Origin of the sequence: Parafrankia elaeagni, from assembly GCF_000374165.1 — a bacterium.
In the GTDB taxonomy this organism is placed as follows: Bacteria; Actinomycetota; Actinomycetes; order Frankiales; family Frankiaceae; genus Parafrankia; species Parafrankia elaeagni.
The window spans coordinates 1-115343 of record NZ_KB893672.1; the positions used below are offsets into that span (position 1 = coordinate 1).

Genomic DNA, 115343 nt, shown 5'->3' on the forward strand with positions numbered 1-115343 from the left:
CCACACCCACGTCCGCCTGCACTGGGGAATCGAGAACCGCCTCCACTACATCCGCGACACCGCCTGGCGCGAGGACGCCTGCCACGCCTCCCGAGGAAACGGGCCCAGAAACCTCGCCACCATCCGCAACCTCGCGCTGAGTCTCCTCCGCCTCCACGGAGTCCGAAAGGTCAAGGAAACCCTCGAGCGCATCGCCGGCGACCGCTACCGGGCACTCCACTACCTGGCTACATAGGGCAATGGATCGTCACACTAGGCGATCTTCGCGCAGCCCTGGTTCCCAACACTGGCGAGGTGGGTTCGGATCGTTGTCCTTGCTACTCCGGAACAAATTTGTGACAAGTTGTCGCAGGTTTCTGTACATCTGCTCGAACCTGGGATATTGGGATCTTGGCTGTGGTCGGTTGGCTGGCTGGCCGTGTTGTCCGTTTCCGTGGCCAGCTGGTCCGTGCGCGTGGGTCACCGCCGTCCGGGCCCTTCGTCGCAGATACCGATCCTGACGGGTGCCAGATCCTGCGCGGGCCGCTCGTGCCGCGGGTGCCGCCCTGGGCTTCGGTGGTATGAGTTGGGCGTCCGCCTGGTCACTCGGATCGGGAGTGAGATCCGGCCTCCTGCTCGCGAGGTCGTCCCACGGTGGAACCGCGCCGCGACCGCCTGGAACGAGTCGGGGGCGCCGGAGGTGCGGCGGGCAGGGCTGGCCGTGGGCGGTCAGTGGCTCCTGACCTCGAAGGTCGCCCGGCCGGCACCGGTGACGCCGAGTGGCCGCCGGACGCCGGGAATTCGCAGACTTATGGCGGCGGTGAGACTGTAGTGGCCGGCAGGCAGTCCGGGGCTCGCCAGATGAATCGTGACGGATGGCGCGAGAACGGCACCCTGGGAGTGCAGCGGCGGGTGTTGTCGAACCGGCGCTCCTGTGCCAACGGATTCGACGTCGATACCGCCGCCGGATCCTTTCCCGTTTCCTTCTGCTCCGGGGACGTCGACGGGATCCACCCGAGCCACCGCGAAATAGTCGAGTGATCCCCAGGGTGGAAGGGTCTGGCCGCCGACGCGCAGCGCCAACCAGATGTCAAAAGGTGACCCAGCGCGCGGTGCGGCCGGCTCGACGCGCGCGTGGAGGTGGGCTCCGCCCGGCGCGGGTCCGGTGCCGCTGCCCGCGTGGTCGGCCTGCGGGTCATGGCGGACGCCCGGCATGACATGTGTCAGGTGGGCCTCGATGAACGTCGTGAGATTCGTCGGTGCCCATGACGGCCAGCGTGCCTCGATGCCCCCGCGGGAGTGCCGGGCGCTGGTACTGCGCACCGCGTTTCCCTCCATGAGCAGCCGCACGACAAAGCTTTCCTCGTGCTGAAGGTCCGGGTGCTGAGGGTCCGGGTGCTGAGGGTCCGGGTGCTCGACCGCCCTCGCACCCTCGGCCGTGTCGGCGCCGGGCAGTGGTGCTGTGCCGGTGGGCGAGGTGGGGAGCGGGAGGGGGGGCGGGACGTCGTCCATCGTTGCCTCCGTCGCTGCCCGCCGGTGATGGTGTCGGGCACCGGCGGGGGAAGGCGTTCCGGCTGGGGGCGTTTCGGGCTGCGCGCGGCCGATGTCACCACCGGCCGCGCGCGGAGGGTGGCCCCGGGGTTGCGGGAGCCGTGCTGGGGTGAGCTGCCGACTACGGCTCGTAGATCTGGATGGTGCGGGGCTGGGTGAAGGCGGTGAGCGGGTAGCGGCGCTGCGGAAGGGGCGGCGCGTTCAGGGCGAAGGTGACGACCGCGCCGATCTGGTAGATGCCGGCCGGCAGGCTGCTGGCGGGGATCTTCTGCTCCGTGACCGCCTGGGCGTAGGTGTGCTGGCCGAAGACCGTCGCGCCGCTTCGGGTCGGGATCTGGTAGGCCGGCTGTGGCACGTCGAGGGCGTTCAGCCAGTACTTCACGGAGTAGCTCAGATAATCCTCGAGCACGTGGATCTCGTACGTGAAGAGCTCGAACTCGACCCAGACGGTGAACGGGTCGCCCACTTCGATGATGTTGGCCGGGCCAAACCCGGTGTCATCCACCACCTCCACGAATTCGCTGATCGTGATCTTGCCCTGCTGTTCTCCGTCAACCACCGGTGCATTCCCTTCGTTTCGGCGTCTGTGTCGGCGGCAGGTGCGCGCCGGGCTGTGTCCCTGTGTAGACCCGGCCGATTAATGATCATGTGGTCCTGACTTAAGGGCCGGCGGATGCTGGTTAAGCGCGGGAATCCCGGTACTTCTGGAGAAGTAACGCCTGCTCAGAGGGCTGTGGCTGGAACCTGTCCGTCGAGGGCGCGGACGCTGGCTGCTGTCCGGCCGGCCGGATGCTCCGCGCATCGCGCCGGAGCGTGGGCGATGCGCGGTAGCGGCTGCCCGTGCTGCGGAAAGATGTCCGCCAGTGGTGCGGCAGGGAAGCCGAGTGGGGGTGTGCATGCCCTCGAAGGCTGGTATTCCGTAGCGTCGGACGCATGGTTGCCGGCAATCACGCGTGCCGTCGGCCGGTGGGTGATAAAGATGGCATCGGCGCTCTGATTGTTTTCGCCGACTGCTGGGCCGCATGGGGGATGCATGCTCGCGGGCAAGGTACTGGAACCCGTCAGGGGGCAGGCCGTCGCCGCGCATTCCGTATTCACCGACGCGGCGCGCGGTGGTGTGACAGTGCTTGTCGTGCCCCCGGGACGCCTGCTCACCGAGGGCCTGACGCAGTCACTGCTGGACGTCGGGCGCAGACCCGTCTGGCTCCGCCTGGGCACCGAGGACCGCGATCCGGCGACCCTGCTGCTGACGATGGTGGCCGCGGTGCGGCGTCGGGTCCCCGGCTTCGGCGTGGATCTGCTGCGGGCCTCGGCGGCGAGACCGGGCCCGATCTTCGGCTGGGACGGGCTGTACCAGGCACTGGGCGAGGCCCTCGCCAGCTCCTTCCCGGCTGACGCGGCCCTGGTGATCGACCACGCGGACCGGGTGGATCCATACGGCCCCGCCCTGGAACTGGCCTGCCGCCATGTCATCGCAGCGCTGCCCGAGCACATCCCACGGGTGGTGATCGGGCACGCGGAGCTGCCGGCGACCCGCCTGCTGCGACCCGGTCGCGCGCCGACAGCACTGCCGGCACACACCGCTTCCTGGCCCGCCCTCCGGAACTGCAGGCTCGCGCTCCCTACGGGGCAGATCCCGCAGATGTGGCCGGCTCTCCGGGACGGCCTGGGAACAGTCCCGGGCCTGGGGCCGGGAACGGGTCCGAGGCTCGGAGCGGGCGCAGGCCCGGGCCGTTGGCTGCGGCGGCGGCGCGCGACCGGGATGCTGCGCGGCTCGGCCGCCGTCCGGGCGGCACTCGCCTTCGCCCGGACGTCCCTCGCCGACGCCGACGTGGCCCAGGCCTTCCGCGGCTCGTCCTCGGCCGCGGTGCTGGCGTCGCTGGCCCAGGCCGCACTGGCCCGGGCGGACACCGGCGCGCGGAGGGCGCTTGCCCACATCCTGCAGGTGGGTTATGTCGCCCCCGCCGACCAGGGCGCGGTCACCGGGCCGGTCCAGGGGCCGTGGTTCCAGCCTCTCGCCGACGGCTGGTGGCGGCTGCGGACGGTGTGGCATGGCCCGCTCGTCGCCGCGCTCGGTGACGACGCCCGGCTGGACCCCGCCACGCTGCGAGGTATCGCCGTCCGCCTGCTGCGGGAGGGAGCCGCGGAGACCGCGGTCCCGATGCTGATCGCGCTCGGCGACCAGCAGCTTCTCGTCGAGGCGCTCCGCCCGGCGGCGGCGGAGATGATCGGTAACGGTCAGTGGAGCACTCTCGGACGCTGGCTCGACGCCCTGCCCGCCGAGATCATCGAGGCTGAGTCGGCACTCCTGGACGCGGCAGCGCACGTCACGTGGTCTCGTGGGAGGACCGATCTCGCCCGGCGCTGGTTCGACGCGCGTCTCACCACCGCCTCCGGTGCGGACCAGGCCAACCTCGGTGTCATCACGCAGCGCCAGCCCGATATCGATATCCACCGCGACAGCCGCGGCCTGCCCTGCCCGGAGGCAGGGTCATCCCGTCCGGCGGGCGGGCCGTCGGAGACGGGCGTCGCGGTGCCGGGTCGGCTGGAGCTGGCCGTCCACGTGCTCGGCCCGCTGGCGGCGGCGGTGAACGGCCAGCCGGTGGGTGGCTGGGGAGCGCGGCAGCGGTCCCTGCTCGCCTATCTGGTTCTGCACCGGGCCGCCGCCCCGCCGCGGGAGGTGGTCATGGAGGCGCTGTGGCCGGGCGCGGATCCGGCCGCGGCACGGAACAACCTGCAGGTGGCTGTCCACGGGCTGCGCCGTGTCTTCCGCGCGGTGACCAGCTCCGCGATCGTCGTGTTCGACCGTGGCGTCTACCAGCTCGCGCCCGAGATGGTGGTGTCGGTCGACCTGGACGCCTTCGAGGGCCACGTGCAGGCAGGGTGCCGCCTGGTCGACGCCGGGTGCCCCGACGAGGCGATCGTGCAGTGGGAGGCGGCGATGGCGCTCTACCGTGGTGACTTCCTCGCCGACGGCCGGTCGGATGACTGGGCTGTCCCAGCCCGCGAGCAGCTGCGCCTCACCTACCTGGACGCCCTCGACCAGCTCAGTGTCCTTTATCTGGACGCCGGCCGCCCTGCGATGTGCGCCCTGCTGTGCCGGCAGATCCTGGAGCGCGACCCCTGCCGGGAGGACGCGCACCGCCGCCTCATGCGGTCCTACAGCCGCCAGGGCCAGCCGCACCTCGCTCTGCTGCAGTTCCGCACCTGCGCCGACTTCCTGGCCCGGGAGCTGCGGGTGGCCCCGGCACCGGCGACGGCCCGCCTGCACGAGAAGGTTCGCCGCCACGAACCGATCTGAGTCGCTCCGCCCGGTTCGGGTCATTCCCCGGGCGGCGGTTCCTCCTCCGTGCACAGGCGCAGGATCTCGTCGCCGTACTTGGTGAGCTTGTTCTCGCCGACGCCGCTCACGGTCGCGAGGTCGGCGAGGGATGCCGGCGCGACCGTGGCGATCTCCCGCAGGGTGGCGTCGTGGAAGATGATGTAGGCGGGGATGCTCTGCTCCTTGGCGGTGGCGGCCCGCCAGGCCCGGAGCCGCTCGAACAGCGGCATCGCGTGCTCGGGCAGCTCGACCGGTGCCGCCGCGCGGCGGTTCTTCGTCGCTGCCGCGGCCTTCGCGGGGCGCTGGGGTTCCCGGCGCATCGACACGGTGCGCTCCTTGCGCAGGATCTCCCCGCTCGCGTCGGTGAGCAGCAGGGTGCCGTGATCGCCCTCGACCGTCAGCAGCCCCTGGGCGAGGAGCTGACGGACGACGCCCCGCCATTCGGCCTCGCCGAGCTCGGCGCCGATGCCGAACACGGTCAGGGTGTCGTGCCCGTGCTGGCTGACCTTGGGGGTGCGCCTGCCGAGCAGGATGTCGATCACATGGCCGGCGCCGAACTTCTGCCGCCGCTCGCGATGCAGGCGCAACACGGCGGAGAGCACCTTCTGCGCGGGGACGGTCGCATCCCACGACTGCTGGGGTTCCAGGCAGGTGTCGCAGTTCCCGCAGGGCTCCGACCGCGGCTGCCCGAAGTAGGCCAGCAGCCCGACCCGGCGGCACTCCACCGTCTCGCACAGCGCGAACATCGCGTCGAGGTGGTGGCCGAGCCGTCGGCGGTGCGCCGCGTCGCCCTCCGAGGTGTCGATGAGCCGCCGGAGCTGGACGACGTCCTGCAGGCCGTAGGCGAGCCAGGCGGTGGAGCGCAGCCCGTCCCGCCCCGCGCGGCCCGTCTCCTGGTAGTAACCCTCCACCGACTTGGGCAGGTCGAGATGGGCGACGAACCGGACGTCGGGTTTGTCGATCCCCATCCCGAACGCGATGGTCGCGACCATGACCAGGCCGTCCTCCCGCAGGAAGCGGGACTGGTGCTCGGCGCGGACCCGGGCGTCGAGACCGGCGTGGTAGGGCAGGGCCGCGATGCCGTTGGTGGCCAGGAAGTCCGCGATCTTCTCGACCGAGGCGCGGGACAGGCAGTAGACGATGCCCGCGTCGCCGGCATGCTCGGTGCGCAGGAACTCGAGGAGCTGGGCTTTCGGCTCCTTCTTCGGCACCATGCGGTACTGGATGTTCGGTCGGTCGAAGTCGGCGACGACATGGCGGGCGTTCTCGAGCCCGAGCCGGGCCGTGATCTCCTGGTGGGTGGCCGGGGTGGCGGTGGCGGTCAGCGCGATCCGCGGCACCTGCGGCCAGTGCTGGCCCAGCTCGGACAGCAGCAGGTAGTCGGGGCGGAAGTCGTGGCCCCACTGGGCGACGCAGTGCGCCTCGTCGATCGCGAAGAGCGCGATCTCGCCGCGGTCGAGCAGTTCCACGGTCGACCGCAGCCGCAGCCGTTCGGGTGCCAGGTAGAGCAGGTCGAGCTCGCCCGCGACGAACGCGGCCTCCACCTCGCGGCGCGCGCTGTCGTCCTGGGTGGAGTTGAGGAAGCCCGCCTGGACGCCGAGGGCGCGCAGCGCCTCCACCTGGTCCTGCATCAGGGCGATGAGTGGCGACACGACGACCCCGGTGCCGGGCCGCACCAGCGCCGGGATCTGGTAGCAGAGCGACTTGCCGCCGCCGGTCGGCATCAGGACCAGGGCGTCGCCTCCCGCGACGACGTGCTCGATGATCTCCTGCTGGCCGCCGCGGAACGACTCGTAGCCGAAGACGCGGCGCAGCACGTCGGTGGCGTCACGCGGGGTGCGAACGGAAGGCAAGGTCACGGGGCCACTGTAGAAGGCGCCTCCCCGGCAGTGGCGAGCCGACCGGTGCCTGTGGACAACGCGTTCTCGATGAGGGCTTGCCCAGTCAGGGGTGCAGGGGTGCAGGGGTCAGGGCGCCGGCGCCGGGTGGGCGGCGACCCAGGCCGCGGCGACGGGAGAAAGTTCGGGACGCGTGCTGCCGGGAGGATTCCAGATCAGCCCGCGGCGGGCCAGTGGCCTGGCGGCCACGGTGATGTTCTCGTCACCGATGGTGTAACGGTCCGAGATCCGTCCGCTGCGCCACCGGTACTCCACGCGGCGTGCCGCCACCGCCCGCAGCACCTGTGCCTCATCCGGGCTGACCCTGATCTCCGCCACCGCCGACCTCCTCCCGCCATTGTCCCCGGTGGCGCGGCGCGCGGTGTCCCCGCGGCGGCGGTGCGCGCAGTATCCGACCGGGCGGCGGCTCAGGCGGACGAGCGGACCACCAGCTCGGTCGGCAGTACCACGGCGACCGGCGTACCCGGGCCGTCGCCGATGCGGCGCAGCAGCAGGCGGACCATCTCCTGGCCCAGCCGCTCCACCGGCTGGCGGATGGTCGTGAGCGGCGGATCGGAGTAGGCGGCGGGGGCCGCGTCGTCGAAGCCGATCACGGCGACCTCCTCGGGGACCCGCCGCCCCGCGGCGCGCAGGGCGCGCAGGGCGCCGAGGGCCATCAGGTCGGAGGCTGCGAACAGGGCGTCCAGCGTGGGGTGTTCGGCGAGCAACCGGGCTGCGGCCGCCCGGCCACCTGCCTCGGTGAAGTCGCCGGCCGCGATCCGGGCGGCGGCGTCGGGCAGGCCGGCCTCCAGCGCCGCCTCGGTGTAGCCGCGGAGCCGGTCGACGCCGACGCTCATGTCCAGCGGGCCGGCGATGGTCGCGAGCCTGCGCCGCCCGGTCGCCACCAGACGGCGCACGGCCAGCCCGGCCCCGCCGACGTTGTCGGCGTCGACGGAGTCGACCACCTCCCCGGTGAGCAGCCGCCCGGCCATCACCAGTGGGACGCCCGCCTTGGAGACCGAGGTGGCCAGCGTGTCGTCGCCGTGCAACGACAGGAGGAGCACGCCGTCGACGTGGCCGTTGCCGACGTAGCGCAGCGCACGGTCGCGCTGCTGGTCACCCTGCACCTGGAGCAGGACGAGCTGGAGCTGGGTGAGACTGAGGGCCTGGTTCGCGCCGCGCAGCACACTGGCGAAGAACGGGTCGGCGAAGACGGTGTCCGGCCGCTCGTGCGCGATCAGCGCGATGGTGTCGGTGCGCCGGGTGACCAGGCTGCGGGCGGCCCGGTTCGGGACGTAGCCGAGCGCGGTGATCGCCGCGGTGACCGCCTCGCGGGCCTCGGGGGAGACCCGCTCGGAGTCGTTCACCACCCGGGACACGGTCGCCCGCGACACCCCGGCGAGCTCGGCGACGGCCTCCAGCGTCGGCGCCCGCCGCTGCGCCGCGGACGGGCCCTCGTCGACGCTCATGACTGTCCGCTTGCCTCACGGCCGAGCTGCCCGGGGTGCCCGTCGCGCTCGCTGCGTGCACTGCGCCCGGTACCGGCACTGCGCCCGGTACCGGCACTGCGCCCGGTACCGGCACCGCCCGCGCGGTGCTCACCGATCAGCCGCGAGTACCACAGCCCGCTGGATTTCGGCGTCCGCACAAGGGTGTCGAAGTCGACGTGCACGACCCCGAACCTCATCCGGTACCCCTCCGCCCATTCGTAGTTGTCGAGCAGCGACCAGACGAAGTATCCCCGAACATCAACACCCTCTTCGGATGCCTGCCGCACGACATCCAGGTGCTCGGCCAGGTACCGCAGCCGGAGCGGGTCGTGGACGGTGCCGTCCGCGGCGACCTCGTCGTCGTAGGCCGCCCCGTTCTCGTGGATGTAGAGGGGAGTGCCCGGGTAGTCGGCGCCGAGCCGGCGCAGCAGGCGCAGGAAGCTGGCGGGGCGGACGGGCCAGCCGAGCGCGGTGACGTCCTCGGTGGTCTCGACCCGGGTCACCGCCTCCGCGCCGGCGAACGGGGTCGGCGCCGGGTTGGGATCCGGGCCCGGCGTGACGAGGTGCGGGGCGTAGTAGTTCACCCCGATCCAGTCCACCGGAGCGGCGATGAGAGCGAGGTCGCCGTCCCGGACCGGCAGCTCGGCGCCGGCACGGGCGAAGTCGGCCATCACGTCGGAGGGGTAGGAGCCGCGAAGGACCGGGTCCAGCCAGAGCCGGATCTGCTGCCCGTCCACCAGCCGGACGGCGTCCTCGGCGTCCTCGGCGCCGCCGACGCCGCCGACGCCGCTGCCGGCACCGGAGTCGGGCCCGGCCGTCCAGCCGTCGCCAGCCGAGGGCGGCTCGGCCGGGATGAGGTTGAGGGTCAGGCCGACGTCGCCCACCCCGCGGGTGCGCAGCATCGCCGCACCGAGGCCGTGGGCCAGCAGCAGGTGGTGCACGGTACGGACGGCGGCGCGGACGTCCCGCACGCCGGGGGCGTGCCGCCCGGTCAGGTGGCCCTCGAACGCCGAGCACCACGGCTCGTTGAGCGTCGACCAGTGCCGGACCCGGTCACCGAGCGCGGTGACCACGTGCTCGGCGTAGTCGACGAAGCGCAGGGCGGTGTCCCGGTTGGGCCAGCCGCCCGCGTCCTGCAGCGGCTGCGGGAGGTCCCAGTGGTACAGCGTCAGCCACGGGTCGATGCCGGCGGCGAGGAGTTCGTCGACCAGCCGGTCGTAGAAGGACAGGCCACGCGGATTCACCGGGCCGGAACCGGACGGGACGACCCGCGGCCACGCGACGGAGAACCGGTAGGCGGTCAGACCCAGACGGGCCATGAGCGCGACGTCCTCGCGGTAACGGTGGAAATGGTCGGTGGCGATGTCGCCGTTCTCACCGTTCCGGGTCTTTCCCGGGGTACGGGCGAAGACGTCCCAGATCGACGGCCCTCGCCCGTCCTCGTCGAAGGCGCCTTCGATCTGGTACGACGCCGTGGCGGCGCCCCAGACGAAGTCCGGCGGAAGCCCACCGGCAATCTGCGTCACAATCGGTTCGTTCGTCAACCCTTCACCGCGCCTTCCATGATGCCGCCGATGATCTGGCGGCCGAACAGGGCGAATATCACCAGGACGGGAAGCGTCCCGAGAGCGGTCCCGGCGAGGACGAGGGTGTTGTCCCGGTAGTGGCCGGAGGCCAGCGTGCTGAGCGCGACCTGGACCGTCGGATTCTCGGAGTTCAGCACGATCAGCGGCCACATGAAGTCGTTCCAGGCCTGCATGAACGTGAGCAGCCCGAGCACCGCCAGCCCGGGCCGCAGGGCGGGCAGCGCGACGTGCCAGTACAGGCGCAGCGTGCCGCAGCCGTCCATGCGGCCCGCTTCGAGTAGTTCGTCGGGTACGGCCTGCAGGACGTTCTGCCGCATGAAGACGACACCGAACGCCGTCACCGCGGTCGGCAGCACCACCGAGATCAGGCGGTTTCCCCAGCCCAGCTCCTGCATCTCGATGTAGAGCGGGATGATGCCGAGCTGAATCGGCACCATCATGGTGGCGATCACGACCAGAAGGAGCGCGTTCCGTCCACGGAACCTCAGCTTCGCGAACGCGAAACCGGCCAGCGAGCAGAAGAGAAGTGTGCAGAGGGTGATGGTGCCGGCGACGATGAACGAGTTCATCAGGGCTTTGCCGAAGTTGACGGTGTCGAAGACCCGGGCGGCGTTCGAGAGGAAGTGCCCGCCGGGCAGGAAGGGTGGTGGCAGCTGCCCGACCGCGTCGTTCGTCCGGGACGGGATCATGAACGTCCAGTAGACGGGGAACGCGGAGAGGAACACGACCACCAGCAGGAGTGGGTAGCGCAGCGGCCCGGAACGATCACCGGCGCCACGGATGCGGGAGGTCATCGGGAACCCCTGGTGAGGCGGGAGCTGTTGCGGGTGACGAGGTAGGCGCCGGCCGCGAACACCACGGTCACCAGGAACATGAGCCAGGCGATGGCGGAGCCGTAGCCGAAGTTGTGCAGCCGGAAGCTCTCCTCGTAGAGCAGCAGCGCGAGGGTCTGGAACTGGCGGCTGTTGCCGCCGGAGACACTGCCCGGCGAGGTGTCGAACAGCAGCGGCTCGGTGAAGAGCTGGATCTGCCCGATGATCGAGACGAGGGCGGTGAAGGCGATGGTCGGGCGCAGCGCGGGCAGCGTGATGTGCCAGAGCTGGCGCCAGGTGCCGGCACCGTCCATGGCCGCGGCCTCGAAGTGCTCGCGCGGGATCGCCTGCATCGCGGCGAGATAGATCAGGGCGTTGTAGCCCGTCCACCGCCAGATCACCATCGCCGCGATGGCGATCTTGGATGTCCATTCGCCGGCCTGCCAGTTGATCGGGTCCAGGCCGACCGTGTCGAGCGCCCAGCTGATGAGGCCGAACTGGCGCCCGAAGATCTGGCTGAACACGATGGTCACCGCGACGATCGAGGTGATGTTGGGCAGGAGAACGCCCATCCGGAACAGGGTCCGCCCGCGCAGCCGTGCGTTGAGCGTGTGCGCGAGGACCAGCGCCAGCACCAGCTGCGGAACCGAGGACATCGCCATCAGCAGGAACGTGTTGCCGGCCGCGTTCCAGAAGAAGTCGTCGGACAGCAGGTCGATGTAGTTGCGTAAACCGATGAACTTCTCGGCGCCGGGGCGGAGCATGTCCCGGTCGGTGAGCGAGATCCAGGCGGTGTACAGCATCGGGAACAGCCCGAAGGCGATGAAGAGAACGAAGAACGGGGCGATGAGCCAGTAGGGGACCGTCGCCCGCGCGGCCCGCCGCAGCGCGGGCGGCCCGGCCCGGTCGGCCCGGTCGGCCCGGTCTGGTCCCGGCAGTTGGGGCGGTGGCGTGCCCGGTCCGGAACGGTCGGTGTGCCCGTCCCGCGCGGCACCCGCCGGTGTTGCGATTGTCATCGCCCTTCTCTCCTTCCCGTTCGGCCCGCCGGGCGTGGCGTCAACCTGGTGCCACGTCCGGCGGACCACTACCGCCCGCAGGGCGCGGGAGATGTCAGCGGGCGGCCCGCTCCGCCTCCGCGACGGCCTCCCGGAAGGCGTCGGCGGGAGCCTGGTCCTCCTGCTCGATGCGCTGGATGCCGTGTTCCATCGCCTGCCGGATGGCGCCGTGCTTGGGCCCCTGGTACTGCGGCGTCAGGCTGACCGCGGACTCGCCGAAGATCTTTCCGGTCGGGGCGTCGTCGAAGAACGGGTTGGTGAACGTCTGGACCGCGGGACTCCCGATCGCCTGCACGCTGGAGGGGAAGTTCCCGGTCTCCTGGAAGATGCGGGTCTGCTGCTCCGGCGCGGTGAGGAAGGCGACCAGCTCGTAGGCCAGGTCCCGGTGGTCGCTCTGGGCGGGGATCGTCAGCCAGGAGCCGCCCCAGTTGCCGCTGCCCTCGGGAATCGCGGCGATGTTCCACTTCCCGGCGGTCTCCGGAGCGTTTTCCCTGATGTAGCCCTGCATCCAGGCTGGGCAGGTGATCGTGGCGAAGGTCCCTTCCTTCATCGCCGTCACCCATTCGTCCTCAAAGGCGACCAGCCCGGCGGACTGCCCGTCCGCGATGGCCTGGGCGGTGGTGTCGAAGGCGGCCCTGACCTGCGGGTTCGAACCGACGATCACCTCCGTCGTCCCCGGGGTGTAGTAGCTCTCGTCGATCTGGAAGACCTGGGCGTTGTAGATGTTGGTGGCGGCGTCGAAGAAACTGGCCCCGGTGTTCTTCGCCGTGAAGTCGCGGCCGGTTCGGAAGTAGTCGTTCCAGGTCGGCCAGAGCGCGCTCACGGCGGACGGTTCGGTGGGCAGGCCGGCGGCGGCGAGCAGGTCGGTGCGGTAGCACATCGCCAGGCCGCCGACATCGGTTCCGAGGCCGATCTGCGAGCGGCCGTCGGCGGACAGCGACGCCGCCCACTTGAACTCGGGGTAGTCGGATTCCCGGTCGCCCGCGCCGAGGTCGAGCAGGTTGACGAACTGCTCCGGCGTCGCTTTCAGCTGCGCGATGAAACCCTCGTCGACCGCCTCGACATCGGCGGCGCCGGAGCCGGCGGCCAGGTGGTTGACCAGGTTGTTGTGATGGTCGTTGTACTCGCTGACGGTCTCGACGATCTCGATGTCGGGGTGGCTTGCCTCGAACTCCCTGTACAGCTCCGTGTAGCCGAAGACGCCGAACGTGTTGACGGTGAGCTTGGTCTTCCCTCCATCGTCGCCGCAGGCGCTGGTCAGTAAGGCCATGGCCAGGACGGCTGCCCCGGCCATCGCCCCATGGCGACCTCGTCGTGCCTTCATGAAGCCCTCCCTCTGGCTTCACGCCCACCGCACTGATCGCGTGTGAGCGCTCTCATGGCTTCGAAACTGTGGGGCCCAGTTACGAAACTGTCAAGTAGTGACCACGAACCGATGTCGTGAACACTCCTGGTTTCACGGCAACCACGGAGAGAGAGGCGGGTGGAGGGGCAGGTGAACCTCTGGACGTGTCGGGACGCCCGTGCGACCCTGTGCGTCACGGCGCGTCGACGCGGACATCGGGTACCTCCCTCATCCGAACGTCCGTCACGGCTGGTCACGCGCTGTCGTTGTGGTGCCGTGTGCTCCCACCGGCGACCCACGTGGGCGAACCATGCGCCGCGGCCAGACGGCGGTGCGGTTTCCCTGCTCGGGTGCCCCGGGGAAGCCCGCGGGTGTCCAAGGGAAGAGGGAGCCCCATGTCCACGATCGAGTTACGCGACGTCACCCTGACCTACGCCAACCGGACCGGTGACGACCGGCCGACCCTCGAGGCGCTCGACCTCGAGGTCGAGGACGGCGAGTTCCTGGTCCTGATCGGCCCGTCCGGCAGCGGGAAGACGACAGCGCTGCGGATCGTCGCCGGCCTGCTCGCGCCCACCGCCGGCCGGGTCCTGGTCGGCGGCCGGGACGTCACCGGCGTCCCCCCGGCGGACCGTGACCTCGCGATGGTCTTCCAGAACTACGCCCTCTACCCGCACATGACCGTGCGCCGGAACATGGAGTTCGGCCTGCGGCTGGCCCGCGTCGACCGGGCGGAACGCGACCGCCGGGTCGCCACCGCCGCCGAGATCCTCGGCCTCACCGAGATGCTCGACCGGCGTCCGAAGGCACTGTCCGGCGGGCAGCGCCAGCGGGTCGCGATGGGCCGCGCCATCGTCCGCCAGCCGCGCGCGTTCCTGATGGACGAGCCGCTGTCGAACCTCGACGCCAAGCTGCGCGTGCGGGTCCGCGCCGAGATCGCCCGCCTCCAGCGCACCCTCGGCACGACGACGCTCTACGTCACCCACGACCAGACCGAGGCGATGACGATGGCCGACCGCATCGCCGTGCTGCACGACGGACGCCTGCAGCAGCTCGGCACCCCGGACGAGCTGTTCGGCCGGCCGGCGAACGTCTTCGTCGCGACCTTCATCGGCAGCCCGCCGACCAATCTCGTCCCCGGTCGCCTGACCCTGTCGGGGGAAACCGCGACCCTGCGGGTCGGCGCCCAGACCCTCGAGCTGCCCGACTCCGTACGTACGGCGCTCGCCCCGCCCACCGGCGCCGACGTGATCGTCGGGGTCCGGCCGCACGACGTCCAGACCGAGCCGCCGACGGAACCGGCGTTGATCCTCGACCTCGAGGTGGACCTGGTCGAGCGGCTCGGCACCGAGACCCTCGCCCACGGAGAGCTCGCGATCGGTACTGCCGCTCTCGCAGCTGCTGGTCCCGCCGCTTCGGCCGGCCTCGCTGGCACTGGCCGGTTCACGGCGGCGCTGAATCCGCGGATCCCGGTGACCGACGGCGGCGGACTGCGGCTCCATGCCCCTGCCGACCGGCTGCATTTCTTCGACGCCGCAACCGGCGTGACCCTGCGCCGGGAGGTCGCCGCCCTCGCCGCGTCCTGACGTCCTGCGGAACAGGTCGGCCATGCCGGGGCGGGTGAGCAGGGCGACATAGCGGCGGCCGATCGTGGTGAGGCCACTGTGCAGGTCACCCGCCGGCGGATGTGTCACATCGTCGTCGCCGGTCTGCCAGGACGCGGTCACGATCGCGTCGAACAGCGCTGCCTTGGTGGGGAACTGCTTGAAAAGGGTCGCCTTCGACTGCTGTTCATCAGCTCGGCGGAGGCGTCGTTCGCCACCGGCTCGGAGTTCGTCGTCGACGGCGGCCTCCTGCTCGGGCCGGCCCTCAGCTACGAGGCCGCCTGACCACGCCGCCTGTGTCGCCTGCGCCGCCTGTGTCCTGACCTGCTGACGCGGGCGGGCGCGCCCGAGGTCAGTGGTCGTGCGGGGGGTTCGCGGCCTCGGGGTGCTCGCGGATCCAGGCGATGCCGGCCCGGCTCGCGTCGTCGATCGGTGTGTAGACGACGATCCTCGTTCCGGGCTGGGCCGACAGCTCGAGGTTGGTGGAGCGGGTCGCGATGTCGCCGATCCCGGCATAGCGGAAGACCTTGTTGCACGGCCGCGGCTGGGAGACGTTCTGCCGGGCCCACAGCCGGGCGAAGTCGGGGCTGGCCGCGCACAGGTCGTGGACGAACTCCCGCCAGCCCGGCTCACCCAGATGCTGGCTGTAGCGGTACCGGAAGATGGCCGCGTGCTCGGCGATGAGCTCGTCGGTGTGTACGACCGGGTTGCAGGGTGGCGGCGCGGTGAAGGAGAACCAGACGGAGTTGCGCGCGTGGGCGGTCGCGCTGACCAGGCAGGGGACGAGTGCGCCGAAGGTGGCGTTGTGGCTCAGCAGGTCGGAGCGGGCGTTGACCAGAGCGGCCGGCAGCGGGTCGAGACTGTCCAGAATGGCGCGGATGTCCTGGGGGAGCGCCTGGGGGTCCTCGTCGGACGCGGGCGGCGGGAGCGGCGTGTCCGCCAGGCGGTAGAGGTGCTCGCGTTCGGCGGGCGCCAGCCGCAGCGTCCGCGCGACCGCGTCGAGGACCTGGGGGCTGGCGTTGATGGGTCGCCCCTGCTCGAGCCAGGTGTACCAGGTGACGCCCACGCCGGCGAGCTGGGCGACCTCCTCGCGGCGCAGCCCGGGGGTGCGGCGGCGCAGCCCGGGTGGCATGCCGACGTCGTCGGGGGAGATACGCGCCCGCCGGCTGCGTAGGAAGAGGGCCAGTTCGGAGCGGCGGCGCTGCTCCCTCCGCGGTCCGGGCACGCTTACGCTCGTCGTCACTCCTCCAGGCTGTCCGCTGCGGGCGCAGCGTGCCAGGTGGTGCCAGTACCAGTATCAGCGGGCTCTCGTTACCAGTGTCCACGCACGCGGAAGCTGCTGGACATGGTTGATGTACTACCGACACCCGCGGCGCCGGGACTCGCCGGCTCGGCGGACCCGGCCGGACCCGCCTCCGCGACTCCCCGGAAGCCGCCCACCCCCCACCGGCCGGCCGGTGGGGCCCTGCTGGCGGTCGTGCTCCTCGGCCAGTTCATGGCGATTCTGGACGTCAGCATCGTGAACGTGGCGCTGCCGACCCTGCGCTCGGACCTGGACGTCTCCGGGGCCGGCCTGCAGCTGGTGGTCGCGGGTTACACCCTCGCCTATTCGGTCCTGCTGATCACCGGGGCGCGCCTCGGTGCTGTGCTGAGCCACCGGCGGGCGTTCCTGCTGGGCCTGGCCGGTTTCACCCTCGCCTCGCTGGCCTGCGGCCTCGCGGTCGGGCCGACCACCCTGATTGTCTTCCGGTTCCTCCAGGGTGCCTTCGCCGCGCTGATGACCCCCCAGGTCATGAGCGTGATCCAGCGGAACTTCGCCGGGGCGGCGCGGCTGCGCGCGCTCGGCTACTTCTCCGCGGTGATCGCCGGTGGAGTGGTCGTCGGCCAGGTCGCCGGTGGGCTGCTGGTCAGCGCCGACCTGTTCGGCGCCGGCTGGCGGACGGTCTTCCTGGTGAACGTCCCGATCGGCGCGGTGCTGCTGGCCGTCGGCGCCCGGGTGATGCCGGCTGACGAGGCGCGGCGCGGGGTGGATCTCGACCTGCCGGGGCTGGTCCTGCTCGCCGCGTCCGTCCTGCTGGTCGTGATGCCGCTGGTCCTGGGGCACGAGCTGGGCTGGCCGGCCTGGACGTGGGCGTCTCTCGCCGCCGGGGTCGCGGTGTTCGGGCTCTTCGTGTACGTGGAGGGGCGGGTGGCCGCGCGGGGCCGGCGCCCGCTGATCTCGGGACGGGTGCTGGCTGCTCCCGGGCTGCGCCCGGCCGCTGCGATCCTCCTGCTGGCCCCGGCGACCTGGGCCGGGTTCCTGTTCACCACCACGCTGCACCTGCAGGGCGACCTCGGGCTGAGCCCGCTGATGTCGGGCCTGGCGTTCGTGCCCTGTGTCGTGGCCTTCGCGTTCGTCGGCCTGAACTGGCAACGGGTTCCGTCCCGCTGGCAGGTCTGCCTGATCCCCGCCGGCTTCACCCTCGCGGCGGTGTCCTATCTCTTCATCGGCCCGCTGGCCGGTGGGGGAGTGCGGTACGAGGCGCTGACGGCGCTGATCGGCCTCGGGCTGGGCGTGATGTCGATCATCATGTCGGTGACGCTGGAGCACGTGCCCGTCGAGGACGCGGCCGACGCCAGTGGGCTGCTGCTCACCCTGATGCAGCTCGGCCAGGTCATCGGCGTGGCGGTGGTGGGGACGGTGTTCCTCACGGCAGCCGGCGACGGCGGCTCGACCCGCCACGCGGAGTACGCGACGGGCCGGGCGCTGGCCGCCGTCGCGCTGGCCGCGGCGGTCGGCGCGCTGGTGCTGGCGCGCCGCCGCTGGGCGGGCCGGCCGGTCGCGGCGCCTACCGCCGGGTGAGCGAGGCCAGCCAGGCGGGGATGCCGGCGGGGTCGATGGTGACGGCCAGGGTGGCCGGCTCGATCGCATCGACCTGCCAGCCGTCCGCGAAGCTGCTCCTGATCTCTGCCTGGCTGATCCGTCGCGGGCCGAGATCACCCGGGACGCTGTCGCTGAAGCAGAGCATGAAGTAGCGGCCGCCGGCGGGGATCACCGCTTCCAGGGCCAGCACCAGCGCGGCCCGGTCCTCGTCGGTCAGGACGTGGAAGAGGCCGCAGTCGAGCACGGTGTCGAAGTTCTCGCCCAGGGCCGGTAGGTCCAGCACGTCCCAGACGAGGAACCGGGCTGTGAGCCCGCGCTCCGCGGCCTTGGCCTGGGCGCGCCCGATGGCCACGGCCGAGGTGTCGACACCGGCGGCGTCCAGGCCGCGGCCGGCGGCCAGCAGGGCGTGCTCGCCGGTGCCGCAGCCGAGGTCCAGGACCCGCCCGCGCAGCATGCCGGCGTCCGCCAGTGCCAGGAACGCCGGCTGTGGACGTCCGATGTCCCAGGGCGGTGTGACCTGGTAGAACTCCTCGAACTCGGCCGGGCTCCGCGGTCCGTGGGCCAGTCGGGGCCCGGCGGTGTGCAGCCGGCGTTCCGCTGCCGTCATGATCTCCGCAGCGCGCCAGCCGTCCGCCACCCGTCGTTTCTCGGCGACCGACATCCGGTCGGGCTTCGGGCGTGTGTCGGAGGTCAGCCGGGTGTCCGATGCCGATCGCTTGTCCGACACAGGCTGCCTTCCAGGTGCCGGCTGCCGTCCGGGCGCCGGCCGTCCAGGCGCCGGGCGATGGCTGGGCGCCGGCGGTCTGTTCGATGTCAGCGGTACGTCCGGACGTTCGGGAACGGTCATCGTTGCCCTCCTCCGTGTGCCGCTCGGCGACTGCGGGGCAGTTCGCCGATGGTGAGGCTTCGATCACTCCAGGTGTCTGGCTTCTGGAGCCTACGCGGGGGCCGGGGCCGGACTCACCGGCGTGCCACATCCGGGCGGTAGACCACGTTTCGAGACCACGTTTCGCGGGTGTGGGGCTCACCCCGGTGCGTGCTGCTCGAGGACCACCTCCACCCGGTTGCGTCCACTGCGCTTCGCCCGGTAGAGCGCGACATCGGCGCACGTCATGAAGTCGGCGAGGGTGTCGTCGGGGCCGGGAACGATCGCCGTGACACCGATGCTCACCGTGACGACACCGCTGGCTGCGCGCGGGTGCGCCTCGCCCAGCTCCTCGACGATCGCGCGCAGGTGACGGGCGAGCCGCGCGGCGGCCGCCGCGTCGGTGCCCGGCAGGACCACGGTGAACTCCTCGCCGCCGAACCGCGCGGCGACCATCCGGTCGGCCAGGTTCCGGCTGAGGGCTCCGGCGACCCGCTGGAGGCACCTGTCACCTTCGATGTGCCCGAAATAGTCGTTGTAAAGCTTGAAATGGTCGATGTCGATCATCATGAGAGCGATCGGTGCCGGCTGCCGCCGCGCCTGGCGCCATTCGGCCTCGAGGATCTCGTCCAGGCGCCGCCGGTTCGCCAGCCCCGTGAGCGGGTCGGTCACGGAGAGCCGGCGCAGCTGCCGGTTCGCCGCCGCGAGCTGGCGGGTCCGCTCGGCGACCTTGCGTTCCAGCGAGGCGTACATCAGGGCGTTGTCGAGGGAGACCGCCAGCTGCCCGGCCACTGCCATGATCCCTTCGAGGCGGTCGGCCGAGAAGGCGTGGCGGATCATCCGGTTCTCCAGCATGAGCATGGCCCGGAGCCGCCCGCGGGTCGTGATCGGGATGGCGAGCAGCGAGCAGCGGTCCAGCCCGTGGAAGCACGGGTCGCGGCGGAACCGCTCGTCGGCGGCGGCGTTCGCGACGACGACCGGCTCCCGGGTGCGTTCGGCGTACCAGACGACCGACGGCGGCAGCAGGCGCCGGTGGCCCGCCTCCCGCAGCGGGATGCCGTCCCCGGCACCGGTCGACACCGTCCAGGTCTCGTGCTCCTCGTCGCGCAGCAGCAGGTGGACGTCGGTGGCCCCCGTCATCTCCGACAGGATCGCCACCACCCGGGTCTGCAGCCCGACCACGCTCGTCTCGGAGCTCAGGGCCCGGGAGGCGGCCACGATTCCCCGCAGGTCGATCGCGCCCGAGGTGAGCACCGACCGGCGGGTGGGCCGGTCCGTGAGTCCCTGGACGAACGACTCCTCGACGCCGGGCGTCGACCGCAGTACGGGACTGCCCCAGTCGAGCAGGTTGACCTTCGCCGTGGCACCCCAGGTCGCGTAGACCCGCCGGCTCGCGGTGAGGAGCAGGCGGCCGGCCTCCTCCATCCCGTGGGCCAGGTAGAAGCGGGCCGCCTCCTCCAGGATCAGCGCCAGGTGCCACGGCCGCTCCCGCGAGACGGCCTCCCGTTGGGCGATGTCGAACAGGTAGGCGGCCTGCTGGAAGTCGCCGACCGCCCAGGCCCGCTCCGCCTGCGCCAGGCTCAGCAGGTGCAGGACGTTCTGCGGCGCGTCCGCGGTCCGCGCGGCCAGCCACGTGATCGTCTCGTCGAGCGCCGCCAGCTCGGCGCGGGACGGCTCCGTCTGCCCGGAACGGATCCGCCAGGCGGACGACAGCATCCGCAGCAGGACCGCCGTCAGTGTCGGGTAGGTCGCCTCCATCGGGGGCCACAGCGGTTCCAGCGCGGTGAGGTGCCTGCTCAGGTCGTCCGGCCGGTCGAAGACGGCGGCGGTGAACGCCCTGGTGAGGTGGAAGTGCGCCAGCGCGCTGGAGTTGCCCGCCAGCAGCGACAGATCGGCCGCCTCGTCGGCAGCGGTGTCCTCCGCCTCGCCGCGTAGCACCCCCAGCAGGTGGTGGTAGGTGAGCAGCAGCTCCTCCGCATGCTGGTTACCGGTGCGGACGGTCAGCTCCACGGCTGCCTCGGCCTCGGCGAGGACGATGTCCAGCGACGGCGCGGAGTCGAGCAGGTTGAACAGCACGACGTGATGGGCCCAGGAAGCCGACTGGTAGTCACCGACCTCCAGCAGGCCGGCCAGCGCGCGCCGCGCGCCGGCCAGGTTCTCCTCCAGCGGCTCGAACCAGTGGCCGGAGCTCACCGTGTAGACGAGCAGGGCCTGCCACACGGCCGGCTCGTAGCCCCGGGCGTGCCCGACGGCGAGCAGCCGCCGCACGAGCTGGTGGCCGGTCCGCCGGTCGCCGCGGCGGGCGGTCGTCACGAACGCCGCGTGGCTCGCCGGGCCGAGCAGGACCTCGGACGGGCCGGACCAGGCCCAGATCTCCAGCGTCATCACCGTGAGCCAGGCGCTCATCATCTGGTCGTGCAGGAAGATGGCGGGCATCAGCCGGTAGATGATCGTGGCGATGCTCAGCTGGCGCTGATCGGTCAGCTCGGGCCGGCGCACGTCGTCCGCGTCGCTGGTGTCGTTGATCCACTGGTCGAGGCGGTCCAGCCCGCGGTCGATCTCCGCGGCGAGGTCCCCGTGCTCGGGGACACGCAGGCCCAGCCGCTGGATCTGGTCGATGCCCAGCTGGATCGCCTCGGTGGCGCGTCCGCGGAAGGTGAGACTGCTGATCTGCGCCCCGGTGGCCGCGGTCCGCCGCACCGGGTCGGCGCACAACCGGGTGATGGTCCGGTAGGCGGCGTCCGCCTCGTCCAGCCGGCCCAGGTTGTGCAGGGCGGCGTGCCGCTCCGTGTGCACGGCGAGCAGCTCGTCGACGTCCGCCGGATCGACGAGCTCCGCCGCGGCGGTCAGGAGGCGCTCGACCTGCGCATGACTGCCGACGGCCCGGGCCTCGTCGGCGGCCCGCCGCAGCAGCGCGGCCACCCGCGGCCGCTCGTCGTCCGCCAGAGCGCCGACGCTGGCAATGTCCTCCGGGACGGCCTGCGAACCGCCCGAGGTGCTGATGTCGATGACCGCCAGGTACTGCTCGGCCGCGGCGGAGCAGTACTCCGGGTGGTCGGCCAGGGTGCGGGCCAGCCGCAGCCGCAGCCGTGCGGTCCGCCGCGGCCGCGCGGTGAGGGCCGCGAGAACGCTCTCCCGCGTGCGGTCGTGCACGAAGCGCACCTCGTGCCGGCCGCCGGACGCGGACGCGATGACCAGCAGGCCCGCGTCGAGTGCCGGGGCCAGACGCCGCTCGACCTCGTCCGCGGGCAGCGCCATCGCCGCGGTCAGGAGGTCGAGATCCACCTGGCCGGCAAGGCAGGCGAGTGCCGCCAGCAGCTCCGCGGCCGGGCCGGGTAACGCCCTGACCGGAGCCGCCAGCATCGCGGGGAGCCCGTCGCGGTCGAGCCGGCGGCGCACCACCTGCCGGTCCCAGCGCCAGCCGTCCTGCGCCGGGCTCAGCAGCCCTTCGTACCGCAGCGTGTTGAGCAGCTCGACGGTGTCCATCGGGTTGCCCTGGGTGAACGGTGCGATGGTCCGCGCCAGGTCCGCGGCCGGCCCGCGGGCAAGGTGCAGGATGTCCGCCACCATCATCGCCTGCGCCGGAGGCGCGAGGTTCTCCAGCCGCAGGTGGCGTGGCGCCGCCGGATCGCGCAGCCAGCGGTCGAGCACCTCGGCGAGGGGGGCTGCGGGGTCGAGCACGCCGTCCCGGAAGGCACTGACCAGCAGCAGCCCGTCGATCTCCGCCGCGCCGGTGAAGATCTGGTCGAGCGGTTCCAACGGAGCCCGGGTGGCCCACTGGATGTCGTCCACGAAACAGACCACGGGCCGCTTCGGTGAGGCGACCGCACGCAGGCTCTCGACCGCGGCCTGGGTGGCCCGGGCCCGGCCCGACATCAGATCACCCGGTTCCGGTGGCACGTCGAGTACCAGTGCCAGCTCGGGGACGGCGGCGGCGGCGAGGCCGGCGTTCGCACCCAGTACTCGGCGCAGCCGGTCACGCAGCTCGCCGAGGCGGTCCTCCGGCTCGGCGAGCAACAGCCGGCCCAGAGCTCGCAGTGCCTGGCGTAAACCGTCATGCGCCTGGTCCCGGCGGTACTGGTCGAACTTCCCGGTCACGAACCAGCCGTCGCGGCCCGCTGTGATCAGCCGCAGCTCGTCCACCAGAGACGTCTTGCCGACTCCTGGCGGACCGCTGACCAGCACCCCGCGTGTGTGCCCTGTTGTGGCCTCAGTGAACGCGGTGCCCAGCGCGTCGATCTCCGGCTCACGGCCGAAGAGCAGGGTGGACACCAGCGGTCGGGTCCGCAGGTCGCCGTTGCCGGGCTGCTCCGGCGGGGTGCCGCTGCGCAGCAGCGCGAGGTCGTGCAGCAGGCCCCCGGCGCTCTGGTAACGATCGTCGGGCTCCTTCTCCAGCAGGTGCGCGATGATGGCCGACAGCTCCGGCGGCACCGCCGGATTACGCCGCGCCACCGGCACCGGCACCCGGGCCAGATGATCGTGGATGACGCGCAGCGGCTCCTGGGCGCCGAACGGGGGCGCGCCCGTCGCCAGCTCGTAGAGGGTCGCGCCGACGGCGTACAGATCGGCCCGGTGGTCGGACGGGCGGCTGGTCCGGCCGGTCTGCTCCGGTGCCAGGTACGGCACCGTCCCGACGATCGCGTTGTGGTGGGTGAACTCGGGCCGGACCGACGAGTGCGTGGTCGCGAGCGCGAAGTCGATCAGGCACAGGCGGCTGCCGTCCGTGCTCACCACGATGTTGGACGGGCAGATGTCCCGGTGGACCACGCCGCGGTCGTGCACACCCGCCACCGCCCGGGCCAGCGCCTCGGCGATCGTGACGAGCAGCTCCGGTGCGAGCGGAGTGGCCCGCCGGGAGAGCGCCGTGCCGCCGATGTCGACCAGCAGCATGGATGCCGGGAACGCCTCCGCCCCGGCGGCGAGCTGGACGGCCCCCTCGACGCCGACGAGGCGGCGCAGGATCTCCCGCTCGTGCCGCAGCCGCAGCTCCGCGCCCCGGCCCAGCGCCTCCTTCCTGATCACCGGCCCGCCTGGCCGCAGCACCCGGGTGACCCGGGTGAGCTCGGTCTCGGCGAGCACCTCCGGAGGCGTATCCGGCAGCGGCGCTGCCGCCTCCGCCTCCGGTGCTGCCGGCGGATCACGGCCCGGAGTCATCGGTCGGCCTGCTGTTCCACGCCGTCCGCGCGGAGTTCTGTCAGCCCCACACGGCCAGTCTGCCCCGATGGCGGGGTTGGCACCGTAATGATCAGACCTCGCGCCCGCCCGCCGCCCGGAGCATGCGCATACGTCCCGACCTGCGCGAACGTGGGGATGGGCCGTTCGCTCGAAGCGTGAGACGCCGGGCTCGTCAGACCGCGGGCGGGTCAGACCGCGGGCGCGTCAGGCGCCGGCCTCGTCAGGCGCCGGGCTGCAGCGCCGAGATGTACGTCCCCGGGTGGGTGGCGCCGTCCTGGCGAAGCAGCGGCCCGCGGGTCCACGGCACCTGCAGGGACGTCCGCTCGTCGGGTGGGATGAGTACCAGGGTCGCCGGGGCGAAGACGACCGCGTCGCGCTGCGCGGGATCCAACGGCAGATAGCTCAGCGTCGCGTGCGCCGCCGCTCCGGGCGCCAGCACGATCCGGGTCGCGGCGACCTGTGTGGAGCGCACCAGATCCCAGACCTCCCCGCCGGACGTCCGCAGCTGTGCGCCGGGGAAGCCGTAGAGGGTGCACTGCCGCGCCGAGCGGTTCGTGAAGATCACCCGCGCGTGCCGTTGCGCCGTGCCCGCCTCCGGCGTGTCCGGAACGGAGGCGGTCAGGTCCGCCGTCACGCACCGCGCCGGCGATCCGGACGGCCCACCGCTGCTCGGCCGGCTGCCGGTGGTGTTCGCGGAACCCGGCCCGGAACCCGGCCCGGCATCCGGCCCGTCGGCGCGGACGGTCGCCTTGCCGCGGGTCGTCGAGTTCCGGGTGGACGAGCTGTCGTTGCACGCGGTCAGGAGCACCAGCAGTGGCAGGAGCACCAGCAGCGGCGCCGGGAGCAGCCGCGGGCGACGGGGCAGTACCGCGCGGGCCCGTCGCCGCAGCGGTTGGTCGGTTGCCGGGCGCATGGGGTCTCCTTTGCCTGCCGGTCGGTTCGTCCCGGTTCTGACTATCGCGCGGGATCCCTTCCCCCGGTGTTCGGAGAGAACGCCAGCGCCGGTCCGATATCTGACACGGGTATTGGCCACGGCGGCAATGAGCGGAATCAGGCGTTCGCGGAGCGGGGCCGGGGGCCGGTGGAACGCATGTTCACCAGCCGTCCCAGCAGGTCGAACCAGAACGGTGCGCCCGCCGTCAGCGCGAAACAGGCGATCGCGATACCGGCGATCTTCAACAGCCATCCGCCGGCGGAGGTCGGAACCTCCCGCGGGTCGTCGCGCCCGTCATCCGCCTGGACCCAGCCGACCGGGATGGAAAGGCCGGAGGCGTCCCGCACCGCCTCGATGGTCCGCTCGGTCGCGGCGCCGACGCCCTGCTTCCCGGCTGGCGCCTCCGTGGAGCCACCGGCGGGCCCGGGCTCACCGGCTTCGGCGGCGGTCACCTCGGCTCTCTCGGTCACCTCGGCCACGGCGGCGGCCACCGCGGCCTCGCGCACGGTGCCGTCCTGCCACAGGGCCCGGGTGATGGAGACCGCGTCCAGGTTGAACACGAGCGACAGCGCGATCGCGTAGCCGAGCAGGAAGGCGCTGATCCGCCGCTTGTACCAGCCGGAGAGGCGGTCCATCGCGTCGTCGTACCAGCGGGCCAGCTCGGCGACGATCTTCTCGCGGTCACCGCCCGCCTGGACTATCGCCGCGGTGAGAGCGGTCCGCGCGGGGGAGGGCGGCAATGCTGCCAGGCCCTCCTCCAGGGTGGTCACCGGGCCGGACCCGACGGCGGAGACGAGAGCGGCGGCCACCACCCGCCCTGTCGGGTGGTCCGCCGGCATCGCCTCGTAGAGCGCCTCGGCGGCACGTACGTCCAGGCCCCGCCGGGCCGTCTCGTAGGCGTGCCGGTAGGCCGCGCGGAGGTCGGCCGGGACGTCGTCGGGCAGCGTGTCCGGGCGCAGCTGGTGCAGCATCACCCGGGCGGGTGGGTCCACCCGGTCGAGCAGCGCCTGCGCGAACGTCGTGGACGGCAGGTAGGACGGCAGTCGTAGCCGGCGGGCGCGATGCATCGAGGCCAGCGCCCCGCCCATGGGCGGATCGCCGGCGACGGGCGCCGGAGTGCTCTGGCGGCCGGTGGTCCGCATGACCCGCAGCGGGCCGTCGAGAAGCTCGGCGGTGACGTCCGGGTGGTCCGTGGCCTGCCCCGGGCGGGGGGAGCCCAGCAGCACGCGAAGCTCGGCTTCGAGGCGGTTGCCCCGGTAGTGGAACAGGGCCAGCACCGTCTCGTTGATGCGTGAAACGGCAAGGCTGAAAGCGGCGAAGATGAGCGCGAGTCCGACAAGGACGTCAAGCGCGGAAGACTCCGGCATGCCCCGATTCCCGATTCCCGATTCCCGCTTCTCCGGCATCCAGGTGCTGCGTGTCCGCCGGCATTCCCGCGGCACCCACACATCGGCACCCACACATCGGGACCATCCCGACTGGACCGCGCATTTCTACACCGCGGCCGCGTAGCCGTGCGGGGGATCACCGCAGTTGGCAGCGAACTGCCGGGAGACGGAAACCGGTGACGACGGCGCCAGCCGCGATGCGGTCCCGGCTGCGGGCGGGCCGGGCTGCGGGCGGGCCGCCGAGGTCCGCCGGCAACCCGCGGGTGGACCTCGGCGGCCGTGGCGCCGGAACCTCAGTACGCGAGGAACAGGATCTGGTCCCGGGTGTAGTCGTGCCCCGGGTGCTTCTCCGCCAGGTGGGCCTGGGTCTTCTCCACGAGATCGTCCTCGTCCTCGCCCACGATGAACTCACCGCACGGGCAGCTGAGACGCCGCTTCACCGGTCCTCCTCTCCTGGCGGGCGACGTGTGTCACCCACCACCTGTGTCCGCCTTCAGTCTTCCCCGTCCGGTATGGGCCGCGCATCCGTTCGGCCATGGTCGTGGGACGAGGCCGGCGCTGGTACCGGGAGTGGGCTCCGCCGGCGCGGTCAGGGCCTTGCGCGGGGCCTGATCCTCGTCTCTGGCAGCGGTGGCGCCGGCAGCCAGGCGGGGCCGCCGGTGTACCCCTGCACCCGGCCGAACCGTTCCGACTGGCGCTGCCACTCCTCGCGGAACGCGGCGATCTCGTCGTGGCCGCGGCCGATGAAGTTCCACCACATCACGATGTCCTCGGTGAAGGGGGCACCGCCGAGCAGCACCACGCGGACGTCCGTGCCGGTGGGGTTCGCCAGCTCCAGGCCCGCGGGGCCGGCAGCGACGAACCCCAGCTCACCGCGCGCGACCGGATGCCCGGCGAGCTCGAGGGTCCCGCTGTCGACGAGGACGCCGTGCTCGTGGCCCGGATCGACCGGCAGGCGCAGGCGCGCGCCCGGGGGCAGGACGAGCTCCGCGCCGAGCAGCGGGCTGAACGTCGGGACGGGAGACCGCTCGCCGGCCAGCTCACCGAGGAGCACCCGGACCGCCGCGCCGTCGATCTCGACGACCGGCGGGGTGTGGTGCTCGAAGTTCGCCGGGGCGTCGCGGTGCGCGTCGGGCAGCGCCACCCAGAGCTGCACCCCGTGCAGGACAGCCGTGCCCGGCGCGGACACCTCGGAGTGGCAGATGCCGTGGCCGCCGGTCATCAGGTTCAGCTCGCCGGGCCGGACCAGCGCGTGCGTGCCCAGGCTGTCGCGGTGCTCGACCACCCCCTCGAACAGCCAGCTCACCGTCTGCAGCCCGGTGTGCGGGTGCGGCGGGACGTTCATCCCACCGCCACCGGCGGAGACGTCGTGCGGGCCGTAGTGGTCGGCGAAGCACCACGCGCCGATCATGGAACGGGTGTGCCGGGGGAGGGTGCGCCGTACCTCCAGGCCGCCGCCGAGAGGCACCCGGTGCGGGGTGATGATCTCCACCCCGGGGCTGGCGGACTTCTCGGCCTGGCACCGGATCTCGGTCGGTGCCTCTTCCACGTTGCTCATAACCCAACCCCTCTGACCACTCTCCCAACCTAGCGCCGAAGTCTCCCGATTCGGCCCCGTCTACGCGGAGGGCTCGGTGAGCCGGCCGTCGTCGAGGTGCAGCCAGCGCTCCACCCGGATCCGTCGCAGGAAGTGCTCGTCGTGGCTGACGACGACGAACGCGCCCTGGTAGGCGTCGAGGGCGCCCTCCAGCTGGCCGATGGCCACCAGGTCCAGGTTGTTGGTCGGCTCGTCCAGCAGGAGCAGGTGTGGCGCCGGCTCGGCGTGCAGGACGCAGGCCAGGGTGGCCCGCAGCCGTTCCCCGCCGGAGAGCGCGCCGACCGGTCGGTCGGCGGCGGCCCCGCGGAACCGGTAGCGCGCCAGCAGGGTCCTCCGCTGTGCCAGTGGTGCCTGCGGGGCGAAGGCGGCCATGTTCTCGGCCACGGTGCGGTCGGGGTCGAGCAGGTCGAGGCGCTGGGAGAGGTAGGCGCACCGCCCGTCGGCGCGCCGGATCTCCCCGCCGGAGGGCGCCAGCCCGCCGTCCATCAGCCGCAACAGGGTGGACTTGCCGGCTCCGTTGGGGCCGGTGAGCGCGATCCGCTCCGGGCCCCGGATGGTCAGGTCGATCCCGTCACCCGCGAAGACGTCCTGTCCGTGGTACCGGACCTGGATCCGCTCCCCGGTGAACACCGTCCGCCCGGCGGGCACGCGGGTCGCCGGCAGATCGAGCACGAGCAGCGGGTCGTCGCGCAGCGCCTCCTCGGCCCGCTCGAGCCTGGCCTGGGCCTGCCCGACCCGCGCGGAGTGCGTCTCCTGGGCACGGCCCGCCGACTCCTGCGCGGACCGCTTGAGTCGCCCGGCCACGATCTTCGGCAGCCCGGCGTCGGCGAGGTTGCGGGCGGCGGTGCCGGCGCGCCGGGCCGCCCGTTCGCGGGCCTGCTGCTGCTCGCGCCTCTCCCGGCGGACGTCCCGTTCCGCGGTGCGGACGCCGCGTTCCGCCACGGCTCGCTCCGCGCGCACCGCCTCCTCGTAGGCGGTGAAGTTCCCGCCGTACCAGCGGATCTCGCCGCGGTCGAGCTCGGCGATGCGGTCCATCCGGTCGAGCAGGGCGCGGTCGTGGCTGACCACGAGCAGGCAGCCAGCCCAGGAGTCGGCGACGGCCTGGAGCCGGCGGCGGGCCGTCTGGTCGAGGTTGTTCGTCGGCTCGTCCAGCAGCAGGACGTCCGGGCGTTTCAGGAGCTGCGCCGCCAGGCCCAGGGACATGATCTGGCCGCCGCTGAGGGTGCCCAGCGGCCGGTCGAGCGACACGTCGCCGAGGCCGAGGCGGTCGAGTTCGGCGCGGGTCCGTTCCTCGGCGTCCCAGTCGTTGCCGATCGTGGTGAAGTGCTCCTCGCCGGCGTCGCCGGCCTCCAGCGCCCGCAGCGCGCGGATCACCGGGGCGATGCCGAGGAGCTCGGCGGCCGTGAGCGCGTCCGCGTCCGCCAGGGGCAGGTTCTGCGGGAGGAAGCCGAGGGTGCCGGCGACCGTGACGGTGCCGGCGGCGGGGCGCAGCTCGCCGGCGATCAGCCGGAGCAGCGTGGTCTTGCCGGCCCCGTTCGGAGCGACGAGGCCGGTACGGCCGGCTCCGGCGCGCAACGAGAGGCCGTCGAGGACGGGTGTGCCGTCCGGCCAGGAGAAGGACAGGCCCGAGCAGACCACGGACGAGTCGGGTGTGCGTCCGGACGGACGGGTGGCGGCACTGTGGGAGGACATGCGGGCGGCGGACCTCGGATCGCGTGTGCGCGGGCGGCGGCCCCCGACAGCCACGCGCTCACCGCGAGTCAGACGGACAGACAGTCAGACGGACAGTCAGCCAGTCAGGCGGTGGCGGTATCGAGCGGTGGCGGCATCGAGCGGTGGGGGTGGTGCCCGGCGGAATCGGCAACGGACGCAGGACTGCACACCGGCACGAACGGCGGCGCCAGCACGCGCCCGCCCGGCCGGCGGCTCTCCGGGGTTCACCCGGAGATGTCGTCGTCGCCCTCCACGCCCTGGCTCCTCGAGGTAGGTTGCCGGCCTCCCGCACGGGCCGCCGGTCCACGATAGCCGCCGTCCCGGGGGGCCCGAAACTCGTTTTCGGCCGGCGCGTGACCTGGCGTGTTGCGGCCCCGGTTGGCCACAGCCGTCCAGCCTGCGGCTTTCCTTAAGTTTCTCTTGTGAAACGGACCGTGGGTCCGTACGGTAGCCGTGCGCATCGGACCGGCGGTCCGGTTCAGCGGGTCGGCTGGCTGGGGCGACGGGCCGTGCGGGCGTGCGGGGGCACGAGCGCGGCCCCGCGGGCGAACGGCGGATCCCGCGGAGAACCAGACGTCCCGACCGATGACGCGGCACGGCACCTACCGCGAGATGGGGGACATCACCATGCAGGATCCGGGGATCGTGTTCGGCAGCTCCGGGCACCGGTCCGGGCGCAGGAGGCCCGCGGCGCACACGGCGGGCACGCGCTTAGCGGCGTTGGGGGCGCTCGGTGCGCTGGCCGCGAGCATCTTCCTCGCCGGCTGCGGCAGCGACGACGACGAGGAGGGCCCGGCCACGGGCGGTACCACCGAGGCCCAGGCGGCCCTGGGCCCGGCCACCCCGACATCGGGTGAACCGGTCCGGATCGGAATCGTCTCGGACGGCCAGGGTCCCGCCGCGGACCTCTCCTACGAGTTCGACGTCGCCGAGGCGACCGCCAGCTTCCTCAACGAGCACCGTTCCGGCATCGCCGGCCGGCCCATCGAACTCGTCCAGTGCGAGGCCCTGGCCGACCCGGCCAAGGCGACGGACTGCGCCAACCGGATGATCGAGGAGGACGTCGTCGCCGTCGTCGTCGGCTCCTCCGGGGCCGGCGAGCAGATCTGGGAGCCGCTGCACGCCGCGCACGTGCCGGTGATGTTCTACACCGCCAACGGAGCCGGCTCGCTGGGCGACCCGGAGTCGACCTTCATCCTCAGCGACCAGTTCTTCCCGCTCGTCACGCTCCCGGTCCAGGTCGCCAAGGACGAGGGCGCCGAGAAGGTCACGGTCGTCGCGATCGACCTGCCCGTCACCACCGGCCTCTACCAGGTCACCCGGCCCATGTTCCAGAGCGAGGGCATCGAGCTGGACGTCATCCAGATCCCGGCGGGCACGGCCGACATGACCCCGCAGATGCAGCGCCTCGTCGACGGCGACCCCGGCATCGTCCAGGTGGTCGGCAGCGACGCCTTCTGCATCAGCGCGTTCAACGGGCTGCGCTCGGTCGGCTACGACGGCCCGCTGGCGGCCATCGCCCACTGCATCACCGATGCGACCCGCGAGGCGGTGCCCGGTGACTTCCTGGAGGGCATGACCATCACGGCGACCGCCCCGATCGGCTCCGACGACCCGGCGATCCGCGTCTTCAACGCCGTGGTGGACACCTACGACAAGGACATCGACGTCACCGAGGCCGGTGCCGCCGCCATGTTCATCACCTTCTCCGCATTCCACACCGCGCTGGAGGACCTCACCGGCGAGATCACCCCGGCCACCGTCACCGCCGCGATCAAGGGGATGCCGGAGAAGGACCTGCCCGGCGCCACCGGCCTGCGCTTCCGCTGCAACGGCAAGGCCTACCCGGCCACTCCGGCCGAGTGCTCCCGCGGCGGACTCCTCACCACCCTGGACGCCAAGGGTGAGCCCACCACGTACGAGGCGGTCGGCGTGACCCCGATCGAGGACTGAGACACCAGCAGCTCGCGTCATCGTGGAGGGGAGCCGGGCTGAACCACCGGATGAGGGCCGTGTTTCGGCCCTCATCCGGCCCTCATCCGGGCCGTGCGGCGTGCCAGTAGGCGGCGATGGCGCTGGTCTGCCGGATCACCCGGTCCGGGGCGGCGGGACCCGGCCAGAACTGGAGGCGGTACCGGTCAAGCTGGGGCGTGTCGGAGAGCCTCGTGTCAGCGGCCTTCGCCGCATCCATCCCCGCGCCGCTGTAGCGGACTCGGTAGGTGGTCTGGTCCAGATCCAGCGGCCACCAGGCCTCGCCGGCCCACTGCAGCAGCAGTACGTCGGCTGACGCCGGCTCGTAGGAGACCTCGACGATCTCCTCCCAGGAGCCGTCGATCGGCGGTGGTCCGTCGTGAAGCTCGACGGTGAATCCGACCCGACCTGTATGCAGCCCTGTTATCAGGAAAAGCGCACCCGCGACAGCGCTTCCGCACAGGCCGTTCTGATGGCCGTGGAAGGCTGTCGACAGGTCCGGGATCAGAGAGTCGCGTTGGCTCTCGACAGTCAGCTGGCTGTAGTGAACCGACACCTCACCGCTGAACAGGATCCGCATCGTCTTCCCCCTGATCTGCCTGATCGAGGATGGCCGGAGGGTGGTCGCGCAGGGCGAGCAGCACCGGGGCGAGCCGGTCCATCTCCGGGGCGTACTCCAGCGTGTGGACCCAGCGGTCCGGGACGGCGTCCGCGCCGTCCCGGGCGCCGAGCAGGCCGCCGGTGATCGCACCGGTGGTGTCGGCGTCGTCGCCGCGGTTGACCACCGCGACGAGGAGGTCGCCCAGCGGCGCCGACTGCTGGAGCGCCCAGACCGCCGTGGCCAGGGAGTGGATGACGTAGCCGCTGGTGGGAAGGCTGTCGAGCCGGGTCGCCGCGGGGGTGGCGAGGGCGGCGTCGACCTCGCGGTGCCGCACGGGCGGGACGGCGTCGCAGCCGGCCCGGAGCGCGGCGCGGGCCGGCGCGCCGTCGATCAGCGCCGAGACGATCGCGGTGTAGGCGACGCAGGCGTGCACGCAGCGCGGGTCGGCATGGGTGACCGCGCTGATCTCGGCCGACTCGCGGGCGCAGGTGGGCGGGTGGGCGCGGGCCAGGCCGGTGGGAAGAGCGCGCATGAGGCTTCCGTTGCCGGCGCCGCCACCTCCGGCCGCGACCAGGGCGGCGGCACCGGCGGCGAGCGGTTCCTCCCCCCGGGCGATGCGTTTCAGGGAGGACTCGGTCATCCGGCCGATGTCGCGGGGCCGGCCGCGGTACCAGCGCAGGAAGTGCTCCGCGAGCGTCGGGAGCCGGTAGCCGTCGGCGTAGGTGCGGGCGACGGCGATGGTCAGATCCGTGTCGTCGGTTCCCTGACCGGGGCGCCAGCCGAACGGGCCGCCGCCGGTGATCTCCGTGTGGACGCCGTGGCGGGCCCGGATCTCCTCGGGCGCCATGAACTCCAGCGTGGCGCCGAGGGCGTCGCCGGCGGCCAGCCCGAGCAGCGCGCCACGCACCCGCTGGAGCGCGGCCGGCTGGATCGGGATCCGGGCCGGGGCCGGTGGCCGGGGCGGGGGAGTGGTTGTCATGGTTTCTCCGAGTCTCGCCGTTCGCCGGGGTCGGATGCTCGCGGATTGACTTTCCTGGTAGGAAACTCTAGTGTGAGTTTCCTACCAGGAAAGGAGTAGGTGATGGATGAGGTGTCCGCACAGGAGGCGCGTGTCGCCCTCGCGGCGGTCGAACGCGGCCGGCGCAGCGTGGTGGAGCGGATCGCCGTCCCGGCCTGGTACTGGTGGTTCGTCGCGGCCGGCTGGGTGGTGCTCGGCATCCTCGGCGACCTGGGGAACCCATGGGTGACCTCGACGGCGACGCTGCTGTTCGGTGCGCTGCACGCCGCTGTCGCGCCGCGGGTGGTGAGCGGGCGGCACGGTAGCGGTGAGCTCAGCGTCCGGGCCGAGGTCACGGGCAGTCGCGTCACGATCGCGGTGCTCGGTGGCCTCGTGCTGCTGACCGGCGTGACGGTCGGGGCCGCGTTCGCGCTGTCCGCCGACGGGAGCGGCCACCCGGCGACCGGTGCCAGTGTGCTCGCAGCGGTCATCGTGCTGCTGGGCGGGCCGATGCTGATCGGGCGGTTCCGGCGCACCGCGCGCCTGGCCGGCGCCCCGTGACCGAAGCGCGGTTCGATGAGGTGATCCATCCGGGCACCCGGCTCTCCGTCGTCGCGCTGCTCGCAGCCGCGGACTGGGTCGAGTTCGCCTACATCCGCGACCAGCTCTCGCTGTCGGACTCGGCGCTGTCGAAACAACTGTCCACCCTGCAGGACGTCGGGTACATCCACCTCGACCGTGAGACGAGTGGGCGGCGCCGGCGGCTCCGGGCCCGGCTGACACCGGAAGGCCGGGTGGCCTTCCGTGCGCACGTGGCCGCCCTGCGCGAGATCGTCGCCGCTGCGGACGGGTCCGAAACCCTTTGAGGACGGCGGCCGTCGGCACCGGCGTTGATAGCGTCGGGTGGTGGCGTCCACAGCAGCACCTCTCCCGCAGCCCACCTCCGCGGCGCGATGAGCACCGGTCCGGAGCTGATCGCGGTCACCGGGGCCTCCGGGCGCCTCGGCGGCAGGGTCGCGCGCCGGCTCGCCGCGGCGGGTGTCGCCCAGCGGCTGGTGGTCCGGGATCCGGCGCGGGCGCCGCAGCTCCCGGCGGCGACGGTCGCCCGGGCCGCGTTCGGCGAGCCCGAAGCGGCCCGCGCGGCGCTGACGGGAGTGGCGACGGTCCTGATGGTCTCCGCCGCGGAGGCTCCCGACCGGGTCGCCCAGCACACCGCGTTCATCGACGCGGCGGCCGCGGCCGGCGTCGAGCACCTGGTCTACATCTCGTTCTACGGGGCGGCGCCGGACTGCACCTTCACTCTGGGGCGGGACCACGCCGCGACCGAGCGGCACCTGCAGGGCTCCGGGCTGCGGTACACCGTGCTGCGCGACAACCTCTACGCCGACTTCCTGCCCGCGCTGGTCGGGCCGGGCGACGTCATCCGCGGCCCGGCCGCGGACGGGCACGTCGCGGTCGTGGCCCAGGACGACATCGCCGACGCCGCCGTGACCGTGCTGCGCGAACCCGCCCCGCACGCGGGCGTGACCTACTCGCTGACCGGCCCGGAGGCGCCGACCCTCCATGACGTGGCCGCGCTGCTCGCCGAGACCACCGGGCGCCCGATCACCTACCGGCCCGAGACGGTCGCCGAGGCGTACGCCTCCCGGGCCGTCCACGGCGCGCCCGGCTGGCAGGTCGACGCCTGGGTCTCGACCTACACGGCGATCGCCGCCGGTGAGCTCGCCGCCGTCACGGACGATGTCCCGGCGCTGACCGGCCGCCCGGCGACCTCCTTCGCCGAGCTTCTGCGACGGGGCGGTCCGGCCTACCCGGCGGAGTAACACCCGCGGGTTCGCCGTGGCCGTCTCGCGTCGGCTATCCGCCCGGCACCGGGTGACCGCCCGGCACCGGGTGACCGCCCGGCACCGGGTGACCGGATGAACTCACGACGAATTTCCGATGTCCGCCCGAACCGGGCTGCTTCCGGCTTCCCGAAAACCCCTACCTTGATGATCCGACGGTTCGGTTGTGCGGAAAAACGGGAGTGAACTGAGGCGTGGGCTGGCTGAGTGCCGAGAACTCCGTGGCCATCCTGACCGCAGTACTCGGTATCGCCGCGTCCTTCGCGGTCGTCTGGTACGAGCGGCGGGTGCCGCGCCGCCGGCGCATCGGCTACCGCGTCCAGATGGACCTGCCGGTGGGCAGCGACAACCGCAGCGGCGCGGGGCAGGCGGATATCCGGCTCGGCCTGTTCAACGACCTTCCCGACATGGCGGATGCCACGCTCGTCCTGCTGCGGGTCGAGAACGACGGCGCCGAGAGTGTCGCCGACACCGACTACACCAGTCGCGACCTGCACGGACTCACCGTCGTCTTCACCGGCCGCATTGTCCGCGGTGTGGCTGTCACCGTCACCCAGCCCGACGCCGAGCACCTGATGGAACACTTCGTGCCGTCGCGGGTGATGCGGGACAGCAGCAACACGATCTACCTCCCGAAGGTCCCGCTCAACCGCGGTCAGCACTACAAACTGCTCGTCCTGCTCACCGGCGGGAGTGTCGGCGACGCCGTGCGGGTCGGCGGCGGGATCCGGGATGGCGCCGTGGTCCCCAACCGGAGCACGACCGTCGACGACAAACTGCCGCTGTTCAGCCGGGCCGCCCGCCTGATCACCGTGTTGCTCACCGTGTGCGTGACCGTGCTGGCGGCCATCATCGTCGTGCGCGGGGACGCCCCCGGGCCCATCGGATGCGAGACCGGGACTCTCACAGTGACCGGCTCGACCGCCTTCGCGCCGGTCGTCCAGAAAATCGCCTCCCGGTACGAGGCGGACTGCCCAGGTTCGACGATCACGGTGGACGCGCGCGGCAGCAACGAGGGAATCCAGAAACTCGTGGATGCCGGGGAGGCCGCGAACGGCGTGCCGCCGGTGATCGCCATTCGCGACGGTGCCGGATCCGATCTCGACCCGAACCTGGAGGGGGAGCGTGTCGCGGTCTCCGCCTTCACGGTCGTGCTGAACGACGACGTGCCGATCACCGATCTCTCCCTCGAGCAGCTGCGCCGCATCTACCGGGGGGATGTCGCCGACTGGAGCGAGCTCGGTGGCCCGCGTCTCCCGATCCGGCTGGTGAGCAGGGACGCCAACTCCGGCACGCGTGACCTGTTCCGGCGGCGCGTCCTCGACGGGCGCGGTGAACCCGCCTTCAGCTCGTTGGACTGCGAACACCGGAACTCGCCGCACGACACGGTCATCCGCTGCGAGCTCGACAGCACCGACCGGGTTCTGAGAACCGTGGCTCGCCTGCCGGGAGCCATCGGCTACAGCGAGCTGCGCACCGCCAGCACCGTCACCGGCCTGCACACCGTGAGCCTGGACGGGCAGGCGCCGTCGATCGAGGAGATCGGCCGCAGCTCCTATCCCTTCGTGGAGATCGAGTACGCCTTCACCTACGGTCGGCCGGCCGCGGACTCGCTCGTCTCCAGCTTCCTCACCTACCTGACACAGGACGCGGGCCGGGGCCTCATGAAGGAAGAGGGGCACCTTCCCTGCTACAGCCCGGAGGGCCTTCGGCGCTGCCAGGAGCCCTGAAATCCGTTGGACGGCCTACCGCCGGCCCCGCATGCTGGTGTCGGCACCGCCGGCACCAGGCCGTGCGCGCACGCGGTTGCGCGTCGATCCTCCGCTCGGCGGGGGCGAAAAACTGTCGGTCCCGCCGCGCATGCTTCGGGGGCCGGGGCGAGTCCGGCGCGGCGGAGCTCCGCCGCGCGGGCCCGCACCTGGTCCCAGACCGCAGGCGACGGCAGGAGCAACGAGGTCATGTCAGACAACCGCCTGGCCATTGAGGTGGCCGGCCTGGTCAAGACGTTCGGGAAGACGCGTGCCGTCGACGGGGTGGATCTGGCCGTCCCCGCCGGCGGCGTGTACAGCGTGCTGGGGCCGAACGGCGCCGGCAAGACGACGACGATCCGCATCCTGGCGACCCTGCTCGCGCCGGACGCCGGCACGGTGCGGGTGCTCGGGCACGACGTGGTTCGCGAGGCCGACGCCATCCGCGCCCGGGTGAGCCTGACCGGCCAGTTCGCCTCGCTCGACGAGGACATCACCGGTACGGAGAACATGATCCTGTTGGCCCGCCTGCTCGGCTTCAGCCGGTCGGGCGCGCGGGAACGGGCCACCGAGCTGCTGACGGCGTTCGACCTGACCGAGGCCGCCGGCCGCCAGGTGAAGACCTACTCCGGCGGGATGCGGCGCCGCCTCGACATCGCCGCCAGCATCATCGTCTCCCCTGACCTGCTGTTCCTGGACGAGCCGACCACCGGCCTCGACCCGCGCAGCCGCAACCAGGTGTGGGACATCGTGCGCGCCCTGGTCGCGGGTGGCACGACGGTGCTGCTCACCACCCAGTACCTCGACGAGGCGGACCAGCTGGCCGACCAGATCGCGGTGATCGAGCACGGCCGGGTGATCGCCGAGGGAACCTCCGGCGACCTGAAGGCCCGGGTCGGCGGCGGCGCCGTGCACGTCCGGCTGCGCGACGCCGAGCGCAGGCCGGAGGCGGCGCGGCTGCTGACGGCGGTGCTCGGGGTGCCGGTCGAGCTGGCCTCCGACCCGGTCGCCCTCGCCGCGACCGTCTCGGACGCCGAGCTCGTCGCCCGCGGGCTGACCGAGCTCACCCGCTCCGGGTTCGAGATCACCGAGTTCGCCCTCGGCCAGCCCAGCCTGGACGAGGTCTTCCTGGCCCTCACCGGCCACCCCGCCGATGCGGGCGGAGGGCCGGGTGGCCGTTCCGAAGCCGCCGGCGCCGGTCTGCCCACCGCCTCCGCGACGACGAAGGAGCCTGTCGCATGACCACCGCCTCGACCAACGCCACCTCGACCGAGGCCGCCACAGGAAGTGCTGCCTCGACCGGTGCCGTGGCGGATCCGGCCGCCGCGGTGGCCACACCGTCCGCCACTCCGGAGCCGCGCACCCCGGCCGGCGGCATCGACGAGCGGGTGCGGGCGGCCCTGACGCTGCGCAGCCGGCCGGCGCGACCGAGCGCGCTCTCGGCCTGCGTGACGTTCGGCTGGCGGGCGCTGCTGCGGATCAAGCACGTCCCGGAACAGCTCTTCGATGTCACAGCCTTCCCGATCATGATGACCCTGATGTTCAGCTACCTGTTCGGTGGAGCGCTGGCGGGCTCGACCGACGAGTACATCCAGTTCTTCCTCCCCGGAATCCTGGTCGCGACCGTCATCATGATCACGATGTACACCGGGGTCGGCCTGAACACCGACATCACCAAGGGCGTCTTCGACCGGATCCGGTCACTGCCCGTCTGGCGGCCGGCCGCCCTGGTCGGCATGATGCTCGGCGACGCCGTCCGCTACACGGTTGCCGCCGTGCTGGTGATCTGCCTCGGCCTGGCGATCGGCTTCCGGCCGGACGGCGGTGTGGTCGGTGTGGTGCTGGGAGTGCTGCTCCTGCTGCTGTTCGCCTTCAGCCTGGCCTGGGTGTGGAACATCCTCGGCCTGGTGATGCGGACTCCCAACGCCGTGATGGGCGCCAGCATGATGGTGCTGTTCCCACTGACCTTCGGGAGCAACATCTACGTCGATCCGGAGACCATGCCCGGCTGGCTGCAGGCGGCGGTCGACGTCAACCCGATCAGCCATCTCGTGACGGCCGTGCGGGGGCTGATGCACGACACCGTCACCGCGGGGCAGCTCGGGTGGGTGTTCCTGTGGTGCGCGATCCTCGTCGCCGTCTTCGCCCCGATCACGATGCGCCTCTACGCCCGGCGCTGACGCGGGCGGTCAGGCGACCGCGCAGCATGGTGGGTATGACGGACTCGGACGAGCGCGCCGGTGTCCCCGCGGCGCTGCGGGCGGCCGGGCTGGAGGTCCGCGACGACCCCGGCACCAGGGCGATGTATGCCACGGACGCGTCGCTGTACCGCATCCCGCCGCTGGCCGTCGTGCGCCCGCGGCATGTCGACGAGGTCGCCTGCGTCCTGGACGCCGCCCGTGCGTTCGGGGTCGGGATCACGGCCCGGGGCGCCGGCACGTCCATCGCGGGCAACGCGATCGGCCGGGGCATCGTTCTCGACTTCAGCCGCCATCTCGGCCGGGTGCTGGAGATCGATGCCGGCACCCGCACCGCCGTCGTCGAGCCCGGCACGGTGCACGCGGTGCTGCAGCGGGCGGCGCTGCCACTCGGGCTGCGGTTCGGCCCCGATCCGTCCAGCCACTCACGCTGCACCGTCGGCGGGATGATCGGCAACAACGCCTGCGGCAGCCGGGCCCTCGGCTACGGCCGCACCAGCGACAACGTGGTGGCGATGACTCACCTGCTGGCGTCGGGCGAGACGCTGCGCACCGGGTACGACGCCGCCGGCGCGCCGGTCGTCGACGGGCCCGCCCGGCTGCTGGCCGCCCTGCGCGCAGCGGCCGGCCGGCATCTCGCCGCGGCCCGCACCGAGTTCGACACCTTCGGCCGGCAGCTGAGCGGGTATGCCGCGGCGCATCTGCTGCCGGAGCGGTTCGACCTGGGCCGGGCCCTCGTCGGCTCCGAGGGCACGCTCGGCCTGCTGACCCAGGCCACGGTGCGACTGGTGACCGATCCCGAGCACCGGGTGGTGGTCGCGATCGGTTTCGCCGACATCGTGCGGGCCGGCGAGGCGGCGCCGGCGGTCGTGGCGTTCGGCCCGACGGCGTGCGAGGGGCTGGACCAGCGGCTGGTCGACGTCCTGCGCGGCCGGCGGGGTGACACGGCGGTCCCGGCACTGCCCCGCGGGGCCGCCTGGCTGTTCGCGGAGGTCGCGGGCGATGACCGCGCCGAGGTGCTCGACCGGGCCGGCGCACTCGCCGCGGCCGGCCTCGGGACGCAGGCCCGGATCGTGACCGACCCGGCCGAGCAGGCCCGGCTGTGGCGCATCCGCGAGGACGGCGCGGGGCTGGCGGGGCGGGCACCGTCCGGGCGCCCGGCCTGGCCGGGGCTGGAGGACGCGGCGGTCCCCCCGCAGCGGCTGGGCGCCTACCTCGCGCGCTTCGACGAGCTCGTCGAAGCGTACGGGCTGACCTGCGCGCCGTACGGCCACTTCGGCGACGGATGCATGCACGTGCGGCTCGACTTCCCGTTCGACCGCCCCGACGGGCTGCGGGTCCTGCGGGAGTTCCTGACAGCCGCCGCCGGGCTGGTGGCGGAGTTCGGCGGGTCGATCTCGGGTGAGCACGGTGACGGGCGGGCCCGCGGCGAGCTGCTCGCCCGGATGTACTCGGCCGACGCGATCCGCCTGTTCGGCGAGGTCAAGCACGCCTTCGACCCGGACAACCGGCTCAACCCCGGGGTGCTGACCGACCCCGATCCGTTCGACGCCGACGTGCGGATGGCCGGCGTCACCTACCGCCGGGACCTCGCCTTCGCCTACCCGCACGATGGCGGTGACCTGGCGGAGGCCGTCCACCGCTGCACCGGGGTGGGCCGGTGCCGGGCCGACACCCGCACCGGTGGTGGCGTGATGTGCCCGTCCTACCTCGCCACCCGGGAGGAGAAGGACTCCACCCGCGGCCGGGCCCGGGTGCTGCAGGACGTCGTGCGCGGCGACCTGGACTGGCGGGCGCCCGACGTCCACGACGCACTCGACCTGTGCCTGGCGTGCAAGGGGTGCGCGTCGGACTGCCCGACCGGCATCGACATGGCGCTGTACAAGGCGGAGGCACTGCACCAGAAGTACCGGCGCCGGGGCCCGCTGCGGCCCGGGTACCGGCTCGGGCTGCGGCCACGGTCGCACTACACCCTCGGCCGGCTGCCCCGGTGGGCGCGGCTCGCCGGGCGGGCGCCGCGGCTGGCGAACGCACTGCCGACGCTCCCGGTCCTCGGCCGGCTCGGGCTGTTCCTGGCCGGGGTGGACCGGCGCCGCACCGTCCCGGCGTTCGCGCCGGCCCCGTTCCGCCGCTGGTGGGCCGACCAGCTCGTGGGCGGGCCCGAGGCTGCCGACGGGCCGGGTGCCGGCACCCCGGTGCTGTTGTTCGTCGACACGTTCTCCGACCACTTCACGCCGGCGGCGGCCCGGGCGGTCGTGCGGGTGCTGCGCGCGGCGGGCTACCAGCCGCGGATCCCGTCCGCGGGTGCCTGCTGCGGTCTGACCTGGATCACCACCGGCCAGCTCGACACCGCCCGCCGCATCCTCGGCCGCACCGTGGCGGAACTGGCGGCCAGCGCCCGTGCCGGCATCCCCGTCGTGGGCATCGAACCGTCCTGCACCGCCGTGCTGCGCGCGGACGCCGTCGAACTGCTCGGCCGGACCGGCCACGCCGAGGAAGCCCGGCTCGTCGCCGCCGCCACCCGCACGGTGGCCGAGCTGCTGACCGCCACGCCGACCTGGGCGCCCCCCGACCTGACCGGCACCACGGTCGTCGCCCAGCCGCACTGCCACCACCACGCGGTGCTCGGCTGGGCCGCCGACCTGGCGCTGCTCGAACGTGCGGGCGCGCAGGTCACGACACTGAACGGTTGCTGCGGGCTGGCCGGCAACTTCGGCGTGGAGATCGGGCATCACGAGGTGTCGGTGTCGGTCGCCGGCCAGCATCTCCTCCCCGGGCTGGACGCCGCGCCGGGTGCGGTCGTCCTCGCGGACGGGTTCTCCTGCCGCACCCAGATCGCCGACCTGCGCGGCCGCCGCGCGCTCCACCTGGCCGAACTTCTCAGCCCCGACCCCGACCCCGACCCCGCCACGACCGCAGCGGCCGCAGCAGCGGGGTCTTCTTCTGCTGGTGCCCGGCCATCCGGCCCAGAATGTCGTCGAGCGCGGTGATCGCCTCGTCGATGTGCGGGCCCTTGTTCAACATCACGCACTCCGCGCGCTGCCCCATCGCCGCGTCGGTGATCTCCGCCCGCGCCGGCGTGCCGGTCTTCGCCAGCGTGTCCAGGACCTCCGTCGCCCAGATGGTCGGCACATGCGCGGCGGTGGCGAGCCAGAGGATCTCCTCCTGCAGCTCGGCGAGCCGCTGGTAGCCGCCCTCCACCGCCAGATCCCCGCGCGCGATCATCACGCCGGCCAGCGGAGCCCGCAGTGCCGCCAGCAGCAGGTCGGGCAGGTTCGCGAACCCCTCGGTGGTCTCGATCTTGAGGATCAGGCCGAGGTCGTCCCCCCGCCCGGCCGCACTGATCGCCTCCAGCGCCTGCTCGACGTCGACGGCGCCGCGCACGAACGAGATCGCGACCAGGTCGGCCATCTCCACGGCCACCGACAGCGCGTCCCGGTCGTCCCCGGTCAGCCCCTCGTGGGGGAGCCGGGTCCCGGGCAGGTTCACGCCCTTGTCCGCCCGCAGCTTCGCGCCGCCGCGGCCTGAGGCGCGCAGCACCCGGACGTCGATGCCCTCGGGATCCACTGCCTCGACGACACCGGCGATCTTCCCGTCGTCCAGCGAGACCGGATCCTGGGGGCGGACGGCGTCGAAGACCGCCGGGAAGGTACAGCCCATCGACGCCGGCCCGGCCGGATCGTCGGGACCCGTCCCCCCGGGCCGGGCCGCCCGCGGCGACAGATCGCGGGTCAGCCGCAGGACGTCCCCCTGGCGCACCAGGTGGTGGGGCGCCCGGTGCGGCAGCGGACCCACCGTGCACCGCTCGTCGCCATGCCGCAGTTCGAGCCCGGTCTCCAGACAGGTCGTCTTCCACGCCTCGACGGTGATCGTCGGATACTCCGTACGATCCGCATCCTCACCCCCGGCAGAGGATTCGCCCGCGTCCTCGGAGCCGGTGCTCGCAGGGCCGGAGCCCACCGCCACGACCCGCAGCCGGCGCCGGGACGAACGGGCGTCCCGCAGGGTGAGCTCGTCGCCGACCTGCACCCGGGCCAGCCAGTCGCCTGCCCCGAGCACCGGCACCCGCACCACCCCGTCCCGCGAGTCCGCCACGGGCGCGTCGACCACCTCGTGCTCCCCGTCGGGCACCGCGACCAGCTCGGCCGTGGCCGGCGTGACCGCCGCCCCCCGCAGGTCACGCACCGGCCGCAGGCGCACCACCTGCGGCCCCGGGTCGAGCGGACCGGTCCGGACCTTCGGGCCGGCCAGGTCCACCGACACCAGACAGGTCCGGCCCAGCTCCTCGGCGGCCGCCCGGACATGGGCGGCCATCGCCCGCCATTCCCGCGGCCCGTCATGGGCGGTGTTGATCCGCGCCACGTTCATCCCGCGGGCGACGAGCCGATGCACCAGAGCGGCGTCGGTTGCGGCCTCGCTCGGCAACGTGACCATGATCCGCACACCGTGCCGGGCCGGCGGCGGCCCCAGCAGCTCGCCGGCGTTCGCCTCGATCCGGTCCCAGCCCTCGTCGTAGGTCGGCACCCGGTCGCCCTCCACAGCCTCGGCGGACTCGGCGGAACTGCCCGGCCGCAGCTGCCCGTGCAGGACGTCCACCACCGCCCGCACCGTGGCCTCGACGCACGGCTCGCACCGCCCCAGCGAGGACAGCCCACGCCGGGCGAGCGCCTCCTGCACCGGCCGCAGGTCCCGGCCCCGCAGAGCCAGGTAGTGCACCATGTTCCGGGCACTGGGCCGGTGCCGCGGGTGCACCCCCTCGACGTCCGCGCTCCGTGCCCGCTCCGCCCGCCGCAGGTCGGCCAGGATGCCCGTCAGCTCGTCGAGTAACAGCTCCCCGGCCTCGTCGCCCGGCCGGTCCGCCTGGTCGGCCCGCTCGCCGGCCGGCTCCGTCCGCTCGTCCCGCCTCGTCTCGCTCGCCGCCGTCACGCCCGCCCCGCCCTTCACCTGGTCACAGCCTGCGAGGCAGGGCCTACCCAGGTTTCGGGCCCGGACGCCCGGCGGGGCGGGTGCCGGCCGGGCGAGGTCAGGAGGTGGTGAGGATGACGAGTTGGCGGGTGGCGCGGGTCATCGCGACGTAGCGGTCGACCGCGCCTTCGATGCCGTCGCCGAACGTCTGCGGGTCGACGAGGACGACCAGGTCGAACTCGAGTCCCTTCGCCAGCTCCGGCGTCAGCGACCGCACGCGGGACGTCCCCTCGAACGCGGGGTCGCCGATGACGCAGGCGATCCCGTCGGCGTGCGCGGCGAGCCAGGCGTCGAGGATCGAGCCCAGCTCCGAGGTGGAACCGCGTACGACGGGGATGCCGCTGCTGCGGATGGACGTCGGCACGTTGGCGTCCGGGAGCGCGGCGCGGATGACCGGCTCGGCCTCCGTCATGACCTCCTCCGGCGTCCGGTAGTTGATGCTCAGCGAGGTCAGGGTGACCCGGTCGAGCCCGGCCCGCTCCAGCCGTTCCCGCCACGACTCGGTGAAGCCGTGCCTCGCCTGCGCCCTGTCTCCGACGATCGTGAAGCTGCGGGACGGGCAGCGCAGCAGCAGCATCTGCCACTCGGCGTCGGTCAGTTCCTGCGCCTCGTCCACGACGATGTGCGCGAACGGGCCGGCGAGCAGGTCCGGGTCGGCTCTGGGCAGCGCGCTCTCGTCGACGAGGGCGTCCCGCAGGTCCTGCCCGTGCAGCATCGTGATCGCCCCCTCGCCGTCCTCGTCGGACGCGAGCAGGTTGTCGATCACCCGGGACATGCGCTCGCGTTCCGCGGCGACGGAGGCGGTGTGCCGGCGCCGGCGCCGCGCCACCTCCGGGTCGCCGAGCCGCTGCCGCGCCGCGTCCAGGATCGGCAGGTCGGACACCGTCCAGGCCTTCGCCTGCGCCTGCGGGCGCTGCAGCTTCCGGACGTCCTCCGGACCGAGCCACGGAGCGCACCGGCGCAGGTAGGCGGGTACCGACCACAGGTCACTGACGAGGTCGGCCGCCTCGACCAGCGGCCAGGCGTTGTTGAACGCCGTGAGCAGAGTCTTGTTCCGCAGCAGCGACCTGCGCAGCAGCTGCTCCGGGGCGTCCCCGTCATGCCTGTCCACGAGGATCGTGAGCAGCTCCTCCAGGACGACGTCCCGCGCCTCGTTGTGCGGGACGTCGGGATCCGGCGCGTCGAAGGCCTCGGCCCAGTCGTCGGCGCTCAGCGGGATGTCGTTCCAGTGGGTGGCGACCGTCATCCCCCGGGCGGGGGGCTCCTCGTAGAACCGGACGGCCGCCTCGACCGCCCGCACCAGCTTCGCGGACGACTTCAGACGGGCCGCGTCCGGATCGGTCTCGACCCTCGCCGCGGCGCCCTCCGCCACCAGGTCCCGCAGCGTGCAGGTCTGCACACCCTCCTCCCCCAGACTGGGCAGGACGTCGGAGACGTAGGCCAGGTAGTGCTGGTGGGGGCCGACGAACAGCAGCCCGCCCCGGCGGTGGCCGAGCCGGGGGTCGGAGTAGAGCAGGTAGGCGGAGCGGTGCAGGGCGACGACCGTCTTGCCCGTACCCGGCCCGCCGTCGACGACGAGCGCGCCGTCGGACCCGGCGCGGATGATGGCGTCCTGGTCGGTCTGGATGGTGCCGAGCACGTCCCGCATCCGGGGCGAGCGGCTGCCGCCCAGGCTGGCGATGAAGGCGGACTGGTCGTCGAGCGCGGCATGCCCCTCGAACCCGTCGGCGGCGAACACCTCGTCCCAGTAGTCGCTGATCCGTCCGCGGGTCCAGCGGTACCGTCGGCGGCTCGCCAGGCCCATCGGGTTCGCGTGCGTCGCGCCGAAGAACGGCTCGGCGGCGGGGGAGCGCCAGTCGAGCAGCAACCGACGTCCCGCACCGTCCGTCAGGCCGATCCGCCCGACGTACAGGGGCTCGGAGCCGAACACGCCGGTCGTGTCGTCCGTCCCCTCCATGCCGGCTGCGCCGACCATGTGGCCGAGGCACAGGTCCAGGCCGAAGCGGCGCAGGGTGCGCAGGCGCGCCGTCAGCCGGTAGACCTCCTGGTCACGGTCCAACGCCTGCTGGCCCGCGCCGCCGGGCGCCCTTCGCGCGATGTCGAGGCGGTCGGACAGGTCGGCGATCGACTGCTCGAGCGTCTCCGCGATGGCGGCGAAGTGCTGCTCGTCGGCGGCGATCAGCGCCGGCTCGGCCTTGGCTGCGAGGCGCTCGGGGAGGTCGAACGCGCTGGTGGTCAGGGGATTCACGTAATGAGCTCCGTTGTGAGGTCGCTGGCAGCCGTTGCGCATGGCAGGGCGCCTGGACCGGCGTGACGAATGTGGCGGCATGACGAATGTGGCGGCGTGGCGAATGTGGCGGCGTGGCGAATCTGGTGGCCAGTAGCCGTGGCGAGCAGAGCTTCGCCTGGTGTGGAGCCGTGGCCGTTGTGGGTTCAGGTCACCCGACCTGGTAAGTCCTCTGGTTCCGGGCCTGGGTGGCCCCTGCTCGGCGGGCTCGCCTGGTTACACGATCTCCCATGGGTCACGGTGACACCGGCCGCCTTTCCCTGCCGACCGTGTCCCGGCAGACCTGCCGCCGACGGCGGCGTCTCCCCGGCCACCGGCGCACGCACCGACGGGCCGGACGGTACAGGTGGCGCGCCGACGTCTGCCGACCGCTGCGTGAAATCCTCGTCGGGCGGCGCACCCCCGTACGTCCGCGCCGCGCCCGCAACCGCGCCGCGAGCCACCACCGTCGGCTCGACGCCACCGCGCGATCCGTACGTCGACAACGACACCCGCATTAAGTGATTCCCGCTTCCGTAGTTCCGGCCCCGGCCAGCGATTCTGAGGTACGAACCGCGTCTTGACGCAAGCCCCCCAGTCTGCTATATCTTAGAGGTGGACGAGAGGATTACCTCTCCCATCGGTGTCATCTGCAAAAGCGCAAAATCTCTGGGTGAATATCCTCTGGGTGAATAGTGTCCCCAGTCGCGCTGTCCCCAGTCGCGCGGCACTCCTGGGGGTTGGAAATTTTGACGCGATAAAGTTTATCCCTTTCGCCTGGTGTGTTTTTTGGTGTTATGGGAACGCGGCCGAAATGATGGCGGTCAAGGTCGGTGCGCCCCAGGCACCGATGCATCTCGGGCCGCTACCGGAAATGCTCTTCCCGGCGCAGGCTCTGGGAGCCGGGCCTGCGCCTCCGTGCAGATCGCGACCGCGGATCGGCCCCGTCGGCCGGCCGACGGGCAAGCCTCGCTCCAGCGGGTACCAGAGCAGGATGAGGAGCCTGACCTTGGCCAGGACGAGCCTGGCAACAGTGGTGGCCGCCGGGGTCGGCGCGGTCGCGACAAGCCCCGACTCGGCCTGGTACCTGTCGCTGGACAAGCCCGCCTGGCAGCCGCCCCGCGCAGCGTTTCCCGCGGTCTGGACGCCGCTCTACGCCCTGACTGCCCTCGCCGCTGCCCAGGCGCTGGACAGCAGCACCGGCGATGACCAGCGCGGGCGGCTCTGGCGGGCATACGGCATCGATCTGGCCCTGAACGCGGCCTGGACGCCGCTGTTCTTCCGGGCCCGGCGCCCTCACCTCGCGCTCGCGGAGATCGTCGTCCTGGACGCGGCCAATGTCGCCCTCCTGCTCAGGGCCTGGCGAGCCGACCGTCTCGCCGGGGCGGCCCTGCTGCCGTACCTCGCCTGGACCGGCTTCGCCACCGCGCTGAACGCCGCGATCGCCGTCCGCAACCCCGGCCGCTGACAGTGCCCACGGACGCGAGGCGCCACGCGGCGTCTCCGGGCGCTCAGGAGCGTGACGCGTACCGAGCCACCCTCGGGCACCTGTCGCCGGTCGACGGGTGCGTGCTCATCGATGGGCGTCCTCGCCGTCGCCGACGAAGTCGAAGAGCCGAAGGTCCGGCAGGTACGGCAACGTCGGTCCGACCAGCCGATGGGTTCCGACACCGATCAGAAAACCGTCCTCGCCGTCGAAGCCCACCTCCTCGAATCCCGCGTCGGCGAACCAGGACCGTATGGAGGGAGTGAGATCGGGCGAACGGCGATGACGTGTCCAGATCACGGTCGCGCCGGGCCGACACAGCCTGCGCAGCTGCTCGACGGTGTGCCGCACGTCGGCGTCGCCGAGGTTGCCGAACACCCCGCAGACCAGAGCGAGGTGCGCCGGCGCGACGCCCTCGTACATGCCGGTGCCCGAAGCGTCGCCGACCACGATCTCGACCCCGCCCAGCCCGGCGGAACGTGCTTTGTGCCCGGCGTCGGCGGCGAGTGCGGGGTCGAGTTCCACCAGCCGGGCCCGCACATCGTCGCGACGTGGATGGTCAGCCAGTACACCGAGAATGTCCCGGCCCTGGCCGGCACACATGCTCAGTACACGGATCTCTCCCTCCGGCTGCGCGTCCAACGTCTGCCGGATGCGCCGCTGGACGAGAGCGAGGCGCCGGTGCAGGGACGACCCCGCGACGTCGTACTGCCGGTGCCAGCCGACCCAGTGGCGTTCGGGAGCAGAGTCATCCATCTGTATCCCTTCCTCGGTCGGTCCAGTATGGGTGCAGGACGCGCATCGTCCCCGGGAGATTTACTACGAGCTGGTTCCGCCGCTGCACGCCCGGCCGCCCGAATCCGGACGTGAGCCGCAGTCCGCGCTCCCGGTACCGCCGCCGTGGCGTGCGTCCGCAACGGGTACCACCGTCACGATGCGCACGGGTCGGGGCCTCCTCGGTGATCTGCGGACCGGTCGGCGGAAAGCGTCCACCACGGGCCGGGCCGGGTAGGTCTCCCGGGTACAGCCAGGGGCAGTGTCGAGGGGAGATTGCCGTGCGTGTCGGCCTGTCCTTCTGAGGGTGGCTCTGGCGCGCGGGGTGACGGCTAGAGTGTTCGAAAAGTGGTTGACTGATCTCTGACGGTGACGTATATCTGCCGGGGTCGCGTGAAGGTGGCGAGGATGCCGGCGATCCGGCGGACAGGCCACGGTTCACCCGCTCGTGTGAAGGAGAGCAGTGCGAATGGCGAGGATCGCTCTGTTCGGGGCAACCGGGTATCTCGGCGCGGCGACAGCGGCCGAGCTGCGGCGCCGCGGCCACGACGTCACGCCGCTGCGGGCGGTTCGCCTCCTGGTTCCACCTGGTCGCCGCGGGGCCTCCTCCGGGCAGCTCGCGGCCCCGGCGACGGTTGAGGAGACCGCTGAGCAGGTGACGGAGCAGGTTGACGGCGTCGCGCTGGACCTGCTCGACCACGACGCCGTCGTCAACGCGGCCGGCCTGCCCTCGGCCCGGCAGCGGACTGTCGACGAGCTCCACGGCGCGAACGCGGCCTGGCCGCTGCTGCTGGCCCTGGCCTGTGCGGAGGCCGGCGTGCCGCAGCTGATCCATCTCAGCTCGGTCGCGGTCCAGGGCCTGGCGCCGGTGCTGGACGAGCGCGGCACCTTCTCGCCGGTCGACGAGTACGGCGTGTCCCGGATGAGAGGCGAACAGCTGCTGGCCGCGATCCGCGACCGCGACCGCGACGGCGACCCGCAGATAACCATCTACCGCATTCCTTCGCTCTACGGGGCTGGCCGGCGTCCCTCCTACCCGCTCGCGTCGTTCCCGCGGCGGTTGCCCCTGGTCATGGTGGGCGGCGGCAGTCAACCGGTGGCCGCGGCACACGTCGGCGCCGTCGCGGCGGGGGTCGCCACCCTCGTCGGTGCGGCCGACCCGCCGGCGGTGGTGACACACCCGGCCGAAGGCCACACCGTGCGTTCGATCTACCAGGCGTTCGAGCCGGGACGTCCCGTCCTGCGGGTGCCGGGCATCGCCCTCAGGGCCGGGATGGACGTGCTCGCCAGGTTCGGCCCTGACACGCGAGCGGCCGTGATCCGCCGCCGGCTCGGGCTTGCCCTCCGCGGCCAGCGCCAGGCCGCCAGCTGGTTCGCGGAGCATCCTCCCGCGCTTCCAACCGATCAGACCGATCAGACCGATCAGACCGATCAGACCGATCGGACCGATCGGACCGATCGGACCGATCGGACCGATCCGGCTGCAGCGGAACCGGCGGCCCCGGCGCCGGAACCGGCGGGTGTGACCAGCCTTCGTAGTTCACCGGAATGACCGTGGGGGTGGACGCACGAGTGTGTAGAGACCGAGCGCCTCGGCCGCCCTGAGGCTGTAGGACGGACAGCCCGTGACCGGGAACCGCACCGCGGGTGCCGCCCTCGCTTCGACCGGTCGCCGGCGATGCAAAAATCGTCGCTCATGGTGGTTCTGCACGATCGAGTACCGGGTCCGCCGGCCGGACGGCCTCCGGTATGACCGCGCTCGTGGTCATCGGGGTCAGTGGCTGCGGCAAGTCCACCCTCGCGTCGGCCGTCGCCGAGCGGTTGGGACGTCCCTTCCTGGAAGGGGACGACCTGCACCCGCCGGCGAACCGGGCGAAGATGACCGCCGGTTCCGCGCTGACCGACGACGACCGGTGGCCGTGGCTGCACGCCGTCCGTGACTGGATGGCCACGTGCACCGACGGTGTCGTCGCCTGCTCGGCGCTGCGCCGCAGCTACCGCGACCTGCTGCGGACGGCGGGGGACGTCCTGTTCGTGCACGTCGACGTGCCCGAGCCGGAACTGCGCCGGCGGCTCGCCGAACGCCGCGGCCACTGGATGCCCGCCACTCTGCTCGACTCGCAGCTGGCCGTGCTCGAACCCCTCGGCCCCGACGAGGGCGTCACCGTCGACGGCCAGCTCCCCCCGGAACGGCTCACCGACCAGCTGGCGACCCTGGTGCGGCCGGGGTAACGTCCCCCGGGCCCGCGGCCCGCGGCCCGCGCCGTGGTCGGGCCTATGCCGCAGGTGGGGACAGGAGTACCGTCCTCACCTGCCCGTCTGGCGCAGGGGTGAGCCGGCGGACGTCGGTATCGGGGGGCTCGCATGTACCGTCCTGCCATCAGTCGCGTCCGTGTCGTCACACGCGTGGCCCTGCTGACATTCATGATCTTCGCGTCGCTCGGCCTGGCCGGCTGCGGTGCCTCCGCTGACGACGAGGCGACAGCGTCGCCGCCGTCGACCGCGGAGTCCGCGGGAGCGCCAGGCGGCGGCAACTCCGGCAGACGGACCGCCGACGGTGATGTGGCGATGACCGCCGCGACGGCGGCGTCATCCGACGGCACAGCGAATCCCTGCGGCATCATCTCGCGGGCGGAGGCCGAGCAGCTTGCGGGAACTCCGCTGGCCGGCGCGGAGGCGGTGGACGAGACCTGCACCTACGTCGCGCCGCCGGACGGTCCGACCGCCCAGGTCGAAGTCCGCGTCGGGGAGACGGCGCAGAACTACTACGCCGCCGAGCGCGACACCGGGCACCAGCTCCAGCCGCTGCCCGGCGTCGGTGACGAGACCTTTGTCGGGGACTACGCCGTCTTCGTCACCGAGGACGGCTTCTCCGTCTCCGTCAGCCTGGTACGCAGCAACGACCCCGCGGAGAACCGCGGCTCTCTCGAGGACCTGGCCCGCACGGTCGCCGGCCGCCTCTGACCCCGTCGACGGCGGCGCCGTCCACCAGGGCGGCGCGCAGGAGACGGTCCTGCGCGCCGTCGGCGAGGCCGTGGGCGTCCGCGAAGTGGATGAGACGGTGCGCGTCGAAGGTGTTGGCGGTGACGGCCTGGTCGAGGCGGTAGGCCAGGCCCTCCGCGGCGGCCAGCGCGGTCACGCGGTCATTCATCGCCGCGGCCTCCGCCGGGCTGACGCCGTACTTGCCCGTCAGCATCTGCGAGGTCGGGATGTTCTCACCGCGCCGCTGTGTGGGATCGAGCTGGAAGCTGCGCCAGACGACCTCGACCTCGCCCGCGTGCTCGTACGAGTCGAGTGCCTTCTCCAGCCGCCGCTTGCCGATGTAGCACCACGGGCAGACGACGTCCGACCACACTTCGACCTTCACGGTGCGTCACCTTTCCTTGCCCTGGGCCGTCAGCGGCGGCGACAACATCGCCACTCGGACAATTCCGCCGGGCCGGGCAACCGATCACGGTCACGAAACGACTTCACCGCGGGAGGGGACCCGACTCGACGGAGAGCCCAACACATGTCGTTGACACAAGCGGTCCGCAGGTCGGTGCTGGTTGCCGTCGCCGTCGCCGCGATCGGTGGTGGCTGCGCGCCCGTCGGCTCCGGCGGGGGAGGGGGCACGGGTGCAACCCCGACGGCCTCGCCCTCGGTGCCGCCGGCCTCGCCGTCGCAGCCGCCTGCCACCGCCATCCCGACAGGCACCCCGCCCGCCTCGCCGACGGTTCGTCCGACCACGCCGTCGTCCTCGCCCACCGCGGCTGGAACTCCGACGTCCACGCAGACCACGGGCCCGTCCGGACCGGTGTCCGGCGACTGCGGGCGGGCGGCGGGGGCCGCGCCGGCGACGCGGATCACCGAGGTGAGCCTGGGGTCGCCGGTGGTCAGCTTCGCGCCCCAGGGTGACACCGACCCGCTGCCGGTCGCGATCGCCGCGGTGCCGGGTGGCGGGTCGTGGCTGGCCTGGCTGGGCACCGACGTGAAGGTCCGCCTCGGCCGGCTGGACTGTGCCGACCAGCTGGTCGGCACCCCCACCGCGCTCGACGCCGTCGACCTGCAGGACGTCCGGGCGGACGCGGACGGCGTGGTGGTGCTGCTGACCCGCCCCGGCCCGCAGGGCAACGGCCGGCTGTGCGGCGGGACGTCCAGCCCGACCAGGACGATGTGGATGGTCCGCCTCGACAACACCGGCCGGCAGGTCTGGGAGCGCCAGGTCACGAACCTGAGCGCCAGCCGTGGCGGCTACGACCCCGGAGCCCTGTTCGTCTGGTGGTACAACCACCACGGCACCCTGGCCTTCGACGGCACCAACTACGCCGCCTACTTCGAGGCGGCGATCACCGTGGCGAACGGCGCCTGCGTCGACATCCACGAGGGCGACCGGATGCAGGTCGTCAACGCCACCACCGGCGCCCTGGTCTCCGGGCACGACAGCTTCGAGTGGGGCTGCAGCCACGCCTGGGACTCCCACCTCGCCTGGGATGACCGCACCGGCCACTTCGCGATGGTCTGCGCGACGGACGACAACTGCCGCATCGCCCGGCCCGACACCCGCCAGACCGTCGTCGCCGGGGTCTGCGACGGGACGCTGTTCGGCGGCAACATCGTGCTGGCCGGCGACGTGGGCTACTGGACAGCCTGGAGCAACGGCAACCAGGTGCGGCTGGAGCACTTCTCCACGGGCGCGTCCGACCGGACGGTGGTCACCGCCGCTCGCAGCCAGCACTCGCACCTGGCTGCCTACGGAGCGGGGCGGATGCTGCTGACCTGGCGGTCCGGTTCCTCGACCGCCGCCCAGGTCTTTGATTCCACCACCGGCAACACCGTGGGCGGCCAGTTCGTGATCGCGGTGCCGGATCACACCTACGTGGAGGCCAAGGACTATTCCGACGGCAGCGTGGCCTTCCCCGCCGCGGGCGCGTCCGCGACATCCCCGCGGATCGTCCGGATCCTGCCTCTGCGGTGAGCGAACTGACCATCTGACCTGACACCCTGACATCGCGGGAGGGTGGTCGCACGGCGCGTCAATCCTGGACGGCCGGGCGGCCCACCCCGCTGCCGAGCGTGGCGCCACGTCGCAGAAAGTTGCCCGCACTGTCGGGTACGCGACCATCGTCGCGATTCGACAACTCGGGTGCCTGATCGCATTGCCCCATCCGCATACTGGCTGCCGGGAAGCGTGTGCAAGGCTTGTGAGCAACTTGGATCTGATCGCCGGTGCCAGGTCGTTCGCCGGATGCCGGATAGTGGGCAGGAGAACTGATGAAACGGATCGCCGAATTCGCTGTCCGGCGCCGATGGCTGGTCGTCGTTGGCTGGATCGCCTTCGTTGTCGCGGCGCAGGGTATCGCCGGCGCGATGGGTGGAGCCTCGTACCGCGACACCTTCAGCCTGCCGGACACCGAGACCGCGTCCGTGGCGGATCTGCTCGAGGGCGCCGGCCTGAACAACCAGAACGGCGCCACGGGCACGGTCGTGCTCAAGAACCAGGAGGGCGCGTTCACCGGTGCCCCCGAGGGGCTGGAATCGGCACTTATCGAGGTATGCCGCTCGGGAAACCATGTGGCTCTCGTCACATCGCCCTGGGCGTCGATTGATTGCGCAAACGTCGAGGCCGACGCGCCGGGGAACCCGCAGCTGCTCAACAGCGCGCGCGGCTCCACCACGGCGCTGCTCAGCATCACCTGGGAGAGCGACCACTACGACGTCGTGCTGTTCACGAACGTCTACGACCAGCTGGTGGAACTGCGTAGTGACGACCTTCAGGTCGAGTTCACCGGAAACGCCTTCACCGGTATCGGCCAGAGCGAGGGGTCGGGCCTGTCCGTCCTCATCGGCTTCGGCGCCGCGCTCGTCATCCTGGCGCTGGTGTTCCGCACCGTGGCGGCCACCGTCCTGCCGTTGGCCACCGCGCTCGTCTCGCTCATCAGCGGCCTCGGCGCGATCTACATCCTCAGCCACGCCATCAACGTCTCCAACATCACCCCGTACCTCGCCGAGCTGATGGTCATCGGTGTCGGCGTGGACTACGCGCTGTTCATCGTCACGCGGCACCGCCGCAACCTGCGGCGTGGCATGCCCGTCTCGGAGTCGATCGTGAACGCGATCAACACCTCCGGCCGGGCGGTGCTGTTCGCCGGCACGACCGTGTGCATCGCGATCCTCGGTCTCATCGCACTCGGGGTGAGCTTCTTCAACGGCATGGCGGTGGCGACCGCGCTCGCGGTCGGCCTCACCATGATCGCCTCGCTCACCCTGCTGCCGGCCCTGCTCAGCCTGTTCGGCCTGAAGGTGCTGCCGCGCCGGCAGCGGGCCGCGGTGCGGGCCGGTGAGTTCATCGACGACCGGCAGGTCGGGGTGTGGGCCCGCTGGTCGGACTTCGTCGCCCGGCAGCGCATCGGCGTCGCGGTCGTCTCGGGCGTGATCATGATCGCGATCGGCCTGCCGATCTTTGTCCTGCAGCTCGGCGCCAGCGACCAGGGCAGCGACCCCAAGAGCTCCACCACCCGGGCCGGCTACGACCTGATCTCCGACGACTTCGGCGTCGGCTACAACTCCGCGCTGGAAGCAGTCGTGAGCGGCCCGGGCGCCTCGGACGAGGCCTACCTGGAGCGCGTGGCCACCGTGCTGGCCGACACCCCGGGTATCGACCCGGCCAGCGTGGCGCCCCTGCCGCTGGCGGAGAACGTCGCCTTCGTGACCTTCAAGACGACCACGTCACCGCAGTCGGAGAAGACCTACGAACTGGTGCGGCACCTGCGGTCGTCCGTGCTGCCCCCGCTGTATGACGGTACGCCGAACCAGATCTACGCCTACGGCGAGACGGCGATCAACGTCGACTTCGCCAGTGTGCTCGCCCGGAAGATGCCGCTGTTCATCGCGGTCGTGGTCGGCATGTCGTTCGTCCTGCTGCTCATCGCCTTCCGCAGCCTGGTGATCCCGCTGACCGCCGCGGTGATGAACCTGCTCGCGGCTGGTGGAGCATTCGGTCTGTCCGTGGCGATCTTCCAGTGGGGCTGGCTCTCCGAAGCCATGGGCGCCGGGCCGGGCGGTCCGATCGACGCCTGGATGCCGGTCATGCTGTTCGCCATCCTGTTCGGCCTGTCCATGGACTACCAGGTCTTCCTGGTCAGCCGTATGCACGAGGAATGGATCCACACCCGGGACAACAAGCGGTCGGTGACTGTCGGGCAGGCTGAGACCGGTGGCATCATCACCGCCGCCGCGATCATCATGATTGCCGTCTTCCTCGGTTTCGTGATCAGCCCCGGCCGTGCGATCAAGATATTCGGTACCGGGCTCGCCGCCGCCGTGTTCCTCGACGCGTTCGTCCTGCGGACCATGCTCGTGCCGTCGGTGATGCACCTGGTCGGAAAGTCGAACTGGTACCTGCCGAAGTGGCTGGACCGCATCATCCCGCACGTCTCGGTCGAACCGGCCGACGAGCCCGTCGCCCACGGCGCCGTTCCCGCCCAGAGCACGGGCACCGCGCCGGGCACGGCCGCCACGGCCGTCACGCCGGATGCGGAAACCACGCAGGAAACATCAACCACGCCGGACGGGGCGACCGCGTCGGACGAGAACCCCGGCCCCTCCGACGACGGCCAGCCCGGCCAGGACCGGGAGACGGCCCGCTCCTGACAACCACACCGGGGCGCCAGGCGGTGCCGTCATCGCCTGGCGCCCCGGTGGCTGGACCTGGAGTCGATCGACCGTCGTCCTCCCTGACGGGGCACGAACCGCCCCGGAGCCGATCCGTCGGCGAGCTGCTCGAGCAGCTCGGCCGCCCGCGTCTCGCGCCCTGCCTGCGCGATCTCGGTCTGCATCCGGCGCGCGGCGGCGGCGTACCGGGAGTCGCCGAGAACCGTGGTGACGGCTGCCCGGACCGCTGCCGGCTCCGGGGTCTGCGTGCGCAGGTTCACCCCGACGCCGGAGGCGGCGATCCGGGCGGTGACCTCGATCTTGTCCTCCGTTCGGCCCGCGCCGACCATGGGGACGCCGTGCGAGAGCGCGAGCTGCACACCGCCGTAGCCGCCGTTGGTGACGAACACGTCGACCCACGGAAGCAGCTGGTCGAACGGGATGAACCGCTCCACCCGCGCATTGGCCGGCAGCGGTCCGAGCTCCGCCGGGTCGCCGCCGCCGGTGACCGCGACGACGAGAACGTCCTCGCCCGCGAGCCCGGCCAGCGCCGGTCGGATCAGCTGATCGGCGTCGGTGGCGATCGTTCCCTGGTTGACGAGCACGACCCGGCGCCCGGACAGCTCGTCCCACCAGGACGGCGGCCGCCACCCGGGATCGGCCGGCGGGCGCGGCGGCCCGACGAACGCGACCTGGCCCGGCAGGTCCGAGACGCCGTACTCGAAGCTGGGCGGACTGAACTGCAGATAGAGCGCAGCGGCCAGCGGGTAGGAGAAAATCGTTCCGGTTGCTGCGGGAAGGCCGAACACCTGCCGGGCCCGGTTGATCTCGGCGGTCACCGGCCGAAACACCGCTTGGCCCATGAAACCGTCCAGCATCCTGTTGCGCAGCCGGCCCGCTGGGCCGGTGGCCGGAGCCAGTCCTGTGCCGAAGGGCGCGAGATCCCTGCTGGGGAAGGGCAGGACGCTGATGCCGAATCCGGCCAGCGGCGGCCCGCCCAGTTCCTGCAGGAGTATCCCGCCGATGAACGCGGTGTCGGTGACCACCGTGTCAGCCGGCTCCTCCCGCAACAGCGCCGACAGGTCCCGTACCTGGTTCGGCGCCGGCTTCGCAAGCGCCTGAACCAGGTCGAACCGCAGCTTCTTCAGCCCGGACAGTGCCCGGCGCCGCGGGAAGCGCTGATCCAGCCCGACGAGGCTGTAGTCGAAGGCCGGGTCCGTTATCGGGCGGAATCGCGCACCGACCGCGGCGATCTTCTCCTCGAAGGCGGCGCCGGTGTACCAGCGCACGGTATGACCGCGTTCGACCAGGGCACGGGCAATGGGCAGCGCGGGCACGGTGTGGCCGACGGCCGGGATCGTGGCGAACAGGAATCGCGACATACTTCCGCTTCCCCTTCCACCTGCCACCCGACGCCCTGGCCCGCATGCTGCCACCCCGAGGCGGCTGGCCTCGCCACGCCGTGTCGAGGCGTGTCTACGCCAACCGGCCGTCCCGGACCAGGGAGCGGAGACCCCGGCGGTCCGGCTTGCCGCTCGGCAGGGCTGGCACCTCGTCGTCCGCGGCGACGATCCACCGGGTCGGGACCTTGTAGCTCGACAGCCGGGCGCGGGCACGGGCGGTGAGCACGGCCACGTCGATGCCCGCCGTGGCCGGGACGATGACCGCGCACACCTCCTCCCCGCGGTCAGGATGCTCGACGCCGGTCACGACGCAGTGCGCCACCTCGGGAAACTCCTCGAGGACGGCCTCGACCTCGCGCGGTGACACGTTCGACCCGGCGACCTTGATCAGTTCGCTGTCCCGGCCGACGTAGAAGAGCCGAGGGTCGCCCGTCCTCCGGTAGACGCGGTCGCTGGTGTGGTACCAGCCGTCCGCGTCGAAGACCTCCCAGCGTTCGCGCTTGTTGTAGCCGGCCATCGCGCCGATGCCGCGGATGAGCAGCTCGCCGACCGTCCCGTCAGGGACCGGCGCGCCGTCGGCGTCGACGATCGCGGTCTCGGTGAACGCGAAGCTCCCGCCGGACTCGGTCAGGCTGCGATGGATCGGATGGCCGTCCGGGACGCCCGCCATCGAGAGATCCACCGGTCCGTCCCGGAGCGCGGGAGCGCTGCGCAGGTCCCGGTCGGGAAAGGAGGGGTGCAGCCGCAGCCGCTGGGTGAACGCCGGCCAGCCGACGACGCCGTTCGCACGCTCCCGCTCGGCGAGGTCGAGCGCCGCCCCGGCCTCCAGCCGCGCCAGCACCAGCACCGCGACGGGCTCGTGCAGAGCGCCGGTCGCGGCCAGGATGCCGCCGATCCAGAAGAACGGCATCGCGCAGAGGATGCGGGGCCTGTGGCCGACGCCGGTGAGCCCGCGGATCGCCGCCGGCCAGGTGGAGGTCTGCCGCACCAGCGTGCCGTGGGTGTGCAGCACGCCCTTCGGGTCGGCGGTCGAACCGGAGGTGTGGACCATGAGTGCCAGGTCGGCCGGGGTCACCTCGGTCTCCACCGCGGCGAGCAGCCCGGCCCGCACCATCGCAGTGTCCCGCGGATCCCAGCGGGTGGCCCAGCCCCGGTCCGTCGGCCCGGTCAGCACGATCCGCCGCAAATACGGTGCGCCGGCCAGCTCGAGCTGACCGGCCGGCTGCCCGGCGAGCTGCCCCGCCAGTTCCGGGAAGGCCGTCTCGAACCGATCGGCGATGTCGATGCTCAGCACTGTCGTCGGCGCGACCAGAAGCTGCACATCGGCCAGCCGCGCGACCTTGGCGATCTCCATCGGCTGGTACAGCGTGCTGAACGGAACGGCCACGGCCCCGATCCGGCTCACCGCCAGCCACCAGACGGCCCACTCGACGCCGCTGGGGAAGAACAGGCCCACCCGGGTGCCCTTGCCGACGCCCTCGTGGAGCAGCCACCGGGCCACCCGGGCGGACCGCGCCTCCGCCTCGGCGTAGGTCAGCCGGTCGGTGAGCGAGACGAGGTAGTCGGCGGACCCGAACTCCCGAGCGCAGCGCCCCAACAGGTCAGGCACGGTCGGTCGGATCTCGTTGCCGGTCGGTGGCCGCACTGTGAGCTTCCATCCCTCCGTGATGACGGTACGGATCAGTATGGGCGCCGCGCGGGTGGCGCAGCCAGGGTTCGACGCCGTGCGGGGCCGGCCGGCCCCGGGCAGCGGACGACGTCAGACGGCCGTCAGCGGCACATCAGCGCAAGGGTGCACAGTAAGAACTGCAAGAAACGAACTGCACCGCACCGCACCGCACCGAACCACCAGCACCGCCCGCACCATCCGCATCATGTTTCTGGGAGAGGTTTCCGTAGCGGCCTAACGGGGCCCGGGCTTCGGTCTGGGAGGATCTCTGATCCACGCAGGTTCGAATCCTGCCCTCTCCGCNNTTCACCNNAAGGCTGTCAGGAAGGAGCCGTGTCGCACCGCCCGCACCATCCGCNTCATGTTTCTGGGAGAGGTTTCCGTAGCGGCCTAACGGGGCCCGGGCTTCGGTCTGGGAGGATCTCTGATCCACGCAGGTTCGAATCCTGCCCTCTCCGCCCTTCACCACAGGCAGCCCGCCGCCGGGCCGTGCCTCCGCACGAGGGAGGTGTCGGCCCGGCGGCGGTGTCTGTGGGATACACATGTGGTTGCGGTCCGTTGTCATGGCGTACGGTCAGTGTCGATCAGGACCGCCGGATGGCAGGAGGCCGCATGACCACGGCGATTGCCGGGACGTACCGTAGCCCGCAGGTCGGTGAGCTGTTGCGGCTCTGGCGGGAGCGCCGACGTCTCAGCCAGCTGGAACTGGCGTCGTACGCCCAGGTCTCGGCCCGTCATCTGAGCTTTCTGGAGACCGGCCGGGCCCGCCCGAGCCGCGACATGGTGCTGCGGCTCACCGACCAGCTGGACGTCCCGCTGCGGGACCGCAACGACCTGCTTCTCGCCGCGGGTTATGCGCCGGCCTATCCGGAGACCTCGCTCACCGCCCCGCAGATGTCCTCGGTGCGGACAGCGGTGCGCAGCGTGCTGGCCGGCCATGCGCCGTATCCCGCGGTCGTCGTCGACCGGGACTGGAACATTGTCGACGCGAATCCGAGCCTGTCGCTGTTCACCGACCTGGCCGCTCCGGAGGTGCTGGCGCCGCCGGTCAACACACTGCGGCTGGCCCTGCACCCGCTCGGAATGGCTCCGTGGATCCTGAATCTCGGTGAATGGCGGGCGCACCTGCTCGGCCGCGTGCGGCGGCGGGTCGCGGCGGACGGTCGGCTGGCGGACCTGTACGCCGAGCTGTCGAGCTATCCGTGCGACGAGGAGGAGCCCGAGGTCGCCGTCCCGGGCGCCGGGGACATCTTCGTACCCCTGCGGCTGCGGGTCGGCGACCGGGAGCTGTCCTTCTTCTGCATGGTGGCCACGTTCGGCACCCCGCGCGACGTCACCGTCGCCGAGCTGACGATCGAGTCGTTCTTTCCGGCGGACGCGACGACGATCGACGCGCTCAGGGCCGGGGTGTGATCTCGATCAGCCGCTGCCCGCCGAGGTAGGGGACGAGGACGTCGGGCACCGTGACCGAACCGTCGGGGCGCTGGTACTGCTCGAGGATGGCGGCGACAGTGCGGCCGACGGGCAGGCCGGAGCCGTTCAGCGTCGCCGCGAAGCCGGTGGCGCCGCGGCGGTCCCGGATCCGGATGCGGGCCCGGCGGGCCTGGAAGGTGCCGCAGTCCGAGCAGGACGAGATCTCCCGGTAGTCCTCCTGGCTGGGCAGCCACACCTCGATGTCGAAGGTCTTGCGGGCGGAGAACCCGATGTCGCCGGCGGGCAGCACGACGACCCGGTAGGCCAGACCGAGGCGGCGCAGCAGCTCCTCGGCGTGCCCGAGGAGCAGCGCCAGCTCCTGGTCGGACTGCTCGGGCGCGCAGATGCGTACCAGCTCCACCTTCGCGAACTCGTGCAGCCGCAGGATGCCCCGGGTGTCCCGGCCGTAGGAGCCGGCCTCCGACCGGAAGCACGGTGTGTGGCCGGTGAGCGCGAGCGGCAGCTCTGCCGCGTCGAGGATCTCCCCGGCGTGCAGGCTGGTCAGCGGCACCTCTCCGGTCGGGATGAGGTAGAGATCGCGGTCCCCGACCCTGGTCCGGAACAGCTCCTGCTCGAACTTGGGCAGCTGTCCCGTCCCGGTCATCGTCTCCCGGCTGACCAGGCTCGGTACCGCGTACTCGGTGTAGCCGTGCTCTCTGGTGTGGACGTCCAGGAAGAACGCGGCCAGGGCGCGTCCCAGCGCGGCGCCCTGGCCCCGTGCGACGGCGAACCGGGCGCCGGAGAGCCGGACGGCCCGGCGCATGTCGAGCACCCCGGTGAGCTCCCCGATCTCGGCGTGGTGGCGGGCCGGGAAGTCGAACACGGGCGGGGCGCCGACCCGGTACAGCTCGACCGCCTCCGCCGCCGAGTTCCCGTCCGGGATGTCGTCGGCCGGCAGGTTCGGGATCGCCAGCAGGACGCCGTCCAGCTCGGCGCAGACCAGGCGGTGCTCGGCCTCCGTCTGCTGGATCCGTTCCTTGAGCTCCCGCGCCCGGGTCCGGACCTCGGCCTGGGCGACCCCGCCGGAACGGCCGCGGTCCCGGCCGGCCCGGGCGAGCTGGTTGGACTCGGCCCGCAGGCGCCCGACCGCGTCCACCGTCCGGCGGCGCAGCCGGGTCAGCTCGCCCAGGGTCGTCAGGTCGAGGGAGTGGCCGCGGCGGCACATCCGCGCGACGGCCTCCTCGCCCGAGTCGAGCAGTGCCTGCGGGTCATGCATCGGGATCCCTCTTCCGCGTCCGCCGGGGTGCCGGGGTGCCGGGTTTCTGTGTTCTCGCCGGATCAGGCCACGCCGGATCCGGTCCGGTCAGGTCAGGTCAGAGCGACGGCGGCTTCATGCCGAACTGGTAGTCGATGGTGATCTGCCCGTCGGCGTTGGTCACGATGAAATCCCGGCCGAAGGTGTCGACCGCACCGGTCGCGGTGCTGACCATCACCCAGCCGAAGAGGCAGCCGCCGTGATGGCCGTAGGCGTCGTTCTGGGAGCGGAACGAGAATCCCTTGGCGAAGTACTCGTTGTGCGCGGCGGTGACCGCGTTCTCGATCATGTCGCGGCCGCTGACCACGAAGAGCCGGTTGTAGTAGGTGCCGTCCTCCGCCCAGATCTCGTCGATGATCTTCCGGCGGGCGGCGGGGTCCTCCTCGTTCCACGAGGCCATGTAGCGGTCGACGAAGTTGTTCCAGTCGCTGTTCGGGATCATGTCCGTGACTCCTTCGGGTGTGCGACGAACGAACGGGAACGAAACGGGATGGGCCTGGGGCCGCCTCGGGCCGGCGGTGAACCGCGCCGCGCGGTGCTAGCGGTGCTAGCGGTGCTAGCGGGCCGGGGCGAGGTGGTGGCGCAGGTGGCTGACAAAGTCGAGGGCAATGGCGAGGCCGCAGTCTTCGACGAAGAAATGGCCGCCGGGAAACTCGCGGTTGCCGAGGTAGCTGGTTCCGCGGCCGAGCCAGGAACTGACGGCGCCCTCGCTCATCAGGGTGTCCGACCGCCCGGTGTAGGTGACCAGCGGGCACGGCACCCGGGCGCCGTCGTCCACCAGGTAGGCGCAGACGGTCAGGTCGGCCCGGGTCGGCGGCATCGTGATCGCGAGCATCCGCTCGTCGGTGTAGATCTCCGGTGGCAGCGAGCCGAGGCTGATGAGCCAGTCCACCAGCTCCTGCTGCGGTGCGTCGATCTTGTCCTTGGGTGGTACCAGGAACCCCCGCGGCGTCCAGCCGGCGGCGCCGACGAGCACCGGCGGGGGGCCGCCGCGCCGGTCGACGGCCACCGCCAGCCGGTAGGCGAGCAGCGCGCCCAGCGAATGGCCGAACAGGGCGTACGGCCGGTCGTCCAGCTCGTCCATCAACGCCTCGTACAGCGCGTCGACCAGCGGCTCCGGCCGGGTGAACGGCGGCTCGGAGAGCCGGTCCTGCCGGCCCGGCAGCTGCACGGCCTGCATCGCGACGTCCGCGGGCAGGTACTGGGCCCAGCCGTGGAAGGTCGACGCACCACCGCCCGCGTGGGGAAGGCAGAACAGCCGGACCGCGGCCTCCGGATCGATCTCGGCCGGCTGGAACCAGCGCGGCCGCGGGCTCACGGTGTCTCCCCGCCGGCCGCGGCCGCCGCGCCGGCCCGGGCCCGCAGCTCGCGGCGCAGCACCTTCCCAGTGGGGTTGCGGGGCAGCTGGTCGACGAACTCGTACCGGTTGGGAATCTTGAAGTCGGCGATCCGGCCGCGCAGCCAGCGCATCAGGTCACGGCCGGTGACGGTGACGCCCAGCCGGGCGACGACGACCGCCTGGACGACCTCGCCCCACCGCGGGTCCGCCACCCCGACGACGGCCGCGTCGACCACGTCCGGGTGGGTCCGGATGGCGTTCTCGACCTCGACCGGGTAGATGTTCTGCCCGGCGACGATGATCATGTCGTTGATCCGGTCGCAGATCACCAGGTAACCGTCCGGGTCCAGGTAGCCGGCGTCCGGCATGTGCAGCCAGCCCTCCCGGACGGTCTCGGCGGTGGCGTCCGGGCGGTTCCAGTACTCCAGGAACCGGGCCGGTGTCCGTACGCACACCTGGCCGATCTCGCCGGTGGGCCGGGCCCGGCCCTGCTCGTCGACGATCCGCACCTCGTTGCCCGGGCAGGCCCGGCCCGCGGTGCCCAGTTTCGGGTGTCCGGGCACATGCTCGTGCGGGGCGAGCGCGGTCACCACACTGCCGGTCTCCGCGGAGGCGTACATCTGCGCCAGCTCGCAGCCGAACTCCTTGATGCAGCGCAGCATCAGCGCCGCCGGCATGGGCGCGCCGCCGTAGACCACCTTGCGCAGCGACGAGAACGCCTCCGGGGTGGCACCCCGCTCGTCCAGCATCATCTGCAGCATCGCCGGGGCGGCGAAGGTGTTGGTGATCCGGTGGTGCCGGATCAGCCGGACCGCCTCCTCCGGCACGAACATCCGCATCACCACGCTGGTCCAGCCGACCACGAAACCGTGCAGGAACCAGGCCATGCCGCCGGAGTGCAGACCGGGGAAGGCGATCAGCGCACGGTCCGTCGGCAGCCAGTCGATCCAGTCGTTGCCGGCCCGGCGGATGTTCTCGATGAAGACGAAGTAGGTGCGGTGCGCCAGCACGACGCCCTTCGGCAGCCCGGTGGTGCCACTGGTGTACATCTGCACCACCGGGTCGTCCGGGCCGGTGCCCGGGTCGAGCGCGGTGTCGGGCTGGCCGGACTTCCAGGCCAGGAACCCACCCGACCTGCTGTCCGGGGTGTCGACCGTCACCACGGTCACCGGCCGCGGCAGGTCCATCCGCACCCGCTCGACGACCGGGCGGAACTCCTCCTCCACGAAGATGATCTCGGCGTGCGAGTCGTGCAGAACGTGGTCGACCTCGCGGGCGGTCAACCGCCAGTTGATCGGCACCAGCACGGTGCCGCTCTTCGCGCAGCCGAGCGCCAGGTCGTAGTAGTACTCGGACTCCCGACCGAGGTAGGCCACCCGGGAGCCGCGCCGCAGCCCGGCGGCGAGCAGCGCGTGCCCGGTGCGGTTGCTCTCCCGGTGCAGCTGCGCGTAGGTCAGCTCCCGGTCCTCGCAGATGAGGGCCACGTGATCGGGACGACGGGCGGCGTGCACCGCGGACCTGGCCGTCAGCGTGTGGGCATCGGGATCGATCATGACCTCACTCCGTCTGTTGTCTCTCGCGTCTGGCGTCTGGCGTCTGGCACCGGAGGTGGGCCTCGGGCCTCGGGCCTCAGGCCGCGGGCTCGGGCACCAGCTGCTGGTCCAGGAACTCGGCGAGCAGGCTGGCGGACGGGTAGTCGTAGGCGACCGACGTCGCCAGCGGCAGCCGGAACGCCGACTCCAGGGCGTTCTTGAGCTCGACGGCCACCAGTGAGTCGAGGCCGAGAGCGGTGAACTCGGTGACCGAGTCGACGTCCTCGACGTCGTCGTAGTGCAGGACGTCGGCGACCTTGGCGCGCACGAACTCGTCGATGGCCGCGGTGCGTTCCGGACGGCTCGCCGCGAGCAGCGCCTCCAGGTCGATGCGCGCCGCGGAACCGTCGTCGACGGCGTACCTGGCGTACAGGGCGTTCCCGGCCGGCCGGGTCGCGGCGTACCGGCCCCAGTCCGCGTCACCGACGACCACCTGGGCGGTCGGCGCGCCGAGAACCGCGCTGAACGCCCGGACGCCCTTCGCCGGTGCCAGCAGCCGCACGCCCTCGTCGGCCCAGCGGCGGATCAGCTGCTCGCTGAGCCCGGCGGACATGCCGACCGTGCTCCACGGGCCCCAGTTGATGCTCAGGCCGGGCAGGCCCCGGGCGGCCCGCCACTGCATCAGCGCGTCCAGGTAGGCGTTCGCCGCCGCGTAGTTCGCCTGGGTCTGCGCGCCGGTCACCGAGGCGGCCGACGAGTACCCGACGAAGAAGGCGAGCTGCGGGAAGGCCCGCGTGGCCTCGTGCAGCAGCGTCGTACCGGCCATCTTCGGCGCCAGCACCGGACGCATCTGCTCCCAGGTCATGGCGGCGACCGGGCCGTCGACGATGGCACCGGCGGCGTGCACGATCCCGCCGACGGGCCGCCCGGCCGTCAGCTCCCCGACCAGCCGGGTCACCTCGGCCGGCTCGGAGATGTCGGCCCGGTGCACCGTGACCTCGGCCTTCTCCCGCAGTCGGGCGAGCAGCGGCGCGACGTCCGCGGCGGGTTCGGCGCGCCGGCCGACCAGCGCGATGTGCCGGGCGCCCCGGTCGACGAGCTGCTCGGCGGTGAGCAGGCCGAGCCCGCCCAGCCCACCGGTGACCAGGTAGGTGTGCTCCGGGTCGAGCGTCACCTCGCGGGCCGCCGGGGTGTGCTCGTCGACGAACGTCAGGATCAGCTTGCCGATGTTGGCGCCCCGGCTGAGGACCCCGAACGCCTCCTCGACCTCGTCGAGCGCGTAGGCGGTGGTGTGGATCGGCGGCAGTTCGCCGGCCGCGACGCGGCTCACGACGATGCCCATGATCTCGCTGTTGAGCCGGTACATCTCCGTCTCGGGCAGCTCGCTGAGATCGAAGTTGTGGTAGGTGACATCCGGGCGGGCCGTCTGCATCTGCTCCGGCGTCCAGGCGCCGACCTTGCCCATCTCGACGAACCGGCCGCCGTCGCCCAGCGCCCGCAGCCCCGCCGGGATGAAGTCCTTGTTCAGGCTGTTCAGGACGATGTCGACGCCGGCGCCGTCGGTGGCCCGCAGGATCTCGTCGGCGAAGTCGAGCGTGCGCGAGTTCATCACGTGCCGCACACCCTGGGCCCGCAGCAGCGGCCACTTGTGCGGGCTGGCGGTGGCGTACACCTCGGCGCCGACCGCCTTCGCCAGGTGCACGGCGGCCTGCCCGACACCGCCGGCGGCGGCGTGGACGAGCACCTTGTCGCCGGCCTTCATCCCGGCCAGGGTCGTCAGCGCGTAGTAGGCGGTGACGTACACCGAGCCGAGGCCGGCGGCCTGGACGAAGCTGACGTTCGCCGGCTTGGGCACCGCCATCGCCGACGGCACCGTGATCCGGCGCTTCATGCAGCCCATGTGGTTGACGACGACCTCGTCGCCGAGCTGGAAAGCTGCCCGCGGGCCCACCGCGACGACGGTGCCCGCCGCCTCGAAGCCGAGCGGCTGGTCACCGAACTCGCGGAGCATGCCCAGCGCGTTGAGCACGTCCTTGAAGTTCAGCCCGGCCGCGTGCACCGCCACCTGGATCTCGTCGCCCGTCGGTGGGACGTCCTCGCTGGGCACCAGCGTGATCCCGCCGAACCGGCCGTACTCCTGGACGACCAGCTCGGCGTTGCCGTCCGGCCCGGCCGGGCCGTCCTGGGGCCCGCCGTCGGGGCCGGCCGGCAGCAGCCGGCGCACGTGGCGCAGACCGCCGCGGAAGGCGAGCTGGAACTCCTCGCCGGTACGGCCGGTCAGCTCGTCGAGGAACGGCCCGGTGTCGGCGTCGGCCAGGTCGACCAGCGTGACCCGCCAGGACGGGAACTCGTTGAGCAGTGTGTGGCCGAAGCCCCACAGGCTCGCCGCGGCCGGTGGCCCCGCGGCGGCGGGGACGTCGCCGGGCAGGTGCTGGGCCCGTTCGGTGAGCAGCCACAGCCGCTGGTCCCGGCCGAACCCCGCATCGCCGAGCACCCGGACCAGCTCGAGCAGCCCGGTGTAGTTCCACTCCGTCTCGGACCACAACGCGGCCACAGTCGGGCCAGCGGTGTCCGGGCCAGCCGTGTCCGGGCCAGCCGTGTCCGGGCTGGCCGTGTCCGGGCTGGCTGCGGCCGGGCTGGCTGCGGCCGGGCTGGCGCTTGCCGGGCTGGCGCTCGACCGCCCGCCGGCAGCGGTCCACCACCAGCCGATGTCGGTGACCGCGCCGTCCCGCAGCGCGGTGCGGACCTCGGGGAGGGTCCGGGCGATGCTCAGGCGCACCCCGGCGCCCTCCGCCCGCGTCCGCAGGCTGGCCGGTTCGTCGGTGCCGGTCGGCAGCACCGCGAGCAGATGCCGGTCGGTCTGACCGCCCTGCCCGGGCAGCGACTGCTTCGTCCAGCGGAGGTGCTGGACGAGGCCCGTCCGGCGGCCGGTGCTCTCGGCGAGCCGGCGGCAGCCCAGGCCACGCAGCTCGAACACCGGCTCGCCGTCCTCCAGCACGAGCAGGTCGAGCGAGACGTCGACGCCGTCGGCGTCCACCTCGGCCGTGGCCAGCAGCACCTGCAGGTCGGCGGAGCGGGGCTTCTTCAGCAGCCGGAAGTAGCCGAAACGCACCGGCAGGTACTTCTCGTCGTCGACGGCCAGCGCGGCGAACGCGTGCGACGCGCTGTCGAGGATCGCCGGCGCCACCAGCTCGACGCCGGAGGTGCCGCCCGCCGCCTCGTTGCCCCGCAGCTCGCCGACGGCCAGAACATCCGGTGTCCCGATCTCGCCGTAGCGGAGCACCCGGCGCATCCGACGGAACTGCTCGCCGTAGTCGAGGCCGGCCGCGGCGTAGGCCGCGTAGACCTCCTCGGCGGAGAGCTCGGCGGTCGCGGTCGGGGCCGTGGCCGTGGCCGTGGCTGTGGCCGAGGTCGGGGCCGAGGCCGCTGTCGCGGGGCTCGTCGCCCCGGCCGTCGCGGCGAGCTCGCGCAGCCGCTCGCCGGCCGGGGTCGGCACGGCGTCCGCCCGCGGCCCGAAGGCGGCGGTGACATGCCGGCGCTCGATCGGGCCGTCGGAGCCCGGCACGATGCTGACGATCTCCACCGTGGCGGTGCCGTCCGCGGCCGGGCGCAGCCTGGTCCGCAGCGTCACCTGCTCGTCCTCGGCCAGGAACAGCGGCTCGGCGATGCGCAGGTCCAGGATCGGACGTCCGGTGTCGCCGTACACGGCGTCCTGCAGCGCCAGCAGCGTCTCCAGGTAGCCGGTGCCGGGGAAGACCACCCGGTTCATCGCGACGTGGTCCGCCAGCCAGGCAGGCTCGGTCACGCTGATCTGCGCGGTGAACTCGCGTACGCCGGCGGTGTCCGTCCCGGCGGTGGGCACCTCGGCTCCGAGGAGGGGGTGGGTGACCGGGCCGGCGATGGCGGCGCCGCCCAGCGCGTGGCGGCGGCCCTTCACCGGCAGCCAGTGCCGCCGGCGGTCGAAGGCGTAGGCCGGCAGCGAGATCAGCCGGCCCGGCCGGTCGGCGTGGTAGGCCGGCCAGGAGAACGCCAGCCCGGCGGCGTACACCCCGGCGACGGCGGCGTCGATGGTCGCGCCGTCGAGGTCCTTGGGCGCCAGGCTGGTCAGCCAGCGGTGGTCCCCGGCCGGCACGCACTGGCGGGCCAGCGCGGTCAGTGCCCGGCCCGGCCCCACCTCGACGAAGGCGTGCCGGCCGCGGCGGGCGATCGCCCCCACCCCGGCCTCGAAGTTCACCGGTGCGCCGATGTGCCGGACCCAGTAGTCCGGCGTCGAGATCTCGGCCGGCTTCGCCACCGCGCCGGTCACGTTCGAGATCAGGGTGAGTGCCGGCTCGTGGAACGTGATGTCGGCGATCTCGGCCCGGAAGGCCTCGTACACCTCGGCCATCAGCGGGGAGTGGAACGCGTGCGAGACCGCCAGCCGCCGGACGTTGTTCCCCCGGGCGGTCAGCTGCTCGCCGACCTCGGCCAGTGCCTTGTCCCCACCGGAGACGACGCACTGCTCGGGCGCGTTGATGCCGGCGATCGCCAGATCCGGGTAGCCGGCGAGCAGCGGCTCGACGTCCGCGGCGGCGGCGTTCACCGCGATCATCCCGCCCGGCTCGCTGACCGACTGCATCAGCCGGGCCCGGGCCGCGACCAGCCGGACGGCGTCCGCCACGGTGAACAGGCCCGCGACGGCCGCCGCCACCACCTCGCCGATGCTGTGCCCGATCAGCACGTTCGGCCGGACCCGCCAGGACAGCCACAGTTTCGCCAGCGCGTACTCGAGGGTGAACAGCGCGGGCTGGGTGAAACGGGTCTGGTGGATCTGCTCCGGGTCGGTGGCCGTGCCGCGGATCATGTCCCGGACCGAGGCGCCGAGGTGCGGCGCGAACAGCCGGTCGCACTCGTCGACGTGCTCGCGGAACACCGCGAACCGGTCGTAGAGCGGGGCACCCATGCCGGCGTACTGCGAGCCCTGCCCGGTGAACAGGAAGGCGACCTTGCGGACGTCCGGCCCACCGGCCCTGCCGCGCTCCAGCTGGTCGTGCTGCCGGGCCAGCAGGTCGGTGAGCTCCGCGTGGCCGCGGACCGCGCCGGCCAGCCGGTGCGTGAAGTGCGCCCGGCCGACGTTCGCGGTGTAGCACAGAGCGGTCAGATCGACGCCCGGGTTCTCGGCGAGGAACCGCTGGTAGCGCTCGATCTGCAGCTTCAGCGCCGGCCGGCTCTTCGCCGACAGCGTGAACACCCGGCCGGTCGCCCCGTCCGCGGCGGTCAGCCCCGTGCCGGCGGGGATGGGTGACGCATCGGCTGCCGGCGTGTCGGCCGGTGCCTCCTCGAGGACGGCGCACGCGATGCTGCCCGCGAACCCGAAGCTGTTCACCAGGGCCCGCCGGACGTCCCCGTGCCCGTCGCCGTCGTCGCCGTCCCAGTCGCGGTTCTCGGTGGGCACCGTGACCGGGATGCTGTCCCAGGGGATACGCCCGGTCGGGTTCGGCATGTTCAGGTGCGGGAAGATCGTCCGCGCCCGCATCTGCGCGATGGTCTTGATCACCCCGCCGAGGCCGGCGACCGGCTCCATGTGGCCGATGTTGGTCTTCACCGACGCGACGGCGACCGGCGTGGCCTTCGTGCGCGACTCGGAGAACACCTCGGTGATGGCGCCCATCTCGATCGGGTCGCCCAGGGGAGTGCCGGTGCCGTGCGCCTCGACGTAGGAGATGTCGGACGGGGCGAGCCTGGCGTCCGCGAGCGCGGAGCGCATCACGGCCTCCTGCGCGGTGCCGTTCGGCACCGTCAGCCCGGCGCTCTCGCCGTCCTGGCCGATCGCGGTGCCGCGGACGACCGCGAGAATGCGGTCGTTGTCCCGGCGGGCGTCGGAAAGCCGCTTGAGGACCAGCACGGCGCAGCCCTCGGCCCGGGCGTAGCCGTCGGCCGCCTCGTCGAACGTCTTGCACTGACCGTCCGGCGCCATCATGTTGCCGTTCGAGAACACCACCAGGATCCGCGGGTGGTGGATGGCGTTGACCGCACCGCACAGCGCGATGTCGGTCTGCCCGGAGCGCAGCCCGTCGACGGCCAGGTGCAGGGCGGTGAGCGAGGACGCACAGGCCGCGTCGGTGCTGATGCTCGGCCCGCGCCAGCCGAGGAAGTACGACAGCCGGCCGGACATCGGGAACGTGGTGATGCCCGAGGCGAGATGGCCGTCCAGGTCCTCGTACGGCAGGGAGTCCAGCTCGAGGGCGTAGTCGATGGAGCTCGCCCCGATGTAGACACCGCCGTTGCCGTGCCGCAGGGTCGTCGGGTTGATGTTCGCGTCCTCGAGCGCCTCCCAGGCCGTCTCCAGCAGCATCCGCTGCTGCGGATCGGTGAACTGGGCCTCCAGCGGGGAAATGTTGAAGAACTGGGCGTCAAACTTGTCGATATCGTCGACGAAACCACAGCCGGCTACCCGGATGCGGCCCCGGTCGTCCGGGTTCCGGGCGGTGAAGGCGTCCAGGTCCCACCGGTCCTCCGGTACCGGACGGATACCGTTTCTGCCGGCTCGGAGGAACGCGGAGAAATCATCCAGCGTGTGGTTGTCGCCGGGAAAACGCAGCCCCACGCCGACGATGGCGACCGGCTCGTGCAGACGGTTCTCCCTGGCGTCGAGGGCCTCCTGCCGGCCGCGGATCGCCGCCAGGGCCGCCGCGAGCTCGGCGGCGTCCTGTCCCGCGGCCTCCGGCGTGCGCGTCGGTGCGGCCGTCGCTCTGTCCGTCGGCCTGTCCGTCGGTGTGGTCGTCACAGTGCCGTCTCCTTGTCCTGCGGGGCTGGGCCGGACACCTGCCGACCGCTGGTCCCGACACCCGGGCCGACGAACAGGTCGGCCAGCACGTCCTCGCTCAGATGGGAGATGAGGCGCCCGACGGTCGGCCGGTTGAACAGCACGTTCGCGCTGATGTCACAGCCGAGAAGTTCCTCGAGGCGCTGCTTGATCTCGATGATCCGTAGTGAGGTGAAGCCCATCTCGAAATAGCTTTTCTCGGTTTCCAGTTCCTCGTCGTCGGTCATCAGGAGAGTTCTTCTGAACTCTGCTACGACCAGCTCCTCGAGAGCGTCGAAACGTTCTGACCGGGGCAGCTCGCCGATTCTTTCAATGGTCTCGGTGTGCTGTGCTGAAATACTCATCTGGTCACCTCGTCGACCCGGATGGTGGAAGTCAAACAGAGGCGGCTGACACCGGACTGACCGTGGACTGATCGGCCGGACCGTCATCCGACGCCGGGTGGTCGGTGGTGGGCTGGCGGGCCAGCGCCGCGAAACGTTGCGGCCTGGCCCGGCGCAGCCACCAGGCAGGCGTGGGCGGTCCCGCCGACGGCGGCGACCAGCACCAGCCAGGGCAGTGAGGTGACCGCGGCGTTCGTCGTCCCGGTCAATGTCGCACCTGTCCAGGTCGAGGACGGCCGGGCAGCGGGGTGCCGGCCATGCGGGGGGCGGAAGAGGCGGCTTCGGGACCTACTGCGGGAGGTTGTCGTGGCGGAACCGGGGGGAGCCGGCGCCCCGCAGGTAGCCGAGGGTGTTCTGGACCGCGGCCCGGGTGTCCGCCGGATCGATGATCTCGTCGACGGACATCCGCTCCGCGGCGATCCGGGGCAGCATCGCCTCGTCCCGGTAGCGGGTCAGCAGCTCACCGCGCCGGGACGGCTCGGCCGCCAGCTCCCGGCGGTAGATGACGTCGATGGCGCCTTCGGCGCCCATCACCGCGAGCTGTGCGTCGGGCCAGGCGAACACCGCGTCGGCGCCGAGCGACCGGGAGTTCATCACGATGTAGGCGCCGCCGAACGCCTTGCGCAGCACCACCGTCACCCGGGGCACCGTCGCCTCGGCATAGGCGTACAGCAGCTTGGCCCCCTTGCGGATCACGCCGCGGGCCTCCTGGCTGGTTCCGGGCAGGAAGCCCGGGGTGTCCACCAGGGTGACCAGCGACAGCCCGAAGGCGTCGCAGAACCGCACGAAGCGGGCGCCCTTCTCCGCCGAGGCGATGTCGAGCACGCCGGCCAGGGCGTTCGGCTGGTTCGCGACGACGCCGACCGGCACACCGTCGATCCGGCCGAAGCCGGTCACGAGGTTGCGGGCGAACCGGGGCTGCAGCTCCAGGAAGCTGCCGGCGTCCACCACCCCGCGGATGACCCCGCGCACGTCGTAGGGCTTGCGTGGATCCGCCGGCACCACCGGCATCGGCTCCGGGTCGGCCGGTGGCGCCGCCGGCAGGTCGTCCCAGCAGGAGCTCGGCAGGTAGCCGAGCACCCGCCGGGCCATCGCGATCGCGCTGTCGGCGTCCGGGGCGACCAGGTGGGCGACCCCGGAGTCCCGGCTGTGCACCCGCGCCCCGCCCAGCTGTTCGGCGGTGACGTCCTCGAAGGTGACGGCCCTGACGACCGCCGGGCCGGTGAGGAACATGCACCCCCGCTCGGCCGACATGATGACGATGTCGGTCAGCGCCGGTGAGTAGACCGCGCCGCCGGCGCAGGCCCCGAGCACCACGCTGATCTGCGGAATCCGGCCCGACACCGCCACATTGGAGCGGAAGATCCGGCCGTAGCCGTCGAGCGCGCCGACCCCCTCCTGGATGCGTGCGCCGCCGGAGTCGAGCAGGCCGACGACGGGCATCCGGGACCGGGCCGCCCCCTGCACGGTCCGTTCGATCTTGGCCGCGTGCATCTCGCCGAGCGAGCCGCCGAGAGCTGACGGGTCCTGGGCGAAGACCGCGACCGGCCGGTTGCCGACCCGGCCGAGTCCGGTCACCACCCCGTCGCCGGCCGGGCGGCGACGGTCCATCCCGAACGCGGTGGCCCGGTGCCGGGCCTGGCTGCCCGACTCCAGGAACGAGGCGTTGTCCACCAGCCGGCGCAGCCGGTCCCTGGCGCCGCCGGCCGGCGGCGCCGGCTGTCCCGGCGCGACAGCGGTGGACGCCGGTCCGGCAGTCACGGCTCCGGCAGCCACGGCTCCGGCGGCCACCGGCGCCGGTCCGGTCGTCGCCGCCGGGGCCGGCTCGGCGACGGCGAGCTCAGGCGACATTGGCGGCGCGCTCCTGTGCCAGTCGCACGATCGCGCTCACCTGTTGCAGTTCGGCGAGCTCGTCGTCGGTGATGCGGACCCGCAGCTCGGTCTCCAGCGCCCAGGCCAGCTCGACGATGTCCAACGAGTCGAGTCCGAGGTCCTCCAGGCTGGCCTCCGGCGCGACCTCGGCGACGTCCACGTGGAACGCGCTCACCAGCAGGTGCTTGATCTGGTCGTACATGAGATCTCCCCAGGGAGTGCGTGCGAAGGTGCGGCGGAGTCAGACGACGGCCGCGGCGGCCTGGCCGCCCGCCGAGGGCACCGCCGACGGCACCACCAGCGGCGCCTCGGTCGGCCTGGCGCGTGGCGTGGCGGGTGGCGTGGCGGGTGGGGTGGTCGGTGTGGCGTCGGCCCCGGTGGCGTCGGCCCCGGTGGCGTCGCCGGTTCCGGCGAGGGCGGTCACCTCCGGCCAGACGACCGTGGCGGCGCCCCAGCTCAGGCCGGCGCCGAAGGCGGTGAGCAGGGTCCGGTCGCCGGGGCGGAGCAGACCGGCCGCCGCCGACTCGGTGAGCAGCAGCGGGATCGAGGCGGCCGCGGTGTTGCCGACCCGCTCGATGTTGGACAGTCGGTGCCCGCCGGCCGGCACGCCGAGGCGGTCGGCGACCGCGTCGAGGATGCGCGCGTTCGCCTGGTGCCCGGCGAACCGGTCGACGTCGGACGTCGACCAGCCGGCGAGCGCCAGCGCGGTCCGGCCGGCCTGGGTCATCCGTTCGACGGCGTGCCGGTAGGTGTCCCGGCCGCGCATGTGCAGGTAGTTGTCGCCCGGCTCGACCGTGGTGCCGGCGGAGCGCTGCCGGGAACCACCGGCGGGAATGCCGATCAGGTAGGTGTTGTCTCCGTCGCTGCCGAGCACCACCGGGCCGACCGCGCCGGGCTCGTCGGTGTCACCGGCGCGGATCACCACCGCGCCGGCGCCGTCCCCGAAGATGGGGGCGGTGCCGCGGTCGGCCGGGTCGACGATGGTGCTGAACGAGTCGGCGCCGATGAGCAGCACCGTCTCGACGGTCCGGGTGGCGATCATGCCGGCAACGGTGGCCAGCCCGTAGAGGAAGCCGGCGCACACGGCGGAGACGTCGAACGCGGCGATGCCGTTGAACCCCAGCCGGGCCGACACGTCCGGCGCGGTCGCGGGGCACAGTCGGTCCGGGGTGGTGGTGGCCAGTACGACGGCGTCGACCGCCGGTTCGCCGGCCGCCCGCAGCGCCCGCCGGCCGGCCTCGACCGCGAGGTCCCCGGTGGACAGGCCAGGGGTGACATGGCGGCGCTGCCCGATGCCGGTGCGGTCCCGGATCCAGGCGTCCGAGGTGTCCAGGAAGCGGACGAGGTCGTCATTGGTGACGAGGTGCGGCGGCACCCAGGAACCGGCGCCGGCGATCACGGCGGCCCGCCCGTCCGGCGCGCTCACCCCGCACGGCCGGCCACCCGGCGCGGCCGTGGCCGTCATCGGGCACCCGCCTGGTGGCCGATGATGATCGCGGGATCCAGACCCATGTAGGCCATCCGGGCCCGCGCCATCTCGTCGGTCCAACGCTCGGCGGTCTCGTACCGCTCGTCCGGGGTGGTGTCGAGCAGCCGCCGGCCCGGCCAGATCTCGTAGTCGGCCAGCAGGTCGGCGTGCTCGGCGAGACCAGCCTGGAACAGCTCCTCGCGGTGCATGACGAACGCCCGGTCGGGAACGGCGTCCCACAGCTGCCGGCCGCGCCGCAGGATGTCGAGCAGCCGCGGCCGGAACTCCGGGTCGGCGGCGAGCCGGTCGCGCACGATCGAGCTGGCCACCGTCAGATGACGGATCTCGTCGATCGACGTCCCGCGGGCGATCTCGCCGGCCGCCGGGTCCAGCCGGCTCCACTTGCGCTCGCTCAGCTCGGCGGCGGGGGCCAGCACCCCCTCGATGATGATCGCGAAGATGGCGACGCCGCCGAAGAAGTCGCCTTCGTCGCGCACCGTGGCGAGGGTGAAGTCGATGATCGGGTCGATCACCGCCGCGGTGAAGTCCGCGGACACCTCCTCGACGACGGCGGCCAGCCGCTCCCGGGGCACCCCCAGCTCCACCAGGTGGTTGCGGAACACCAGCGAGTGGCGCGCCTCGTCGATCAGCTGGGTGGCGTAGAACTCCAGCTCCGGGATGCCGGGCGCGTGCGTCACGTAGTAAGACAGCACCCGGGTCGCCTGCTCCTCGGCGACCGAGCGGCAGCCCAGTTCGATCAGCAGCGAGTCCCGCAGCGGTCCGGGCCGGCGCATGTACTCCGGTGTCGGTGCGCCGGGCGCGTGGCCGGTCTCGGCGCGGCCGGCCAGTGTGCCCTGGGCGACGGCGCTGAGCCAGTACGCCAGACCGCAGTCGTCGGTGGTCAGGGTGAGGGTGCTGGCGCCGTCCAGCAGACCGGGGGCCTGGTCCCAGTCCGCCTCACGGGGGACGGTGGTGGCCATCGCGGTACTCCGTTCGTCAGCGCGGTTCGTCGGATCGGTTCGTCGGATCGGTCGCGGGTCAGTCGAGCCCGGTCGCGGCTGCTCCGGTGAGTGGGCGCCGGCCTCGCCGGCGGGGCACCTCGTGCAGTTCGGCGCCGTGGACCCCGGCTGCGTAGCTGATCAGTGGGCTGCCGCTGCCGCTGCCGCTGCCGCTGCCGCTGCCGACCGTCCCGTCGACGACCTCGGCGACGTGCAGGTCGTGGTCGCCGGTGGTCAGCCGGGTCCGCAGCCGGCAGGTCATCGTCGCCACGGCCCCGGCCAGCCGCGGCGCGCCGCAGCCGGTGTCCGGTCGCCAGTCGAGCCGGTCGAACTGGGCGAGGCCGGCCGGCCGGTCCGGATCGGCGAACCAGTCGGCCAGCAGGGCCTGCCGGCGGGACAGCACGTTCACCACGAACATCCCGCCGGCCACGGCCAGGTCGGACGTCAGCGAGCCACGCCGCAGGCTGACCCCGACCAGCAGCGGATCCCGGGAGACGGCGAGGACGGAGCTGACCGTGGTGCCGTGCACGACGTCGCCGTGCCGCACCGTCAGCACCGTCACGCCGGTGGAGAGCCGGCGGACGGCGTCACGGCGACCGTCGAACCCGGGCTCGGGCCCGGGCCCGACGGTCATGTCCCGGAGCCGGCGGGCAGCCCGGAGAGCACCGGCGCCGGCTCGCTGCCGCTGCCGTCGCCGCTGTCGCGGTCGAGCTCGGCGGCGAACCGCTGGTAGGCCGGGTTCGGCTCGGGTTCGAAGGCGAAGCCGAACGGCTTGTAGAAGTTCCCGAACAGGCCGCGGTCGCCGAACAGGTGGATCGGGATCACCAACAGCGCCCACTCCGGACCGGCGACCCAGATCCAGATACCGATCACCGCCCCCTGCGTGATCATGCTGTGCATCACGTTGTAGGCGACGTAGTAGGCCTTCGAGACGCGGTGGTCCGGGCTGCGCCGGTAGGCGATCGCGCCGGGGATGTAGCCGATGAGGTCGATGTAGGCGAAGAGGAGGACCGCGGGCAGCCAGCGGACCTCACCGATGTTGGCGATGAACAGACCGGTGAGGACGGCGAACGCGATGAGGTACTCGGCCCGGTGCAGTCGGTAGGTGGTCGGTGTCTCGACCGGGTTGGCGGCGTCCATGGCGATACCCCGTCAGGCCGTGGCCGGGACGGCAGCCTCGGCGCCGCCCACGTTTGTCGGTGTCAGGTCCAGGCCGCCGCCGAAGGTGACCTTCTCGTGCATGCCGGCGATCGCCCAGGCGACCGTCTCCTTGATGACCCGCTCGGCGATCGGGTCGAGAATGCCCTCGAGACTCGGGATACCGAAATCGAAGTCGCAGACGAAGCGCACGGCCGTGTCAGCCGGGTTGCCGCCGTCGAGCGAGAGCGTCCAGGTACCGGTGAAGACGTCGAAGTCGCCCTCGGTCTGCTCGAACTCGATCCGCAGCTGGTCGGTGAGGAAACGCTCGTCCTCGGACCACTGCAGCAGCCCGCTGCGGAAATGCAGCTCCCAGCTGGACGAGCCGGTCGGCTCCGGCCGGCCGCGGTGCACCACCACCGACTCCGCGTGCGGAGCCAGTTCCTGATAGCGCTCCCACGACGCCACGTTCTCGAAGACGTCTCCGGGGGAGACCCCGTGGACGACCGCGTCCAGTACGACTTTCCGCATGACGGTCACAGCCCTTCCGGCATCGTGGCACCGTGTGCCAGCAGGTCGTCGGTGGCCTGCTCGAAGGCGGCGAGCAGGAAGTCGACCTGCGCGTCGTCGAGAATCGCCGGCGGCGTCAGCCGCACGACCGAGCTCCCGTTCATCGAGTGGTTGGCGACGACACGGTTGTTGAACAGTTCGATGAGGAACTCGCCGGCCAGCCCGGCCTCGGCGAACTCGATGCCGATCAGCAGGCCCTGGCCGCGCACCTCGACCACGAGCCCCGGCAGCTTCCGGTTGACGATCTCGGTGAGGGCGGGCAGGAGCCGCGCGCCGAGGCTGGCCGCCCGCGCCGGGACGTCCTCCTCCTTCGTCGCCCTGATCGCCCCCACGACGGCGGCCATCAGGACCGGCGCGCCGGTGAAGGTGCCGGTGTGCCGGTACGGGTCCTTGTCGAACACCGAGAACGTCCTGCGGTTCGCCAGCGCCGCGCAGACCGGCAGCACCCCGCCGCCGAGCGCCTTGCCGGTGAGCAGGACGTCCGGAAGCACTCCGTAGAGGTCCGCGCCCCACCAGGCGCCGAGCCGGCCCATGCCGGTCTGCACCTCGTCCAGGATCAGGAAACCGCCGTACTCCCGGCACAGCGCCTCGACGCCGGGCAGGTACCCCGGCGGCGGCAGGATGACCCCGCCCTCGCCCTGGACCGGCTCGACGATGACGCACACCTCGCCCGGGTGGGCGGCGAGCTCCGCCTCCAGCGCGGGCAGGTCCCCGAACGGGATGTGCGTGACGTCCGGCAGCAGCGGCCGGAACGGCTCCTGGTACACCTCCTTCGCGGTGACGGACAGCGCGCCGAGGGTCTTGCCGTGGTAGCCCAGGTGCATCGAGACCAGCCGGCGCCGGCCGTTGGCCCGGGCCAGCTTCAGCCCGGTCTCCACCGCCTCCGCGCCGGAGAGGGCGAAGTGCATCCGGTTCAGGCTCGGCGGCACGACCGACGCCAGTGCCTCGGCGGCCCGGCCGACGGTCGGCTCCAGCAGGATGCGGGTGGCGATCGGGTGGGCGTCCAGCTGGTTGCGAACCTCCGCCAGCACGGTCGGATGCCGGGCGCCCAGGGTCAGCACGCCGTAGCCGCCGCAGTTCAGGAACCGCTCGCCCGTACTGGTCCACAGCCAGGCACCGGACGACTCCATCTCCAGGTGGCTGCCGAACATCTCGGCGACGACGGCCCGGCCCTTGCTCAGATGCTGGCGGTAGCGCCGCAGGGTCTGCGCCGGCGACTCGGGGCCGGCGACATCGGTGGGTGGCTGGGTGACTGTGGTCATGGACAGGCCTCCAGGTGCGGTCAGGCGAGGACGAGCGGGCCGCCGGCCCAGTACTCGACGAGGGCGTCCGCGGTGCTGGTCCGGGACGGCGGGTGGAAGCCCAGCGGCCGGACCGCCGAGCACAGGTAGGCGATCTCCGGTGCGGTGATGAAGGCGATCCCGCCGAGCAGCTCGACAGCCAGGTCGGTGGCCAGGCCGATCGCGGTCTGCGCGGCGAACCGGGCCACCAGGACGGCCGAGACGGCGTCGTCGCCGTCCAGGCCGTCGCGCACCGCCCGGGCCACGCCCTCGGTGAGCGCGACCGCGTTCTCCAGGTGCAGCCCGAGGGCGGCCCGGTCGCTGACACTGCCGCGGCCCCGCGCCAGCACCAGCTCGACGAGCGTGCTGGCCGCACCGACATAGGCCGAGGTGACCAGCATCTCGAACCAGACGAAGGCGGCGGCCTGCAGATCGTCCAGCCGCTTCGGGTCGTCCGCCGTCGTCCGGATGAGCAGGCTGTCCGGCACGAACACGTCGGCGAGCCGCACCTCCTCGCTCTGGGCCGCCGCCAGGACCGGGCTGGACCAGAACGGGTGGACGGTGATGCCCGGCGAGTCCGCCGGGATCAGCAGCACCGCCAGCGTCGGCGAGCCGTTCTCCCCGGGAACCGACACGCTCGCCGTCAGCAGGCTCATCGAGCCGGACAGGCTGCACGGCTTCTTCGCCCCGTTGACCAGGAACCCGCCGTCGACCGGGGCGCACACCACCGACGGGCTGAGGATGTTCTGCTCGGTGCGGCCCTCCGCCCAGCCGGACGCGAGCAGCAGGCCCTCCGGCGCGATCCGGGCCAGTTCCCGGATCTGCGACGGGGTGAGCCGGTCCGCGTCGGCGGCGAGCGCGAAGAGCATCGCGGTGGTGAAGTTGTGCATGGTCGCGGCGACGCCGAGCGACGGCGAGCTGGCGCCGACGGCCCGGGTCACCCGCACCGCCTCCAGCGCGTCGACGCCGTGCCCGCCGTAGGCGGCCGGGGCCAGCAGCCCGGTGCCGCCGTGCGTCCGGAACAGGTCGATCACCGGGCTGCCGGGGGCTTCTCGCTCCGCCGGCGGGATGTCCGCCAGGCTCTTCACGAGCCCGGGGTGATGACGTTCGCAGGCGTCACGCGCCACGTCGAGGGAACGCATGGGAAATGTCCTCCGGTCGGCCCTGGCTGGAATCAGCGTTCGAAGGCCGCGATGCTCGGCACGACGCCGGTCGCGATGCTGACGCCCTGAATGTGGGAGGTCTTGAGAATCGGGTAGTTCGCCTCACCGAAGGCGCCGCCCGTCAGTCCCGTCCCGCCGTGCGTCGGCAGGTAGGGCAGGAATCCGATGTGCGAGTCGTTCACCTTCACCAGGCCGCCGTTGCGGAGCCGGCTGATGTAGCGCTCCACCACGGTGGGGGAGCCGGACCAGAAGGAGTTGCGAAGCCCGTACTCGTTCGCGTTGGTGAAGTCGATGATCTCGGCGAGCAGCTCGTCGTCCGGGGTCGGCGCGGGGACGACGACCGGCAGCAGCGGAAAGAACGTCTCGTGCCGCACCATGTCGAGCCCCCGTGCACCGGCCAGCCCGTTCACCCGGACCACCGTCGGCTCCAGGAACATCCCGGCCTGGGAGGGAGTCCCGTCCACCTCGAGTCGCCGCCCGCCGGTGACCAGCTCACCGCCGCCGGCGATGGCCTGCCGCAGCAGCGCGAAGAACTTCTCGCTGCGACGGACCGGTGAGAGCACAACCTCGTCGTCGTCGGGGAAACCCGGCCGGATCGTCTCGGCCCGCTCCTTGAGCAGCCGCAACAGCTCCTCGGCGACCTCCGGGTGCACGATCACGTGGTTGGGCACCATGCAGATCTGTCCCGAGCCGTAGAAGCACTCGGTGATCGCCTCGACGGCGAGCGGGAGATCCGCGTCCTTCCACACCACGAAGCTGTCGTTGCCGGCCAGCTCCAGGATCGGCTTCTTGCCGCGGGCGACGCACTCCTGTTCGAAGCGCAGCCCCGCCTCACTGCCGCCGAAGTACAGGATGTCGTTCACCTGGGGGTGCTCGAGCCAGCGGTCGAGCATCTGCGCCGGCTTGCCGCAGATGACGTTCAGCGTTCCCGGGGGCGCCCCGAGCTCGTCGAGCAGCGGCACCACCAGCTCCCGCAACAGGAACATGGTGCTCAGCGCGATGCTGCGGGGCGCCCGCACGACGACGGCGTTCCCGGCCATCAGGGCCAGCACGGCGAGCGCGGAGCTCGGCGCCGGCGCGTTCTGCGGCGGGTTCAGGCAGACGACGCCGTCCGGCTGCCGGCGGATGATCAGCCGGCGCGGGCCGTGCGTGAACTCGGCGTACATCTGCTGCTCGTAGAAGGAGCAGCTGGCCTCGCTGAACACCTGCAACAGGCAGGCCAGCTCCCAGCGGGCCAGCCGGCGGGGGTGCGCCTCGGCCACCAGGATCTCGAGGAAGGTCTCCTCGTGCTCCAGCAGCTTCTCCCGGAAGAGCCGGCCGAGACGGAGCCGGTCGGACAGCGGGACAGCCGCCCACTCCGGCACGGCGGCGGCGGCCGCCTCCGTCGCCGTGTCGACGTCGGCATCGGCGACGACCGCGCAGCGGCCCGTCACATACCCGTGCTGGGCGGCCGGTGACAGCGGATCCGGATCCTGTTCCAGTGAACGTTTCAGGCTGACGCTGGTGAAGACGTCCTCCAACAGCGACCGGGAACTCACCGTGTACACCCAGCCGACACCCTCGACGTCCTTGCCGCCGATGTAGGAGGGATAGCTCAGCAGCGGCTTCTCCCGACTTCCGGGGGAAACGGTCGCCCGGGCCGGTGGCGTGTGCGCGCCCGCGGAACGGCCGTCTCCAGAATTTGGCCTCGGATGTGGTCTCGCCATGGCTGTCGACTTCTCCTCAGACCATCGCCGATGTCTCGGGGGACCTGTGAAAGGTGCCGGAACCCGCATTGCGCAACCCCGGCTCCACCGGGCGGCTGGTGCCTGGCCCGTCGAATTCGATGCTGGCGGTGGCGGCTTACCCGGCGCTGACGCTCTTCTGACGCCCGACGTTCCACCGGCCGTCGTGGACAAATTTCTGACAGCGCGCTTACAGGCCGCTGACGGCCGGCCGGGGTGGGCCAAAAAACGCTTTCCTGTATCTTGTCGCCCCGAGTTCTGGCGTCGTATGGTCGCGCGACGCCCGTGGGTCAGATCAGGAAAGCCTCGCAGGTGCGGTGAGTGTCGCCGTCGCAGGCTCGGAACCCGGGCGAGCCATCCCTGTGGAACCGGCGGACAGGACTATCCCGATGACCGAAACCGTGACCGAAACCGTGACCGTGACCGAAACCGTGACCCGAACCGACCCGGCCAGCCCCGCGAGTTCTGCCCAGGCCGCGCTCCGGGCCATTCAGGAATTCACCGACGCGGAGAATCCCAGCTCCTTCCTGGCGGTCAACGAGGGCAATGCGTACTTCACGCTGCCCGGCCGGCCCGGAGTCGTCGTCTACCGACCGACCAGCCGCAACCTCGTCCAGCTCGGCGGCCCCTTCGCGCCCGCGGAGTCCTACCGCGAGCTGTTGACGGCCTTCGTCGACTTCGCCGGTCGGCAGGGGAAGACCGTCGTCGCGGTGCAGGTCCAGGCCGCCGATGCGGCGATCTACGCCGAGCACGGCTTCACGGTGAACCAGATCGGCTCCTCGTACGCGGTGGACCTGGCGGGGTTCACCCTGGCCGGCACCAGGTTCATGCAGCTGCGGAACAAGATCTCGCGGGCACTGCGCAACGGGCTGACCGTCGTCGAGGCCGACCTGGACGACTGGCACGACGAGATGCGCGCCCTCGACCGGGTCTGGCTGCCGAGCAAGGGTGAGAACGCCCGGCAGCTGGAGTACCTGGTCGGCCAGTACGGCGGGCCGATGCAGGAGCACCGGCGGTTGTTCGTCGGCCTCGTCGAGGGCAGCCTCGCCGGGTACATCTCCTACTCCCCGGTGTACGGCAGCCGCCCGGGCTGGATGCACGACCTGAGCCGCCGGCTGCCCGGCAACTCACCCGGAATCATGGAAGCGATCAACAAGGCCGCCATCGACGTCCTCCAGTCGGAGGGGGTGCGATGGCTGCACTTCGGCTTCACGCCGTTCACCACCCTGCGCGACGATCTCGAGCTCCCGGGTGCCAGCACGGCGTTCACCTGGTTCATGCACTTCCTCTGGGAGCACGGCGCGGCCGTCTATCCGGCGGCGACCCAGCTCGCCTACAAGGAGAAGTGGGCGCAGAGCGTGATCCTGCCCGAGTACGTCGCCTTCCAGGGTCCGGCCAGCATCGCCGACTTCGTCCACATCTTCCGGGCGGCCGGCGCGCTGTGACGGCACGACGGCACCAGCCACCCGCCGCGCCAGCCCGGTCCGGCCGCCGACATTCCGCCAACACCGATCGGAGATTCTCCAGATGAACGACCTGCCCGAGACGCATGCCGCCGTGGAGCGAACCAGGGAGAAACTGGTGGAACTGTTCGGCGCGGTGTGCGCCGACCCGGACGACACCGCGCTGTGCGCAGCGGCCGACGGCGTGCTTGCCGAGCTGGACGGCCTGCTCACCGCCGGCGCAGGCTGACCGGTCAGGCTTTCTGCGGTCAGGCCTTCCGCGGTCAGGCCCTCCGCGGCTGGGCGCGGTCAGGCCCGTGCCCAGCCGCCGGCGGGTTGCAGCCGGCGGCTGGGAGGGTTGCCCTCACCGCTGAACAGTCAGTAGCGGGCTGTGGGAGAGCACCGCCTCCGCGGTCCGCCGCAGCGTCGCAGACGGCCCGGTGCCCAGCTCGCCGGTCAGCCGACGGCGCAGCCGGTGGTAGTAGTCGAGTGCCTCCACCTGCCGACCGGACCGGTACAGCGCGATCATCAACTGTTCACAGAACCGTTCCCGCAGCGGATGCATGGCGGCCAGCTCCCGCACCTCGCTGAGGATCGCCTCGTGCCGGTTCTCCACCAGCTCGAGGTCGAACAGCAGCTCCAGCGCGTCCAGCCGGGATTCCTCGTAGTGGGCTGCGGCCGCCCGGCACATCGCGCCCTCGACGGCAGCGCCCGAGAGCGGACCACACCACAGCGACAGCAGCTCCCGCAGCCGTGCGACGGCCTCGTCCCGCCGGCTGTGACACCAGCTCCGGACGTCACGCAGACCGGTCATGAAGACAGTCGCGTCAATCTCGTCGGCCGGCGCCAGTTTCAGTCGGTAGCCGCCGCCGTGGCGGGCCACAATGCTGCCTTCGGGCCGGTCCGGCTCCAGCCGGTGGAGTTCCCGCCGTAATCGGCTCACATGGGCCTGGAGAGCGTTCCTGGCGTTTCGGGGGGCCTGCGGCCCCCACAGCTCCTCGATGAGGGTTCCTGCCGCGACTGCTGTTCCCTCGTTGATCAGCAACGTCAGCAGAAGCGCTTCCTGGCACCTTCCGCTTATGCGGCTCCGTCGGCCGTGCGCGGAGACTGCCAGTGAGCCGAGAACGGAAAAATGCATGGCGATCCACTCCTGCCGCGAGATCGGGATCGGATCCACGCGCGGACCCTGCGCTGCGCCACGAAACCCTGGGCTGTGGACACGCGCTCATGGCGATGCGACTCGCCGACATGGTCGCGCCGGGTCCGGGTGATCAGCGGTTTACGCCGCCGGGTCCGACGTGACTGTCCAACTGGGTGCCGGGATCTCGCCGTGGCCTCACGATGAAATGCCGGGCACTACCGAGATGGGCAAGGGTTCCTCGCTGCTCGGCTGATGCTCATGGTGAGTGACCCGGTGCTGGGAGTCAATTGTCGGGCAGGTGATACCAATGGGGACACCAGTGGTGCACGGAACGTGGTAAAGGGTGCAGATTCGACTGCGACTGCGACTGCGACTGCGACTGGCGGCCGGCGGTCGGTGGCCGGTGGCCGGCGGTCGGCGGTCGGCGCGTGCTCACCGCGGCGCGATGGAGTGCGATGGGGTGGCGCCGGTGGTTCGCCGCTCCACGGCGCCGAGCGGCAGGTGGTCGGTTCGGACAACGCCAAGCGGGCGGGAAGGGCCCTAAGCCCGTTTCCCGCCCGCTTGGCCTGTCACCCGTTCCCCGGGCTGGCCGTCACCTGCTCCCCGGGCTGGCCATCACCTGGCCGCCGCGCCGGGAACGCCTGGCGGCCCCGGCACTCAGATGCCTGGCTCGGCCCGTTCGACGAACCGGTGGCCGGCCGAGATCCGCCCGTCCGAGTCGAGCACGAGGAAGTCGAACCCGTCCGCCGCCCGCCGGCCCTCCGCCGAGCGCAGCTCCCAGTGCAGCCGCAGAACGTCGCGATGGCCGTCGGCGTCGCCGGTGCGACGGGAACGGTAACCCGCGGCGATCCGGGGGTCCGCGGCCGCGACCACCTTCTCGACGGCTGCCAGCCCGCTCGCCGTGCCGCCGGTCTCGGCGTCCACCAGCGTGCCGCCGGGCGCCCAGACGGCGGCGAGCCGCTCGCGGCGCCGTGCCTGGTCCGGCTCGTTCCACACGGCCAGGTAGCGGTCCGCCAGCTCGTTGCGCTCCACCGACGGGACTGCCGGGTTGTTGAACTGGTGGTCGATCAGAATCCGTCCCTCGTCGTCGAGAACGAGAACGTCGAAGCCGGTCGAGGCGGCCTCACCGCCGGCCGCGGGCACCATCTCCCAGCTGAACTTCACCAGGTTGCCGTGGCCGGCGAGGTCATCACCCGCGAGGAAGAGGTAGCCGCCGTCCCGCACCCACTGGGTGTGGGCCCGGCCGACCCGGCCCTCGATGGCGTCATAGCCCTGGAAGCCATAGGTCTGGACGAAGTGCTCACCCGTCGGTGCCCAGAGCTCCTCCACCGCCCGGCGACGTGCCGTGGGGTCGGGTTCGTTCCAGATCGCCATGTACCGCTCGACCAGGTCGCGATAGTTGATCACAGGAGTCTCCTGCCCGAGATGTGGTTGATACAGAAAGCCGGCGCTGACCCGGCCGGGGCATGGGCCGGGGCGTGGCCGGGGAATGGCCGGGGAATGGTGTCAGGACCTGTCATGCGAACTGCCCGAGCCCGCCTCCCCCGAGGGGAACGGCTAGCGGCCACCCGCGCCGCGTGGCACCCGGGGGAGCAGCTGGACCAGCAGAGCGAGGGCGGCCCCGATGCCGATGAGGAAGAACAGGCTGGTCCGGAAGGCGTCGGTGAACGTCTCCAGGTCCGCGCCGTCGCCGATGATGTCGTAGAAGATCACGCCGATCAGCGCGACGCCGAGTGCGTTGCCGATCTGCACCCCGGTGGTCAGGACGCCGGTCGCGGAGCCGGCGTGTGCCGGGGTGATGCGGGAGATCACCGTCGCCGCCAGCGGAGCGACCGCGAGCCCCATGCCGGCACCGTCGAGGATGAGCGCCGGGATCAGCCAGCCGAGGCTCACATCGCTGCTCGCAGCGTAGAGAATGATCACCATTGCCGTCAGGGCGATCATTCGCAGCACCCCGCCCAGCGCGATGACCTGTCGGCCCAACCGGGCCGCGACGTGCCGCGCGGTCATCGAGGTGGCCATGTAGCCGCCACCGATCGCGACGAAGATGAGCCCGGCCTCCAGGGCGTCCAGCCCCCGGCCCTGCTGCACGTAGATGGCGAACACCAGGAAGAACGACGCCTGGCCGGTCCAGAAGACCACCTGGGCCAGCAGCCCCGCGGTGAACGCGCGTTCGCGGAAGAGGCTCAGGTCGATCAGGGGCGAGGCACCGCGCCGGGCTGCCGCGCGTTCGTAGACGGCGAACAGCGCGAACAGCGGCACCGCGGCGGCCAGGAGAAGCCAGGACCACAGCGGCCAGCCCTGCTCCCGGCCTTCGATCAGCGGCAGTACGACGGCGACCAGAGCCGCCGTCACGATGAACGTGCCGACGACGTCGAGCCTGGGGCGACCCGGGGCGCGGGATTCAGGCACCCACCGGGGCGCCAGCAGGATCGCCACCAGGCCGATGGGAATGTTGATGAGGAAGCAGGCCCGCCAGCCCAGCCCGAACACGTCGCCCTTGATGAGCAGGCCGCCGATCAGCTGGCCGAACACCGCCGAGATACCCATCGCCATCCCGTAGGCGTTGATGGCGCGGGCTCTCGCTTCGCCAGTGTACGTGGTGCCAAGAATGGTCAGCACCTGCGGTGACATCACCGCGGCGGCGGCGCCCTGGAGGAGCCGGGCGACTATCAGAATTTCGACGTTGGGCGCTACACCGCAGGCTGCCGACGCCAACGTGAACACGGCCATCGCCGCGATGAAGACGCGACGCCGTCCGTAGATGTCACCCAGCCGGCCGCCCAGGATCATGCCGGAGCCGAAGGCCAGGGCATATCCGGCGATCACGAACTGCATGGCCGCCGCACTGGCCGTCAGGTCGATCTGCATGGAGGGGATGGCCACATTGACGATGAAGAAGTCCAGACCGCCCATGAATGTTCCGGTCAGGACCACCAGGAGTGTTCCGAGATGTGGCTTTGTGACCGGTGACGCAGGTGGCGAGGGTGGCGCGGGCGCCGCCGTCGGGGCGCCCGCGGCCCTGGCCGGGGCTGCGGGGTTGAAACTCGTGGTCATCGAGGGCACTCCTCATCGACAGGACCATTCGCCGGTCGAACCAGATCGGAACTGGCTCGGGGGAACGATCCATGGCCGGCCGCAGGCTCGTCAATTACCTGCGAGGTAAGCGAACGGCGCGACGGAGCGGTCGTCCGAGCGTCTGAAGCAACTGCATCCGCGGGTGCCGCTGCAGGAGATGGTGCTCGAGGCAGATGCAAGGGTGCAAAGCGTCGACGCGGTCGGGCCCGAGCGGTGCGGGCCGGGAAACCGCAGGTATCGAGAGCGGCGGCCGGGCACGTGACCGACGGCATGCCGAAACCGGTGGCGGAATTACCTGTCCTTCGCAGGTGGTCGATCGACATCCGTGCCCGCTGAGACCGCTGGTCATTCCGCTCGTCAGTACCCCGTCACGGCGATGTCAGGCCTACTATTCAATGTGTATAGCTGGTTACGGATAGCTACTGTTGGTCGAGTGGTGATCCGGGCGGCGTCCTGTGGACGAACCGACTGGGAGGAGGTGGCGCGGACTGCCGCAAAGCCTGTCGGCGAGAAGACACCAACGCTGGGGGAATCGTTGTCATTATCGATGTCGTCGCGATCGCGGCGAAGCAGGTCGGACCTTCGTGTCGGTCAGCAGGTCATCCATGGTCGGGAGAACCTTGTGGCGCCGCAACAGGTATTTCGAGAACGTCCCGGCTGCCCACGGCGATCTCGCCGTTCATCCCATCGTCCCGCAGTGCTTCACGGGTAGTAGAGAAGATGCTGATCTTTCGTGTTCTGGGCCCACTCGAGATCGAGACTTCAACTCGGATTGTTCGTCCGACCGGATCTCTGCAGCGGACCCTTCTCCTCACCCTGTTGACCGGCACTCAGCGCCTGGTCGGCACCGGTACGCTGATCGACGAGCTGTGGAACGGCCAGCATCCGGACCGGGTGGAGAATGCCCTGCAGGCGCATATCAGCAGGCTCCGGCAGAAACTGGCCGCGCTGGAACCCGACGCGGCCACGTCCCGGCTCGTCGCCCACTCCAGTGGCTACGAGCTCGTTGTCGGCGAAGGCGAACTGGATGCCGAGATCTTCGCGAACGCCCTGACGGATATTCGTGCCCGGCAGAGCGGCACGCCGCCTGCGGTGACCGCCGAGGCGCTGCAGGATGCCCTCGGGCTCTGGCGCGGCCCGATGTTCGGAGCGGCCCGCGGCGGCCCCCGCTGCCGCGCGGCCTCCGCACGGTACGAGGAGCTACGGCAGGGCGCCCTCGAATCGCTGATCGACTGCGAACTGCAGTGTGGCGAGCATGCGAGGACCATCCCCCTGCTCCGGGACCTGCTGCGGGAACACCCGTTCCAGGAACGATTCAGCCAGCAGCTCATGATCGCGCTGTACCGGTGCGGCCGACAGGCGGAGGCGCTCGACGTCTACCGAGCGCTGCGGTTCCGGCTGATGGACGAACTGGGCCTCGAACCCTCCCCGAGAATGCGTGACTACGAACGCGCCATCCTCGAGCAGGATCCGATGCTCGGCCGGCCAGCGCAGGTGCACGTCGCCGGTCCGGTGCCCGCCGCCGAGGGGCAGGCCCAGCCCGCTGTCCGCCCGGGCGGCGTCCTCGGCAAGAACCTGCTGCGCGCTTTGGGCCGGGAACCATCGATCGCCGGCTGATCGCCGGCTGATCGCCGGCTGATCGCGGGACAGGGCTCGGGCCACTCCGCCGGTTTCGTTCCGCGCGTAGATCGAAAACCCTACGCTCGGCGATGGCGATCGTCAGGGCAGCGAGTGAGGAGGCACGGTGACCACACCGGACCGGGTGCGCGTGGGCAGGGGCAGCTGGCCGAGGGACGGTTACGGGGGCACCATCGACGCCGCGGGAACCGGTTTCGGCCCCTACTACGGGATCGGTGCCGGCGAACGGGCTCCCGAGGGTGGCAGCCAGGATGACCTCGAGGCTGTGCGGGCCGCGGTGAGGGCGATCCAGCGGGCGTTGAACTGGCACAGCGGCCCGGGTACCCCGATCCCGGCGGACGGCCGGTTCGGCGAGCGGACGAAAGCCGCGGTCGTCGCCTTCCAGCAGCACAGACAGCCGGCCATCAACCAGGACATGTTCTTCGCCGCCAGCGAGCGGAACCCGCCCGGTCTCGTGCACAAGGAGACCTCGTACGCGCTGTTCATGCCGATCGCCGACCGTTACGCCATCAAGTACACCGTTCCGCGGGGACTGCTGCGGGGCGTGACGGCGCTGGAGAGCAACTGGGACCCCGGCGCCGTCGGCTACTGGACCAACTCCGACTTCGGGCTCTGCCAGTGGAACACCACCCTGCCGGGCGTGACCAGGGACCAGGCACTCGATCCGTACTGGGCCCTGGATTCGACGGCCAGGGCGATGCGTGAACGGTACGACTCCGATCGATGGGCCCACAACTGGACGTATGTCATCGTCGCCCACAACGTGCCCACGTGGGCCGCCGAATGGGCGCAGGGCAAGCTCTCGGCCGCGAACCCCGACGACCAGCCGAAGCTGGACCGCATGACCGGCTATCTGACCAACGTCCTCGCCCGGACCTGGTGACGGCCCACGGCTCCGCCGGCGGGACCAGCCCAGCCGTGGGTGCGGACAGGCTGGTGCTGTTGTCCGCACCCACGGCTGAGCGGTATGCCCGGTCCCTGCCTCTCGGTCCCTGTCTCTCAGACGCGCTCGAGAACGACCACGGGGATCGTCCGTGCCGTCTTCGTCTGGTAGTCGTCGTAGTCGGGCCAGGCCTCGACCATCCTGGCCCACATCGCCGGCTTCTCCTCCGGTGTGGCGACCCGGGCCCGGGCGGCGAAGCGCTCGCCCCTGATCTGGACCTCGACGAGCGGGTCGGCCTGCAGGTTGAGGAACCAGGCCGGCGGCTCCGGTGCGCCCCCCTTCGAGGCGACGACGAGGTAGGCGTCCTCCCAGGGCTGGAAGATCAGCGCATTGGTGCGGGGCAGACCGGACGAGCGCCCCGTGGTGAACAGCAGCAGGATCGTCGTGCCGTTGCGCCAGTGGTACCCGTCGCGCCCGTCGGTCTCGAGGTAGCGCTCCACATGGGGAGCTCCGTGCAGTTCGATCGCAGACGTCATGTGCCCCAGTCTGCCCGGGGCGGCGGACGCCGAACGCCGCCCCGGGCAGACTGCCCCGACCGGGCGCGCCGCGGCGGCGTTGACGAAGCCGGGTCCGCACGCCGTCCACGGCGGGCTCGGGCTCGGCCAGCCGCCTATCTGCGACTGTTTGTGCAGACCAGCCTCGGGTAGGGAATGTCCCGGGGGATTCAGAGTTCAGGCCGGAAGATCTGGAGTGTTCCAGGTGAAGGTCTGGAGTGTTCCGGGGAAAATCGGCCGAAAAATGGTGTCGGGAGAAGCCGGGGCCGATTATCTGTCTCACCCCGCAGTGCCGCGAGAAGGGTGACGCACGAGAAGGGTGACAACAGTGACGATTGGTCCGGTCCAACTGCTTGTGCTGGGATTCGATCATCCTGATTTCCATGGCGAGATAATCGAGGAACTGGAACGCCTCCGAGAGAACGATGCCGTGCGTGTGATCGATTCTCTGGCCGTCTACAAGGATGCTGACGGAGACGTCGAGGTGGAGCACCTGAGCAACCTGTCCGAGGACGAGGCGATCGAACTCGGCAGCAAGGTGGGGGCGCTCGTCGGGCTCGCCATCGAGGGTGAGGACAACACGCAGGAAGGTGCTCCCGCCGGCCCCGGCGCCTCGGCGGCCGGAGAGCAGGCGCCCGCGGACGAACAGATGTGGGACGTCATCGCCGATATTCCGAAGGACTCTGCGGCCGCGCTCGTTCTCCTTGAGCATCGCTGGGCCGTTCCCCTGCGTGACGCCATCGCGCGGTCGGGCGGGTTCCGTCTCGGCGACGGCTTCGTCGATCCGTTCGATCTCGTCGAGATCGGGCTGCTCGCGGCCGAGGAGGCGCCCGACCTGCGCGCGATGGAGAGCGCGGGCAGCAGGAGTTCGTGAGCGCAACAGGAGTTCGTGAGTGCAACAGGAGTTCGTGAGCACAGCCGAGTGAGCACCGCCGCGAACGAGGAGGCAGACATCATGTTCGGATCTCGCCGGGTCGCCCGCCGTACCTCCCGCCGTACCGCCCGCCGGACGTCGCGCAGGGTCGGCCGCCGACGCATCTGAGCCGGCCTGCCGCGAGGGGCGGGCGCCGCCCGGTCCTTCTCGGGGCCCAGGGCGGCCAGGGGCTGGCCACACGGAGGCCCGCACCGGTGTTCGCGCACCGGTGCGGGCCTTTTTCCCTGCGCCGGGGGTGCTCCTCCGCAGTCGGCCACCCCCGCCGGCGTAGGGCCCTGAACGGCCGGGTGCGCGCGGCCGTACGCCTGGACTGACGGCGAGAAACACGCAGGGAGGAGCTGCCTGACCGCAGCGGGGCGAACGTCGGCGCGCATAGCGGCACGGGGACGGCGCCGTCCCCGTGCCGAGGCCGCCCGTGAGAGATCGCGGAGGCTGCGAGCTCCGTGATGTCTCACGGGCGGCGCGGCGGGGAACGTCCGCGACTACCGCGTCATCCTCGTCAGCCGGCGTGGCGCAGGGCCCACTCCAGGGCGTGGTCGGCGACCTGCTCCCAGCCTGGTTCGGCGCACGTCCAGTGGGAGCGGCCGGGGAACTCGTGGTAGTCGGTGACGGTGCCGGCCGCCTTGTAGTGGTGGGCGTTCGACCTGTTCACCGACGGCGGCATGATGTGGTCGGCGCCGCCGGCGATGAACAGCAGCGGTGCGCGGTTGGCGTTGTGGAAGTCGACCCAGGTGTCACCCTTGCCCGGGGTGAAGTTGGCCAGCAGCCCGTACGACCAGACCCAGCTGCCGGGCGCCGGGATCGCATACCGGTCGTAGGCCGCGCGGGACTCGGCTTCCGGCAGCGTGTTGGTGAAGGCGTAGTGGAACTGCTCGGGCGTGAATCCGGCCGCCTGGTGCCGCTTGGCCGGGTTGTTGAGGATCGGGAACAGGGATTTGATCTGCGACGGTGGGTTGACGCGGATCCGCTCCGGCGGGGCCGAGTTGATGACCACACCGGCGGCGCCGTGGCCGCGGTCGAGCAGCAGCTGGGTGAGGGTGCCGCCGAACGAGTGGCCCATGAGGACGGGCTTCTCGGGCAGCTCGGTGATGATCTTCTCGAGGTGGGCGACGGTGTCGGGCACCGACGCCGTCGCGATCGGCGTCGGGTCGGCGCGCAGCGCCTCCACCTCGACCTCGAAGCCGGGGTAGGCCGGGGTGAGGACGGTGTGCCCCTTGGCCTCGTAGTAGGGAACCCAGTGCTCCCAGCTGCGCGGCGTCATCCAGAGGCCGTGGATCAGGACGATCGTGCTCATCCGTCGTACTCCTTGAGGAACGCGAGCAGGTCGTCGCCGAGCTGCTGCCGGTGGGTGTCGGTGATGCCGTGCGGCGCTCCGCAGTAGACGAGCAGGCGGGCTTCCTTGACCAACGCCGAGGAGGCCATGCCGCCGACCTCGAACGGCACGACCTGGTCGTCGTCGCCGTGGATGACGAGGGTGGGGACGTCGAACGCGGCGAGGTCGCCGCGGAAGTCGGTGGCCGAGAACGCGGCGATGCACTCGTAGGCGTTGCGGTGGCCCGAGGCCATCGACTGCAGCCAGAACGCGTCGCGGATGCCCTGGGAGACCTCGGCGCCGGGCCGGTTGTTGCCGAAGAACGGGCCGTCGGCGAGGTCGCGGTAGGTCTGGGAGCGGTCCGCCAGCGAGCCGGCCCGGATTCCGTCGAAGACCTCGACCGGCACACCGCCGGGGTTGTCGGCGGTCCGCAGCATGAACGGCGGCACCGCGGAGACCAGGGCGGCCTGGGCCACCCGGGCGGTTCCGTGCCGGCCGATGTAGCGGGCGACCTCGCCGCCGCCGGTGGAGAATCCGACCAGAGTGGCGTCGCGCAGGTCGAGGGTGTCGAGGACGGCGGCGAGGTCGTCGGCGTAGGTGTCCATGTCGTTGCCGTGCCAGGTCTGCGTGGACTGGCCGTGGCCGCGGCGGTCGTGGGCGATGACCCGGTAGCCGTGGCCGGCCAGGAAGAGCGCCTGCGCCTCCCAGCTGTCGGAGTTCAGCGGCCAGCCGTGCGACAGCACGACGGGGCGGCCGGTGCCCCAGTCCTTGTAGAAGATCTGGGCGCCGTCGGCGGTGGTGACGTACATGAGGAGCCCTCCTGTCAGCGGGCCGCGGACCTGATGACGTCAGCGGTGATGCGGGGCTGGGAGATCATGGCGACGTGCGAGGCGCCCACCTCGGTGGTGCGCGCCCCGGCCCGCTTCGCCATGAACCGCTGCGCGGCGGGCGGGATCAGGTTGTCGTCGCGGGCGACCAGGTACCAGCTGGGAATGCTCTTCCAGGCCGGTGCCCCGGAGGGCTCCTGCAGGGTGTGGACGTCGCCGGGGCGCTGGGTGGCGGCCATGAGGTCCGTCGTCGCCCGGGGCAGGTCGCCGGCGAAGACGTCGCGGAACACGTCGGTCTTCACATAGCCGTCGATGCTGCCGACTCCGTCGGGGGTCGGGTAGGGCCGGAAGTCCAGCGCGGCCTCGCCGAGCCTGCTGCCCGGGTACTTCAGCTGCAGGCCCTGCAGGGTCTCGCCCTGGTCCGGCGCGAAGGCGGCCACGTACACCAGGGCCTTCACGTTCGTGTTGCCCACCGCCGCGTTGGTGATGACCATCCCGCCGTACGAGTGGCCCACCAGGACGATCGGGCCGGGCAGCGTCGCCAGGATGCTGGCGAGGTAGGCCGCGTCGGCGGAGACGCTGCGCAGCGGGTTCGCCGGCGCCAGGACGCGGTGGCCGTCGCGTTGCAGCAGGCGGGCGACGTCGTTCCAGCCGGAGGCGTCGGCGAACGCACCGTGCACGAGCACGACCGTCGGCCGGGCCGCGGCCGGTGGCCGGGCCGACGCGGCCGACGCGGCCGACGCGGCCGACGCGGCCGACGTGGTGGCCGTGGTTCCTGCGGAGGCCGCGGAGGCCAGGGGTGCTCCGACGAGGGCGCCGGTCGCGGCTGCCGCGGATCCGGCAATCACTGTTCGGCGGGTCGTTGACACGAGGACGTGGTCCCTTCGGGAGGAAGCGCGAGGAGGTGGCACCACGGTGCGGGAAACCGGCCAGGCCCGGCATCGGTAGGTTGACGGTCCTGCGTGGAAACCCGTCAGAGATGGTCCGCCGGGCGCAGTGGCAGCCAGTGCAGGCGCTCGCCGAGCCCGTCCGGCGCGGCGGCGAACGCCCGCTCGACGGCCTCGCGCCCCTGGCTGAAGTGCGACCAGCCCTCGTAGTGCACCGGGATGATCGTTCGTGGCTTCGCGAGCGTGCACAGCTCGACCGCCTCGGTCGCGGTGAGGCTGTAGTGCAGCGGCCCGGTGAGCGGGAACCGGACCGCACCGAGATGCAGCAGCACGGTGTCGACCGTCATCCGCAGCGGCACCTGCCGGACCCCGCGGAACAGCACCGTGTCACCGGTGATCCAGAAGACGCCGTGTTCCTGGGCGTCCCACCGCAGCGCGAAGCCGACCACCGGGCCGGCGACGGGGCGGCTCAGCGGCGGGCCGTGCCGGCACGGTGTCGCGGTGACGGTGATGCGCCGCCGGCCGGGTGCGTCGAGCTCGGTCCGCATCCACGGGCGCAGGCCGCGTGCCCCGCCACCGAGGCGCCGGGCCCCCGACCGGGTGGTGATCACCGTCGGTGCCTGGGCGAGCAGGGCGCGACCGCGGTCGTCGAGATTGTCCGCATGGTGGTCGTGGGTGAGCAGGACGGCGTCGACCGGCCCGATCTCGTCGGGATCGAGGGCCGGGCCGGTCCGCTTGCGCGAGCTGGTGCCCCAGCCGAACGAGTAGCGCCGGCCCGGCGGGTCGAACGTCGGGTCGGTGAGGATGCGCCAGCCGCCCACCTCGACGAGGGTCGTCGGGCCTCCGATGTGCGTCACGCGCAGGTCCTTCAACGGCGTCGTCCTCACTCGGTGCTGGGTTGGTCGCGGGCATGCTCAGACCACGGCCCCAGGCTGGAGGGACGGCGAAGGGGGCGCATCCGTAAGTTGACTGTCGTCGTCGGGCGGGCTCTGGTTCGTGGACTGGCTGCCGTCGGTTGCCGGGGGCCGGGCCCGCAGCGCGTCGAGGGCCTCCCGCAGCTGCGAGCGGGCGGTGATGCCGAGCTTCGGGAAGATCCGGTAGAGGTGCGAGCTCACCGTACGGTGTGACACGAACAGCCGCTGGCCGATCTCCCGGTTGCTGAGCCCGGCGGCGGCCAGCATCGCGGTCTGCAGCTCCTGGGCGGTGAGCACTTCGCCGGACGGCGCCGACCGCCCGACGCTCTCCTCGCCGGCGGCGCGCAGCTCCTCACGGGCCAGCCGGCCCCAGGCGGCGGCACCGAGGGCGTCGAAGCCGTCCCGCGCCGCGCGCAGCGGCGCCCGCGACTCGAGAACGCGTCGGCGCCGGCGCAGCCATGAGCCGTAGGCGAGGCCCAGCCGGGCGCGGTGGACCGGCCAGTCCCCGAGATCCATGGCCAGGGCGTGGTCGAACGCCGCAGCCGCCCGCGGTTCCGGCGCCAGCACCGCGGCGGCGTAGGCGAGCGAGTGGTGCAGCGCCGGTGACGGGAACCGCGCCGCCCGCTCCTCGGCCCGGGCGAGGATCTCCCGCACCTCCTCCTGGCGCCCCGACCGGAGGGCCGCGTCCGCGAGGTCGGGCAGCGCCCACCCCGACATGTCGAGCTGGAACGCCGGATCGGACGGGTCGAAGAGGCGGGTCAGCAGGTCGAGGGCCTCGTCGTGGCGGCCGGCGGCGTTCGCGGCGACCCCGCGGGCGTGCTGCGCGGCCTCGGCCGCGAACCGCACCCCGACGACGAGCGGGCTGGCCAGGACGTCGTCCGCGAGCCGGAAGGCGGCCTCGCTGTTGCCGCACATCGCCTCGTGCAGAGCCCGGCTGGCCCGGGCGGCGACGACCCAGAAATGGTCGCCGGTCTCCTCCGCGAGCGCCTCGGCCTCCTCCGTGTCGGCCCGGACAGCCGGCCACCGGCCGAGCCACAGGCGGATGAAGCCCGTGGACGACAGGGTCCGCGCGAGCAGGGCCGCCCGGCCCTGCGCCCGGTAACCGGCGGCCGCCGTGCCCATGTACGACGACGCGGTGACGAAGTCGCCGAGGACCAGGGCCGCCCCGCCGAGGAAGCGCATCGCGTCGATGTCGGTGCGGTCCGGGATCAGCGTGGGCAGCTGGCGCAGCACGTCGGCGCCGAGCACGTCCGGCTGGGCGTAGGCGCTGATCGCGAGGGTTCGTGGGTCGTCGTCGGCGAGGCCGAGCCTGGCGAGCACGGCGGTGACCCGCCCGCCGATCTCCGACGGCAGGCTCGCCCACCAGCAGCGCGACGCGGCCCGCCAGCACAGCATCGCCGCGACGTTCGTGTCGCCGGCGGCATGAGCCGCCAGAGCAAGATCGCACAGGATGTCGATCCGCCCGGTGTCCCGCACGTCACCGGGCTCGACGATGTCGCTGACCAGCGCCAGCCGGCCGCGGTCGACCGGGTCGCCCTGGGCCGGGTCGCCCTGGGCCGGGCTGGCCTTCGCGACGAGCTGCGCGGCGACGCCGCGGTCGTGCAGCTGGGAGGCGAGCTCCGCGGCCCGCAGCAGAAGCGAGGAGCGTCGCGCGGCGTCGCCGGTGAGCTCCGAGGCACGGTCGAGGTCGGTGACGGCCACCCCGAGCGCCCCGCGCTCCAGGGCACGGGCGGCGGCCGCCTCCAGCTCGTCGCTGATGTCCTCGTCCGGCCCGAGCGTCGCCGCGCTGCGGTGCCAGGCACGCCGGTCCGGGTCGTCGGAGAACGTGTCGGCGAGCACCGAGTGGACCGTGAGCCGGGCGAAGTCGCTGACGGACCGGTAGACCGCCGACCGCACGAGAGGATGCCGGAACCGCAGCCGGCGCGCCTGGACCTGCAGCAGCCCGGCGTCGATCGCCGGCTGGAAGCTCTCCGCGGGCACCTCACCGCCGGTCAGCGCCCGCGCGGCGGTCAGCAGCGCCGGCAGCGGACAGCCGGTGTCGGCGGAGAACGCGGCGACCACCGCCCGGGACGCGGGCGGCAGCTGGGCGAACCGGTCCGCGAACGCGCCTTCCAGGCGCTCGTTGAGCGGCAACAGCTCCAGCGAGTCGTCGAGGACGTCCGACGTGACGCACCGGGGCAGCTCGACGAGGGCGAGCGGATTGCCCGCAGCCTGGGCGAGGATGCGCTCCCGCAGCCCGGGGCCGAGCCCGGGAGCATGGTCGGCCAGCACCCGCCGCGCGGCGTCGTCATCCAGCTCCGCGACAGGCAGCTGACCGATGCCGGTGCCGGCGAGGACGGCGGTGTGCTGGGCGCGGACCGCGATGACCGCGGCGATCGGCTCGACGGTGAGGCGGCGGGCGACGAAGACCAGCACGTCGAGCGTCTCCGGGTCCAGCCAGTGCGCATCCTCGACCAGCAGGAGCAGCGGGGTGTGGGCCGCCCGGTCGCCGAGCAGCTCGAGGACCGCGAGCCCCACCGTGAACAGCTCCGGGCGGGTGTCCTCCTGGCCGAAGGCGCCGCGCAGCGTGCGCTGCAACCGCGGGGTGAGCGCCCGCAGATCATGCAGCAGCGGGGCCAGCAGCTGGTGCAGCCCGGCGAACGGCAGCGTCGTCTCCGCCTCGGCGCCGTTCGTGGTGAGCACCGTCATCCCGGCCTCGGCCGCGTACCGGCGAGCGGCGGTCAGCAGCATCGTCTTCCCGATGCCGGCGTGCCCCCGCACGACCAGCGCCGCGCCGCGGTTGGCACGGGCTTCCGCCAGGAGACGTTCGAGGACGGCGAGCTCGGCGTCCCGGCCGTGCACCACCTCCCGGCCAGGCCTCAGATCCTCGCCGCGCACCGTCTCCCGGCCGTGCCTCACCTCCCGGCCGTCACCCGACTGCAGCATGACGGCGGATTCTCCTCTGAGGTTCGTGCGGTTTCCGGTGGACGGGCATCGCCTTCTCCCACCCTGAATCCCAGGCGCCGCCGCGCGAACCACGTGGCACACGTAGTCGGAACAGTTCGTCCGATCGACAGCCTGACGGCGGCGATAATTGACGCTTGTCGTTTTGTGGACAGATGTCTACTATCGATCTGTGCACCATGAGCCGTCGCAGGCGCCCCGCCCCCTCGACCGGAGGGTGCAGCGCTCACGCACGGCTCTGTTCGCGGCTGCGGTGCTCCTGGTGTCCGAGCGCGGCACGACGGCCATCCCGGTCACCGACCTCGCCGCGGTGGCGGACGTGAGCCGGCAAGTGATCTACGTGCAGTTCGGTGATCGTGAGTCGCTTCTGGTGGAGGCGGCGATCGACCTGGTCAGGCGGGAACTCCTGCCGCAGATCGAGGGCGGCACCGAGGCCGGGCGGCGGCGGGCACTGGCGACGGCGCGGCACTTCGCCCACCACCGGTCGTTCTACCGCGCGATGCTGACCGGCTCGTGCGCGTTCGCCATGGCCAGGGCGCTGAACGGTGTGCTCGGTTCATTGCAACGGCCGGTCGTGCGGATGTTGTTCGGTGAGCTGGACCAGGGCACGGCGGAGGACCTGACGGCGTTTTTCTCGGGCGGGATGGCCGCGGTCATCAACGACTGGTTGATCGACGGTGATGACCCGCTCGATCCCGAGGAGTTCACGGACCGCCTGCTCCGCCTCGTGTCGGTCGTCACCGCCAGCCAGCACCTCCGCGCGGACGGAGGTCACGTCTGATGACCCGGGCAGCCGTGTCCTCCACTGCGAGCTCACTGCGAGCTGCCTTCCGCCGCCGACGACCGGGGTCCGATCACCGATGTGATCAGCGGGCCGATCCGCGATTCGGCTCAGCTGGCCTGATCGCGGGATCAGACGCAACTCGACGGAAACGACGGAGGCTTGAGAATTTGTCCAGAAAGCGTAGGTTCTCGGCGGGTAGGCAGGTCTCGGCGTTCGCCTGTTTCCTAGCTGTCGCCGTGTTCGGGTCGGCATGTTCCGACGGCTCGGGGCCGACGCCGACCACGGCGGCGAAGACGACTACGGCGGCACCGCCGCGACCCGCGGGACCGGCTGCCGACCTGCATGAGCTCAGCGGCGGCAATGGCGTCGGCCTGGGTTCCCCGACCAGGGTCGACCTTGCGGACACCGGATACGTCGAGACCGAGTACGCCGCGTCTGGGACGGCGACGTCCTACGACCCGCAGGGTGAACTCGCTCCCGACGGCCGCTGGACATTCCAGGCCGGCACCACGGCCGAATACACCACCCGGGTCCTCGTACGCCGGCCGGCCGCGGAGAAGTTCAGCGGCACTGTCATCGTCGAGTGGTTGAACGTCAGCTCCGGGACCGACTCCGACGTCGTGTGGTCGAGCACGCACGAGGAGCTGGTGCGGCGGGGCCACGCGTGGGTCGGTGTCTCCGCGCAGCGCATCGGCGTCATGGGCGGCCCCGCCCTCACCCCGACCGACGGCGGCAGCGCCACCGCGGGCGGACTGGTCAACACCGACCCCGCGCGGTACGGCTCCCTCAACCAACCCGGCGACGGGTACTCCTTCGACATCTTCACCCAAGCCGCACGCGCGGTACGTGCCGGCGGCGTGGCGATGGGTGACCTGAAGCCGCGGCACGTGCTCGCAGCGGGCCAGTCCCAGTCGGCGTTCGCGCTGGTCACCTACATCAACGGGGTGCAACCCCTCACGCGCGAGTTCGACGGCTTTCTCGTCCACAGCCGGGGCGGTGGCGGCCTTCCGCTCGCCGCGCCCGGTGAGCCCGCCAGCCTCGGCTCCGAAACGGCGACCTCACCGACGATCATCCGGGCCGACACCGACGTGCCGGTGCTCGAGGTGCAAGCCGAGGGGGACCTGCGCGCCCCGCTGAACTCCGTCGTCTCACGCCAACCCGACAGCGGCCAGTTCCGCCTCTGGGAGGTCGCCGGGGCCGCGCACGCTGACGCACACACGGTCGGGCCGTTCGCGGACGCTCTCGGCTGCGGAGCGATCAACAACGCACCCATGCACGTCGTCGTCAAGGCCGCACTGCACGCCCTCGAGGAATGGGTAGGCGAGGGGACGCTGCCTGCCACGGCACCGCGGCTCGAGGTCACCCCGAACAGCCCGCCGCAGGTCGCCCGCGACGCCGACGGCATCGCCCGCGGTGGCGTCCGTACACCACCCGTCGACGTACCCGTCGACATCCTGTCGGGCACCCCCGGCCCGAACCCCTCCGTGATCTGCAGCCTGTTCGGATCCACGGCACCGCTGCCCGCCGAGCGTCTCACCGCCCTCTACCCGTCCAGTGACGCCTACCTGCAGAAATACACCACCGCCGCGGACAGCACGATCAAAGCCGGATTCGCCCTGCCGGCAGACCGCGACGCGCTCCTCGCCTACGCGCAACCGACCCGCATCCAATAGATCCCTGGGTCCCTGGCCTCGACGAACAGCAGCGCAGGGCCGGCCGGCGTCACCCGCAACGGGCTCCGGGTCACCGCCGCGGAGCGAAACCTGACAGGACGTCAAAGAACACCCGCTCGGGACTCTTCGAGACGGCCCGCGAGCTGCCGACGGGAGGTGACGCCGAGCTTCTGGAAGATCTTGCGCAGGTGATAGTCGACGGTGTTCGTGCTGATGAACATGGTCGCGCTGATCTCCGCGTTGGTACGGCCGGCGGCGGCGAGCCGGGCGACCGTCCGTTCCTGGGGAGTCAGGTCGAGAGCCTCGCGTGGTTGCCCGGCCGGCAGGCGCTGCCCGGTGGCCTCCAGCTCGGTGCGGGCCCGCTGGGCGAAGGCCGGCGCGCCCGCGCCCTCGAAGATCTCGACCGCGCGCCGCAGGTGCTCCCGGGCCTCCCGGCGCCGCCGGGCGCGCCGCAGCCACTCCCCGTAGACCAGGTGCGACCGGCCCAGCTGGACGGTCAGCACAGTGGGACGAAGCGTCGCGACGGCCGCGGCGTAGTGCGCCTCGGCCTCGTGGTCGTCGGACACCAACGCCCGCGACCGCTGGGCCACGCCCCGCGTCCAGACCGAACCGTTGACCGTCGCCAGGTCCTCGAGGAGCGCCACGACCCCCGCCGCCTCCGCGACACGTCCGCCGCGGCTCGCGGCCTCGACGAAATCCGGGTACTCCAGCGGAGTCACCTGCAGGAAAGGGTCATCCACCAGGGGTTTCAGTCGCGTGTAGGCATCGTCGTAACGACCTTCGGCGAGGTCCCGCACGGCCAGCGCGCCCACCCCTGAGGCGTACACACCGCCGAAGCCGGCCGCGCGGGCCGCGTCCGCGGCCGCCTCGACCTGGGCACGCGGACCCCCGGACCAGGCCAGCAGCGCCACGTTGACCACATGCTCGGCCTCGTAGCCGATCGCGCGGCGCAGCTCGCGGACCTGCTCGACGTACTGGTCCGCGAGCCGCGGCGTCCCGCTGTGCAGCAGGGTCAGCGACAGGATCCACAGGGTGGTGTCGAGCACCGGCAGCGAACCCCGCTCCCGTGCGGCGGCGGCCGTCCGTTCCAGGATGTCCCGCGTCGCCGTCTCGTCCCACAACGCGGTGGTCAGAGCGATGCTGATCGCGCCGTATCTCATCAGATCGGCGCCGGTGAGCCCGCTGACGACGTCGAGGGCCGCACGCAGCTCGGGCACCGCCTCCCGGTAGGGCCGCAGGATGTAGGTGCCCAGCGCACGCAGAATCGTCCCGGCGACACCGTGCGCCAGGCCGGCGCCGTCGAGCAGGCGGCGGCCCAGCACGGGCAGGGTGACCTCCCGCCCCTGCCGCTCCACGGCGAGCGCACGGTGGAAGGCGTCCAGCAGCGCGTCCTGCTCGGCGCCGACGTCATGCCCGTGGAAACACGCGGCCGCCGCGAGCATGTCGGCCGCACCGCGGACGACTGCCGGCCCGGCCGTGAAGAACGTGTGATCGACCCGGACTTTGGTCAGCCGGCCGCGCGTGACCGGGTCCAGCGCCGCCAGCGCCTTCTCGCCCGCCCCGCTCGTCCCTCCCGCCCCGCTCGTCCCTCCCGCCCGGCCCGTCCCTCCCGCCCGGCCCGTCCCTCTCGTCCCTCCCGACTCGGCGACTTCGTCGGCCACTTCGTCCGCCAGGCTCTTCGCCAGACCGGCGGCACCGGCCGCCAGCGCGGCCTCGGCCGCCGCGACCAGCCGGCCGTTCCTCGCCGGCCCGGGGGGCGTCAGCGCCGCCGCCTGCGTGAGGACGCTGGCCCGGGACCTGAGCCCGCCGCGGTGCGCCGCGAGATCCGCCACCCGTTCCAGCCGGTCGGCGACCTGCTCGTCGGTACCGACCGTCGCCTTCGCCGCATGCCAGGCCGCCAGCTCCACGATGCCCCTGGCCTCCGCCTCGGTGGACAACGCGCGGTGCGCCCGCCGCCGCTCCGCCCCCGGCGCACCGTGGTACGTCGCGGACCGAACCAGCGGATGCCGGAAGCTCAGCGACGCGCCGAGCTCCACCAGACCGGCCAGTTCCGCCTCGTCACCGACGATGTCGACGAGACCGAGCCGCCGGGCCGCCGCCCGGACCAGCTCCACGTCACCGGTCGACTCGGCGGCGGCGACCAACAGCCACGCCTGCAGTCGCGGGTCGGCCCCGCGGATCCGGCGCAGATAGCACGCCTCCAGCCGGCTCCCGACGGGGATCGGCTCCACGGCGACACTCGACCGGGTCAGCTGCCGGACGCCCAGCTCGTCCGCCAGGTCGATCAGGGCCAGCGGGCTGCCCCCGGTCGCGTCGGCGATCCGCGTGGCCGCCGCCGTGTCGATCGGCTCCCGCAACACCGACTTCAGCAGCCGGACCGCCGCCTCCGTCCCCAGCCCGCCCAGCCGCAGAACAGGCAGCCCGGCCATCCGCTCGGTCACCCACAACTCGTCACGGGCGGCGAACACGAGCGCGACCCGCTCCGCCTCCAGCCGACGGGCCACGAAGGCCAGCACGTCCAACGACTCCGCGTCGAGAAGATGCGCGTCATCGACAACGCAGACGATCGGTGGCGGCGCTTCGCCAGCCGGGATCGCTTCGCCCGCCGGCGCCGGCGCCGTGGAGGCCGAGGCCAGCAGGCCCAGCACGCCGAGACCGACGAGATACCGATCCGGCGCGGGGCCGTCCACCGCCCCGGTCGCCACCTGCAGTGCCAGCTGCTGCCGCTCCGGAAGGACCGGGAGATGCCCGCGGAGCGGAATCGTCAACCGGTGCACCGAGGCGAACGGGAGCGCCGACTCCGCCTCGTACCCGTCCACCCGCAGCAGCCGGAAACCCTCGGACACAGCCCTGGACGCCATCGTCTCCAGCAGTGCCGTCTTCCCGATGCCCGGCTCACCGCAGAGCAGCAGCGCACCCCCACGGCCGTCACGGGCTGACTCCAGCAGCGACCCGACCCGCCGCCTTTCCGCATCCCGCCCCAGCAGCCCGCCCTCGCCGGGATGCACCGACCGTGACACAGACGAGGCCGCGTCAGTCACGCCATGACGTGACAGCCCGGCGGGGGACAGAGCCCCCCGAAGACCGCCGCACGCTTCGCGGGAGCATCGCGCTCATCGTGACCGCCACAAGCCTCCCGCCCTCGTCACCTGTCCAGTGTCGCGCCGCCTGGACCCGTCCGTGTCACCGGAGTGGTCGGCCGGCCCCCTCCGCGGGGAACTCCTCGATGCCGAGGACCAGCATCAGCTGCAGCCGCTCGCGCGTCTCGGCATCCGCCGGGGTGAGTACCAACAGCTGCTGGCCCTGATCCGGAGTAACCAGGGTTTCGCAGTCCATCAGCAGACGGCCGACCCGTGGGTGCAGCAGAGTCTTGCGGTCGGCACGCCGGACCGCCACCTCGTGCTCGGCCCAGCGCCGGCGGAACTCGGCACTGGCGGCCCGCAGCCGCTCGACGAGCCCGGTGACCTCAGGGTCGCCGGCGCGCCGCCCCGCGGTCGCCCGCAGGTCGGCCACGAGCTGACGAGACTGATGCTCATGCTCCTCCGGCGGGCTGACAGCGCGGGCGGCAGCCTCGGTGAACCAGCGGTACACCGGGTAACGCCGGTCGCCCTCGACGTCGGCGAGGCTGCCTGCCAACAGCAGCCCCGCCCGGTTCCGGGCGAGGATCTCGCCCAGGTCGGAGAGCACCAGGGCCGGGGTGTCGCCGAGCAGGTCGAGCATGCGCACCAGCCCGGCGCGGGCCAGCCGGGCCTGCCCGGCCGTGCCGTCGGCAGCCGGCGGCTGGTGGCCGGCCAGGTGGAACAGGTGGTCACGCTCGTCGTCGGACAGCCGCAGCGCCCGGGCCAGCGCACCCAGCAGCTGGACCGACGGCTGGCTGCTGCGGCCCTGCTCAAGCCGCACCACGTAGTCGACCGACATGCCCGCGAGCATGGCGACCTCCTCCCGGCGCAGGCCGGTGGTGCGCCGCCGCGGGCCGTCGGCCAGGCCCACCTCGGCCGGGCGGATCGCCGCGCGGCGCCGTCGCAGGAAGTCGGCGAGCTCGTCACGTTCCATCGCCTCATGGTTCCTCGGCCCGGCGCGTCCAGCCAGGGAGCGGCACTCCCACGATGGACGCTCCGCTCCCGGACGCGCCGTCGCCGGGCCACGGTGGACGAGGCCGTCGTCGACAGCCGTCGACGACAGCCGACGATGCGCCACCAGAGGATGCGCCAGCAGACGATGAAGGAGACCACGATGCGGACACGAACTCTCGGCAGCTCCGGACCGGCCGTCGGCGCGCTCGGTCTGGGCGCAATGGGCATGTCAGGCGCCTACGGGACGTCCGACGACGCGGAGAGCACCGCCACCGTGCACGCCGCCCTGGATGCCGGCATCACCCTCGTCGACACCGGCGACTTCTACGGCATGGGCCACAACGAGCTGCTGCTCCGCGAGGCACTGCGCGGCCGGGACCGGGACAGCTACGTCCTGAGCGTCAAGTTCGGCATGCTGCGCGGGCCGGGCGGGGGGTTCGGCGGGGCGGACGGGCGCCCCGAGGCGGTGCGGAACTTCCTGGCCTACTCGCTGACCCGGCTGGGCACCGACCACATCGACATCTACCGCCCGGCCCGGCTGGACCCGGCCGTCCCGATCGAGGAGACCGTGGGCGCCGTCAAGGAGATGATCGACGCCGGCTATGTGCGACACGTCGGCCTCTCGGAGGTCGACGCCGAGACGATCCGCCGCGCGCACGCCGTACACCCGATCGCCGACCTGCAGATCGAGTACTCGCTGGTGTCGCGGGCGGTGGAGGCGGACGTCCTGCCCACCCTGCGGGAGCTGGGCATCGGCCTGACCGCGTACGGGGTCCTCAGCCGTGGCCTCATCTCCGGGCACTGGAACGCCGGTCAGGCAGCCCCCGGCGATGCCCGTGCCCACAGCCCGCGGTTCTCCAGCGGGAACGTGGAGCACAACCTCACCCTGGTGGAGGCACTGCGTCGGGTCGCCGCGGCGACGGGCGCCACCGTCGCCCAGCTGGCCATCGCCTGGGTGGCCGCCCAGGGGGCGGACATCGTGCCCCTGATCGGCGCCCGCACCCGCGAGCGGCTGACCGAGGCACTGCCCGCCCTCGACCTGAACCTCACCGCCGACGATCTCGCCGAGATCGAGAAAGCCGTCCCGGCCGGCTCGGCCCGCGGCGACCGGTACCCGACCGCGTTCATGTCCGGCCTCGGAGTGGGAAACTGACACCGGCCTGGTGATCAGGCGTCGTCAGCCAGGCCAGCCGCTGCGGCTGGTCAGGATGCCGGATAGGTGGCCAGCCAGCCCTGGGTCGCGGCGCCGAACTCGTCGGAGACCAACCGTGTCCGGTCGATCTCCCGGACGAGGTCGTCGGCGACCCGCTCGACGATCTCGAAGCCTTCGAGCTCGCGGACCCAGTCCTGGGGCAGGGCGTGTTCCCCCAGCGCGGCCCCCACGAGGTTCCCGCAGACAGCGCCGGTCGAGTCGCTGTCACCGGAATGGTTCACCGCCGCGAGCAGCGCGCCGCGCGGGTCGTCGGGGAGAGCTGCAGCGCAGTAGACGGCGATGGCCAGCGCCTCCTCGGCGACCCAGCCACCGCCGAGGGATTCCACCCGCTCCGGAGTGACAGTCCCCTCGCCTGCAATCACCTCCTCGGCTGCGCCGAGCGCCGCCCGCAGCGCGGCGCTGACCTCGCCGCCCTGCCGCTGCGCGGCCAGCCGGTCGAGGGCCGACGCGGCGGCGCCGGTGACGGACGCACCACTGACGATCTCCGCGATGATCCAGGCGAACGCGCCCGCCGCGAGATAGCCGCTCGGGTGGCCGTGGGTGAGGACGGCACACTCGACCGCGAGATCCCACGAACTCTGCGGCGACCTACGGAGCAGCCCGAAAGGCGCGGAGCGCATCACCGTGCCGCATCCCTTGCTGTCGGGGTTGGCCGGGTCGTCGAGGGTGCCGGGTCGGGGGCGCGCCAGACCGCTCAGACAGGCGTTCCCGGGCGCCCGTCGCGCGTAGAGCACTTTCTGGGAGGCTAGCCAGCCGTCGGCGGGCTCGGGCGGCCCGTCCAGCCGCTGCGTCGCGAGCCAGCGCTGGTAGGCGTTCCACAACACGGTCGGCGGGTGGAAGGGCGGGTGAAGGGAGTCACCCGACCGGCTCCGCACCGACGCGCGGATGAGCCCTTCAGCGGTGAACAGCGTCATCTGAGTGTCGTCGGTCAGCGGCGCGCGGACGCCGTACGCCACCGTCAGCCCGGTGACGCCCGCGGGGCCGTGCGCCTGCCGGATGCTTGCCAGGTCGTGGAACTCGATTCCGGCGCCCAGCGCATCGCCGAGCGCCCCGCCGAGCAGACATCCGCGCACCCGGTCGGCGTAGCTGAGCACGGTGGGCCCGCCGGCGGTGTCCGTCGGCCGCTGGCCGCCCAGTGCGGCTTCGGTCTCTGCTCGCGCGGAGGCAGTGGCTTCCAGCGTCATGGATCCTGGGACGACGGCCGCCGGGGCCGCGCTGTCGGACTCCAGGTCGGCCGCCGCGACCAGTTCGGCGGCGGTCATGCGCTGGCGGGCCAACGCCCGCCCGGAGCGGCCGAAGATCACTCCTTCGTCCGTCAGTACCGCCCGCGGGTCGTCGACCCGGTCGGGGTCGGGCCACCGGAACTCCGGAGAGACCGCCCCGTTCAGCTTCAGCACCCGGTGGGCGTTCGGGACGCGGACGTTGGCCAGCCGCTGCCCTACTGCCACCGCGTGGGTGCCGACGACCTCGGCCACGTCGGAGTAACTGGTCCAGCGGCCGGCGGGAATCGAGGCGAGAACCTGGGTCAACAGCGTCCAGCGCCGGCTGGGCGGCGCGGCCTCCTCCACGCTCGTGTCCGGGCCCGGCCAGATCCGCAGGGCGCGGTCGGCGAGGTCTCGGCCCCGCCGCTGGATCTCCGCCCGGCCCCACCGAGGGGTTTTGCCGATCTCCCGGTTCATGGCCAGCCCGCTGTCCGCCAGCAGGGTGCGCTTCTGGTCGAACTCATGGTCGGCCAGTTTCGGGTTGTACGCGGTGAGGGTCAGGTTGCCCAGGGTGTGCACCACCGACCGGTGCAGCTCGTCCCGGGATTCGCCGTCCCGTACCTCCTCGTCGAGGGTCGCCCGCCAGCCGGGCCGGTTCAGGGACTGCGGCAGGACGTGCTCGATGGTGAGCTTCGCGTCCCAGTCGACCGGTTCCAGGTGTTCGTGGTCCTCCTCGAGGCAGCGGAGCACGTAGGTCCGCTGCGGCCCGCGGCCCGTCCAGTAGAACGGGTTGACGAGAACGGCCTCCCGGACGTGCTCGTCGCTCGGGAACTTCTTGCGCGGCCCGGACAGGACGCGGGTGACGGCGTCCGCGGTCGGCGGGGTGTCGCCGAGCTCCTTGACCAGGGACATCAGGATCCTGTTGCTGTTGGCGCTCGCGATGCCCACGATCATCCGGCGGACCAGATAACCCTCGACGACCCGCAGCGCCCGGGCGCCCTCGGCGGCGTCGACACGCCCGGCGGCGTGCTCGATCAGCAGGTGCAGGGCAATGGGCCGGACCACATCCGCGCCCCACCTGCGCAACCGCCACAGGGCGGGGCGAAGCTGGTCGTCGGGCTCCCTGTCCGGGTCGAGAAGCCGGTGGAACAGCAGGGCTTTCGCGTGCAGGTCGTGGATCCACTCCTCTACCGCGTCCTCGTCAGGCAGCGTGTCGAGGAACTGGCGCTGGGCCTGGTAGACGTTGTCCTTGGTGGCCCGGTCGTCGCCGCGCAGAACGAGGTCGAGCCAGATCAGGTCCTCCAGAGTGTCGCCGAGCATCTCCTGCAGCGGGTACCAGCGCCAGTCGTAGACGTGGTCGGCCCGCGTTGGCAGGCGCATGAACAGGTAGTTGCGCAGCAGGTCGGCCTGGGTGAGGCGGCGGCCGGTGTGGTTCAGCGACTCGAAGATCCGGTACACGTCGTCGTCGGCGTGCGCGGCGATCTCCACGACCGCGAGCTGGCCGACGACCGCCTGCTCGACACGGGCGGGGCTCACCTCGTCCTCGGCATCCTCCAGCTCGGCGAGCCGGGCGCGGAAGAACCGGTACGCCTCGCCGACGCCGGCGCGCCCCCCGGCGGCCGGCAGTCCCTCCAGCAGTGCCGTCCAGGCCGCGCGGTCCGCCCGGGTTGGCAGCAGCGTGTACCGCTCGGTGCCCTCGGCGTATCTGTTGAGCAGGTACAGGTCGTCGATCTTGCCGGCCAGGTGGGAGTCGTTCTCCCTGACGTGGTCGCGTATGGCGCACAGCAGAATGCTCAGCGAGGTCAGCCGCTGCTGCCCATCCACGACGAGCCAGACGGCGACCCCGGCCGGGGTGGTGGACGGGCTGGGGGCCAGCACCAGCGAACCCATGAAGTGCGAGGCCGACGGGCCCTCGGCGACCACGGTGAGGATGTCGGCCCACAGTTGGCGCAGGTTCGACCTGCCCCAGCTGTAGGGGCGCTGGTAGAGCGGGACGAGGTACTGGCACTGGCCCTGCAGCAGTTTGCCGAGTGTGGTCTCGTTCGCCTTCATGGAATACGCCGCCCCCGCGTCGTTCGCCCGTTCGATCGGTCCGGTGACCGTCAGCAAGCAATCCTAGCGATTGTCGACCTGCGGCCACGGCGTCAGATACGCCCCGGTCGCTTCTCGGTCCAGACCCGCGAATGTTCCACGGCAGGCTCGGGCTCCCAGAGGGGGAGAGCACCGCGGCGTGCCCTGAAAGCCCTCGGACAGGACTCTTTCAGGGAGTGGGGACCTCGATCTGGGTGAGCCAGCGGAAGTCGCCGACTCCTTTCGTGATCATTTCTTTCACGTGGATCTTCTCCGCCGGCGTGTCTCTGATCCAGTACTGATAGGCCTCTTCGTCGACCAGAACGACGAACAGATCGAAGTCGAGACCCACCTCCTCGGCATCGCCGAGACGGACCTGCTGCCGCCAGCAGCCGTCACCGTCAGGCGAGATCGCCGCCAGCGGCCGGTAGGCGTCGTCGCCGGGTGTGTATCCGTCCCGGCCGGGGCCGTTGCCGGAGGAGAGTTTGTCCTCGCGCACGTACAGATAGAGACGATCGCCGGCCGCGGGCTCGCCGGTGATTCGGATGGCCAGGGAGGCGGACACCGCCGGCGTCGTGGCCAGCGTGTGCTGGACCTCGGTCACGGTCACCCCGGCACCGCTCCCGTGGTCGGAGAAAAAGAAGTCGGTGCCTCCGGTGGGTGGCGGGGACAGCACGCACCCGGCCGGAGACGGGGCGGCGTCGACCGGCGGTGCCGGCACGACATCGGACGCCGGTGTCAATGCCGGTGCCCACGCCGGTGTCGGTGTCGACACCGGCGTGGAGGGCATGGGCAGGACGGCCGGATCGGTCGGTGTCCCCGTGGGTGTGACGCCGGATGCCCGGCTGGTGCGCGGGGTTCCGCCGCCGGTGGGGCCGGCTGGGGCGGTGGGGGAGGAAAGGCCGCCCGGACTGCCTTCCTGCGAGGCCTCCCTGAACGCGGTGATCCCGATTCCGGCGCCGGTCAGCGCTGCGACGAGCACCGTCGCCGCGGCGGCCCTGGACGGACGGGAAAGTCGACGATGCGTCCGTGACGGCTCCGGAACCCGCGGAGGCTCCGGAACCCGTGTCATGACGGGTGGTTCGAGAACGGCCGTGCTCCGGTCGGTCGACCGTCCATCAGGAGTCGTGTCGGCGGAGCCGTCCCCGAGGTGGTCCGTGCGCAGGCGCTGGAGAGCTGGGTGCGTCGGCCACTGCCGCAGCATCGCCACGAGCAGTCGCCGGTACGGTGTCGATATCACGCCATGGCGGAACTCCTCGAAGACCTCGAACCAGGCAAGCTGAGGGGTGGTCATGCTCAGGGTGGGCATGCGGCTTGACGGAAACCCGATCTCGGCCAGAATCCGCCGGAACGCACCGTCGCCCGTCACGACGGCGGCGCATGTCTCCTGAAGGAACAGGATGTCGGTGTCGGACATCGACAGGTCTCGATCTGTCACTCCGACCCCCGTACGCAGAGAAAACGGCCACCCGAGATCCAGATCGTCGCCGGGACACGACGATCATTGTCGCTCGGCGGCGGTCCATGTAGGGGCAGGCCCGCCGGCAGGTTATGGGAGGGGCGAGTGGTCGTGACAGCCTTGGTGATCAGGCGTCGGATGACGGCCGGAGGCGGGCGAGGAGGCCGGCGGCCTGCTGGGTGACGGGGTGTTGGCGGCCGAGGAGGCGGCCGGCGTCCGCGTGCAGGCCGCGCAGGGTCGCCTGGGCGTCGGTGGCGTAGCCGGCGGCGGCCTGGAAGCGGGCGATGTCCAGGCGCAGCGTCAGCGCGGGCTCGGAGTCGGGTCCGTACCGGCCGACAAGCGGTTCGGTGAGCCGCAGGAGATCGCCCAGGGCCCGGTCGAAGTCGCCGAGCTCGGCATGGCAGAAGGCGGCCTGGCGGCGGCAGTTGATCGCCTCTTCGTCCCGCGGGCCGTGGACGTCCGCGAGGATGCCCGAGAGCTGGTCCAGCTCGGGGAGGGCACGGCGGAAGTCACCGCCGTAGAACCAGGCCGCGGCGAGAGTGCGGCGCAGGTCCAGCAGCCGAGGGTCCGCGGGTGGGCGGCTGGCGGCGGCCGCGGGGAGGAGCCCGGCGAGAAGATCGGCTGCCTGGGAGAACCGTTCCTCTTCGAGCAGCTCCACGGCCTGGCTGTGGGCGGCGTCCAGCTCCTCGTCGGGAACGTGTCGCCCGGCTCCGGGAGAGGGGATGGGCGGGACCGGTGGGACCGGTGGGGCAGCGGGCAGACCGCCCGGCACAGCGGCCTCGGCCTGCCCGCCGCGCGGCCCGGCCGTCGGGGGCCTGCCTGCGTCGGGGGCGTTCTCATCGCCCTGGTGAGCACGGGGCTGGTGAGCGCGAGGCGCGGACAGTCCGGGAACACGCGAACCGTCGGATGGCCGCGGGCGGGGGAGCGGGGCTCCCGGGCGGCGGTACGGGCGGGGGAGCGGGGCTCCCGGGCGGCGGTACGGGCGGGTCGGGTCGGGCAGCGCGCCTGGTATGCCGGTGTAGTCGGGTCCGCCGGGTTCGGCGGCGGGCAGGAACGGCGCAAGGCGATCATGCACCGCCCAGGCGTCCGCCGGCCGGTCGACGGCCTCCTTCGCCAGCAGGTCGAGGACGAGTGACTCCAGCTCTGCCGGGACATCCGGGCGCAGCGCCCGCACGGGTGTCGGCGGGGTGTGCAGATGCTGGTAGATCAGCGACACCTCGTTCGTGGCGGGGAACACCCGCTGCCCGGCGAGCAGCTCGTGCAGCAGGCAGCCCAGCGAGTAGAGGTCGCTGCGGGGGCTGACCGGGGTGCTCCTGATCTGCTCGGGTGACATGTACGGCCTGGTCCCGAGCATCTGGCCGGTGGTGGTGAGCCGGGTGACATCGGTGCCGAGCACGGTGGCGATGCCGAAGTCGAGCACCTTGACCGTGCCCACCTGGTCGACCATCACGTTCCGCGGTTTGAGGTCGCGGTGGATGACCGGGATCGCGTGCGCGTGCGACAGCACGGCGCAGATCTGCGCGGCGATGCACACGACCCAGTCGAGCGGGATCGGCCCGTCGTGCTCGTTGCGGATGTCGGCGAGGGACACTCCGTGGACGAGCTGCATCGCGAGGTAGAACAGGTCGGACGTCTCGTCGAAGGCCGCGTCGTAGACGGTCGGCACGCCGGGATGCTCGATCTTCGCGGTGACCCGCGCCTCCCGGCGGAACCGGCTGACGAACCCGGCGCGGCCGACGGACTCGATGATGTCCGCCCTGATCAGCTTGACCGCGAGGTCGCGGTCGAGAACGGTGTCGTAGCCGTGCCAGACCTCGCCCATCCCGCCGCGGCTGATCGGCGTGGTCAGTTCGTACCGCCCCGCGATGACCGTCCGCCGTCCGGGCACGCTCAGCTCCCCGACGCCTGGGCGGGCAGGAACGGCGAGGCGTCACCGGCCCAGACGACGACGAGCATGTCGCGGGCGCGGGACGCGGCGACGTAGAGCAGGAAGCGCTCGCGGGCCAGGGTGTCCTGCCGTTCGTCGTCGGGTTCGGTGGCGAGTACCCGTTCGGACGGGACGCTGCGGTGGTCGATGCCGAACAGCACCACCCGGCTGAACTCGAGCCCCTTGGCGCGGTGCATGGTCATGAGCCGGGGCGCGTCCGGCCGGTGGGTGTCCCGGCCGCCGGCGTGACCGGGCAGGGCGTGCCCGGCGATCACCTGGGCGGGGATCCCGCGGTCGCGCAGCCCCTGCGCCACGATGTCGCGTTCCCGGGCACTGCGGGTGAGGATGCCGATGCTGCCGGCCTCCACCCCGTCCGTCCCGCCGCCGGTCCCGCCGGCCGTCCCGGCCCCCGAACTCGACCTGTTGCCGTTGCCGTTGCCGTTGCGGGCCGGCGGGGTGAGCCAGCCGCGCAGCGTGTCGGCGGTGACGTCGAGCTCCTCGGTGAGCCCGGAGCAGCCGCGCAGGAACGGCGGCGGGCCGCTCATCGCCGACCGGTAGCCGCTGGTGGCCTCGGCGTCGCCCTCCAGGTCGGTGACGCCGGTGTCGCCGGCGAGGATGCCGACCGCGAACCGCAGGTTCTGCGCGGTGGTCCGGTAGTTGAGGGTCAGCCGCCGGCTGCGGCCCCGTACCTGGATGCCGTAGCGGGAGAGGACGACCTTCTCCCCGTAGATGCGCTGGTGGGAGTCCTCGGCGAGGAACAGGTCGTCGGGGCCCTCGGCGACGAGGGCGCGCAGCAGCCGCCAGTGGCCGGGGTGCAGGTCCTGCGCCTCGTCGACGATGACGTGATCGGCGGGCCGCGGGCCGCCGGCCTCGGCGTGGGCGTCGGCGCAGCGGGCGGCGAGGGCGGCGATCTCGGCGAAGCTCGCGGTCTGGCCCAGTGCGAGCTGGCGGCGGTAGGCCTCCACCGCGTCCCAGATCGCCATCCGCTGGGCGCGGGTGAGGCGGGTGCCGCGCCCGGGCCGGGGCACCCGCAGGTACTGGGCGCGGGTGGTCAGATCGTTCGCGAGGACGACCATGCGGTACTCGCCGCGCAGGAACGCGGGCCGGGCGAGGTCGCCGGTGAGGCCCGCGGCGCGGGCCGCATCCGTCCACAGGGTGCGCTCGTCGGCGTCGGACAGCGGCCTCGGGACGGCCCCGGCGGAGAGCAGATCACCCCCGGCGGCGGCCCGGATGTCGGCGGGCACGAGATTGAGCACGTCGAGGGCGAGCTGGTCGATCCCGCGGACGGTCACCCCGGCCTGGCCGAGCCGGCCCTGCCACACCGAGGCGTCCAGGGTCCGCAGGTCCTGGGCGAGGTTGTCGGCCAGGTTCCGGGTGAACGTGGTGAGCACGACCCGCGGCGCCCCCGCCGCGGCTGCCGTGGTCGGCGTGGTCGGCGCGGCCGGCGCGGCCGGCGCGGTCGCGAGACGGCGGGCCCGGTGCAGCGCGACGACGGTCTTGCCGGTGCCGGCCCCGCCGGAGAGCCGGTAGGCCCCGCTGGTCTTCACATAGGCGTACCGGCGCTGCTCGGGGTGCAGGAAGACCCGCCACTCGGCGAAGCTGCCGTCGAGGACGCGCCGCAGCTCGCTGTCGGTCTCGATGTGCACGAAGTCCATCAGTGTGCTGGGCCGCCGCAGCGCCGCGGCGACGTCGGCGTCGCTCGCCGGCCTGGCAGGGGTTTCGGGGCTGGCGGGGGCCTCGGGGCTGGCAGGGGCCTCGGAGCTGGCGGGGGCCTCGGCGTTGTCGGGCCGCGCGGGGGCCTGCTCGGTCTCCTGGTCCGCCAGGCCGAGCTGTTCGTGGATCTGGTCGATCGGCGTGCCGGTGGCGAGGGCGAGCAGCGCGTCGGCCTGCCACGGCGGCACTCCCTCGTCGCCGGCGGCGGCCACGAGGGCGTCCTCGTCCGGGCAGTTCACCGCCCGCCGGGCGAGTGTGGCGGAGAGGCCGAGATCCTCCAGCTCCCCTGGCGTGAAACCGGCCAGCGGACCCTGCGGAACCCATCCCCGGGCGCCGCGCCCCCGGCCGGGCGGTGACACGGTGGGGAGAACCGGCTCCGCGTTCTCGATCACCTCCAGGACGCCGCTGACCGGGTTCGTGGTCAGGACGAGGCGCTGCGCCAGCGCGTTCGCCTCGTCGTGCTTGGCGACGGCCGCGAGCACGAAGTGCGGCTCCGGTGATTCGGCGACCAGGAACATGACGGCGCGGAAGTTGTCGTTGACCCGCCCGGTGCGCACCCGCGGGTCGGCCGAGTTCCTGATCGGCTCGATGTGCAGGCCGGGGCTGGCCGGGTCGGCCATCAGCTTGGTCAGGAAGTCCCAGGCCCGCTGCTTGAGCGACCCGTCGATGTCCAGCCGCCTGCGGAACTGCCGGGACATGGTGATGTTGCTCATCGGGTTCCTCCCGTTGCCAGCAGGGCGGCGACCTGCGCCGGGTCGGGGTCGGCGATCCGCCATCCGTCGCCGGTGAGCTCGGCCCGCAGGTCCGCGTCGACATCCTCGGGGTGCACGAGGACGGCGACCCGCGCGTCCGGCCAGGCGAGGTCGAGCGGGTAGCCGCCGGCTGTCTCGTGGCCCTGCTCGGGCAGCGGCACGCCGGCCTGGGCCAGCCCGCGCAGCAGGTTCTTCTCGGCGTCGTCGAGCGCGTT

General features: G+C 72.1%; 84 protein-coding genes, 2 tRNA genes and 4 pseudogenes (1 of these 90 running past the window's edge). 30 read left to right on the plus strand and 60 right to left on the minus strand.

What is annotated here, in order from left to right; translation table 11 throughout:
• A pseudogene (locus B207_RS40460) lies at positions 1 to 235 on the plus strand (ISAs1 family transposase); the annotation flags it as partial.
• 473 nt (positions 236 to 708) lie between these two features.
• Here B207_RS40460 and B207_RS0103595 read toward each other — a convergent pair.
• Both B207_RS0103595 and B207_RS0103600 read right to left on the minus strand, forming a co-directional pair.
• On the minus strand, positions 709 to 1491 hold the full coding sequence (locus B207_RS0103595; protein ID WP_018635143.1) for a hypothetical protein: 783 nt from the start codon (positions 1489 to 1491) through the stop codon (positions 709 to 711).
• Positions 1492 to 1651: 160 nt separating this feature from the next.
• Entirely contained in the window at positions 1652 to 2089 is a 438-nt protein-coding gene (locus tag B207_RS0103600; protein ID WP_018635144.1) for a hypothetical protein, read from the minus strand.
• Positions 2090 to 2563: 474 nt separating this feature from the next.
• Here B207_RS0103600 and B207_RS42265 point away from each other — a divergent pair, with 474 nt between their 5' ends.
• Positions 2564 to 4831, plus strand: coding sequence for a BTAD domain-containing putative transcriptional regulator (locus tag B207_RS42265; protein WP_018635145.1), 2268 nt, complete (start codon positions 2564 to 2566; stop codon positions 4829 to 4831).
• A gap of 20 nt (positions 4832 to 4851) precedes the next feature.
• Here B207_RS42265 and recQ read toward each other — a convergent pair whose 3' ends face one another.
• The 7 genes from recQ to B207_RS0103640 all read right to left on the minus strand — a co-directional run bounded on the left by recQ (position 4852) and on the right by B207_RS0103640 (position 12996).
• On the minus strand, positions 4852 to 6711 hold the full coding sequence (gene recQ, locus B207_RS0103610; protein WP_018635146.1) for a DNA helicase RecQ: 1860 nt from the start codon (positions 6709 to 6711) through the stop codon (positions 4852 to 4854).
• 108 nt (positions 6712 to 6819) lie between these two features.
• Entirely contained in the window at positions 6820 to 7068 is a 249-nt protein-coding gene (locus tag B207_RS0103615; protein ID WP_018635147.1) for a hypothetical protein, read from the minus strand.
• 89 nt (positions 7069 to 7157) lie between these two features.
• Positions 7158 to 8198, minus strand: a complete 1041-nt coding sequence (locus B207_RS0103620; RefSeq protein WP_018635148.1) for a LacI family DNA-binding transcriptional regulator — start codon at positions 8196 to 8198, stop codon at positions 7158 to 7160.
• Positions 8195 to 9745 carry a glycoside hydrolase family 1 protein gene (locus tag B207_RS0103625; protein WP_018635149.1) on the minus strand — a complete coding sequence of 517 codons (1551 nt, stop codon included), beginning with the start codon at positions 9743 to 9745 and terminating at the stop codon, positions 8195 to 8197. Before B207_RS0103625 ends, B207_RS0103620 begins: the two co-directional genes overlap by 4 nt.
• A gap of 14 nt (positions 9746 to 9759) precedes the next feature.
• Positions 9760 to 10599 (minus strand): carbohydrate ABC transporter permease, encoded by an 840-nt coding sequence (locus B207_RS0103630; RefSeq protein ID WP_018635150.1) that lies wholly within the window; start codon positions 10597 to 10599, stop codon positions 9760 to 9762.
• Positions 10596 to 11633, minus strand: a complete 1038-nt coding sequence (locus B207_RS0103635; protein WP_018635151.1) for a carbohydrate ABC transporter permease — start codon at positions 11631 to 11633, stop codon at positions 10596 to 10598. The genes B207_RS0103630 and B207_RS0103635 overlap by 4 nt, the downstream gene beginning before the upstream one ends.
• Positions 11634 to 11727: 94 nt before the next feature.
• On the minus strand, positions 11728 to 12996 hold the full coding sequence (locus B207_RS0103640) for an ABC transporter substrate-binding protein (RefSeq protein WP_026310635.1): 1269 nt from the start codon (positions 12994 to 12996) through the stop codon (positions 11728 to 11730).
• A 416-nt stretch (positions 12997 to 13412) separates the two neighbouring features.
• Here B207_RS0103640 and B207_RS0103645 point away from each other — a divergent pair, with 416 nt between their 5' ends.
• Entirely contained in the window at positions 13413 to 14603 is a 1191-nt protein-coding gene (locus tag B207_RS0103645; RefSeq protein ID WP_018635153.1) for an ABC transporter ATP-binding protein, read from the plus strand.
• Positions 14604 to 14609: 6 nt separating this feature from the next.
• Here B207_RS0103645 and B207_RS42725 read toward each other — a convergent pair.
• Positions 14610 to 14801 (minus strand): annotated as a pseudogene (locus tag B207_RS42725) (TetR/AcrR family transcriptional regulator); the annotation flags it as partial.
• Between B207_RS42725 and B207_RS42730 the strand changes: the two are divergent.
• Positions 14802 to 14906: pseudogene (locus tag B207_RS42730) on the plus strand (3-alpha-hydroxysteroid dehydrogenase); the annotation flags it as partial.
• 67 nt (positions 14907 to 14973) lie between these two features.
• Here B207_RS42730 and B207_RS0103655 read toward each other — a convergent pair.
• A complete protein-coding gene (locus B207_RS0103655; protein ID WP_018635155.1) occupies positions 14974 to 15846 on the minus strand; it encodes a helix-turn-helix transcriptional regulator in 873 nt (290 codons plus the stop codon).
• Between the two features lie 120 nt (positions 15847 to 15966).
• On the opposite strand from B207_RS0103655, the gene B207_RS32360 reads away from it, so the two are divergent.
• A complete protein-coding gene (locus B207_RS32360) occupies positions 15967 to 17463 on the plus strand; it encodes an MFS transporter (RefSeq protein ID WP_018635156.1) in 1497 nt (498 codons plus the stop codon).
• Here the strand turns inward: B207_RS32360 and B207_RS0103665 are convergent.
• The 7 genes from B207_RS0103665 to B207_RS0103700 form a co-directional block, all read right to left on the minus strand.
• A complete protein-coding gene (locus B207_RS0103665; RefSeq protein ID WP_051102377.1) occupies positions 17450 to 18091 on the minus strand; it encodes a class I SAM-dependent methyltransferase in 642 nt (213 codons plus the stop codon). The two genes, B207_RS32360 and B207_RS0103665, sit on opposite strands and share 14 nt — an antisense overlap.
• Before the next feature lie 417 nt (positions 18092 to 18508).
• A complete protein-coding gene (locus B207_RS0103670) occupies positions 18509 to 23503 on the minus strand; it encodes a diguanylate cyclase (protein ID WP_018635158.1) in 4995 nt (1664 codons plus the stop codon).
• A gap of 241 nt (positions 23504 to 23744) precedes the next feature.
• Positions 23745 to 24437, minus strand: a complete 693-nt coding sequence (locus tag B207_RS0103675) for a DUF4232 domain-containing protein (RefSeq protein WP_018635159.1) — start codon at positions 24435 to 24437, stop codon at positions 23745 to 23747.
• Between the two features lie 137 nt (positions 24438 to 24574).
• A complete protein-coding gene (locus B207_RS0103680; RefSeq protein WP_018635160.1) occupies positions 24575 to 25825 on the minus strand; it encodes a hypothetical protein in 1251 nt (416 codons plus the stop codon).
• A 314-nt stretch (positions 25826 to 26139) separates the two neighbouring features.
• Positions 26140 to 26286 (minus strand): hypothetical protein, encoded by a 147-nt coding sequence (locus B207_RS37485; RefSeq protein ID WP_018635162.1) that lies wholly within the window; start codon positions 26284 to 26286, stop codon positions 26140 to 26142.
• A 149-nt stretch (positions 26287 to 26435) separates the two neighbouring features.
• A complete protein-coding gene (locus B207_RS0103695; protein WP_018635163.1) occupies positions 26436 to 27404 on the minus strand; it encodes a pirin family protein in 969 nt (322 codons plus the stop codon).
• A 60-nt stretch (positions 27405 to 27464) separates the two neighbouring features.
• A complete protein-coding gene (locus B207_RS0103700; RefSeq protein ID WP_018635164.1) occupies positions 27465 to 29135 on the minus strand; it encodes an ABC-F family ATP-binding cassette domain-containing protein in 1671 nt (556 codons plus the stop codon).
• Between the two features lie 606 nt (positions 29136 to 29741).
• Here B207_RS0103700 and B207_RS0103705 point away from each other — a divergent pair.
• Positions 29742 to 31109 carry an ABC transporter substrate-binding protein gene (locus B207_RS0103705; protein WP_018635165.1) on the plus strand — a complete coding sequence of 456 codons (1368 nt, stop codon included), beginning with the start codon at positions 29742 to 29744 and terminating at the stop codon, positions 31107 to 31109.
• A gap of 82 nt (positions 31110 to 31191) precedes the next feature.
• Here the strand turns inward: B207_RS0103705 and B207_RS0103710 are convergent, their stop codons facing one another.
• Together B207_RS0103710 and B207_RS0103715 are read right to left on the minus strand one after the other, a co-directional pair.
• A complete protein-coding gene (locus B207_RS0103710; RefSeq protein WP_018635166.1) occupies positions 31192 to 31707 on the minus strand; it encodes a hypothetical protein in 516 nt (171 codons plus the stop codon).
• Complete coding sequence (locus tag B207_RS0103715) at positions 31685 to 32707, minus strand: ADP-ribosylglycohydrolase family protein (protein ID WP_018635167.1); 1023 nt, start codon at positions 32705 to 32707, stop codon at positions 31685 to 31687. The genes B207_RS0103710 and B207_RS0103715 overlap by 23 nt, the downstream gene beginning before the upstream one ends.
• A 102-nt stretch (positions 32708 to 32809) precedes the next feature.
• Between B207_RS0103715 and B207_RS0103720 the strand changes: the two genes are divergently transcribed.
• The 7 genes from B207_RS0103720 to B207_RS32370 all read left to right on the plus strand — a co-directional run bounded on the left by B207_RS0103720 (position 32810) and on the right by B207_RS32370 (position 41505).
• Positions 32810 to 33286 carry a hypothetical protein gene (locus B207_RS0103720; protein WP_018635168.1) on the plus strand — a complete coding sequence of 159 codons (477 nt, stop codon included), beginning with the start codon at positions 32810 to 32812 and terminating at the stop codon, positions 33284 to 33286.
• Positions 33283 to 33591 (plus strand): transcriptional regulator, encoded by a 309-nt coding sequence (locus B207_RS0103725; RefSeq protein ID WP_018635169.1) that lies wholly within the window; start codon positions 33283 to 33285, stop codon positions 33589 to 33591. The genes B207_RS0103720 and B207_RS0103725 overlap by 4 nt, the downstream gene beginning before the upstream one ends.
• A gap of 87 nt (positions 33592 to 33678) precedes the next feature.
• The gene (locus B207_RS0103730; RefSeq protein ID WP_018635170.1) at positions 33679 to 34548 is read left to right on the plus strand and encodes an SDR family oxidoreductase; all 870 of its coding nucleotides are present in this window, start codon (positions 33679 to 33681) and stop codon (positions 34546 to 34548) included.
• Positions 34549 to 34763: 215 nt separating this feature from the next.
• A complete protein-coding gene (locus B207_RS0103735; RefSeq protein ID WP_018635171.1) occupies positions 34764 to 36299 on the plus strand; it encodes a substrate-binding domain-containing protein in 1536 nt (511 codons plus the stop codon).
• A gap of 228 nt (positions 36300 to 36527) precedes the next feature.
• Complete coding sequence (locus B207_RS32365; protein ID WP_018635172.1) at positions 36528 to 37559, plus strand: ATP-binding cassette domain-containing protein; 1032 nt, start codon at positions 36528 to 36530, stop codon at positions 37557 to 37559.
• Positions 37556 to 38497: an ABC transporter permease gene (locus B207_RS0103745; protein WP_018635173.1), complete on the plus strand. Its 942-nt coding sequence runs from the start codon at positions 37556 to 37558 to the stop codon at positions 38495 to 38497. The genes B207_RS32365 and B207_RS0103745 overlap by 4 nt, the downstream gene beginning before the upstream one ends.
• Positions 38498 to 38532: 35 nt before the next feature.
• The gene (locus B207_RS32370) at positions 38533 to 41505 is read left to right on the plus strand and encodes an FAD-binding and (Fe-S)-binding domain-containing protein (RefSeq protein ID WP_018635174.1); all 2973 of its coding nucleotides are present in this window, start codon (positions 38533 to 38535) and stop codon (positions 41503 to 41505) included.
• On the opposite strand, the gene B207_RS37825 is transcribed toward B207_RS32370, so the two are convergent.
• Positions 41396 to 43459 (minus strand): pyruvate kinase, encoded by a 2064-nt coding sequence (locus B207_RS37825; protein ID WP_230204817.1) that lies wholly within the window; start codon positions 43457 to 43459, stop codon positions 41396 to 41398. The two genes, B207_RS32370 and B207_RS37825, sit on opposite strands and share 110 nt — an antisense overlap.
• 79 nt (positions 43460 to 43538) lie before the next feature.
• Positions 43539 to 45728: an RNA polymerase recycling motor ATPase HelR gene (helR, locus tag B207_RS0103770; protein ID WP_018635178.1), complete on the minus strand. Its 2190-nt coding sequence runs from the start codon at positions 45726 to 45728 to the stop codon at positions 43539 to 43541.
• Positions 45729 to 46740: 1012 nt separating this feature from the next.
• Between helR and B207_RS0103775 the strand changes: the two genes are divergently transcribed.
• Complete coding sequence (locus B207_RS0103775) at positions 46741 to 47214, plus strand: TspO/MBR family protein (RefSeq protein ID WP_026310642.1); 474 nt, start codon at positions 46741 to 46743, stop codon at positions 47212 to 47214.
• Between the two features lie 105 nt (positions 47215 to 47319).
• On the opposite strand, the gene B207_RS0103780 is transcribed toward B207_RS0103775, so the two are convergent.
• The gene (locus tag B207_RS0103780; RefSeq protein ID WP_018635180.1) at positions 47320 to 47988 is read right to left on the minus strand and encodes a class I SAM-dependent methyltransferase family protein; all 669 of its coding nucleotides are present in this window, start codon (positions 47986 to 47988) and stop codon (positions 47320 to 47322) included.
• Between the two features lie 487 nt (positions 47989 to 48475).
• Here B207_RS0103780 and B207_RS32375 point away from each other — a divergent pair, with 487 nt between their 5' ends.
• The 3 genes from B207_RS32375 (at position 48476) to B207_RS0103795 (ending at position 50970) form a co-directional block, all read left to right on the plus strand.
• Positions 48476 to 49558 (plus strand): NAD-dependent epimerase/dehydratase family protein, encoded by a 1083-nt coding sequence (locus B207_RS32375; RefSeq protein ID WP_018635181.1) that lies wholly within the window; start codon positions 48476 to 48478, stop codon positions 49556 to 49558.
• 197 nt (positions 49559 to 49755) lie between these two features.
• Entirely contained in the window at positions 49756 to 50238 is a 483-nt protein-coding gene (locus tag B207_RS0103790) for a gluconokinase (RefSeq protein ID WP_018635182.1), read from the plus strand.
• Positions 50239 to 50412: 174 nt separating this feature from the next.
• Positions 50413 to 50970 (plus strand): DUF3558 domain-containing protein, encoded by a 558-nt coding sequence (locus B207_RS0103795; RefSeq protein ID WP_230204819.1) that lies wholly within the window; start codon positions 50413 to 50415, stop codon positions 50968 to 50970.
• Here the strand turns inward: B207_RS0103795 and B207_RS32380 are convergent.
• A complete protein-coding gene (locus B207_RS32380; RefSeq protein WP_018635184.1) occupies positions 50888 to 51373 on the minus strand; it encodes a DsbA family oxidoreductase in 486 nt (161 codons plus the stop codon). The two genes, B207_RS0103795 and B207_RS32380, sit on opposite strands and share 83 nt — an antisense overlap.
• A 144-nt stretch (positions 51374 to 51517) precedes the next feature.
• Between B207_RS32380 and B207_RS0103805 the strand changes: the two genes are divergently transcribed.
• Complete coding sequence (locus tag B207_RS0103805; protein ID WP_026310643.1) at positions 51518 to 52963, plus strand: hypothetical protein; 1446 nt, start codon at positions 51518 to 51520, stop codon at positions 52961 to 52963.
• Positions 52964 to 53259: 296 nt separating this feature from the next.
• A complete protein-coding gene (locus B207_RS0103810) occupies positions 53260 to 55638 on the plus strand; it encodes an MMPL family transporter (RefSeq protein ID WP_018635186.1) in 2379 nt (792 codons plus the stop codon).
• 29 nt (positions 55639 to 55667) lie between these two features.
• Here the strand turns inward: B207_RS0103810 and B207_RS0103815 are convergent, their stop codons facing one another.
• Positions 55668 to 57020 carry a glycosyltransferase gene (locus B207_RS0103815; protein WP_018635187.1) on the minus strand — a complete coding sequence of 451 codons (1353 nt, stop codon included), beginning with the start codon at positions 57018 to 57020 and terminating at the stop codon, positions 55668 to 55670.
• A 94-nt stretch (positions 57021 to 57114) separates the two neighbouring features.
• Positions 57115 to 58686: a class I adenylate-forming enzyme family protein gene (locus tag B207_RS0103820; RefSeq protein WP_018635188.1), complete on the minus strand. Its 1572-nt coding sequence runs from the start codon at positions 58684 to 58686 to the stop codon at positions 57115 to 57117.
• A gap of 238 nt (positions 58687 to 58924) precedes the next feature.
• On the opposite strand from B207_RS0103820, the gene B207_RS39455 reads away from it, so the two are divergent.
• The 3 genes from B207_RS39455 to B207_RS0103825 all read left to right on the plus strand — a co-directional run bounded on the left by B207_RS39455 (position 58925) and on the right by B207_RS0103825 (position 60123).
• Positions 58925 to 59012, plus strand: a tRNA-Arg gene (locus B207_RS39455).
• A 68-nt stretch (positions 59013 to 59080) separates the two neighbouring features.
• Positions 59081 to 59168: transfer RNA gene (locus tag B207_RS39460), tRNA-Arg, on the plus strand.
• A gap of 154 nt (positions 59169 to 59322) precedes the next feature.
• Positions 59323 to 60123, plus strand: a complete 801-nt coding sequence (locus B207_RS0103825) for a helix-turn-helix domain-containing protein (protein WP_018635189.1) — start codon at positions 59323 to 59325, stop codon at positions 60121 to 60123.
• Here B207_RS0103825 and serS read toward each other — a convergent pair.
• The 17 genes from serS to B207_RS0103910 form a co-directional block, all read right to left on the minus strand.
• Positions 60107 to 61399 carry a serine--tRNA ligase gene (serS, locus tag B207_RS0103830; RefSeq protein WP_018635190.1) on the minus strand — a complete coding sequence of 431 codons (1293 nt, stop codon included), beginning with the start codon at positions 61397 to 61399 and terminating at the stop codon, positions 60107 to 60109. The two genes, B207_RS0103825 and serS, sit on opposite strands and share 17 nt — an antisense overlap.
• Positions 61400 to 61496: 97 nt before the next feature.
• Positions 61497 to 61880 (minus strand): nuclear transport factor 2 family protein, encoded by a 384-nt coding sequence (locus B207_RS0103835; protein WP_018635191.1) that lies wholly within the window; start codon positions 61878 to 61880, stop codon positions 61497 to 61499.
• 114 nt (positions 61881 to 61994) lie between these two features.
• Positions 61995 to 62756: a thioesterase II family protein gene (locus tag B207_RS0103840; protein WP_018635192.1), complete on the minus strand. Its 762-nt coding sequence runs from the start codon at positions 62754 to 62756 to the stop codon at positions 61995 to 61997.
• Complete coding sequence (locus B207_RS0103845; protein ID WP_018635193.1) at positions 62753 to 64330, minus strand: long-chain-fatty-acid--CoA ligase; 1578 nt, start codon at positions 64328 to 64330, stop codon at positions 62753 to 62755. The genes B207_RS0103840 and B207_RS0103845 overlap by 4 nt, the downstream gene beginning before the upstream one ends.
• Before the next feature lie 76 nt (positions 64331 to 64406).
• Positions 64407 to 71075, minus strand: a complete 6669-nt coding sequence (locus tag B207_RS0103850) for a type I polyketide synthase (protein ID WP_018635194.1) — start codon at positions 71073 to 71075, stop codon at positions 64407 to 64409.
• Entirely contained in the window at positions 71072 to 71458 is a 387-nt protein-coding gene (locus B207_RS37490; RefSeq protein WP_084691983.1) for an acyl carrier protein, read from the minus strand. The genes B207_RS0103850 and B207_RS37490 overlap by 4 nt, the downstream gene beginning before the upstream one ends.
• A gap of 83 nt (positions 71459 to 71541) precedes the next feature.
• Complete coding sequence (locus tag B207_RS39465) at positions 71542 to 71706, minus strand: hypothetical protein (RefSeq protein WP_018635196.1); 165 nt, start codon at positions 71704 to 71706, stop codon at positions 71542 to 71544.
• Between the two features lie 79 nt (positions 71707 to 71785).
• Positions 71786 to 73348: an acyl-CoA carboxylase subunit beta gene (locus B207_RS0103865; protein ID WP_018635197.1), complete on the minus strand. Its 1563-nt coding sequence runs from the start codon at positions 73346 to 73348 to the stop codon at positions 71786 to 71788.
• Complete coding sequence (locus B207_RS0103870) at positions 73338 to 73571, minus strand: phosphopantetheine-binding protein (RefSeq protein WP_018635198.1); 234 nt, start codon at positions 73569 to 73571, stop codon at positions 73338 to 73340. The genes B207_RS0103865 and B207_RS0103870 overlap by 11 nt, the downstream gene beginning before the upstream one ends.
• 39 nt (positions 73572 to 73610) lie before the next feature.
• Entirely contained in the window at positions 73611 to 74834 is a 1224-nt protein-coding gene (locus B207_RS0103875; protein WP_154675128.1) for a beta-ketoacyl-ACP synthase III, read from the minus strand.
• On the minus strand, positions 74831 to 75817 hold the full coding sequence (locus B207_RS0103880) for a hypothetical protein (RefSeq protein ID WP_018635200.1): 987 nt from the start codon (positions 75815 to 75817) through the stop codon (positions 74831 to 74833). Before B207_RS0103880 ends, B207_RS0103875 begins: the two co-directional genes overlap by 4 nt.
• Positions 75818 to 75875: 58 nt before the next feature.
• Complete coding sequence (locus B207_RS32390) at positions 75876 to 76469, minus strand: flavin reductase family protein (protein WP_018635201.1); 594 nt, start codon at positions 76467 to 76469, stop codon at positions 75876 to 75878.
• On the minus strand, positions 76466 to 76975 hold the full coding sequence (locus B207_RS0103890) for a hypothetical protein (protein ID WP_018635202.1): 510 nt from the start codon (positions 76973 to 76975) through the stop codon (positions 76466 to 76468). Before B207_RS0103890 ends, B207_RS32390 begins: the two co-directional genes overlap by 4 nt.
• A 12-nt stretch (positions 76976 to 76987) precedes the next feature.
• On the minus strand, positions 76988 to 77503 hold the full coding sequence (locus B207_RS0103895; protein ID WP_035739886.1) for a type II toxin-antitoxin system RatA family toxin: 516 nt from the start codon (positions 77501 to 77503) through the stop codon (positions 76988 to 76990).
• Positions 77504 to 77508: 5 nt separating this feature from the next.
• Complete coding sequence (locus B207_RS0103900) at positions 77509 to 78804, minus strand: aspartate aminotransferase family protein (protein ID WP_018635204.1); 1296 nt, start codon at positions 78802 to 78804, stop codon at positions 77509 to 77511.
• A gap of 20 nt (positions 78805 to 78824) precedes the next feature.
• Positions 78825 to 79964, minus strand: coding sequence for an acyl-CoA dehydrogenase family protein (locus tag B207_RS0103905; protein WP_018635205.1), 1140 nt, complete (start codon positions 79962 to 79964; stop codon positions 78825 to 78827).
• A gap of 32 nt (positions 79965 to 79996) precedes the next feature.
• Positions 79997 to 81691 (minus strand): aldehyde dehydrogenase family protein, encoded by a 1695-nt coding sequence (locus B207_RS0103910; protein WP_084691984.1) that lies wholly within the window; start codon positions 81689 to 81691, stop codon positions 79997 to 79999.
• A gap of 407 nt (positions 81692 to 82098) precedes the next feature.
• Between B207_RS0103910 and B207_RS0103915 the strand changes: the two genes are divergently transcribed.
• Both B207_RS0103915 and B207_RS40465 read left to right on the plus strand, forming a co-directional pair.
• Positions 82099 to 83154 (plus strand): DUF2156 domain-containing protein, encoded by a 1056-nt coding sequence (locus tag B207_RS0103915; RefSeq protein ID WP_018635207.1) that lies wholly within the window; start codon positions 82099 to 82101, stop codon positions 83152 to 83154.
• Positions 83155 to 83236: 82 nt separating this feature from the next.
• Positions 83237 to 83401 (plus strand): hypothetical protein, encoded by a 165-nt coding sequence (locus tag B207_RS40465; RefSeq protein ID WP_018635208.1) that lies wholly within the window; start codon positions 83237 to 83239, stop codon positions 83399 to 83401.
• A 114-nt stretch (positions 83402 to 83515) separates the two neighbouring features.
• Here B207_RS40465 and B207_RS0103925 read toward each other — a convergent pair whose 3' ends face one another.
• From B207_RS0103925 to B207_RS0103935, 3 genes are all read right to left on the minus strand, one after another.
• Positions 83516 to 84328, minus strand: coding sequence for an AfsR/SARP family transcriptional regulator (locus tag B207_RS0103925; protein WP_084691985.1), 813 nt, complete (start codon positions 84326 to 84328; stop codon positions 83516 to 83518).
• 621 nt (positions 84329 to 84949) lie between these two features.
• Positions 84950 to 85699 carry a hypothetical protein gene (locus B207_RS36665; protein ID WP_018635210.1) on the minus strand — a complete coding sequence of 250 codons (750 nt, stop codon included), beginning with the start codon at positions 85697 to 85699 and terminating at the stop codon, positions 84950 to 84952.
• Between the two features lie 150 nt (positions 85700 to 85849).
• Positions 85850 to 87349: an MFS transporter gene (locus B207_RS0103935; RefSeq protein ID WP_154675129.1), complete on the minus strand. Its 1500-nt coding sequence runs from the start codon at positions 87347 to 87349 to the stop codon at positions 85850 to 85852.
• Between the two features lie 741 nt (positions 87350 to 88090).
• On the opposite strand from B207_RS0103935, the gene B207_RS32400 reads away from it, so the two are divergent.
• Complete coding sequence (locus B207_RS32400; RefSeq protein WP_084691986.1) at positions 88091 to 88987, plus strand: AfsR/SARP family transcriptional regulator; 897 nt, start codon at positions 88091 to 88093, stop codon at positions 88985 to 88987.
• Positions 88988 to 89114: 127 nt separating this feature from the next.
• Positions 89115 to 89891, plus strand: coding sequence for a peptidoglycan-binding domain-containing protein (locus tag B207_RS0103945; RefSeq protein WP_018635213.1), 777 nt, complete (start codon positions 89115 to 89117; stop codon positions 89889 to 89891).
• A 116-nt stretch (positions 89892 to 90007) separates the two neighbouring features.
• Here B207_RS0103945 and B207_RS0103950 read toward each other — a convergent pair whose 3' ends face one another.
• On the minus strand, positions 90008 to 90427 hold the full coding sequence (locus B207_RS0103950; RefSeq protein WP_026310648.1) for a nitroreductase family deazaflavin-dependent oxidoreductase: 420 nt from the start codon (positions 90425 to 90427) through the stop codon (positions 90008 to 90010).
• A gap of 346 nt (positions 90428 to 90773) precedes the next feature.
• Here B207_RS0103950 and B207_RS0103955 point away from each other — a divergent pair, with 346 nt between their 5' ends.
• On the plus strand, positions 90774 to 91319 hold the full coding sequence (locus B207_RS0103955) for a hypothetical protein (RefSeq protein WP_026310649.1): 546 nt from the start codon (positions 90774 to 90776) through the stop codon (positions 91317 to 91319).
• Between the two features lie 559 nt (positions 91320 to 91878).
• Here B207_RS0103955 and B207_RS0103960 read toward each other — a convergent pair.
• From B207_RS0103960 to B207_RS32405, 5 genes are all read right to left on the minus strand, one after another.
• Positions 91879 to 92673, minus strand: a complete 795-nt coding sequence (locus B207_RS0103960) for an alpha/beta hydrolase (protein WP_018635216.1) — start codon at positions 92671 to 92673, stop codon at positions 91879 to 91881.
• On the minus strand, positions 92670 to 93500 hold the full coding sequence (locus tag B207_RS0103965; RefSeq protein ID WP_018635217.1) for an alpha/beta fold hydrolase: 831 nt from the start codon (positions 93498 to 93500) through the stop codon (positions 92670 to 92672). Before B207_RS0103965 ends, B207_RS0103960 begins: the two co-directional genes overlap by 4 nt.
• A gap of 14 nt (positions 93501 to 93514) precedes the next feature.
• Complete coding sequence (locus B207_RS0103970) at positions 93515 to 94387, minus strand: alpha/beta fold hydrolase (protein WP_026310650.1); 873 nt, start codon at positions 94385 to 94387, stop codon at positions 93515 to 93517.
• A gap of 104 nt (positions 94388 to 94491) precedes the next feature.
• Positions 94492 to 95277, minus strand: a complete 786-nt coding sequence (locus B207_RS0103975) for an MBL fold metallo-hydrolase (protein WP_018635219.1) — start codon at positions 95275 to 95277, stop codon at positions 94492 to 94494.
• Between the two features lie 42 nt (positions 95278 to 95319).
• Positions 95320 to 98244 (minus strand): helix-turn-helix transcriptional regulator, encoded by a 2925-nt coding sequence (locus B207_RS32405; RefSeq protein WP_018635220.1) that lies wholly within the window; start codon positions 98242 to 98244, stop codon positions 95320 to 95322.
• A 235-nt stretch (positions 98245 to 98479) separates the two neighbouring features.
• Here B207_RS32405 and B207_RS0103985 point away from each other — a divergent pair, with 235 nt between their 5' ends.
• Both B207_RS0103985 and B207_RS0103990 read left to right on the plus strand, forming a co-directional pair.
• Positions 98480 to 99043: a TetR/AcrR family transcriptional regulator gene (locus tag B207_RS0103985; protein WP_018635221.1), complete on the plus strand. Its 564-nt coding sequence runs from the start codon at positions 98480 to 98482 to the stop codon at positions 99041 to 99043.
• 239 nt (positions 99044 to 99282) lie between these two features.
• Positions 99283 to 100719, plus strand: a complete 1437-nt coding sequence (locus B207_RS0103990) for an alpha/beta hydrolase domain-containing protein (RefSeq protein WP_018635222.1) — start codon at positions 99283 to 99285, stop codon at positions 100717 to 100719.
• Between the two features lie 101 nt (positions 100720 to 100820).
• Here B207_RS0103990 and B207_RS0103995 read toward each other — a convergent pair whose 3' ends face one another.
• The gene (locus tag B207_RS0103995) at positions 100821 to 103760 is read right to left on the minus strand and encodes a helix-turn-helix transcriptional regulator (protein ID WP_230204823.1); all 2940 of its coding nucleotides are present in this window, start codon (positions 103758 to 103760) and stop codon (positions 100821 to 100823) included.
• A 142-nt stretch (positions 103761 to 103902) separates the two neighbouring features.
• Positions 103903 to 104772, minus strand: coding sequence for a helix-turn-helix transcriptional regulator (locus B207_RS0104000; protein ID WP_018635224.1), 870 nt, complete (start codon positions 104770 to 104772; stop codon positions 103903 to 103905).
• A 180-nt stretch (positions 104773 to 104952) separates the two neighbouring features.
• Between B207_RS0104000 and B207_RS0104005 the strand changes: the two genes are divergently transcribed.
• Positions 104953 to 105945 (plus strand): aldo/keto reductase, encoded by a 993-nt coding sequence (locus tag B207_RS0104005; protein WP_026310653.1) that lies wholly within the window; start codon positions 104953 to 104955, stop codon positions 105943 to 105945.
• A 50-nt stretch (positions 105946 to 105995) separates the two neighbouring features.
• On the opposite strand, the gene B207_RS42735 is transcribed toward B207_RS0104005, so the two are convergent.
• The 6 genes and pseudogenes from B207_RS42735 to B207_RS0104030 form a co-directional block, all read right to left on the minus strand.
• Positions 105996 to 107189, minus strand: a complete 1194-nt coding sequence (locus tag B207_RS42735; RefSeq protein ID WP_407671356.1) for an ADP-ribosylglycohydrolase family protein — start codon at positions 107187 to 107189, stop codon at positions 105996 to 105998.
• A gap of 129 nt (positions 107190 to 107318) precedes the next feature.
• Positions 107319 to 109259, minus strand: a pseudogene (locus B207_RS42740) (GmrSD restriction endonuclease domain-containing protein); the annotation flags it as partial.
• A gap of 208 nt (positions 109260 to 109467) precedes the next feature.
• Positions 109468 to 110694 carry an effector-associated domain EAD1-containing protein gene (locus B207_RS0104015; protein WP_026310654.1) on the minus strand — a complete coding sequence of 409 codons (1227 nt, stop codon included), beginning with the start codon at positions 110692 to 110694 and terminating at the stop codon, positions 109468 to 109470.
• Positions 110695 to 110863: 169 nt separating this feature from the next.
• A complete protein-coding gene (locus B207_RS0104020; protein ID WP_018635227.1) occupies positions 110864 to 112624 on the minus strand; it encodes a serine/threonine-protein kinase in 1761 nt (586 codons plus the stop codon).
• Between the two features lie 2 nt (positions 112625 to 112626).
• The gene (locus B207_RS0104025; protein WP_018635228.1) at positions 112627 to 115089 is read right to left on the minus strand and encodes a 3'-5' exonuclease; all 2463 of its coding nucleotides are present in this window, start codon (positions 115087 to 115089) and stop codon (positions 112627 to 112629) included.
• Positions 115086 to 115343, minus strand: the final stretch of a protein-coding gene (locus B207_RS0104030; RefSeq protein WP_018635229.1) for a DEAD/DEAH box helicase. 6606 nt of this gene lie beyond the right edge of the window; 258 of the gene's 6864 nt are visible here — the last part of the coding sequence; its start codon lies off the right edge, out of view; its stop codon occupies positions 115086 to 115088. Before B207_RS0104030 ends, B207_RS0104025 begins: the two co-directional genes overlap by 4 nt.

Bases quoted from the DNA above. Each gene is read 5' to 3' on its own strand.
- B207_RS0103915 (WP_018635207.1), top strand. From the start codon at position 82,099: ATGACCGAAACCGTGACCGAAACCGTGACCGTGACCGAAACCGTGACC.
- B207_RS0103805 (WP_026310643.1), top strand. From the start codon at position 51,518: ATGTCGTTGACACAAGCGGTCCGCAGGTCGGTGCTGGTTGCCGTCGCC.
- B207_RS0103845 (WP_018635193.1), bottom strand. From the start codon at position 64,330: ATGATCGATCCCGATGCCCACACGCTGACGGCCAGGTCCGCGGTGCAC.
- B207_RS40465 (WP_018635208.1), top strand. From the start codon at position 83,237: ATGAACGACCTGCCCGAGACGCATGCCGCCGTGGAGCGAACCAGGGAG.
- B207_RS0103710 (WP_018635166.1), bottom strand. From the start codon at position 31,707: ATGCGGATCCTGTTCAGCGGTGAGGTGTCGGTTCACTACAGCCAGCTG.
- B207_RS0103905 (WP_018635205.1), bottom strand. From the start codon at position 79,964: ATGCGTTCCCTCGACGTGGCGCGTGACGCCTGCGAACGTCATCACCCC.
- B207_RS0103635 (WP_018635151.1), bottom strand. From the start codon at position 11,633: ATGACAATCGCAACACCGGCGGGTGCCGCGCGGGACGGGCACACCGAC.
- B207_RS0103700 (WP_018635164.1), bottom strand. From the start codon at position 29,135: ATGTCCTCCCACAGTGCCGCCACCCGTCCGTCCGGACGCACACCCGAC.
- B207_RS0103645 (WP_018635153.1), top strand. From the start codon at position 13,413: ATGTCCACGATCGAGTTACGCGACGTCACCCTGACCTACGCCAACCGG.
- B207_RS0103620 (WP_018635148.1), bottom strand. From the start codon at position 8,198: ATGAGCGTCGACGAGGGCCCGTCCGCGGCGCAGCGGCGGGCGCCGACG.
- B207_RS32405 (WP_018635220.1), bottom strand. From the start codon at position 98,244: ATGCTGCAGTCGGGTGACGGCCGGGAGGTGAGGCACGGCCGGGAGACG.
- B207_RS0103675 (WP_018635159.1), bottom strand. From the start codon at position 24,437: ATGCGCCCGGCAACCGACCAACCGCTGCGGCGACGGGCCCGCGCGGTA.
- B207_RS0103640 (WP_026310635.1), bottom strand. From the start codon at position 12,996: ATGAAGGCACGACGAGGTCGCCATGGGGCGATGGCCGGGGCAGCCGTC.
- B207_RS0103965 (WP_018635217.1), bottom strand. From the start codon at position 93,500: ATGTACGTCACCACCGCCGACGGCGCCCAGATCTTCTACAAGGACTGG.
- B207_RS0103870 (WP_018635198.1), bottom strand. From the start codon at position 73,571: ATGTACGACCAGATCAAGCACCTGCTGGTGAGCGCGTTCCACGTGGAC.
- B207_RS0103950 (WP_026310648.1), bottom strand. From the start codon at position 90,427: ATGACGTCTGCGATCGAACTGCACGGAGCTCCCCATGTGGAGCGCTAC.
- B207_RS0103680 (WP_018635160.1), bottom strand. From the start codon at position 25,825: ATGCCGGAGTCTTCCGCGCTTGACGTCCTTGTCGGACTCGCGCTCATC.
- B207_RS0103775 (WP_026310642.1), top strand. From the start codon at position 46,741: ATGAGGAGCCTGACCTTGGCCAGGACGAGCCTGGCAACAGTGGTGGCC.
- B207_RS32375 (WP_018635181.1), top strand. From the start codon at position 48,476: ATGGCGAGGATCGCTCTGTTCGGGGCAACCGGGTATCTCGGCGCGGCG.
- B207_RS0103745 (WP_018635173.1), top strand. From the start codon at position 37,556: ATGACCACCGCCTCGACCAACGCCACCTCGACCGAGGCCGCCACAGGA.
- B207_RS32400 (WP_084691986.1), top strand. From the start codon at position 88,091: ATGCTGATCTTTCGTGTTCTGGGCCCACTCGAGATCGAGACTTCAACT.
- B207_RS0104025 (WP_018635228.1), bottom strand. From the start codon at position 115,089: ATGAGCAACATCACCATGTCCCGGCAGTTCCGCAGGCGGCTGGACATC.
- B207_RS0103865 (WP_018635197.1), bottom strand. From the start codon at position 73,348: ATGTCGCCTGAGCTCGCCGTCGCCGAGCCGGCCCCGGCGGCGACGACC.
- B207_RS0103890 (WP_018635202.1), bottom strand. From the start codon at position 76,975: ATGGACGCCGCCAACCCGGTCGAGACACCGACCACCTACCGACTGCAC.
- B207_RS0103705 (WP_018635165.1), top strand. From the start codon at position 29,742: ATGACGCGGCACGGCACCTACCGCGAGATGGGGGACATCACCATGCAG.
- B207_RS42735 (WP_407671356.1), bottom strand. From the start codon at position 107,189: ATGACGCTGGAAGCCACTGCCTCCGCGCGAGCAGAGACCGAAGCCGCA.
- B207_RS0103960 (WP_018635216.1), bottom strand. From the start codon at position 92,673: ATGAGCACGATCGTCCTGATCCACGGCCTCTGGATGACGCCGCGCAGC.
- B207_RS0103670 (WP_018635158.1), bottom strand. From the start codon at position 23,503: ATGACTCCGGGCCGTGATCCGCCGGCAGCACCGGAGGCGGAGGCGGCA.
- B207_RS0103815 (WP_018635187.1), bottom strand. From the start codon at position 57,020: ATGTCGCGATTCCTGTTCGCCACGATCCCGGCCGTCGGCCACACCGTG.
- B207_RS0103900 (WP_018635204.1), bottom strand. From the start codon at position 78,804: ATGACCACAGTCACCCAGCCACCCACCGATGTCGCCGGCCCCGAGTCG.
- B207_RS0104000 (WP_018635224.1), bottom strand. From the start codon at position 104,772: ATGGAACGTGACGAGCTCGCCGACTTCCTGCGACGGCGCCGCGCGGCG.
- B207_RS32390 (WP_018635201.1), bottom strand. From the start codon at position 76,469: ATGACCGTCGGGCCCGGGCCCGAGCCCGGGTTCGACGGTCGCCGTGAC.
- B207_RS42265 (WP_018635145.1), top strand. From the start codon at position 2,564: ATGCTCGCGGGCAAGGTACTGGAACCCGTCAGGGGGCAGGCCGTCGCC.
- B207_RS0104015 (WP_026310654.1), bottom strand. From the start codon at position 110,694: ATGTCCGACACCGACATCCTGTTCCTTCAGGAGACATGCGCCGCCGTC.
- B207_RS0103825 (WP_018635189.1), top strand. From the start codon at position 59,323: ATGACCACGGCGATTGCCGGGACGTACCGTAGCCCGCAGGTCGGTGAG.
- B207_RS0103695 (WP_018635163.1), bottom strand. From the start codon at position 27,404: ATGAGCAACGTGGAAGAGGCACCGACCGAGATCCGGTGCCAGGCCGAG.
- B207_RS0103910 (WP_084691984.1), bottom strand. From the start codon at position 81,691: ATGGCGAGACCACATCCGAGGCCAAATTCTGGAGACGGCCGTTCCGCG.
- B207_RS0104005 (WP_026310653.1), top strand. From the start codon at position 104,953: ATGCGGACACGAACTCTCGGCAGCTCCGGACCGGCCGTCGGCGCGCTC.
- B207_RS0103875 (WP_154675128.1), bottom strand. From the start codon at position 74,834: ATGACGGCCACGGCCGCGCCGGGTGGCCGGCCGTGCGGGGTGAGCGCG.
- B207_RS0103730 (WP_018635170.1), top strand. From the start codon at position 33,679: ATGAGCACCGGTCCGGAGCTGATCGCGGTCACCGGGGCCTCCGGGCGC.
- B207_RS0103715 (WP_018635167.1), bottom strand. From the start codon at position 32,707: ATGACAACCACTCCCCCGCCCCGGCCACCGGCCCCGGCCCGGATCCCG.
- B207_RS0103665 (WP_051102377.1), bottom strand. From the start codon at position 18,091: ATGACGGCAGCGGAACGCCGGCTGCACACCGCCGGGCCCCGACTGGCC.
- B207_RS32370 (WP_018635174.1), top strand. From the start codon at position 38,533: ATGACGGACTCGGACGAGCGCGCCGGTGTCCCCGCGGCGCTGCGGGCG.
- B207_RS0103835 (WP_018635191.1), bottom strand. From the start codon at position 61,880: ATGATCCCGAACAGCGACTGGAACAACTTCGTCGACCGCTACATGGCC.
- B207_RS32360 (WP_018635156.1), top strand. From the start codon at position 15,967: ATGGTTGATGTACTACCGACACCCGCGGCGCCGGGACTCGCCGGCTCG.
- B207_RS37490 (WP_084691983.1), bottom strand. From the start codon at position 71,458: ATGAGTATTTCAGCACAGCACACCGAGACCATTGAAAGAATCGGCGAG.
- B207_RS0103720 (WP_018635168.1), top strand. From the start codon at position 32,810: ATGGATGAGGTGTCCGCACAGGAGGCGCGTGTCGCCCTCGCGGCGGTC.
- B207_RS0103810 (WP_018635186.1), top strand. From the start codon at position 53,260: ATGAAACGGATCGCCGAATTCGCTGTCCGGCGCCGATGGCTGGTCGTC.
- B207_RS0103780 (WP_018635180.1), bottom strand. From the start codon at position 47,988: ATGGATGACTCTGCTCCCGAACGCCACTGGGTCGGCTGGCACCGGCAG.
- B207_RS0103630 (WP_018635150.1), bottom strand. From the start codon at position 10,599: ATGACCTCCCGCATCCGTGGCGCCGGTGATCGTTCCGGGCCGCTGCGC.
- B207_RS0103790 (WP_018635182.1), top strand. From the start codon at position 49,756: ATGACCGCGCTCGTGGTCATCGGGGTCAGTGGCTGCGGCAAGTCCACC.
- B207_RS32365 (WP_018635172.1), top strand. From the start codon at position 36,528: ATGTCAGACAACCGCCTGGCCATTGAGGTGGCCGGCCTGGTCAAGACG.
- B207_RS0103595 (WP_018635143.1), bottom strand. From the start codon at position 1,491: ATGGACGACGTCCCGCCCCCCCTCCCGCTCCCCACCTCGCCCACCGGC.
- B207_RS0103880 (WP_018635200.1), bottom strand. From the start codon at position 75,817: ATGGCCACCACCGTCCCCCGTGAGGCGGACTGGGACCAGGCCCCCGGT.
- serS (WP_018635190.1), bottom strand. From the start codon at position 61,399: ATGCATGACCCGCAGGCACTGCTCGACTCGGGCGAGGAGGCCGTCGCG.
- B207_RS0103935 (WP_154675129.1), bottom strand. From the start codon at position 87,349: ATGACCACGAGTTTCAACCCCGCAGCCCCGGCCAGGGCCGCGGGCGCC.
- B207_RS0103895 (WP_035739886.1), bottom strand. From the start codon at position 77,503: ATGCGGAAAGTCGTACTGGACGCGGTCGTCCACGGGGTCTCCCCCGGA.